At 46.1% G+C, this 111905-nt stretch carries 138 protein-coding genes and 1 tRNA gene (1 of these 139 cut by a window edge); 118 read left to right on the forward strand and 21 right to left on the reverse strand.

Annotated elements, in window-relative coordinates; translation table 11 throughout:
• A protein-coding gene (locus H583_RS0120955; RefSeq protein WP_028562196.1) for an AraC family transcriptional regulator crosses the window boundary here: on the forward strand, window positions 1–623 show its 3' portion. Its footprint begins 241 nt before the window's first position; 623 of the gene's 864 nt are visible here — the last part of the coding sequence; its start codon lies off the left edge, out of view; its stop codon occupies window positions 621–623.
• A gap of 95 nt (window positions 624–718) precedes the next feature.
• The gene (locus H583_RS0120960) at window positions 719–1909 is read left to right on the forward strand and encodes a methyl-accepting chemotaxis protein (RefSeq protein WP_028562197.1); all 1191 of its coding nucleotides are present in this window, start codon (window positions 719–721) and stop codon (window positions 1907–1909) included.
• A 19-nt stretch (window positions 1910–1928) separates the two neighbouring features.
• On the opposite strand, the gene H583_RS35495 is transcribed toward H583_RS0120960, so the two are convergent.
• Window positions 1929–2843, reverse strand: coding sequence for a LysR family transcriptional regulator (locus H583_RS35495; RefSeq protein WP_081667420.1), 915 nt, complete (start codon window positions 2841–2843; stop codon window positions 1929–1931).
• A 184-nt stretch (window positions 2844–3027) separates the two neighbouring features.
• Between H583_RS35495 and H583_RS0120970 the strand changes: the two genes are divergently transcribed.
• From H583_RS0120970 to H583_RS0121025, 11 genes are all read left to right on the forward strand, one after another.
• Window positions 3028–3996 (forward strand): phosphate ABC transporter substrate-binding protein PstS family protein, encoded by a 969-nt coding sequence (locus H583_RS0120970; protein ID WP_028562199.1) that lies wholly within the window; start codon window positions 3028–3030, stop codon window positions 3994–3996.
• Window positions 3997–4192: 196 nt separating this feature from the next.
• Window positions 4193–5089 (forward strand): phosphate ABC transporter permease subunit PstC, encoded by an 897-nt coding sequence (gene pstC / locus H583_RS0120975; protein WP_028562200.1) that lies wholly within the window; start codon window positions 4193–4195, stop codon window positions 5087–5089.
• Window positions 5086–5973 (forward strand): phosphate ABC transporter permease PstA, encoded by an 888-nt coding sequence (pstA, locus tag H583_RS0120980; protein ID WP_028562201.1) that lies wholly within the window; start codon window positions 5086–5088, stop codon window positions 5971–5973. The genes pstC and pstA overlap by 4 nt, the downstream gene beginning before the upstream one ends.
• 71 nt (window positions 5974–6044) lie before the next feature.
• A complete protein-coding gene (gene pstB, locus H583_RS0120985) occupies window positions 6045–6812 on the forward strand; it encodes a phosphate ABC transporter ATP-binding protein PstB (RefSeq protein WP_028562202.1) in 768 nt (255 codons plus the stop codon).
• Between the two features lie 14 nt (window positions 6813–6826).
• Entirely contained in the window at window positions 6827–7582 is a 756-nt protein-coding gene (pstB, locus tag H583_RS0120990; protein ID WP_028562203.1) for a phosphate ABC transporter ATP-binding protein PstB, read from the forward strand.
• A 17-nt stretch (window positions 7583–7599) separates the two neighbouring features.
• Window positions 7600–8259 carry a phosphate signaling complex protein PhoU gene (gene phoU / locus H583_RS0120995; protein WP_028562204.1) on the forward strand — a complete coding sequence of 220 codons (660 nt, stop codon included), beginning with the start codon at window positions 7600–7602 and terminating at the stop codon, window positions 8257–8259.
• Window positions 8260–8603: 344 nt separating this feature from the next.
• Window positions 8604–11270, forward strand: a complete 2667-nt coding sequence (polA, locus tag H583_RS0121005; protein ID WP_028562205.1) for a DNA polymerase I — start codon at window positions 8604–8606, stop codon at window positions 11268–11270.
• Between the two features lie 67 nt (window positions 11271–11337).
• The gene (mutM, locus tag H583_RS0121010) at window positions 11338–12207 is read left to right on the forward strand and encodes a DNA-formamidopyrimidine glycosylase (protein WP_028562206.1); all 870 of its coding nucleotides are present in this window, start codon (window positions 11338–11340) and stop codon (window positions 12205–12207) included.
• A 106-nt stretch (window positions 12208–12313) separates the two neighbouring features.
• Entirely contained in the window at window positions 12314–13048 is a 735-nt protein-coding gene (locus tag H583_RS0121015) for an MntP/YtaF family protein (RefSeq protein ID WP_173477012.1), read from the forward strand.
• 62 nt (window positions 13049–13110) lie between these two features.
• Window positions 13111–13707: a dephospho-CoA kinase gene (gene coaE, locus H583_RS0121020; RefSeq protein ID WP_028562208.1), complete on the forward strand. Its 597-nt coding sequence runs from the start codon at window positions 13111–13113 to the stop codon at window positions 13705–13707.
• A complete protein-coding gene (locus tag H583_RS0121025; RefSeq protein ID WP_342663543.1) occupies window positions 13704–14273 on the forward strand; it encodes a lytic transglycosylase domain-containing protein in 570 nt (189 codons plus the stop codon). Before coaE ends, H583_RS0121025 begins: the two co-directional genes overlap by 4 nt.
• A 158-nt stretch (window positions 14274–14431) precedes the next feature.
• Here the strand turns inward: H583_RS0121025 and H583_RS0121030 are convergent, their stop codons facing one another.
• Window positions 14432–14650, reverse strand: a complete 219-nt coding sequence (locus tag H583_RS0121030; protein WP_028562210.1) for an alpha/beta-type small acid-soluble spore protein — start codon at window positions 14648–14650, stop codon at window positions 14432–14434.
• Between the two features lie 139 nt (window positions 14651–14789).
• On the opposite strand from H583_RS0121030, the gene nrdR reads away from it, so the two are divergent.
• Both nrdR and H583_RS0121040 read left to right on the forward strand, forming a co-directional pair.
• The gene (nrdR, locus tag H583_RS0121035; RefSeq protein WP_028562211.1) at window positions 14790–15269 is read left to right on the forward strand and encodes a transcriptional regulator NrdR; all 480 of its coding nucleotides are present in this window, start codon (window positions 14790–14792) and stop codon (window positions 15267–15269) included.
• A 247-nt stretch (window positions 15270–15516) separates the two neighbouring features.
• A complete protein-coding gene (locus tag H583_RS0121040; RefSeq protein ID WP_051236776.1) occupies window positions 15517–16890 on the forward strand; it encodes an MFS transporter in 1374 nt (457 codons plus the stop codon).
• A 118-nt stretch (window positions 16891–17008) separates the two neighbouring features.
• On the opposite strand, the gene H583_RS0121045 is transcribed toward H583_RS0121040, so the two are convergent.
• Together H583_RS0121045 and H583_RS0121050 are read right to left on the reverse strand one after the other, a co-directional pair.
• Window positions 17009–17332 carry a carboxymuconolactone decarboxylase family protein gene (locus H583_RS0121045; protein ID WP_028562213.1) on the reverse strand — a complete coding sequence of 108 codons (324 nt, stop codon included), beginning with the start codon at window positions 17330–17332 and terminating at the stop codon, window positions 17009–17011.
• 1 nt (window position 17333) lies between these two features.
• Entirely contained in the window at window positions 17334–17750 is a 417-nt protein-coding gene (locus H583_RS0121050) for a tautomerase family protein (protein WP_028562214.1), read from the reverse strand.
• A gap of 111 nt (window positions 17751–17861) precedes the next feature.
• Between H583_RS0121050 and H583_RS0121055 the strand changes: the two genes are divergently transcribed.
• The 23 genes from H583_RS0121055 (at window position 17862) to H583_RS0121165 (ending at window position 47671) form a co-directional block, all read left to right on the forward strand.
• A complete protein-coding gene (locus H583_RS0121055) occupies window positions 17862–18740 on the forward strand; it encodes a LysR family transcriptional regulator (protein WP_028562215.1) in 879 nt (292 codons plus the stop codon).
• Between the two features lie 442 nt (window positions 18741–19182).
• The gene (locus H583_RS0121060; RefSeq protein WP_028562216.1) at window positions 19183–20832 is read left to right on the forward strand and encodes an RNA dependent RNA polymerase; all 1650 of its coding nucleotides are present in this window, start codon (window positions 19183–19185) and stop codon (window positions 20830–20832) included.
• Window positions 20833–21262: 430 nt separating this feature from the next.
• Window positions 21263–22372, forward strand: coding sequence for a hypothetical protein (locus H583_RS0121065; RefSeq protein ID WP_154665944.1), 1110 nt, complete (start codon window positions 21263–21265; stop codon window positions 22370–22372).
• Window positions 22372–23139, forward strand: coding sequence for a hypothetical protein (locus H583_RS0121070; RefSeq protein ID WP_028562218.1), 768 nt, complete (start codon window positions 22372–22374; stop codon window positions 23137–23139). The genes H583_RS0121065 and H583_RS0121070 overlap by 1 nt, the downstream gene beginning before the upstream one ends.
• Before the next feature lie 229 nt (window positions 23140–23368).
• Window positions 23369–24091: a hypothetical protein gene (locus H583_RS0121075; protein WP_028562219.1), complete on the forward strand. Its 723-nt coding sequence runs from the start codon at window positions 23369–23371 to the stop codon at window positions 24089–24091.
• Between the two features lie 16 nt (window positions 24092–24107).
• Entirely contained in the window at window positions 24108–24902 is a 795-nt protein-coding gene (locus tag H583_RS0121080; RefSeq protein WP_028562220.1) for a hypothetical protein, read from the forward strand.
• Between the two features lie 132 nt (window positions 24903–25034).
• Window positions 25035–25472, forward strand: a complete 438-nt coding sequence (locus H583_RS35500) for a hypothetical protein (RefSeq protein ID WP_051236779.1) — start codon at window positions 25035–25037, stop codon at window positions 25470–25472.
• Window positions 25469–25897, forward strand: a complete 429-nt coding sequence (locus H583_RS0121090; RefSeq protein WP_028562221.1) for a hypothetical protein — start codon at window positions 25469–25471, stop codon at window positions 25895–25897. The genes H583_RS35500 and H583_RS0121090 overlap by 4 nt, the downstream gene beginning before the upstream one ends.
• Window positions 25898–25995: 98 nt before the next feature.
• Complete coding sequence (locus H583_RS0121095) at window positions 25996–30714, forward strand: hypothetical protein (protein WP_028562222.1); 4719 nt, start codon at window positions 25996–25998, stop codon at window positions 30712–30714.
• Between the two features lie 41 nt (window positions 30715–30755).
• Window positions 30756–31349: a distal tail protein Dit gene (locus tag H583_RS0121100; protein WP_036710436.1), complete on the forward strand. Its 594-nt coding sequence runs from the start codon at window positions 30756–30758 to the stop codon at window positions 31347–31349.
• 17 nt (window positions 31350–31366) lie between these two features.
• Window positions 31367–32002 carry a hypothetical protein gene (locus H583_RS0121105; protein WP_028562224.1) on the forward strand — a complete coding sequence of 212 codons (636 nt, stop codon included), beginning with the start codon at window positions 31367–31369 and terminating at the stop codon, window positions 32000–32002.
• Window positions 32003–32006: 4 nt separating this feature from the next.
• Window positions 32007–32648 (forward strand): phage tail domain-containing protein, encoded by a 642-nt coding sequence (locus H583_RS0121110; protein WP_028562225.1) that lies wholly within the window; start codon window positions 32007–32009, stop codon window positions 32646–32648.
• Window positions 32649–32662: 14 nt separating this feature from the next.
• A complete protein-coding gene (locus H583_RS35505; protein WP_051236781.1) occupies window positions 32663–36730 on the forward strand; it encodes a phage tail spike protein in 4068 nt (1355 codons plus the stop codon).
• Between the two features lie 29 nt (window positions 36731–36759).
• Window positions 36760–37209 carry a hypothetical protein gene (locus H583_RS0121120; protein ID WP_028562226.1) on the forward strand — a complete coding sequence of 150 codons (450 nt, stop codon included), beginning with the start codon at window positions 36760–36762 and terminating at the stop codon, window positions 37207–37209.
• A gap of 33 nt (window positions 37210–37242) precedes the next feature.
• Window positions 37243–38394, forward strand: coding sequence for a hypothetical protein (locus H583_RS0121125; protein WP_028562227.1), 1152 nt, complete (start codon window positions 37243–37245; stop codon window positions 38392–38394).
• Window positions 38395–38486: 92 nt separating this feature from the next.
• Complete coding sequence (locus tag H583_RS0121130; protein WP_028562228.1) at window positions 38487–39029, forward strand: hypothetical protein; 543 nt, start codon at window positions 38487–38489, stop codon at window positions 39027–39029.
• 398 nt (window positions 39030–39427) lie between these two features.
• Window positions 39428–40045 carry a hypothetical protein gene (locus H583_RS0121135; protein WP_028562229.1) on the forward strand — a complete coding sequence of 206 codons (618 nt, stop codon included), beginning with the start codon at window positions 39428–39430 and terminating at the stop codon, window positions 40043–40045.
• A 15-nt stretch (window positions 40046–40060) separates the two neighbouring features.
• Window positions 40061–40411 carry a hypothetical protein gene (locus H583_RS0121140; RefSeq protein WP_028562230.1) on the forward strand — a complete coding sequence of 117 codons (351 nt, stop codon included), beginning with the start codon at window positions 40061–40063 and terminating at the stop codon, window positions 40409–40411.
• Window positions 40412–40422: 11 nt separating this feature from the next.
• Window positions 40423–41262 (forward strand): hypothetical protein, encoded by an 840-nt coding sequence (locus H583_RS33720; protein ID WP_051236783.1) that lies wholly within the window; start codon window positions 40423–40425, stop codon window positions 41260–41262.
• 12 nt (window positions 41263–41274) lie between these two features.
• Window positions 41275–42519: an SPRY domain-containing protein gene (locus H583_RS35510; protein WP_028562231.1), complete on the forward strand. Its 1245-nt coding sequence runs from the start codon at window positions 41275–41277 to the stop codon at window positions 42517–42519.
• A gap of 47 nt (window positions 42520–42566) precedes the next feature.
• Window positions 42567–43748, forward strand: coding sequence for a discoidin domain-containing protein (locus tag H583_RS35515; protein WP_154665945.1), 1182 nt, complete (start codon window positions 42567–42569; stop codon window positions 43746–43748).
• A 34-nt stretch (window positions 43749–43782) separates the two neighbouring features.
• Entirely contained in the window at window positions 43783–45813 is a 2031-nt protein-coding gene (locus tag H583_RS0121160) for a hypothetical protein (RefSeq protein ID WP_028562232.1), read from the forward strand.
• A 34-nt stretch (window positions 45814–45847) separates the two neighbouring features.
• Window positions 45848–47671: a DNRLRE domain-containing protein gene (locus tag H583_RS0121165; protein ID WP_028562233.1), complete on the forward strand. Its 1824-nt coding sequence runs from the start codon at window positions 45848–45850 to the stop codon at window positions 47669–47671.
• A gap of 96 nt (window positions 47672–47767) precedes the next feature.
• Here the strand turns inward: H583_RS0121165 and H583_RS0121170 are convergent, their stop codons facing one another.
• Window positions 47768–48238, reverse strand: coding sequence for a GNAT family N-acetyltransferase (locus H583_RS0121170; protein WP_028562234.1), 471 nt, complete (start codon window positions 48236–48238; stop codon window positions 47768–47770).
• 287 nt (window positions 48239–48525) lie between these two features.
• On the opposite strand from H583_RS0121170, the gene H583_RS0121180 reads away from it, so the two are divergent.
• From H583_RS0121180 to H583_RS36730, 6 genes are all read left to right on the forward strand, one after another.
• A complete protein-coding gene (locus H583_RS0121180) occupies window positions 48526–49461 on the forward strand; it encodes a VOC family protein (protein ID WP_028562235.1) in 936 nt (311 codons plus the stop codon).
• Between the two features lie 197 nt (window positions 49462–49658).
• Window positions 49659–50087, forward strand: a complete 429-nt coding sequence (locus tag H583_RS0121185; protein ID WP_028562236.1) for a MerR family transcriptional regulator — start codon at window positions 49659–49661, stop codon at window positions 50085–50087.
• A gap of 51 nt (window positions 50088–50138) precedes the next feature.
• Window positions 50139–50795, forward strand: coding sequence for an MBL fold metallo-hydrolase (locus H583_RS0121190; protein WP_028562237.1), 657 nt, complete (start codon window positions 50139–50141; stop codon window positions 50793–50795).
• 332 nt (window positions 50796–51127) lie between these two features.
• Window positions 51128–52675 (forward strand): SGNH/GDSL hydrolase family protein, encoded by a 1548-nt coding sequence (locus H583_RS35520; RefSeq protein ID WP_051236787.1) that lies wholly within the window; start codon window positions 51128–51130, stop codon window positions 52673–52675.
• Between the two features lie 333 nt (window positions 52676–53008).
• Window positions 53009–53248 carry a hypothetical protein gene (locus H583_RS0121200; protein ID WP_028562238.1) on the forward strand — a complete coding sequence of 80 codons (240 nt, stop codon included), beginning with the start codon at window positions 53009–53011 and terminating at the stop codon, window positions 53246–53248.
• Between the two features lie 2 nt (window positions 53249–53250).
• Window positions 53251–53424 carry a hypothetical protein gene (locus tag H583_RS36730; RefSeq protein ID WP_154665946.1) on the forward strand — a complete coding sequence of 58 codons (174 nt, stop codon included), beginning with the start codon at window positions 53251–53253 and terminating at the stop codon, window positions 53422–53424.
• A 507-nt stretch (window positions 53425–53931) separates the two neighbouring features.
• Here H583_RS36730 and H583_RS35525 read toward each other — a convergent pair.
• On the reverse strand, window positions 53932–55650 hold the full coding sequence (locus H583_RS35525; RefSeq protein WP_051236789.1) for a recombinase family protein: 1719 nt from the start codon (window positions 55648–55650) through the stop codon (window positions 53932–53934).
• A 110-nt stretch (window positions 55651–55760) separates the two neighbouring features.
• On the opposite strand from H583_RS35525, the gene H583_RS0121215 reads away from it, so the two are divergent.
• From H583_RS0121215 to H583_RS33790, 31 genes are all read left to right on the forward strand, one after another.
• Window positions 55761–55834, forward strand: a tRNA-Ala gene (locus H583_RS0121215).
• A 509-nt stretch (window positions 55835–56343) separates the two neighbouring features.
• A complete protein-coding gene (locus H583_RS0121220; protein WP_028562239.1) occupies window positions 56344–57111 on the forward strand; it encodes a hypothetical protein in 768 nt (255 codons plus the stop codon).
• Between the two features lie 111 nt (window positions 57112–57222).
• The gene (locus tag H583_RS0121225; protein WP_028562240.1) at window positions 57223–58395 is read left to right on the forward strand and encodes a glycoside hydrolase family protein; all 1173 of its coding nucleotides are present in this window, start codon (window positions 57223–57225) and stop codon (window positions 58393–58395) included.
• Window positions 58395–59078 (forward strand): hypothetical protein, encoded by a 684-nt coding sequence (locus H583_RS0121230; RefSeq protein WP_028562241.1) that lies wholly within the window; start codon window positions 58395–58397, stop codon window positions 59076–59078. The genes H583_RS0121225 and H583_RS0121230 overlap by 1 nt, the downstream gene beginning before the upstream one ends.
• Before the next feature lie 223 nt (window positions 59079–59301).
• Window positions 59302–59646, forward strand: a complete 345-nt coding sequence (locus H583_RS0121235; protein ID WP_342663555.1) for an HNH endonuclease — start codon at window positions 59302–59304, stop codon at window positions 59644–59646.
• Window positions 59643–60146: a hypothetical protein gene (locus H583_RS0121240; protein WP_028562243.1), complete on the forward strand. Its 504-nt coding sequence runs from the start codon at window positions 59643–59645 to the stop codon at window positions 60144–60146. The genes H583_RS0121235 and H583_RS0121240 overlap by 4 nt, the downstream gene beginning before the upstream one ends.
• A 166-nt stretch (window positions 60147–60312) precedes the next feature.
• Window positions 60313–60909: a P27 family phage terminase small subunit gene (locus H583_RS0121245; protein WP_036710440.1), complete on the forward strand. Its 597-nt coding sequence runs from the start codon at window positions 60313–60315 to the stop codon at window positions 60907–60909.
• Entirely contained in the window at window positions 60902–62692 is a 1791-nt protein-coding gene (locus H583_RS0121250) for a terminase large subunit (protein ID WP_051236790.1), read from the forward strand. The genes H583_RS0121245 and H583_RS0121250 overlap by 8 nt, the downstream gene beginning before the upstream one ends.
• The gene (locus H583_RS33745) at window positions 62689–62877 is read left to right on the forward strand and encodes a hypothetical protein (protein WP_036710442.1); all 189 of its coding nucleotides are present in this window, start codon (window positions 62689–62691) and stop codon (window positions 62875–62877) included. Before H583_RS0121250 ends, H583_RS33745 begins: the two co-directional genes overlap by 4 nt.
• Before the next feature lie 5 nt (window positions 62878–62882).
• Window positions 62883–64124 carry a phage portal protein gene (locus H583_RS0121260; protein WP_028562246.1) on the forward strand — a complete coding sequence of 414 codons (1242 nt, stop codon included), beginning with the start codon at window positions 62883–62885 and terminating at the stop codon, window positions 64122–64124.
• Window positions 64124–64924, forward strand: a complete 801-nt coding sequence (locus tag H583_RS33750; protein WP_081667423.1) for a head maturation protease, ClpP-related — start codon at window positions 64124–64126, stop codon at window positions 64922–64924. Before H583_RS0121260 ends, H583_RS33750 begins: the two co-directional genes overlap by 1 nt.
• The gene (locus H583_RS0121270; RefSeq protein WP_028562247.1) at window positions 64921–66351 is read left to right on the forward strand and encodes a phage major capsid protein; all 1431 of its coding nucleotides are present in this window, start codon (window positions 64921–64923) and stop codon (window positions 66349–66351) included. The genes H583_RS33750 and H583_RS0121270 overlap by 4 nt, the downstream gene beginning before the upstream one ends.
• A 2-nt stretch (window positions 66352–66353) precedes the next feature.
• Entirely contained in the window at window positions 66354–66617 is a 264-nt protein-coding gene (locus H583_RS36735; RefSeq protein ID WP_028562248.1) for a hypothetical protein, read from the forward strand.
• Window positions 66538–67098 carry a head-tail connector protein gene (locus H583_RS0121280; RefSeq protein WP_081667424.1) on the forward strand — a complete coding sequence of 187 codons (561 nt, stop codon included), beginning with the start codon at window positions 66538–66540 and terminating at the stop codon, window positions 67096–67098. The genes H583_RS36735 and H583_RS0121280 overlap by 80 nt, the downstream gene beginning before the upstream one ends.
• Before the next feature lie 50 nt (window positions 67099–67148).
• Window positions 67149–67451, forward strand: coding sequence for a phage head closure protein (locus tag H583_RS0121285; protein WP_028562250.1), 303 nt, complete (start codon window positions 67149–67151; stop codon window positions 67449–67451).
• 1 nt (window position 67452) lies between these two features.
• A complete protein-coding gene (locus H583_RS0121290; protein WP_245585960.1) occupies window positions 67453–67899 on the forward strand; it encodes an HK97-gp10 family putative phage morphogenesis protein in 447 nt (148 codons plus the stop codon).
• Between the two features lie 4 nt (window positions 67900–67903).
• On the forward strand, window positions 67904–68302 hold the full coding sequence (locus tag H583_RS0121295; RefSeq protein WP_028562252.1) for a hypothetical protein: 399 nt from the start codon (window positions 67904–67906) through the stop codon (window positions 68300–68302).
• Window positions 68303–68307: 5 nt separating this feature from the next.
• A complete protein-coding gene (locus H583_RS0121300) occupies window positions 68308–68730 on the forward strand; it encodes a phage tail tube protein (RefSeq protein ID WP_245585961.1) in 423 nt (140 codons plus the stop codon).
• Window positions 68731–68762: 32 nt separating this feature from the next.
• Window positions 68763–69149, forward strand: a complete 387-nt coding sequence (locus H583_RS33755) for a hypothetical protein (protein ID WP_036710444.1) — start codon at window positions 68763–68765, stop codon at window positions 69147–69149.
• 44 nt (window positions 69150–69193) lie between these two features.
• Window positions 69194–69439 (forward strand): hypothetical protein, encoded by a 246-nt coding sequence (locus H583_RS33760; protein WP_051236794.1) that lies wholly within the window; start codon window positions 69194–69196, stop codon window positions 69437–69439.
• Window position 69440: 1 nt separating this feature from the next.
• Window positions 69441–72053, forward strand: a complete 2613-nt coding sequence (locus H583_RS0121315; RefSeq protein WP_028562254.1) for a phage tail protein — start codon at window positions 69441–69443, stop codon at window positions 72051–72053.
• A 12-nt stretch (window positions 72054–72065) separates the two neighbouring features.
• The gene (locus H583_RS0121320; RefSeq protein WP_028562255.1) at window positions 72066–72428 is read left to right on the forward strand and encodes a DUF6711 family protein; all 363 of its coding nucleotides are present in this window, start codon (window positions 72066–72068) and stop codon (window positions 72426–72428) included.
• Between the two features lie 4 nt (window positions 72429–72432).
• The gene (locus H583_RS33765; RefSeq protein ID WP_051236796.1) at window positions 72433–74316 is read left to right on the forward strand and encodes a hypothetical protein; all 1884 of its coding nucleotides are present in this window, start codon (window positions 72433–72435) and stop codon (window positions 74314–74316) included.
• Window positions 74317–74364: 48 nt separating this feature from the next.
• On the forward strand, window positions 74365–74877 hold the full coding sequence (locus H583_RS0121330) for a hypothetical protein (protein ID WP_028562256.1): 513 nt from the start codon (window positions 74365–74367) through the stop codon (window positions 74875–74877).
• Between the two features lie 54 nt (window positions 74878–74931).
• Window positions 74932–75459 carry a hypothetical protein gene (locus H583_RS0121335; RefSeq protein WP_028562257.1) on the forward strand — a complete coding sequence of 176 codons (528 nt, stop codon included), beginning with the start codon at window positions 74932–74934 and terminating at the stop codon, window positions 75457–75459.
• A 2-nt stretch (window positions 75460–75461) separates the two neighbouring features.
• Window positions 75462–75686 carry a hypothetical protein gene (locus H583_RS33770; protein WP_051236798.1) on the forward strand — a complete coding sequence of 75 codons (225 nt, stop codon included), beginning with the start codon at window positions 75462–75464 and terminating at the stop codon, window positions 75684–75686.
• The gene (locus H583_RS35530) at window positions 75640–79587 is read left to right on the forward strand and encodes a hypothetical protein (protein ID WP_154665947.1); all 3948 of its coding nucleotides are present in this window, start codon (window positions 75640–75642) and stop codon (window positions 79585–79587) included. The genes H583_RS33770 and H583_RS35530 overlap by 47 nt, the downstream gene beginning before the upstream one ends.
• A 9-nt stretch (window positions 79588–79596) precedes the next feature.
• Window positions 79597–79857 (forward strand): hypothetical protein, encoded by a 261-nt coding sequence (locus H583_RS33780; protein ID WP_051236802.1) that lies wholly within the window; start codon window positions 79597–79599, stop codon window positions 79855–79857.
• 85 nt (window positions 79858–79942) lie between these two features.
• Entirely contained in the window at window positions 79943–80194 is a 252-nt protein-coding gene (locus H583_RS0121355; protein WP_028562258.1) for a hemolysin XhlA family protein, read from the forward strand.
• A gap of 12 nt (window positions 80195–80206) precedes the next feature.
• Complete coding sequence (locus H583_RS33785) at window positions 80207–80983, forward strand: N-acetylmuramoyl-L-alanine amidase (RefSeq protein WP_161631210.1); 777 nt, start codon at window positions 80207–80209, stop codon at window positions 80981–80983.
• 2 nt (window positions 80984–80985) lie between these two features.
• Window positions 80986–81339 (forward strand): phage holin, encoded by a 354-nt coding sequence (locus tag H583_RS33790; RefSeq protein ID WP_051236805.1) that lies wholly within the window; start codon window positions 80986–80988, stop codon window positions 81337–81339.
• A 289-nt stretch (window positions 81340–81628) separates the two neighbouring features.
• On the opposite strand, the gene H583_RS33795 is transcribed toward H583_RS33790, so the two are convergent.
• The 3 genes from H583_RS33795 to H583_RS0121380 all read right to left on the reverse strand — a co-directional run bounded on the left by H583_RS33795 (window position 81629) and on the right by H583_RS0121380 (window position 83170).
• Complete coding sequence (locus H583_RS33795; RefSeq protein WP_081667425.1) at window positions 81629–82618, reverse strand: SDH family Clp fold serine proteinase; 990 nt, start codon at window positions 82616–82618, stop codon at window positions 81629–81631.
• Window positions 82611–82793, reverse strand: coding sequence for a hypothetical protein (locus H583_RS0121375; protein WP_028562259.1), 183 nt, complete (start codon window positions 82791–82793; stop codon window positions 82611–82613). The genes H583_RS33795 and H583_RS0121375 overlap by 8 nt, the downstream gene beginning before the upstream one ends.
• A 137-nt stretch (window positions 82794–82930) precedes the next feature.
• Window positions 82931–83170: a hypothetical protein gene (locus tag H583_RS0121380; RefSeq protein ID WP_028562260.1), complete on the reverse strand. Its 240-nt coding sequence runs from the start codon at window positions 83168–83170 to the stop codon at window positions 82931–82933.
• Between the two features lie 90 nt (window positions 83171–83260).
• On the opposite strand from H583_RS0121380, the gene H583_RS36740 reads away from it, so the two are divergent.
• On the forward strand, window positions 83261–83428 hold the full coding sequence (locus H583_RS36740) for a hypothetical protein (protein ID WP_154665948.1): 168 nt from the start codon (window positions 83261–83263) through the stop codon (window positions 83426–83428).
• Between the two features lie 312 nt (window positions 83429–83740).
• Window positions 83741–84256, forward strand: a complete 516-nt coding sequence (locus H583_RS0121395) for a hypothetical protein (RefSeq protein WP_028562262.1) — start codon at window positions 83741–83743, stop codon at window positions 84254–84256.
• A 553-nt stretch (window positions 84257–84809) separates the two neighbouring features.
• Here the strand turns inward: H583_RS0121395 and H583_RS0121405 are convergent.
• The 3 genes from H583_RS0121405 to H583_RS0121415 form a co-directional block, all read right to left on the reverse strand.
• A complete protein-coding gene (locus H583_RS0121405) occupies window positions 84810–85187 on the reverse strand; it encodes a hypothetical protein (RefSeq protein ID WP_028562264.1) in 378 nt (125 codons plus the stop codon).
• 70 nt (window positions 85188–85257) lie between these two features.
• Window positions 85258–85404 (reverse strand): hypothetical protein, encoded by a 147-nt coding sequence (locus tag H583_RS36745; protein ID WP_154665949.1) that lies wholly within the window; start codon window positions 85402–85404, stop codon window positions 85258–85260.
• 61 nt (window positions 85405–85465) lie between these two features.
• Window positions 85466–85678: a hypothetical protein gene (locus H583_RS0121415; protein WP_028562265.1), complete on the reverse strand. Its 213-nt coding sequence runs from the start codon at window positions 85676–85678 to the stop codon at window positions 85466–85468.
• A gap of 116 nt (window positions 85679–85794) precedes the next feature.
• Between H583_RS0121415 and H583_RS0121420 the strand changes: the two genes are divergently transcribed.
• Entirely contained in the window at window positions 85795–86004 is a 210-nt protein-coding gene (locus H583_RS0121420; protein WP_028562266.1) for a helix-turn-helix domain-containing protein, read from the forward strand.
• Window positions 86005–86073: 69 nt separating this feature from the next.
• Here the strand turns inward: H583_RS0121420 and H583_RS0121425 are convergent, their stop codons facing one another.
• The gene (locus H583_RS0121425; RefSeq protein ID WP_028562267.1) at window positions 86074–86454 is read right to left on the reverse strand and encodes a YhjD family protein; all 381 of its coding nucleotides are present in this window, start codon (window positions 86452–86454) and stop codon (window positions 86074–86076) included.
• 219 nt (window positions 86455–86673) lie between these two features.
• On the opposite strand from H583_RS0121425, the gene H583_RS0121430 reads away from it, so the two are divergent.
• The 4 genes from H583_RS0121430 to H583_RS0121445 all read left to right on the forward strand — a co-directional run bounded on the left by H583_RS0121430 (window position 86674) and on the right by H583_RS0121445 (window position 88334).
• A complete protein-coding gene (locus tag H583_RS0121430; RefSeq protein ID WP_028562268.1) occupies window positions 86674–87501 on the forward strand; it encodes a DNA-binding protein in 828 nt (275 codons plus the stop codon).
• Window positions 87502–87617: 116 nt separating this feature from the next.
• Window positions 87618–87824 (forward strand): helix-turn-helix transcriptional regulator, encoded by a 207-nt coding sequence (locus tag H583_RS0121435; protein ID WP_036710448.1) that lies wholly within the window; start codon window positions 87618–87620, stop codon window positions 87822–87824.
• Window positions 87825–87906: 82 nt separating this feature from the next.
• Window positions 87907–88077 (forward strand): hypothetical protein, encoded by a 171-nt coding sequence (locus tag H583_RS36750; protein WP_154665950.1) that lies wholly within the window; start codon window positions 87907–87909, stop codon window positions 88075–88077.
• Window positions 88077–88334 carry a DUF7667 family protein gene (locus H583_RS0121445; RefSeq protein WP_051236901.1) on the forward strand — a complete coding sequence of 86 codons (258 nt, stop codon included), beginning with the start codon at window positions 88077–88079 and terminating at the stop codon, window positions 88332–88334. Before H583_RS36750 ends, H583_RS0121445 begins: the two co-directional genes overlap by 1 nt.
• 59 nt (window positions 88335–88393) lie before the next feature.
• On the opposite strand, the gene H583_RS0121450 is transcribed toward H583_RS0121445, so the two are convergent.
• The 5 genes from H583_RS0121450 to H583_RS0121475 all read right to left on the reverse strand — a co-directional run bounded on the left by H583_RS0121450 (window position 88394) and on the right by H583_RS0121475 (window position 90845).
• Window positions 88394–88714 (reverse strand): LytTR family transcriptional regulator DNA-binding domain-containing protein, encoded by a 321-nt coding sequence (locus H583_RS0121450; RefSeq protein ID WP_161631211.1) that lies wholly within the window; start codon window positions 88712–88714, stop codon window positions 88394–88396.
• A 52-nt stretch (window positions 88715–88766) separates the two neighbouring features.
• On the reverse strand, window positions 88767–88913 hold the full coding sequence (locus H583_RS36755; protein ID WP_154665952.1) for a cyclic lactone autoinducer peptide: 147 nt from the start codon (window positions 88911–88913) through the stop codon (window positions 88767–88769).
• Window positions 88914–88930: 17 nt separating this feature from the next.
• Window positions 88931–89551, reverse strand: coding sequence for a hypothetical protein (locus tag H583_RS33800; RefSeq protein ID WP_051236807.1), 621 nt, complete (start codon window positions 89549–89551; stop codon window positions 88931–88933).
• A 497-nt stretch (window positions 89552–90048) separates the two neighbouring features.
• Window positions 90049–90264, reverse strand: coding sequence for a helix-turn-helix domain-containing protein (locus H583_RS37895; protein WP_281170135.1), 216 nt, complete (start codon window positions 90262–90264; stop codon window positions 90049–90051).
• 194 nt (window positions 90265–90458) lie between these two features.
• Window positions 90459–90845, reverse strand: coding sequence for a helix-turn-helix domain-containing protein (locus H583_RS0121475; protein WP_028562273.1), 387 nt, complete (start codon window positions 90843–90845; stop codon window positions 90459–90461).
• Window positions 90846–91059: 214 nt separating this feature from the next.
• On the opposite strand from H583_RS0121475, the gene H583_RS0121480 reads away from it, so the two are divergent.
• Window positions 91060–91284, forward strand: a complete 225-nt coding sequence (locus H583_RS0121480; protein WP_028562274.1) for a helix-turn-helix domain-containing protein — start codon at window positions 91060–91062, stop codon at window positions 91282–91284.
• Window positions 91285–91343: 59 nt separating this feature from the next.
• The gene (locus H583_RS33805; RefSeq protein WP_081667427.1) at window positions 91344–92213 is read left to right on the forward strand and encodes a phage antirepressor KilAC domain-containing protein; all 870 of its coding nucleotides are present in this window, start codon (window positions 91344–91346) and stop codon (window positions 92211–92213) included.
• Here H583_RS33805 and H583_RS0121490 read toward each other — a convergent pair.
• A complete protein-coding gene (locus H583_RS0121490) occupies window positions 92191–92469 on the reverse strand; it encodes a hypothetical protein (RefSeq protein ID WP_028562275.1) in 279 nt (92 codons plus the stop codon). The genes H583_RS33805 and H583_RS0121490 overlap by 23 nt on opposite strands.
• A gap of 96 nt (window positions 92470–92565) precedes the next feature.
• On the opposite strand from H583_RS0121490, the gene H583_RS0121495 reads away from it, so the two are divergent.
• The 17 genes from H583_RS0121495 to H583_RS35545 all read left to right on the forward strand — a co-directional run bounded on the left by H583_RS0121495 (window position 92566) and on the right by H583_RS35545 (window position 104260).
• Entirely contained in the window at window positions 92566–92943 is a 378-nt protein-coding gene (locus tag H583_RS0121495; RefSeq protein WP_028562276.1) for a type II toxin-antitoxin system PemK/MazF family toxin, read from the forward strand.
• On the forward strand, window positions 92940–93134 hold the full coding sequence (locus H583_RS0121500) for a hypothetical protein (RefSeq protein WP_028562277.1): 195 nt from the start codon (window positions 92940–92942) through the stop codon (window positions 93132–93134). Before H583_RS0121495 ends, H583_RS0121500 begins: the two co-directional genes overlap by 4 nt.
• 207 nt (window positions 93135–93341) lie before the next feature.
• The gene (locus H583_RS35535; RefSeq protein WP_028562278.1) at window positions 93342–93989 is read left to right on the forward strand and encodes a sigma-70 family RNA polymerase sigma factor; all 648 of its coding nucleotides are present in this window, start codon (window positions 93342–93344) and stop codon (window positions 93987–93989) included.
• Between the two features lie 204 nt (window positions 93990–94193).
• Window positions 94194–94478, forward strand: a complete 285-nt coding sequence (locus H583_RS0121515; protein WP_028562279.1) for a hypothetical protein — start codon at window positions 94194–94196, stop codon at window positions 94476–94478.
• A gap of 194 nt (window positions 94479–94672) precedes the next feature.
• Window positions 94673–95455: a RecT family recombinase gene (locus H583_RS0121520; RefSeq protein ID WP_028562280.1), complete on the forward strand. Its 783-nt coding sequence runs from the start codon at window positions 94673–94675 to the stop codon at window positions 95453–95455.
• The gene (locus H583_RS0121525; protein ID WP_245585962.1) at window positions 95439–96287 is read left to right on the forward strand and encodes a PD-(D/E)XK nuclease-like domain-containing protein; all 849 of its coding nucleotides are present in this window, start codon (window positions 95439–95441) and stop codon (window positions 96285–96287) included. The genes H583_RS0121520 and H583_RS0121525 overlap by 17 nt, the downstream gene beginning before the upstream one ends.
• A gap of 9 nt (window positions 96288–96296) precedes the next feature.
• The gene (ssb, locus tag H583_RS0121530; RefSeq protein ID WP_028562282.1) at window positions 96297–96698 is read left to right on the forward strand and encodes a single-stranded DNA-binding protein; all 402 of its coding nucleotides are present in this window, start codon (window positions 96297–96299) and stop codon (window positions 96696–96698) included.
• Window positions 96699–97029: 331 nt separating this feature from the next.
• The gene (locus H583_RS0121540; protein ID WP_028562283.1) at window positions 97030–97740 is read left to right on the forward strand and encodes a hypothetical protein; all 711 of its coding nucleotides are present in this window, start codon (window positions 97030–97032) and stop codon (window positions 97738–97740) included.
• Between the two features lie 16 nt (window positions 97741–97756).
• Window positions 97757–98719: a replication protein gene (locus H583_RS35540; protein ID WP_051236809.1), complete on the forward strand. Its 963-nt coding sequence runs from the start codon at window positions 97757–97759 to the stop codon at window positions 98717–98719.
• 215 nt (window positions 98720–98934) lie between these two features.
• The gene (dnaB, locus tag H583_RS0121555) at window positions 98935–100251 is read left to right on the forward strand and encodes a replicative DNA helicase (protein ID WP_028562285.1); all 1317 of its coding nucleotides are present in this window, start codon (window positions 98935–98937) and stop codon (window positions 100249–100251) included.
• A 256-nt stretch (window positions 100252–100507) separates the two neighbouring features.
• Window positions 100508–101359: a hypothetical protein gene (locus H583_RS0121565; RefSeq protein WP_154665954.1), complete on the forward strand. Its 852-nt coding sequence runs from the start codon at window positions 100508–100510 to the stop codon at window positions 101357–101359.
• 14 nt (window positions 101360–101373) lie between these two features.
• Window positions 101374–101661 (forward strand): hypothetical protein, encoded by a 288-nt coding sequence (locus tag H583_RS0121570; protein ID WP_028562288.1) that lies wholly within the window; start codon window positions 101374–101376, stop codon window positions 101659–101661.
• Between the two features lie 11 nt (window positions 101662–101672).
• Window positions 101673–102221, forward strand: coding sequence for a hypothetical protein (locus H583_RS33825; RefSeq protein ID WP_051236812.1), 549 nt, complete (start codon window positions 101673–101675; stop codon window positions 102219–102221).
• Between the two features lie 29 nt (window positions 102222–102250).
• The gene (locus tag H583_RS36765; protein ID WP_154665955.1) at window positions 102251–102412 is read left to right on the forward strand and encodes a hypothetical protein; all 162 of its coding nucleotides are present in this window, start codon (window positions 102251–102253) and stop codon (window positions 102410–102412) included.
• A complete protein-coding gene (locus tag H583_RS33830) occupies window positions 102409–102678 on the forward strand; it encodes a DUF3310 domain-containing protein (RefSeq protein WP_154665956.1) in 270 nt (89 codons plus the stop codon). The genes H583_RS36765 and H583_RS33830 overlap by 4 nt, the downstream gene beginning before the upstream one ends.
• Window positions 102629–103174, forward strand: coding sequence for a hypothetical protein (locus H583_RS0121590; RefSeq protein ID WP_028562289.1), 546 nt, complete (start codon window positions 102629–102631; stop codon window positions 103172–103174). The genes H583_RS33830 and H583_RS0121590 overlap by 50 nt, the downstream gene beginning before the upstream one ends.
• Before the next feature lie 75 nt (window positions 103175–103249).
• The gene (locus H583_RS35545) at window positions 103250–104260 is read left to right on the forward strand and encodes a DNA cytosine methyltransferase (protein WP_245585983.1); all 1011 of its coding nucleotides are present in this window, start codon (window positions 103250–103252) and stop codon (window positions 104258–104260) included.
• A gap of 226 nt (window positions 104261–104486) precedes the next feature.
• Here the strand turns inward: H583_RS35545 and H583_RS0121605 are convergent, their stop codons facing one another.
• On the reverse strand, window positions 104487–104681 hold the full coding sequence (locus H583_RS0121605) for a hypothetical protein (RefSeq protein ID WP_036710455.1): 195 nt from the start codon (window positions 104679–104681) through the stop codon (window positions 104487–104489).
• A gap of 60 nt (window positions 104682–104741) precedes the next feature.
• Between H583_RS0121605 and H583_RS37645 the strand changes: the two genes are divergently transcribed.
• The 4 genes from H583_RS37645 to H583_RS0121620 are packed head-to-tail and all read left to right on the forward strand — an operon-like array spanning window position 104742 to window position 106735.
• Window positions 104742–105491: a DNA-methyltransferase gene (locus H583_RS37645; RefSeq protein WP_342663544.1), complete on the forward strand. Its 750-nt coding sequence runs from the start codon at window positions 104742–104744 to the stop codon at window positions 105489–105491.
• A 7-nt stretch (window positions 105492–105498) separates the two neighbouring features.
• A complete protein-coding gene (locus H583_RS37990; RefSeq protein WP_342663545.1) occupies window positions 105499–105828 on the forward strand; it encodes a DNA methyltransferase in 330 nt (109 codons plus the stop codon).
• A gap of 16 nt (window positions 105829–105844) precedes the next feature.
• On the forward strand, window positions 105845–106471 hold the full coding sequence (locus H583_RS0121615; protein WP_028562292.1) for a nucleoside triphosphate pyrophosphohydrolase family protein: 627 nt from the start codon (window positions 105845–105847) through the stop codon (window positions 106469–106471).
• Window positions 106472–106483: 12 nt separating this feature from the next.
• Entirely contained in the window at window positions 106484–106735 is a 252-nt protein-coding gene (locus tag H583_RS0121620; protein WP_028562293.1) for a hypothetical protein, read from the forward strand.
• A gap of 43 nt (window positions 106736–106778) precedes the next feature.
• On the opposite strand, the gene H583_RS36770 is transcribed toward H583_RS0121620, so the two are convergent.
• Window positions 106779–106943 (reverse strand): hypothetical protein, encoded by a 165-nt coding sequence (locus H583_RS36770; protein ID WP_154665957.1) that lies wholly within the window; start codon window positions 106941–106943, stop codon window positions 106779–106781.
• A gap of 120 nt (window positions 106944–107063) precedes the next feature.
• Here H583_RS36770 and H583_RS0121630 point away from each other — a divergent pair, with 120 nt between their 5' ends.
• The 13 genes from H583_RS0121630 (at window position 107064) to H583_RS0121695 (ending at window position 111803) form a co-directional block, all read left to right on the forward strand.
• On the forward strand, window positions 107064–107429 hold the full coding sequence (locus H583_RS0121630) for a hypothetical protein (RefSeq protein ID WP_028562294.1): 366 nt from the start codon (window positions 107064–107066) through the stop codon (window positions 107427–107429).
• Window positions 107430–107451: 22 nt separating this feature from the next.
• Window positions 107452–107766, forward strand: coding sequence for a hypothetical protein (locus H583_RS0121635; protein WP_028562295.1), 315 nt, complete (start codon window positions 107452–107454; stop codon window positions 107764–107766).
• Window positions 107753–107995 carry a hypothetical protein gene (locus H583_RS0121640; protein ID WP_028562296.1) on the forward strand — a complete coding sequence of 81 codons (243 nt, stop codon included), beginning with the start codon at window positions 107753–107755 and terminating at the stop codon, window positions 107993–107995. Before H583_RS0121635 ends, H583_RS0121640 begins: the two co-directional genes overlap by 14 nt.
• 144 nt (window positions 107996–108139) lie before the next feature.
• Window positions 108140–108691, forward strand: coding sequence for a hypothetical protein (locus H583_RS33850; protein WP_051236816.1), 552 nt, complete (start codon window positions 108140–108142; stop codon window positions 108689–108691).
• Complete coding sequence (locus tag H583_RS37650; RefSeq protein ID WP_245585963.1) at window positions 108688–109341, forward strand: hypothetical protein; 654 nt, start codon at window positions 108688–108690, stop codon at window positions 109339–109341. The genes H583_RS33850 and H583_RS37650 overlap by 4 nt, the downstream gene beginning before the upstream one ends.
• On the forward strand, window positions 109338–109580 hold the full coding sequence (locus H583_RS0121660) for a hypothetical protein (protein ID WP_036710458.1): 243 nt from the start codon (window positions 109338–109340) through the stop codon (window positions 109578–109580). The genes H583_RS37650 and H583_RS0121660 overlap by 4 nt, the downstream gene beginning before the upstream one ends.
• Before the next feature lie 17 nt (window positions 109581–109597).
• Window positions 109598–109951 carry a hypothetical protein gene (locus tag H583_RS0121665; RefSeq protein WP_028562299.1) on the forward strand — a complete coding sequence of 118 codons (354 nt, stop codon included), beginning with the start codon at window positions 109598–109600 and terminating at the stop codon, window positions 109949–109951.
• The gene (locus tag H583_RS0121670) at window positions 109938–110219 is read left to right on the forward strand and encodes a hypothetical protein (RefSeq protein ID WP_054704528.1); all 282 of its coding nucleotides are present in this window, start codon (window positions 109938–109940) and stop codon (window positions 110217–110219) included. The genes H583_RS0121665 and H583_RS0121670 overlap by 14 nt, the downstream gene beginning before the upstream one ends.
• A complete protein-coding gene (locus H583_RS0121675) occupies window positions 110216–110581 on the forward strand; it encodes a hypothetical protein (RefSeq protein WP_028562301.1) in 366 nt (121 codons plus the stop codon). The genes H583_RS0121670 and H583_RS0121675 overlap by 4 nt, the downstream gene beginning before the upstream one ends.
• A complete protein-coding gene (locus tag H583_RS0121680) occupies window positions 110578–111000 on the forward strand; it encodes a YopX family protein (protein ID WP_028562302.1) in 423 nt (140 codons plus the stop codon). The genes H583_RS0121675 and H583_RS0121680 overlap by 4 nt, the downstream gene beginning before the upstream one ends.
• Window positions 110997–111308, forward strand: coding sequence for a hypothetical protein (locus H583_RS0121685; protein ID WP_028562303.1), 312 nt, complete (start codon window positions 110997–110999; stop codon window positions 111306–111308). Before H583_RS0121680 ends, H583_RS0121685 begins: the two co-directional genes overlap by 4 nt.
• Complete coding sequence (locus tag H583_RS0121690) at window positions 111305–111487, forward strand: hypothetical protein (RefSeq protein ID WP_028562304.1); 183 nt, start codon at window positions 111305–111307, stop codon at window positions 111485–111487. Before H583_RS0121685 ends, H583_RS0121690 begins: the two co-directional genes overlap by 4 nt.
• Window positions 111480–111803: a BC1872 family protein gene (locus tag H583_RS0121695; RefSeq protein WP_028562305.1), complete on the forward strand. Its 324-nt coding sequence runs from the start codon at window positions 111480–111482 to the stop codon at window positions 111801–111803. Before H583_RS0121690 ends, H583_RS0121695 begins: the two co-directional genes overlap by 8 nt.
• The last annotated feature ends 102 nt before the right edge of the window (window positions 111804–111905 follow it).

Consider the following 111905-nt stretch of genomic DNA (forward strand, 5'->3'; position numbering starts at 1 on the left):
GCATCTGCCATTTTGATCCGGTCTATGTCCAGGAGATGATGATGATTCCCGGACGGATTGATGTGACTGAACCTTTCCGCAGACTGCAAAATGCCCGTCTCCAGCTGGAAGGAACCGGGCGTGAGGCCGCAGAGGAGCTGCTGCTCAAGATGAATGCCTCCAACCGTCCTCATGATCCTGCTTCTTATTTCCGGTTCCATCTGCAATTTTACGAGCTGTTGGTGCTGATTTACACCGAATGCAAGCAATTGAGCAGGCCTGCTCCGGCTCATACCTCGGAAAAGCTGGAGCATGTGCAGCGCATTATATCATTTATTGAAGCGCATTATATGGAGGATATTCACTTGTCGGATATGGAGGAAGCGCTGCATCTGAACCGCCAGTACCTGTCGAAGCTGTTCAAGGAAGTGACTGGAACGACGATTTTTACTTACCTGTTCGAACGGCGGATTAACCAGTCACGCATTCTGATTACGATGAACCCGGAGATGAAGCTGACTGATATTTCGTATCAGATCGGATTCAAGCATCCAGCCCATTTTAGCCGCGTATTTAAGCAGTATATAGGGGTAAGCCCGGATCAATACAGGAGAACCAGCGATTTTAACATTGCCTTAACATAATTGCATAGTGAGGATGACATTCCTTCGTTATCGTTTTCTTACAACACCGCTACCGCATATAACCCGTATAGATAAAGCGCCAAGGGGGATGCAAGATGGAGGCAGCAACAAAGCCTGATGTAAGAACAAGGATGGTTCTTCAACAAACGGAGGGGAGGGAGGTTCAGCAGACCGGTTCGGGTTCACTTTCTGAAGCTGATAAGGAACTGCTGCTCGTCCCGTATATCAGGCGGTGCATCACCGTTCAGACAGGTCAACCCTGTGGAAGGGTCAGCAAGCTGCTGCAGGAGAATGCCGATCAGGAATGCATTGTGGTTTGCGATGAGAATGGTGTCCCCGAGGGTCTGGTTATGCGGCAGTCGTTCTTCCGCATGATGGGCAAGCGCTACGGGACAGATTTATATGGCGAACGTCCGGTTTCGATGATCATGCAAACTTCGCCATTCGCAGTGGAGTATGATATTGTGCCGGGCGATCTGATCGAGCAGGCACTGGGCCGGACAAGCCAGCATTTGTACGATTGTGTCATTGTAACAAAGCGCGGCCGGATCGAAGGCATCGTGACAATGGGGGATCTGCTCGCTTTATCAAGCGAGCTGCAGAAGCGGACGGTACAGTCGCAGGTGCAAATTCTTCAGCGTGTAGGCGACAAGCTTAAAGGCATCCGCCAGGCAGCGGAACAGGTTCATGCCTCCGCTACAGAAGGAATTGCCCTGTCGGCGGACATGGTCGATATTACATTAAAGGGCAAGCATGAGCTGGACCTGGTCATGTCGGCCTGTAACAAGCTCTCAGAGATTACGACCGGGCAGCAGGTGCAGATAACCGTTCTGAAGGAGCGGGGCGACTCGATAACGAAGGTATCCGCACTTATCCGCGACTTGGCTGATCAATGCGGGCTGCTCGCCATGAATGCAGCGATCGAGGCTGCACGGGCCGGAGTTCACGGCGCAGGCTTCTCCGTAGTTGCCGATGAAATCCGCAAACTGGCCGCACGGACCAAGCAGTCTGTGGACGAGATTCATACGCTTACTGACGGCATTCGGCTGTCCGTCGACTCTACCGCTGCACTTGTCCAGAACGGCCGCCAGGAGACGATGCGCAGCGAGCAGGATGTCAGAAGGGCCGTCGATTTGTTCCATCAGCTCTTTTTGGCAGCCGGCAACAACCGGACCAGCTCGGAGACGATGGGAGCGGTATCCTCGAACAGCTTCCAGCATGCCAGCCTCGTCATGGACGAGATGGACCGTCTAATTGGAGATATGAAGCGCCGCGCCGGGGCATAACCAGACACAGCAGCATTGGCTAAGGCTTCAGCAGATCAATGGCTTTGCGCACTAGCGGCGGATTCCAATGATGATGCGCCCAGGAAGCGACAATGTTCCAAGGCGGTGCTTCTCCCGGCAGCGGGAGTGTCACAAGCCCGGATTCTTGGGCTGCAATCCGCTCAGGGACAATGGCAAGCCCCATTCCTTCCATAATAGCCTTGATCACAAGGCTCGTCTGATCCAGCTCCATCACAGGACGCAACGATAGCTGGACGTCTGCCTCCCAGGCCGCAATGGCGGCTTGTATGGAAGGCTCGCCAAACGCGATCAACGGATAGTGGGCGATATCGGACGGCTTGACAGACTCCACCCCCATCAGGGGGTGGGCAGCAGGCAGGAGCAGAGACAACGGTAATTGCACAAGCTGCTCTGAATGAACGGCCAGTAGTTTCCCTCTGTATTCCATTTCCTCTGTGTATGCCTGGTCCTCCATATGCCCTGCTTTACCCGACAGGACCAGATCAATTTCTCCAGCAAGCATCCGCTCCATTAAATATTCGGTCTCACCGGTCTGAACGGCGATTGCAAATTGTTGGGTCAAGTCAGCCGTCGCCCCGCCGAACCAATGACGGTCGAATAAAGTCTGGCTTATAACGTCGGGACATCCGATAACGAGCCTGTTGCGGGAGGTGCTGTTCAATTCCTGCATGCGTCTTTCCGCTTCATCTGCACTGCTGACGATTTGCCGGGCATAATGATGAAGCAGTCTGCCCGCTTCTGTAAACATCACTTTACCGGTCTTTAACTCAAACAGCTTGGCTCCCCATTCTTCCTCAAGTTTCTTCATATGAAAGCTGACGGTCGGCTGCTTCATATTCAAAGATTCAGCGACCGCAGTCACCTTCTTTAGCTTCCCGATCAGCACAATTATCCGCATTCTTAATATGCTCATTACATTCCGCACTTTCTATTTTCAATTTATAGAATAATTCTATGATACCATATAAAATTATTCAATATCCTATAAATCTTTTGTTGCTCCGTTAACAAAACGAAAATATTGAATTAATTTGTTTCCATTACAATAAGACCTGTAAATAATAAAAAGCAGGAACACGGAAGGGGAAACGTTTGAAATGAGAAAGAGCTTGTTATTGTTAATGGCAATTGTATTGACTTTTACACTTGCAGCTTGTGGCGGAGGTAAGAACACACCAAGCAATACAACAGGGGATAAAGGAAACAATGCAAGCCAAGGAGCAAGCGGCGGACAAAATACACCAACAGATACGAAGCAGCTTGAAGGCTCCATTTTGGCAGTAGGCTCCTCAGCTCTTCAACCGCTCGTTGAACAAGCTTCCAAAAAGTTCATGGAAAAAGCTGAATACAGCAAAATTACAGTTCTGGTGCAAGGCGGAGGAAGCGGTACAGGCTTGACGCAAGTTGCAGAAGGACAATCAGATATCGGTAACTCGGATATTTTCGCAGAAGAGAAATTCAAAGATGCTGATGCAAGCAAAGCTGAAGGTCTTGTTGACCATCAAGTAGGTGTAGTTGCAATGGCAGCTGTTGCGAACCCGGGAGCAGGTGTAGACAACTTGACCAAACAACAACTGGTTGACATTTTTACAGGCAAAGTGAAGAACTGGAAAGAGATTGGCGGAGCAGATCAAAAGATCGTTCTGGTCAACCGTCCTGCAAGCTCCGGTACCCGTAAAACGTTTGAAACATATGCGCTTGGACAAAGCACTGAGGATCTGCCGGAAGCAATTCAGGAAGAGTCCTCCGGTAACGTTAAGAAGCTGGTTGCAGAAACACCTGGCGCAATCGGATACCTGGCTCTGTCCTACCTGGATCAAACCGTTACAGTAATTAAATATGACGGTGTAGATGCAACAGAAGAAAACGTAGTAGACGGTAAATATCCGGTATGGGCTTACCAGCACATGTATACAAAAGGCGAGCCTAACGAGGTTGTAAAAGCGTTCCTGGATTTCATGATCTCCCCTGAAGTTCAAGATAATGATGTTGTTGAGCTGGGTTACATTCCTGCATCCAAAATGAAAATCTCACGTGATGTAAAAGGAACGGTAACACAAAAGTAAGCTGATGAACCTGTAAGCTGATTTGGTAATTATATAGAAGCAAATAGGGCAGATCATCCCCGCGGACTTCAACAAGTCGAAAGAGAGACCCGGTTTGAGGTGGAGATGGTCTGCTTCTTTTTGAAGAAAAGGCCCTTAGCGGGAAGCTAACGTGAACACATCATGACTGAATTATGAATGAAAGGGTTTGCTGCCTATGCAGGATAAACAACGAGTGGTCAAACCTCATCTTGCTGAGGAATGGGTAGGGAAAATTTACACGCTGCTTTGTATCTTTTTTCTGATTGTTACCATTTTTTCGATGGTTTACTTCGTAGCATCTAAAGGGATCGGCACGTTTTTGTTGCCTAATGTAAATGTACTGGATTTTCTTACCGGATTAAAGTGGGCTCCGGAAGGAAGCCCGCCTGCTTTTGGCGCTTTGCCGTTTATCGTCGGTTCATTCACAACCTCGATTCTGGCAGCACTCATCGCAGCACCTCTCGGCATTTGTGCAGCGATCTTCATGACGGAGATTATGCCTGGTGCGGGACGCCGCTACTTGCAGCCTGTTATTGAGCTGCTGGCCGGTATTCCATCTGTTGTATACGGCTTTATCGGACTGAGTGTGCTTGTACCTTTCCTGCGGGATGTATTCCCGGGACAAGGGATCGGGATTGCAGCCGGCTCGATCGTATTATCGATTATGATTTTGCCTACGATTACGACCATTGCCGCTGATGCGCTGGCCGGTTTGCCGAACAGCCTCAAGGAAGGCTCCTACGCGCTTGGTGCGACACGCTGGCAGACGATTTACCGCATTATATTGCCAACGACACTGCCTGCTCTATTAACAGGGGTGGTGCTGGGGATCTCCAGGGCATTTGGTGAAGCGCTGGCTGTCCAGATGGTAATCGGTAATGCGCCGCATATCCCCAAGTCGCTGTTCGAATCGACCTCGACACTGACGAGTGTCATTACGCTCAGCATGGGGAATACCGTCTCGGGATCGCCGCATAATAGCGCGCTCTGGTCACTTGCCTTTATTTTGATGGCGATGACCTTCGTATTCGTATTTATCGTCAGATGGCTGGAAAGGAGATCGAAAGTATGAGTGCCAAAACAGCGGACCGCATTGCCACTGGTGTCATCATCTCTGTTGCAGTCTTTATCGTTGCGCTGCTTGCAAGCTTGCTCGGTTTCATACTGGTGCGTGGTATCGGACATATCAGCTTCGATTTCCTTACTTCAGCTCCGCAGACGATCAAGGCCGGGGGCGGAATTGGCCCGCAGTTGTTCAACTCGCTCTTTTTGCTTGTCCTGACACTGATGATTACGGTTCCGCTTGGAATCGGAGCCGGCATTTATATGAGTGAATATGCAAAGCCGGGCCGCTTGACGGACTTTATCCGGCTCATTGTCGAAGTATTGTCCTCCTTCCCGTCTATTGTGGTCGGCTTGTTCGGCTTGCTCGTTATCGTAAACTTGTTCGGACTCGGGTTCTCCCTGTTCTCCGGCGCGCTGGCGCTGACAGTGTTCAACCTGCCGCTGATGGTGCGGATTACGGAGCAGGCAATTCGCGGCGTGCCGCGTGAACAGAAGGAAGCGAGTCTTGCGCTTGGCCTGTCGCGCTGGAAGACGATTACGAGCGTGATGATGCCGATTGCGCTTCCGACAATTGTTACCGGAACTGTTCTTGCTTCCGGACGTGTATTCGGAGAAGCGGCTGCACTGCTGTTCACAGCAGGGATGACGTCGCCGCGGCTTGATTTTACGAACTGGAATCCGTTCAGTCCGACTTCACCGCTTAACCCGTTCCGTCCGGCAGAGACGCTGGCGGTTCATATCTGGAAGATCAACAGTGAAGGTCTGGCGCCGGATGCCGCGCAGATTGCAGCAGGGGCATCGGCTGTACTCGTCATTGTCGTACTGCTGTTCAATTTTACAGCCAGATGGTTTGGACGCTTCCTGTACAAAAAACTGACTGCCAGCAAGTAAGAGGCAGTAAACGTGTAGTTAAGGAAAATGTGAAGAAGTGGAAGTAAAGAGTATCGTCAGGAGGGTCTTGTATGCAAGCAACTCAGGAGCTTGGACTGTCGGCAAAAGATCTGAGCGTTTATTATGGCAGTAAACAGGCAGTTCGCAATATATCGCTTGATTTTGAGAAGAAACAGGTTACGGCCCTGATCGGCCCGTCAGGCTGCGGGAAATCGACCTTCCTGCGCAGCCTGAACCGGATGAATGATCTTATCAGCGGCGCCAGGGTGACGGGTGAAATATGGATTGAGGAGGATAACATCCTTGATCCCCGTGTCGATGTCGTGCTGCTCAGACAGAAAATCGGGATGGTCTGGCAGCGTCCGAATCCGTTCCACAAATCGATCTACGAAAATATTGCCTTTGGTCCGCGTTACCATGGCATCAAAAATAAAAAGCAGCTGGATGAGATTGTAGAAAGCTCGTTGCGCAAAGCGGCACTGTGGGAAGAGACCAAGGACCGTCTCCACCAGTCAGCGCTTGCCCTCTCCGGCGGCCAGCAGCAGCGTCTGTGCATTGCACGCTCCATTGCGGTCAAGCCGCAGATTATCTTGATGGATGAGCCGGCCTCGGCTCTTGATCCGGTATCCACAGCGAAAATCGAGGAACTGATTACCGAACTGAAACAGGACTACTGTATTATTATCGTCACGCATAATATGCATCAGGCGGCCCGGGTATCGGATAAAACAGCGTTTTTCTATATGGGTGATCTCATCGAGCATGATGACACGCAAAAGCTGTTCACTAATCCGTCCCAGCAGCAGACAGATGACTATATCTCGGGACGATTCGGTTAAAGGGGGCGACAATCATGACAACCAAATTCGAGGTTAAGGAGCTGCAGCTTCACTACGGCGAATTTCACGCACTGAAAAAAATATCGCTCACGGTTCCCGAGCGTTCAGTCAATGCGCTGATCGGCCCGTCAGGCTGTGGGAAATCGACCTTCCTGCGTACGCTCAACCGGATGAACGATATGATCAGCTCCGTCCGGGTAGAGGGAGAAATCAAGCTGTCCGGCACGAATATTTATGACCCCGGGATGGACGTCGAGGAATTGCGCAAGCGGGTCGGGATGGTATTTCAGCAGCCGAATCCATTCCCGAAATCGATCTATGAGAATGTCGCTTACGGTCCGCGCCTTCACCGGAAGCCGGGCAAGAAGGAAATGGATGAGATCGTGGAAAAAAGCTTGCGCGGCGCCTCGCTGTGGGACGAAGTAAAGGATGACCTGCACAAATCTGCACTGGGATTGTCCGGCGGCCAACAGCAGCGTCTGTGCATTGCCAGGGCGCTTGCGGTGAATCCGGAGGTGCTGCTGATGGATGAGTCCACTTCCGCGCTTGACCCGATTTCAACCTTGAAGATCGAAGAGTTGATTCAGGAGCTCAAGAAAGACTATACGATTGTAATGGTTACGCACAACATGCATCAGGCGGCCCGTGTGTCGGATTATACGACTTTCTTCCTGAACGGAGAAGTAGTTGAGAGCTCCCCGACGGAAAAGCTGTTTTCCACTCCGGTCGATCACCGCACCGAGCAATATATTACGGGAAGATTCGGGTAAAGGAGAGGGATTTTAAGATGATCGTTCGTAAAGATTTGGATGATGGGCTGGAGCAGTTAAAATCGATGCTGCTTGAGATGGGCAGCCGTGTTGAGACGGTGCTTCATGATGCAATGAAAGCGCTGGAGCAGCTCGATCAGGAGAGCGCCAGAGCGATTATCAAGAAGGACCCGGAGCTGAACCGTCTTGAGGATCAAATTTCCGAGGTCGGCGCGAAGCTGATTGCCACCCAGCAGCCGGTCGCCAAGGACCTCCGGCGTGTGCTGGTAGCTTTCCGGATGGCAAGTGATTTGGAGCGTATGGGCGACCTGTCGGTTGATATCGCCAAGGTTGTTCTGCGGATGGAAGGCGAGACGCTGATCAAGCCGCTGATTGATCTTCCAAGGATGGCTGCCATCTCGCAGACGATGATCTATGAATCGATTCAGGCCTATATTCACGAGGATATTGATCTGGCTTACAAAATGGCGAATGACGATGATAACGTCGACGCCCTGTACAGCCAAATTTTGCGTGAGCTGTTCACGTTGATGACGCAAAATCCGAATATGATATCCCAAGCGATGCTGCTCAGCTTCGTTGGCCGTTACGTGGAGCGTATCGCTGACCATGCGACAAATATTGGCGAGAGCGTTGTCTATCTGGTGACAGGCAAACGTCCGGACTTGAACGATTAGGCTATCTGCTTTTCTTATTGAAGCTGAATCTTATTTTACGTTACGATCGGCCTTTTGCCTGGCATCAAGCCATTCTCCTATATGGATTGGAGAGTGGCTTTTTGTGTTTAGATTTTGCAGCAGAGCTTTTAGAGACGGAGACATTAGTCAGGACGGTTTGTTTATAATGGGAGTAATCAGCTTCACGGATGAAAAGCAGGAGGTTCGAAAAAACACTAGACAATTCAACCCCAAAGAGCATTAAAACCTTCTCATTAAATTCAGTTGTGACGGGGCAAATTACGGTTTTGGGCGGTGTCTATGGTATTATAGTTGTAGACAAGTTGACGGGTGAGGTGTCCCTTATGGATAAATGGATTTTGATTGACGGCAACAGTATTGCGAACCGCGCATTTTATGCGATGCCGCCGCTGACCAATTCAGCGGGTCTGCATACGAACGCGGTATACGGGTTTACAACGATGCTTCTCCGCCTTCTGGAAGAAGAGAAGCCGACACATATGATGGTGGCTTTTGATGCGGGCAAAATTACGTTTCGCCATGAAGGCTATGAGGATTATAAGGGCGGACGCGCGAAAACGCCGTCGGAACTGTCCGAGCAATTCCCGCTGATCAAAGAGCTGTTGAAGGCCTTTGGCATTGCACAATACGAGCTGAGCGGTTATGAGGCTGATGATATTATCGGTACGCTGACCAGGATGGCAGACGAGAACGGTGCAGAGACGCTGGTCGTCAGCGGAGACAAGGATATGCTGCAGCTCGCCTCAGATCATGTCACCATTGCGATTACCCGCAAAGGGGTCAGTGAAGTGGACCGGTTTACGCCGGAAGCAGTCGGGGAGAAATACAATCTGACGCCACAGCAAATTATTGATCTTAAAGGCTTGATGGGGGATGCCTCTGATAACATTCCGGGCATTCCGGGTGTCGGCGAGAAGACGGCGCTCAAGCTGCTCCACGAATACGGGACCGTTGAAGACGTGCTTGCCAATGCCGGAAGTCTGAAGGGCAAAATGAAGGAGAAGGTCGAGCAGCACCGGGAAGAAGCGCTGATGAGCAAAAAGCTGGCGACGATTTTCCGTGAGGTTCCGCTTGAACAGGGTATCGACGAGATGGCCTATAACGGCTATTTGCCGCAGCAATTGTCTGAGGCGTTCCGCAAGCTGGAATTCAAGTCATTGCTGGAACGGCTCGATCTGCCGTCCGGCAGCGCAGGTCATGCGGACGGAGATGGAGGAGAGGGACAGGAAGCGGCAATCGAGACGGTATCCATTGATGCCGACGGGATCTCGAGGCTGGCTGATGAGCTGAATCAGGTGAGGGCTGTACTCATTGAAGCGACCGGTGAAAATCCGCATCACGCCGAGCTGCTCGCAATAGCTCTGGCAACAGAGACGAAGGCGTATGTTGTGCCTGCTGAACTGTTGTTATCCGCGCAAGGTACGATTGTCAGAGAGTGGCTGGAGGATGAGCATCAAGAGAAGCAAGGCTATGATATGCATAAGGCAGAGCTGGCGCTTGCATGGAACGGCATCAAGCTGAAAGGCACAACATTCGATGTGCATCTTGCGGCTTATCTGCTGGACCCGTCTGATTCCGGGCAGACCTTGAACGGTCTGGCTGCCCGCTATTCGCTGCCTCATGTGCCGGCGGATGAAGAGGTATACGGCAAGGGAGCCAAATTTAAGGTGCCAGGACAGGAGATTCTCCATGCCCATTTGGCCCGCAAGGCGGATGCGGTGCGCCGTCTTGCTCCGTTGCAGGCACAGGAGCTGGAAGAGAGCGGCATGCACCGCCTCTACTATGAGCTGGAGCTGCCTTTGTCCTCGATATTGGCTGGCATGGAGAAGCAGGGGATCGTGGTCAAAAACGATACGATCGGCCAGCTCGGGCAGGAGATCGAAGGCAAAATAACCTCATCCATGAATGAGGTATACCGATACGCAGGCATGGAGTTTAATATCGGCTCTACCAGGCAGCTTGGGGAAGTGCTGTTTGACAAGCTGGGTCTGCCGGTTATAAAGAAGACAAAGACAGGCTATTCGACGGATGCGGATGTACTGGAGAAGCTGGAGCCGTATCACGGCATCATTCCTTCTATTCTGCACTATCGCCAGTTGACAAAGCTGCAATCGACTTATGTGGAGGGCTTGCTGAAGGAGATCCGCAAGGAGACGGGCAGGGTGCATACGTACTTCCGCCAGACAATTGCGGCAACAGGCCGTCTCAGCAGCCAGTTCCCGAACCTTCAGAACATTCCGATCCGGCTGGAGGAAGGCCGCAAAATCCGCAAAGCCTTCGTGCCGTCAGAGCAGGGGTGGTACATTCTCGCTGCAGACTACTCGCAGATTGAATTGCGGGTACTGGCGCATATTTCCGGTGATGAAGGCTTGAAGGAAGCGTTCATTAACGATATGGACATTCACACGAAAACAGCGATGGATGTGTTCGGCGTATCGGCAGATCAGGTTGACTCGAATATGAGAAGGCAGGCAAAGGCGGTTAACTTCGGCATTGTTTACGGAATAAGCGATTTCGGGCTGTCCCAGAACTTGAATATTACCCGGAAGGAAGCGGCACAGTTTATCGAGCAGTATTTTGCGGCCTTCAAGGGAGTTAGAAAGTACATGGATGATATTGTCGCTCAAGCACGCCAGGACGGCTATGTGACAACACTGCTGGAGCGGCGCAGATATTTGCCGGAAATCAAGGCATCGAACTTTAATCTGCGTTCATTCGCGGAGCGTACAGCGATGAATACCCCTATTCAGGGAACCGCGGCAGATATTATCAAGCTGGCAATGGTACGGATGGACGAGAAGCTTGCCGAACAAAAGCTGCGCAGCCGCATGTTGCTGCAAGTGCACGATGAGCTGGTGTTCGAGGTGCCGGAGGATGAGCTTGCCATCATGGAGAAGCTTGTGCCAGAGGTAATGGCCGGGGCGATCGCACTCGATGTTCCGCTGCGCGCAGATGTAAGCTACGGGACCAATTGGTATGAGACGAAATAGCCGTAATCAGGTATAATGGACTATAGAAAAAACTGCAACATTGTGAATGAACAAGAGGTGAACAACAATGCCGGAATTGCCGGAGGTGGAGACCGTCCGCCGCACGTTAATCGAGCTTGTCGCAGGCAAGACGATTGAGCGGGTATCGGTCAATCTGCCAAGAATAATTCAGCGTCCCAGCGACGGCGATGCTTTTGCGATGATGCTGGCAGGCCGTAAGATCGCAGGCGTCGGGCGGCGCGGGAAGTTTTTACTCATTCAGTTAAATGGACTGGTTCTCGTATCGCATTTGCGAATGGAAGGAAGGTATGGCGTCTACAGGCAGGATGAGCCTGTGGAAAAGCATACGCATGTCATATTCCATTTCGATGACGGGACTGAACTTCGATATAAGGATGTCAGACAGTTCGGCACGATGCATTTATTTGAGCCGGGGGAGGAGTTCTCGCTCCCTCCTCTGAACAAGCTTGGCATTGAGCCGCTCTCTGAAGAATTTACGCTGCAGGCGCTGCGCGCCAAGCTTGAACGCAGGACGACGAAGATCAAGCCGCTGCTGCTCAATCAGGAATATATCGTGGGGCTTGGCAATATTTATGTAGATGAAGCTTTGTTTTTGGCGGGCATCCATCCCGAGCGGACGGCTAATACGCTCAAGCCGAAGGAATGGGAGCGTCTGCACATGGCGATTGGACAAACTTTGGGCAGTGCAGTAGAAGCAGGCGGTTCCTCTATCAAGTCGTATGTGAACGGCCAGGGCGAGATGGGGATGTTCCAGCATCAGCTTGCGGTATACGGACGCCAGAATGAAAATTGCAGGCAATGCGGCCATGCAATTGAGAAATCTGTCGTTGGCGGAAGAGGCACCCATGTTTGTATGAAATGCCAGCCGTTGCCGCGGCCAAAAGCCGGAAAACAAGAAAAGCAGGAAGCAAACTGATTTTGACGGACAGTTCAATTCTCCCCATGCACGGCATTGCCCTCCCGGCATATGATGTTACCAGACATGGGCGCTATGTGGGCGCTGTGCATGAGGAGGGAATTCGATGCTGTTGCATGTTGTCACGCTGCTGCTGCTGGCCTTTGCGGTCAGTCTGGATGGCTTTGGCGTCGGGGTAACCTACGGTTTGCGGCAAATCCGTATTCCGGGTTTGTCGATTCTGATTATTGCGGGCTGTTCGGGTATTATTATTTTGTTATCAATGCTGTTTGGCCAATGGATGGCGGATTATATCTCGCCGCATATAGCAGGGCTGATCGGCGCCATGATTTTGATTGGGATCGGCGTGGCTTCTTTGGTTAACTTTTTCCGCAACAAACGGGCGGAGCAGTCAGATGAAATGCCAGACTTTGTTGAAGGCGGAACTGTTAGAGAGCAAGCGGAGACGGTGAGGGAGAGCATCAGTGCAGCTGCGGGTCCTGTAGCCATTAAGCAAAGTGCGACGGTGCTCAGTCTGGAGCTGCGCAGTCTGGGTCTGGTCATTCAAATTTTACGCTCGCCCCAGGCAGCGGATGTTGACCGTTCCGGCATTATTTCTCCATCCGAGGCAATTTTGCTCGGCTGTGCGCTCTCCTTCGACGCCTTCGGGGCTGGCCTGGGTGCGGCTTTGCTTGGTTTTCCCCCGTTGCTGACTGCACTCCTGATCGCGGTTTCGAGCGGGATGTTTCTTTATTTGGGAATTCGGATCGGATTCAAATTTTCTTACTCCCATCGTATGAAGGCATTATCTTTTTTGCCGGGAGTTGTGCTTATTGTAATGGGCTGTTTCAAACTGTTATAGGACACAATAGAAAAAGATTTAAGGGCGGGTCAAATCAAGATATTGCAGGAATGAGGTGAAGCATGAAAATCGGATTAACTGGCGGAATCGCCTGTGGCAAAAGCACCGTTGGAACGATGCTGGTCCAGCGCGGGGCGGCGCTTGTTGATGCTGACCAAGTCGCCAGGGAAGTCGTATTCCCTGGTGAACCTGCGCTCGGTGAGATTGCTGCTTTGTTCGGACAAGAAGTGCTTCAGGCTGACGGAACATTAAATCGGGGCGCTCTTGGGGCGATTGTATTTAATGATGAGGACAAGCGGCGGCAGCTTGAGCAAATCCTGCACCCTGCCATTCGATCAAGGATGAGGGAGCGGATTGCACGGCATGAGGAGAAGTATCCATCAGTGCCGATATTTGCTGATGTGCCGCTGTTGTATGAGACTGGACAGGACAAGCTCTATGATAGCGTAGTGGTAGTCTATGTCCCAAGAGAACAGCAGCTTCTTCGCCTGCTGAACCGCAATCCGGAGATGGCAGAAGAACAAGCAGTCAAGCGGATTGAGGCACAGATGGACATTGAGCAAAAGAAACAGCAGGCACATTGGGTCATTGACAACAGCGGCACGCTGGAGGAAACGAAAAACCAGGTTGATGCGCTGTGGGAGCGCCTTATACGATGATGAGGCTTTTCCGGAAAAAGCGTGTCCTGCTGCTTTTGTTTGTCGGACTGCTGATTTTGCTTTTTGCCCGGTCAGAATGGATGGGCAGATGGATGTATCCCATTCAATACATAGATGATATTAAAGCCAGCTCGCTGAATTACGAGGTTGATCCTTATCTGGTGGCGGCGATCATCCGTGCAGAAAGCAATTTTGAGACTGGGCGCGAATCCCGCAAGGGGGCGCTTGGCATTATGCAGATCATGCCGGATACGGCCGACTGGATCGTGTCCAGGGCTAATTTTACAAATGTGACGCTGGATGATGTTCATCATCGTGCAGATGTCAGTATTCAGATGGGGACCTGGTATATCAAGTCACTGGAAAAGCAATTTCAGGACAAGAGGCCTCTTGTCATCGCTGCTTACAATGCCGGTCCCGGCAAAGTCAACCGCTGGTTGAAGGAGGAAGTATGGGACGGCGAGCTGGATACCGTCAACCATATTCCGTATGGCGAGACAAGACGTTATGTACAGAAGGTTATTTATTATTATAATAAATACAAGGAGTTATACCCTGTGCTTTAACTTGATATGGCGACCGGTTGACGGATCAGTTTAGAGCTGAAGCTAAATTAATTGTTGATGATATGAAATTGCGCCTGATCATATCGATTCCAAGTTGAAGAAAGCCTTGGCCGCCGCATATCAGTTGCGGACAGCCAAAGCTTTCGAAAAAGACGATATTATTTGTATTGACCGGCAAGAGATTGCTCGGCGATTTGTACCAGCTTACGAGTGATGTAACCCCCCAGGGATCCAGCATCACGAGTAGCCATGTTACCGTAGTAACCGTCTTGTGGAATCGTAATACCCAGTTCTTGTGCAACCTCGTATTTCATTTGGTCGAGGGCTGCAGTAGCTTGAGGTACTACCAATTGGTTGCTGCTGCGTTGTGAGCTCATTTAGTTCACCTCCTTGCAGTTGGTAACAGTATTATGTGCCGCATTTTCAGACTTCATACAACATTGATTCATAAAAAAGCATGGTAAAACCTAACAAACTTTTACAACTAAACGAATAGGAAAAGGAGGGAAATGACCTGTGAAATGTCCCTATTGTGATAACGGCGGTACGAAGGTACTTGATTCCCGGCCCGCCAATGAAAACAAATCGATCCGTCGCAGACGTGAATGCGAGCGCTGCAGCAGAAGATTTACGACCTTTGAGATGATTGAGGAAACGCCCCTGATCGTAATTAAAAAGGATGGCAGCCGCGAGGAATTTAGCCGTGACAAGATGTTGCGCGGATTGATCCGGGCTTGCGAGAAGCGGCCGGTTTCCGTCGAGAAGCTGGAGGTTATTGTGTCCGAGGTCGAAAAGGAGCTGCGCACAACAGCCCAGGCCGAGGTGGAAAGCTTTGCGATTGGTGAAATTGTCATGGAGCAGCTTTATCCAATTGATGAAGTCGCCTATGTCCGCTTTGCATCGGTGTATAGACAGTTCAAGGATATTAATATGTTTATGAAGGAATTGAACAATCTGTTGTCCAAGCACCCGCTTGCGGGCAATGATAACGGGTGAAGCCCGCCGGAGTGACCCGCAAGTTGAAGAAGCCGCCAGGCTGCCGCTGATATGTGGAGCTTGGAGGCTTTTTTGCTTGAACAGTATGAATGGCGAATTTTATCTGATACTATATAGGCATATCTTGATCTGGAGGCGTTCATATGAAGTACACAATTCAAGAGCGGGCACAAAAAAATGGGGAAGCCGTATCACTGGCCCTGTAAACTGCGAGTATTCCCCTGATTGATGAAGGGGCTAGTTTGAATTGAGAACTATTTTTGCAGGCGGGATTCCAAAACCGGTTATTTGGCTTGGATGCCTTGCATTTTTTAGTGTATTGAATGAAACGGTATTTAACGTATCTCTCCCGGATATTGCTGCTGCGTTCGGTATCCAGCCGTCAGTGGCAAATTGGGTCAATACGAGCTTTATTCTGACGTTTGCCATTGGAACGGCTGTATATGGCAAGCTGTCGGATGTGTACGGAGTCAAAAAGCTGCTGCTTATCGGGCTGCTATTGTACGGAGCCGGATCAGCGGCCGGAGCATTGCTGCACTTCTGGTATCCGGCAGTGATTATCGCGCGCCTGATTCAGGGAGCCGGGATAGCAGCGGTGCCCGCACTTATTATGGTTATCATTGCCAAGAGTATTGAGCCGGAGCATCAGGGCAAAGCCTTCGGCATTCTCGGATCAATGATTGCTTTCGGCGAAGGAATTGGTCCGGTTATTGGCGGAATCGTCACCGGCTATCTTCATTGGTTTTACCTGTTTCTCCTGCCGATGGTGACTCTGCTGACAATACCGTTTGTCATCCGTGTTCTGCCGGATGAGCAGGTGAAAAAGGGGAAGATGGATACGGCCGGAGCGTTATGGCTGACGCTTGGGGTTGCCGCGTTTACGATGTTCACAACAACACACCAGTGGGCTTTGCTCGTTGCCAGCATCCTGCTGCTTGCTGTGTTTATGGTGCATATCCGTCGTGTGGAGCAGCCGTTTATTGATCCTGGCCTGTTTCGAAGAATCCCGTTCATGGCGAATCTTCTTTCTGCAAGCCTGTTGCTTGGGACAACAGCCGGATATATCTCCATGGTTCCTTATATGATGAGGGATGTCTATGACATGGATGCAGGCATGATTGGGCTTGGGATTTTATTCCCCGGCACTGCGAGTGTCATCCTGTTCGGCATGGCCGGCGGGGTCTTGACGGATAAGCGTGGCACTGTATTCACGATGCTTGCAGGACTTGGCATGCTGGGGGCCGGCTTTGTCATTGCGGCACTGTTTGCTGATCGTCATCCATGGTTGATTTCCGTGGCGACGGTACTGATATTTGGCGGGTTGTCGTTTGTAAAGACGGTTATTTCGGCGAGTGCCGCGGCTTCACTCGGGGAGGAAGAAGCGGGGGAAGGAATGGGCATGCTGGGCTTTACCTGTTTCCTGGCGGAAGGAATAGGGGTAGCTGTTGTTGGCGGCCTGCTGGTCCAGCCGTGGCTTCGCGCTCAGCTGATTCCCGTTTTGACGCAGACATCTGCATTCCTGTACAGCAATCTGCTGCTGATTTTGCTGGCAGCCGTTGCTATGGGTGGTTTGGTCTATTTAATGGCTTTTAGATGGAAAGTGGCTGCCAAGGCAGAGTAAATGGATGCAATTAATTTAAGAAAAGCAGGAGCTACTGGCCATTGAAGGCCATTAGCTGCTGCTTCTTTTTGTTTATTTTACTCATGGGGTTATTTACCAGGGAATCTCGGCGTTCGTCTTAGTCCTGCTCCTTAAAAGCATCCTTAAATACGGATAGTGCCGCTGCCGCTTTCGGCCAGCCGGAGTAGAAGGCCAGGTGGGTAATGGCTTCTGCCAATTCATCTGTCGTTAAGCCATTCTCTCTTGCCAGCCGCAGATGGTAAGGAAGCTGCTCTGTGCTCCCTCCGGCGATTAACGCAGCCACAGTTACAAGACTGCGATCCCTGAGTGACAGCTCTTCACGTCTCCACAAGTCTCCGAATAATACCTTTTCCGAATAATGAACGAATTGTTCTGCGACATCTCCAAACAGTTCACGGGCAGAGGAAATATTTTTTTCCATATCAGACTTCTTCCTTCCTGACAGGCTGCCGCTGCTGCAGCATTTGTGCCACGCCATTTCCGAATGACCAGTCTTCAAATTCCGTACCCACCAGCACGATAAATACATCCTCTTGCCGAATGCCCAAATTAAGGTTCAACTGATCAGCCAATGTGGCGTAAAAGCTGGTCTTCTGTTCTGTGCTTCTTCCGGATTTTAGCGTAATTTGAATATACAATAATCCGTTACTGCGTTCGATATTCAAATAATTCGGGCTGTAAAAAAATTCGCTTGCCTTATGTGCATGGAAAACTTGAAAATAATCATCTTCCGGGACATTAAAATGCTGGACAAGTGCCTTCATGATGGTTTCGCTAATGATTGAAAGTTGCTTTGTATCGTAGTGGTTTTCCCTATAGCTGACACGTATGAAAGGCATGGACGTTCACTCCTTTAGTTTTGGATGACTTCATTTTACTTCGTTTATCTTAATTTATATAATTGATTTAATTCATAAACTTGTTCAATTTTATCGATGGAGGTTAGCCAGATGGACTTAAAAGAACTGATCGCCTTTCAAACCATTTTGCAGGAAGGGACCTTTTCTAAAGCAGCGGAGAAACTGAATTATGCTCAATCCACAGTTACGAATCAGATTAAACGGCTGGAAAAGGAGATGGGCGTTCAGCTTTTTCAACGGAACTGGGAGGCGGAACTAACGGAATCCGGGCGAATTATGGCTCAGGAGATTGACAAGCTGATTCAGCACTGGAATTATGTATCCCAGCAGGCGAAGCAATTACAGCGGGAGGAGATCGGCAGCATCCGGGTTGGCGGGCTGGAATCCATGATGGAAGCTGTATTCCCTGCGGTGCTAGGCAAGTTCCGGGAACTCAAGCCGGGAGTATCCGGCCATTTTGTTAGCGGCAACACCGATTTGCTCTCACAGTCCATTTTGGACCGGCAGTTGGATTTTGCGGTCTGTGGGGAACCTGAAGCAGCGTCTTCCTTTTATTTTGAAAGGCTGTATGATGAGCAGATCACCTTTGTTGTGACGGACCATCATCCGCTTGCTGGCAGAGAGGGTCTTGCTTTTGCAGATCTTCTGGAGTATCCGATTGTAAGAGGCGGGAGCACCTGTCTCTATTATTTGCGGCTGTCCAAGCAGCTTATGCGTTATTCACATGCGCCGCTTATGCATATCGTCAACCAAATCTCAGCTATTCCGGGATTCGTAAGGAACACAGACTTTGTAGGAGCGGTTCTTAATTCCACGAAGCTGAGCAGCGGCCTTGTGAGGATTAATGTTGATCTGGAGGAGGGCTTAATTCCGGTCGGCTTGCTGATGCTTCGGAAGCATGAGTATGTTTCCGGAACTAACAAGCTTTTCATGGATTTGGTTAGGGAGGAGATCCGGCCTTTATTTTAATGCATGGAAAATGTGGTCCATATCTTGGTGATGCGGACCACAAAGAACCCGGCTTTGCTTTAAGCCGAAAATTGAATTGGATTCATCATTAAAACCCCTGAAAGTACCTCAACTGAGTAAAATACCCCAGTAATTTAAACGAATTCGCACACTATGATTTGAGTATAAGCCGCTAGAAATTGCATATCCAGTATTCCTTTAATTTGCTAAAATGCTAAAGCTATGCTTGAACTATTAATTTAAAAACAGGAAATAAAGCATAGACAAAACGAACATTTGTTCCTATAATAGAAATATGTTCCTATTAGGAACTTATTTTATATAAAGTTTGATAAACGGAACTATTTATTGTTGTCATATACTATTCTTATTCAATTGCCGAAGCAGAGGCCTCTAACAAACACGTATGGCTTCATTAGACAAAAAGAAAAAGGGGATGAATATGAAGCAAAGGAAACAGAATCGTCAACATTATATTTTTAAAATTCACACGACCAGATTGAAAAATAATGATTGGAGCCTGAATCTGACGCCGGAGGAGGCGAGAAGTAACAATGAGGTTGTAGCTGTCTCGGATAGTCAGGCGATCAGCTTTGTCCGGGAATTGGCAGGTCATGTACTCACAGAAGACAAGCTGGAGGCAGTGGAGTTAAGAATCCGGACCATCAAACAGTTCAAGTCAGGCAAAGCGAGCAGGCAAGAGCTGGTCCGCCTCTTTCAGCGTCTTGATGAACTGTTATTCATTCAAGATTATTTATTTCTGGTTGTAGATTCCCATAAAGATTTCGATCGTGCAAATCAAGGCTTCTTGATCAATGGAAGGCAGTTCCATCGTTTATATGGTACGGCTAACGGAGTAAAGAAGGGAACAATCGTCTACGTCAGCGACCGGGTCTATGCGGGATTGAGCAAAAAAATCAATAATGGCCGAAACCTGTCAGTTCCGCTTGTGCCAGCCAAGCTGGAGGCTTACAAAGCGCTTGCCAGTAGCGCTAGTCAACCGGTAACAGAACCGGGCGGCATGATTGTGGCACAAGATTACGTACATACCATTTTGGCTGACATCGTACGTATTCGGGATGGTGACTTGAAGATACCTGTTTTGTCTGAGGAGATAGACTATGAAGTTTCCTTCAACATTAATGACGGATATGGCTTGATCTCTCCTGAGCTGAGTCGCAGGTGGGCGGATGATCTGGGCCTGACGTATTTGCCAGCAGGCTTTTGTATAAGAAACAGCTTTATGAAGGGAATGCTGTTCACTTTTGATTTTCACAAGTTTGCCCGGGAAATTGCCGGGTCGGATGAAATTACAGATGTGTGGGGAGACCGTCAATTCGTATTTGACGCACAATTGATTGTGACAGCTTCGATGCTCAAACTATGGGGCAGCTACACAAATATGGAGCACTATCTGGAATGCTGCCGCAAGAGCGGTTATACATTTCGGGTAACAAAGGCGACACCGGAGAAGCTGGAGAATTGCCGCAATTTGAATTATCAGTTCATTCAGTCGCTCCCTTTAACGGAGGAGGCACTGGACAGGCTTATTGAACCTACCGTGAATGACATCAAAGCTGTGCTCGGAGATGATTGGCGGAAAAGTCTGTTGTTCCTTAAAGGAACGCATCTGACAGATAAGCATGTAACAACATTGGAATATGATTTTGCCCAGGCTCTAATGGCTGCACCTGAGATGATCCGGGACCCGTTCGTGAGAGCCAAGATCCGGGAACGAATTGATAAGCGGATTCAGGATGCAAAGTTAGGCCAAGTAAAGGTGCAGGGGAATTACAGTATTATTGCAGGTGACCCGTATGCTTTATGCCAGAGTCTATTCGGGATAACCGTAACAGGATTGCTGAGGGCAGGGGAGTTTTACTCCGCATACTGGAACGAAAAGAAAGTAAAGAAGGCTGCCTGTTTCAGAGCGCCTATGACTTGCCACAACAACAACCGTATTCTGCGTTTCAAGAAAACTTCCGAAATGTTGAAATGGTATCGCTATATGGATACAGTCACAATCTTTAATAGCTGGGACACAACCACCCATGCTCTAAATGGGGCGGATATGGATGAATGCACAGCATGAGCAGCCAAGGCGGATAGCACTTCGCAGCTGCAAGCAGAAGCAAGTCCCCTGCAGCCGCAAGGCTGCAGTGACAACCCGGTGAACCTGCACAGGCAGGGTGTGTCTGCTGCTGGCCCTGAATGAACGTCATTCACAGTTGCCAATGCAGAACCAAGATGCTAACGGTGAACAGCTACAGCCAGTTGAAATGAGCTATCTAAATTCAGACGGCCATGCCAATACCGTGCCAAGCCGGAGCAGAAATGCGCCGGAAGGTGTAACGACTAGGATAGACCCCCTACGTTCAGCAAGCATGCTGAATAAGGAGATGAAATCCGTACATGGCAGGTGAAATTCCTGTTGTGGAAGTGCCGGGCAGCCCATGCGGCTGAAGAGATAGTCTAGTCCCTTTGGAAATACTGCGAAAGCAGGGGTAGATACGAGTGATCAGGTGCTGACTACTGATAATCAGTGGGTAATGGATGCCATCAAGGAGCTGCCGGCGATTATTTGCGATCAGAAAATTGTAGATAAAAAGCTGGTGGAAGAAGCAGATTTGATACAGTCCAACAAAGATAGCATGGGGGATGAAATTGGAGCGATTACGAACCGGGCAACATCCATGTACGATGTTCAAGCCGGATTTGTTACAGACAGCATGGAGTATATGGAGTTGGACAAGCGCATCAAGCTTTGCCAGCATTATCAGCAAAATGCGATTGATAAAGCCAAAGGCATTAAAAGTCTTCCGATGCCCAGGCACTGGTATCAGTACCGGGCAAGCAATGAGATGGATAAGGCAGCGCAACAGGAAGAGGATGTGTCCGGGTTGAATCTCAGGCTGCTTGCCAACAAGAAGCCGTATTTTATGATTTACCGGTATGCCGGATTAATGAAAGAATACAAAGCATTCATCAAGCAGGCTGAACAAAATGCCTTGAACCGGTTTGGAATGGAGATTAAAAAATTGATTTTAAAGGCGGAAAAGAGCGAGGAAGAAAAAAAGTTTTTGGCACAATATCAATGGCTGCTGCCCGTTACTGAAGGCCCCTCAATCATGAACCGCCTGTGCCGGAAAATTGAAGCTGCTCTGTCCTTTAAGCCGCGCCAAAAACGGGACTCAGGCTTTAATTACTCTATTCTGATGTCAGAGAACGGGTACGGGAAGAAGGCCTATAACCAGGTCGCAGATTTATATGAAGAGTACGTTCATGAGACCCAGACATATCGTCAATTGATTAAGCAAGGGCGGGCTGATGGAGACGCAGACAGCCAAGGCAGACAACGGCAATTGTTCAAGGAAAGGTTCCGTCAGATGGCTTATGCCTGTTGCAGTAATGAGGAGGAGCTATGCAATATTCTGGTGGAGCTATGCTACAAGAGCAGTCGCTCCAAACAATTTGCCTGGGATATTTCAGGTGAGCAGATGATACGCCATTTACTTCGCCATAGTGGGGGAATACTCCATTACCCGGAGCTGGATGAGTACGGAGAAATTGAATTTGGCGGAGAACGATTTACATTACGAACGACAAGAATGGAAAGTCAGGGGGAAATCTGATGAAAACCGTCTTAAATGAGCGTCATTTACTCAAAAGAGCTATAGAAGAGGGCTATGTTAGCACAAAGCCGACCGATACAATCCGGGTATTAATCAAACACCACATGCGAAATCAACTGGACAAGACACAGGTGAGGCAGGAAGTGGATCGATTTATGGCCTCTCATTTTAAATTCTACCATCCGTTAAAATGGGATGGTGTAATTCATAGAATGATAAACAGTTACGGCAAATCAGGTGATTTGAAGCTTCATGCAGTGGAACAGGCCGGAGTAACTGAGGGTGAATTGGATGCAATCCGAAGCCTGGACCATGTGGAAAGGGAAAAGTTTGCATTTTCCCTGTTGGTGCATTGCAAAATAGCCAATCAGCTTCGTGATGCCAACGCTAATTGGATTGAAGCGGATAAGGATGTTTATGATGATAGTCTGCTAGTGCTTCCTGCTAAGGAAAAACGGTTGCTTATTCATCATCTTGCAGGCTGCGGAATGCTGCGTCTGCCCTCCGGAATTTCCAGCCGGAAGGTTCAACTGAATTACGTGGATCATCAGGGAGAGCCCATAATTGTCCTCCGGGAATTTACGGACTTTGTCTATCATTATTTAAAATGGCGAGGGGACAACCGCATTATAGAATGTGTACGCTGCACCCGTCTGCTGCAACGAACGAGTAACCGGAGCAAATACTGCCGACCATGCGCCCACGAGGTTCAGAGGGAGCAAAAAACGCATTGGAAGAGATCAAAATGGTATGACGGAGAAAATTAGAAAAACCGCTGAAAGCCTTGATTTATAAGGGTAAAATCAGCATAGCATAAAAAACGCTATTGTGAAGGGGAGCAGATGTCAAATGTAATGCAGACAAATCCATCTCAAGCAGAAGGGAGGGCAGAGACGGACATGATTGACGTGTAACTTCAAGAGAATTACAGGCAATGCCAGGATGCAGAGGAAGGAAGTATGAAGGTATTTCTCAGGTGAAACGGCGGTGTGAAACATGGATAAAGATGATATAACTTTTAAGCTCAAATTGAATCTTCCAATCGAAATCGACGGTGTCAGAAAGTTCGCCGTTCCGGTACTGAGGACGGTTGTGGAGTGGGGAGAAGCCCGTTACAACGAAGCGATATCCGCTCTCCTGTTTGATAAGAGCCAGCATGAGGCTTTTATTCCATTCCATGAGGACAATTATGCGGTAATGTGTCTGTTGTTTGAATCGGATCAGCGCTACAGGCGTGCATTAGATGATGCGTTCCTGCTCTTGTTCAAAAGCAGTCTCCAGCTTCAGCGAAGGGAAGAGGGAGCGAGCTTTTATATCGAAGTTGAACAGGAAAAGCGGCTGATTAGCAGGGAGCAGATGGAGAGCATCAGGCAGGTTGTCCGCATTGCCCATTTTATCGAGGAGAAAAAACTGGAATACAAGCCTGCCAATAATGCAGCACAGAAGATGATTGAGCTGATTAACCGGAATAAGAGGGACAGGCCCTCCCGGAAGACGGCGACGAATCTGCAAAGCATTGTCTCCGGCATTGCGTGGAAGTCCGGCAGTATCAATTTATTAAACATAACCGATCTTACCATCTATCAGATTTATGACGGATATTACCGGCTGCATACGATCGACGATTGCAATCACACCTTTACCGGAATTTATTCCGGAGCTATTGACAGTAAAAAAATCAAGCTGTCTGAAATCAATTGGGCAGCCATACCTAATTAACAGGAGGAATTTTATTATGACAACTACTAACCAATGGGCAATTCGTGAGGTAGCCATTGCCCACTTTTTCGATATTGCAACAGGAGGACTGAAAGTCAAGCTGGATAGCCTCAAGCAGAGCGGACTGGAAAATACTTCGGATATTGTCTACTCCCAAGGCGGACGCGGCAATACAAAAATTGTAGGCTTCTCAGGCAACAAGGCTGCCCGCTTTACTTTGCAGGATGCTGTATTTACAAATGATATGGTGGCCATGCTGACCGGAAATGAACTTGTAACAGCTGCTGCCCCGGTAATTAAGGAGGAGGTGCTGACGGTTCAGGGCGGAACAGTTACTCTGAGCTGCACGCCGCGCAATCCGGGCAAGCTCCTGAGTGTCAATGCGCTTGGCAATAACAAGGCCAAAGGCAAGGTTATCCAACATGCTGCTGCAACCCCGGCTCTTGACCAGTACACAGTCTCCGGCAAAAAGGTGACCTTCGGCGAGAATACGTTTGCTGATGGCGACAAGGTGCAAATTTATATGGAGACGCTGACAGCTCCGGATGCGAAGAAAATTACCTCCTCGACGGACAAATTTGCCGGAACGTACAAGCTGGTACTGGATTGCCTCGTCCGAGATGTGTATACAGAAAAGGATTTTGCTGCCCAAATCGTCGTTCATAAGGCGAAGATTGAGGACAACTGGAATTTGACCATGTCTCCTGACGGCGATCCATCCGTACTGGACATTCCGATGGAAGCTCTGCGTTCCTCCGATTCTACCGAACTGTACACCATGACGATTTACGATGAGACGACTATCGTTTAATTCGTTGTAAGCCGGCAATCGCTTCACCGGATTGAGTTGACATGGGGAGGAAGCGCCAATTCAAATTACGCTGTGCGCTTCTTCCTCTCTGATATAACTTCACGCACTTTTCATAAAAGGAGAGAAGACAAGATGAAGCTGTACAATTACGAGCTGGCTGACTTTATAGAATTTCTGTTTCATTTAAAGCTGATTGACAAGGACAGCCGGATGCGTTCCCGTCTGATCAAGCTGCTTACCGAATATGTAAGACGGCTCCAATCTGAATACAATGAACTGCTGGAGCATTATGCGGAGAAGGATGAGCAAGGAAAGCTTGTCTACGAGGAGCGGGAGGAAGGAGCCCGGGTCAGTATCAGACAGCCGGAGGCTTTTCAAAAGGCCAATCAGCAATTGCTGGAAGAGGAAGTCGTTATTGACCAGACAGATGAGCGGAAGGAAATGCTTCTTATCGTGAAGGAGGCTGTATTGAACTGTGGCATCGTCTTTGAGGGCGTAGAAGCAGCCAGGTACAGCAGATGGTGTGAAATCATCGAGGAGATTCATTATAAGGAGGAGATGAGTGTATGAGTGAAAAACGGCTGACGCTAACTGCCCTTAACAAAGAACATCAGGCTCAATTCAAGGATCAGGAAAAGGTTATCCTAAGCAATGGCAGCTATATCGTGATTCAAAAGCGGTTTGAGAAGACTAAAATTGCCGAGCTGCTGGTCCAATACGTCGAAATTATTGATCAGGCCAAAAAATCAGGAATGGAACTGAAGCATATGCTTACGATGGGCGAGGTTGTATTTCATATGCTGATCTTAAAAAATTTTACCAATCTGGCTTCTATTCCGGATGATCCGCAGAAGATGACGATTATTTTCAAGCAGCTGGCCGATCTGGATATACTGGAAGAGATTTTTAATCATTTCAGCAAGGATGAGCTGCGAAAAATAGAAAAACAAATTCACAGGTCAGCAGCATTGGTTCGTAAAGAGTCTTCCGGCTAAAGGGATGGCTCTTTATTTTTTAAAAACCTGTAAGGCTGCTTTGCCGGTTTTTAAAAAATAAGCAGGCATACGAGGCCTGTAAGAAGGAGGAATAGCCTTTGGCTGCTAATCTTAATCTCTTAATCGGGGCTGAGCTGGATAAAAATAAAAGCTTAAAGCAAATCAATACGATGCTGGAGGAACTGTCCAAGAACAGTGCGCTGAACAACCTGAGACTTGAGTTGAATATTGGGCAGGCGCAAATTTTCTCTATCATCGAGGGACAGACCAAATCTCTTGTTTCTGCACTGGCAAACCTGGGCGGTCAATTTTCATTTATTGCTTCAGCCATTTACACATTGGATCAATCAATGTCCGGGGTTGCAAACCGAATTACCACAATTACAGGCACCTTACATGGCATGACACAGGAAATTGCAAGGGCTGCTGCAGAGTGGGAAAGGCTGGTAACCCAGCCTGATGCTTCAGGGATGGGAGGAGCGGATAAGTCTGCTGTAGATAAAGCCGGGGATTCATCTTCTGACTCGGCTGAGAAATGGAATGAAAGAATGAATGATATATTTAATGATGTTGAGAATAATTCTGCTGTTATAGACGGATTGATAAACTCTTTGTCATCCCTAGGTTTAAGTTTTTCAGCACTGAACTGGTTAAGTACTATATATACGGGAACTACACTATCTGCAAAAGTAGCAGTAGTTGCTCTGCAAAGCGTTATGACGCTAGGGTTAACTGCTGCTATTTCTGGTATTATTGCCGGAATGACCTACTTGATTGGCAGCTATGGAGAAGCAAAGAGACAACAGAAGGAATATTTTGAAACACTAGCGAAGGAAATTGAGCAGGATAATGAAAAAATAAAAAAGCTGGAGGAACTCAAGCAGAAATATAATGAGCTTGGAATCTCCCAGGAAAGCCAGCGATCTGTTTTGGAATCCATGGCGAAGCTCGTGCCTGAGGTTATCAGCCATTACGACAAACATGGCAATGCAGTTTATAAATCAAAGTTAGAAATTGATAAACTTATTGAAAGCCAGAAAGAGCTTAATAGTTTAAAGCAGGAAACGCAGATTAACGGTCAAGCAATTCAACTGAAGGATTCAGCCTCTGAGATGGACCGGGCACGAAAGACTATAAGAAAGCAGAGTGCTTCATATAACTATTCTCAGGCAGAGGTTGAAGCACTGGAATTCGCAAACCAGTTTATTAATGAAAACAAACTGGCTCAACTTGACCAGTTTTCAGCTGAATATAAGAGCAAAATTGAAACATTAAATAAAGAAATTAAAGAAATATTTACACGTCACGATTCTTACGCTGCTGACCATTTTTTAGGCGGAAAACTTTTGGAGTTTAACGGGAATTTAGATGTTGCAGCAGAAACCGCCAGAACAAAACTTGGTTTATTGGAAATGGTCTTTCAGACAGAAAAAGGAAAGCTTGACCAAGGTATCAAAGATTTTGCTAACAGCTTTCAGTTAATCAACGGGAATTTCTTGCAGGAAGCAGGGAGTGAGGATGCGAATTTGGCCATGCTTCTGGACAGATTTGCCCAAGCCTTTGCAAAATCTAAGGACATCACCAAGAAAAATTACCTGGAGACTTTAGGGGAGTTTCGTTCTTATTCAAAGTCTATTGTGCAAACCTTTCAGGAAAATAAAATTGATCTTGGAGAATTAGTTGAAACGGGGAATTTGGATCAATTATTTGAAGTTCTGAAAAAAAGCAAATTACCCGCAGAGGCGGCTTCATTAGTTATGAGGAGCTATAAAGACAGCCTTGCTGGAGCAAGTAAAGAGACAGAGAGAATGAAGGAGGCTCAAGAAGAATTAAAAGCGTCCGGAAATTCAATGATTGCTAAAGTTGCTTCGGATTTGAAGCAATTGGACAGCGTTATTCAGCAAGTAGCGCAGGGCCAAACTTTAAGTTCCGCTACCGTATTGGAATTAACCCAACTGTATCCAGATGAGCTAAACGATAAAATCATTCAAACAGCAAATGGTATGTCCTTACAAGAGAGCGCTCTAATTAAACTAAGAAAAGCTATTATTGATCATGCAAGAGAGCAGTTAAAGAATCAAACCCTATCGACTACGGCAACTTACAATAATGTTCTGGCCAGATTAAAAATGTATGGAATTGAAATCCAAGCTCTGGATAAAGTAGAGGATCGTAATAAGGCAATAGCTGAATTGGAAAAAAAGAAGCTTCCACTACCTACTAGCCCATTCTCGTCCGGAGATCAAAAAACAGGCCCATTTGGTCTATTCATGCCTTTTGTTATTGATAAAGTTAAAGAATATAATGCTCAAATCCAAGATACACAGGATCAAGTAAAAGACACAGGGAAAATTGTAGATGATTTCTTTTCCATGATAAATAACTTTGAAAAAAGTTATAGCCAGTATGGCGGGGGCTCTAAAAGCTCTTCTTCCTCCTCCTCTAAAGTCAGCGAGCCCGAATACAAGCCAAGCTTAAACCTGTCCAGGGCAGAAGAGGAAATCAAAGCGTACAACCGTCTCCTGGAGGACAATCAGCGGCGGATCGATGATGCAATTGCCAAGGGCAAGCCTTACAGCAGCCTGCTGAAAAACCGGATTCAAATCTATCGTGATCTGTCAACAGCAATGACCAAGCTGCAGAGTACACAGCTAAAGGAGCAGAATGATTTGAAGGTCAAGCTGAACAAGCTTGGACTCGTCGATGATAGCGGGCAAATCCGGGATAATCTGTCTGACCGGTTGTTGAAATTAAGCAAAGGCAAAGCGGGTGACCGTCTGAATCTGTCCATGGATCAGATCGAAAAGATGGTAACGGATTTTGTAGGGCTGAAGGACAAGGTAAACCAGACCAAGCAAGAGCTTAGTCAGCTTACAGAGGATATTGTACAGGCTATCGGAACTAATCTTCGCCAAATTCAGGCTGCGGGGTCAGGCAAGCGTGATGCAATCGGGCGGAGAATTTCTCTGATGGGTGAAATCAATACGCAGGAGGAACTTCAGGCACTTAACGGGTATACAGAGCGAATTATCAGCTCGCTTAAGGAAGACCAAAAAAAAGTATGGAATGAAATTGTGAAGCTGAAAGGGATTATGAAAGACCCGAAGGCCACTCCTGAAATGAAAAGTGCGGCAGAAAAAGGATTGTCCGATTATCTAAATGAGGCGAACAAGCTGAATCTGGAGATGGTCCAGAAAAACGAGGAGCTTGGCAAAAGCCAGGCAGAGAGTATTGTATTCGGCTTTAACAAACGTATCGAAGATTTGGAATTCGAGCGTTCTTTGCTGGGAGATACAGAAGAGGACAAGAAAAAGGCAGAGGAGTTAAATGAACAGATCAAGCAAACGACTCTGGATGCCCGTACCCGGTTAAATGCGCAAATTGTGGAATTACAGCGAAAACTGAATACGGATCTGGATGCGGCTGAGCGGCTTCGTGCGCAAACGAAGCTGGAGGTATTGCAGAAGTCGGACAGGCAATACCAGCTTAGTCTTAGCAATATGGCCAAGGAAGAGGAGCGGCGCAGACAGGATCAAATCAAGGCAAGAGAGTCTCAGGCGGATGCCATAATCGCGAATTACAAGAAGATGCTGGAGAAGGAGCAAAAGCTCCGTCAGGACGCTATAGCCAAAGAAAAAGAAGAGGAAAACGAGCGCCATAGCAAGAGAATGGAGCATCTCGATGAAGAGATGCGGAAATTCGAGGAGAACATGCAGGCCCAGATGAAGGCTCTTGACCGCCAAAGCAGTGAAGAGGATTACAAGGATGCGCTGGGCAAGCTGGATAAAGAGCGTCAAGCAATTGAAGATAAACTGAATGTGCTGGCATTGGACGATTCCTTTGAGAGCAAAGCGAAGCAAAAGGAGCTCCAGGAGCAGCTTGAGCAAAAACGGGAAGAAATTAATAAGTATGAGCGTGATCATGAGCGCAGTGAACGCAAGCAGGAAATGCAGGACCGGCTTGAGGAACGGAAGAGAACGATTGATCAAGAGAAAAGGCTGGAAACAGATACCCATAAGGAAACGTTGAACAATATCGATCTCCGGCAACAAGAATATGCGCGTCACTATGAAGAGTTGCTGACGAATGAGAAATTGTTCTATACGATGAAGCAAAATCTGTTGAGCGAAGATAGCGCGACGGTTCTCTCGCAAATCGGTGAAATTCAGAGTGCTTACACTAATTTCTTTAAAACAATTGCCGAGAATTCAAAGGATTACGGGAAACAGATCGCGGCCAATTTGAAATATGCTTTTGGGCAGGATGAGAATGCGCTGAAGGATTATAAGGCTCCCTTTGAAGAGCGGAACAATGTGGTGCTCAATGACTGGAAGAAATATTTGGCTAACAAAAAGGAATACGAGGCACAGGGCACAACAGTTGCCAGACGATTGGAGCTTAAAAGGGAAAATACGGATCTCCGGGACAGAAACAAGTTCAAGGACGGCAGCTTTGAAGAGCTTAGCAAATCCTCGGGTCCTTTGTTTACAGCAGATACGGGCGGGGTAACCCCAAGCTTTGCAGGAAGCAAGTTCCTCCTTGCCCATGAGAAAGAGATGGTACTCAACAAGCTGGATACGAGCAATCTGCTTCAGACCATCCAGATTAGCCGGGATTTGGCAAGCCCGCTTCGCAAAGCAGCCGTGAACCTGCTGCCTGCTGCACAGTCTGCGGCCAACTCTGCCAAATCTGCACTGGGAACCGTCATTGAGAAGCTCTACATTGAAGTATCCGGCAAATTCTCGCAGCCAACCGGCGAGGATGTCGGGACAAGCATTATCAATTCTTTGCGGAGAAAGGGAATTACATTTGCTTAACCTGCCAACAGCAGAGTTTCAATCTTAGAAGGAGGTGACTTATGACAATTAGAGAAGCCGACTACTTCAAGTTTGCCGGAGTCGAAAGCACTCGCTTCGGCATTCGCAATGTCAACGTTACAAGCGGTATGCAGGAAGAACCTTTTGGCTCAAGCAGAAGCATTTCTGAAATTTCGGTGCGCGGACGCAGCAAGCCTTTTTTCCAGCATGTCAAGCGCGAGCCGTTAAGATTCCAAGTCTCTTTCGCCTTTGAGGATGCCTGGGACAAGCAAAAAATACGCGAAGTATGCAGGTGGCTAACCGAACAGGAATACTATCAGCCGTTAATTTTTACAAGTGATAATGAGCGAATTTTCTATGCCATGGTCGTCGATGATCCGGTGCTGGTGCATAATTGCCTTAGCCAGGGCTATGTGAATTTGAACTTTCGCTGTAATGATGCCTATGCTTATTCGCCCGCGGCGGTTAAAACCTATAAGTGGCGGGAAAAGTCGCGGCAAATCAACCGTACAAGCTTTCAACAGGGTGAAAGGCAGCACACGATTTTGAACAGCAGCGGTCAGATTACGCTCTCGCCACTGGCGGTAAAGTGGAACGATTATCCTTCGGATATGAAGTGGGAGCAGTTGAAATAGGGAAGGAGAATGGAGAAATGGCAAAAATAACGGAGAAGCTGAAGCTGATTCAGCCGGAGTTAACGGACAGCATTCAAAGTACCATCGATTCAATCGCGCAAAATATGAGGAAGCTGGATGATCAAGCAGATGAAGTATTTCCTGGCATTCCGACTAATGGAATCTGGAAGCAGCGCACCCGAATTTGGAATAGCGCACCTGCAATTGGTGCTCCGGTAGGGTGGGTGAATGTCCGTGAAGGGCAAATGGCACCTTCCTGGAATAAGCTCACCCTCTATAATACCGGACAAAAGATATTAACCAAAGAAAACAACGGCCGTGTGTACACGTGTATTCAGTCCGGTTATAGCGGGCTTCAGGAGCCGGTATTCCCGCTGACAGCCGGATCAGAGGTCGAGGATACACGGGGGAAAACAGCCTGGTCCCCGATTGCGGCACGAACGGTGAATGAAATTGTGCTGCCGGGCGTAGCCAACGGTTTTTTCTATGTGTCGGTCATCAGCGGGCGGACAGGAAGCACTGAGCCAGTCTGGACGGTCGTTAACGGAAGCTCTGTCAATGACGGAGAAGTTGTCTGGCTGGCCTACAAAATTGCCAAGTGGAAGGAAGCAGGGGAGTCGGCTAACTTCCGGCCCTTCGGCATAATCGGGTGATGCGATGATTACCTGGGCAGATATGGCGAAGATGAAGGGATGGTATCTATCGGATGCCATCCCTATTGTAATGCAAGGGGATGGAGCGCTGAACTCTCTTTCCTGGGAAGCGGATGTGCCGGAGGGGACTTCGATAGAAGTCCAGACCAGCGTATCCTTTGACGGGGGCTATGATTGGACCCCATGGACAGCATGTGTAAGCGGCGGGAGTATTCCGGCCCTAACTCCGGAGACCTATCTGGGCAATGCGCATCTGAGATTCCGGGTATTCCTGAATACCGCCCAAATTGGCATTGTGCCTGTGTTCAAGCGTTTATGGATGGAATTCATCCCTGTTCTGGTCTTCAATAATGAAGGAGATACCTTTTGCAAGCCGGAGCTCTGGATTACGAAGACAGGCCAAGGAGCATTCACAATTACGAATACATCATACGGCAATCGGGTGTTTGCATTTGACAAGCTGGCAGATAAAGAAACGGTATATATCAGCAATGAGCGTCAGTATATCGAGTCTGATCTGGCGATATCGCTCCGCTATGAAAACTTTAATGACAATTATTTGGAGCTTCCGGCAGGCGTAAATATTTTAAGGCTTGAAGGAGACGCGGATTTGAAAATTCGTTACGAATTCAAATTGCTCCAGTAAAGGAGGTGAATGATGTGCTTGGAGAAATTCAGTATGACAAACGGCCTGTTGTGCCACAGCTCTTTTTGGCCAGGCCGGACAAAAGCATTATAAGCAAGCTAAGTGAAGCTTATGCGCTCCAATTATCGGTCAAGCTTCTGGCGGTCAATGAAATGAGCTTTCGCTTGCCCTATGAGCTGGAGATCAACCACCAGCTTGTCCGCAATCATAATATCGGACTACTGAGAGAGCATTACTATATTCAGGTGAAATGGGGGGCGATGACCCAGTGGTACCGGATTGCTTCTCTTCGCCGTGTAATGGAAGAAGGAGAAGATCACATGGAGGTCAGCGCATATTCGCTGGAGTATGAGCTGACAGACAAACTGGTCCGAGGGTATAATGTGGAATCCTACCATGCCAGACAAGTATTGAATGATCTGTTATCCAATACAATCTGGCAAATTGAATATATCGATGCGGATTTTGAGCTGACCTACCGGGCTTTCGAGTTTAGCCAGAATACGGTGCTCGATGCAATCTATAAGGTGGCTGAAACCTATAATGCAATTGTTGAGTTTGATACGAATAACCGCACATTAAGAATGATGAAGCCGGAGCTGCATGGAACGTATAAGGGGCTTAATTTCACCTATGAGCAGTACTTGAAGACACTCGACCGCTCCTCTAATTCGGATGAGCTGATTACACGGCTCATTCCCGAAGGCAAGGACGGGCTTGGCATTCATCGGGTAAATCCAAGCGGCCAAGCTTATATCGAAAATTACAGCTTCTTTATGTATCCGTTCGAACGTGACGAACAGCGCCGTGTTGTCCAGTCCAGCCATTATATGTCGGATAGCCTGTGTCATGCATTATTGGCTTATGAAGCCAAGCTGGAAGCCAATCAGGATCAATTCCGCGTGCTCACAGAGGAGCGAAGCAGCCGCAACTCCCGTATTGCGGCACTTCAGTCGCAGCTCTCCGAACTGAAGAAGCAGGAGAAAGTCATAACGGACACGATGATTTCCCAGCAGTTTAACGAGGAAATGTTTTTTGAGAAATACATGTATCAGGGCAGTTCAGTTACGAATGTGTTTCCGCTTAAGACAGTACTTCCCTATGTCATTCTCTGCAAAGTCAGCAAGCCTGCCGGAATAACAATTTCCATTAATGGCTCACCGAAGGCCGTTGCCGAAAATCGTTGGGTTATGCTGGGTAAAACGGCCCGTGCAGAATCGGCCTATGTTCAGGTGAACGGTCCGGCATCAGGGGCAGAAATCTTTATTCAGGTTGCCAGTCTGTCAAAGGAAGAGTTCGATACGATTGCCAATGACGAAGCGCTTATTGAACGCTACAATCTGGACAGGAAGCAAAAGCAAATTGCTGACAAGCAGCATGAAATTGATGAAGAAAAGGTGCAGCTGGACACGCTGCTCCAACAGATTGCAGAATTGCAAAAGGAACTAAAAGCGGAAAACAATTTCACCCCGCAGCAGCTGCAAGAGCTGAATCCCTATGTGAAGACAAAGGAGTTTAAAGATGACCGGTATATTGACGAGCAGGATTTGCTTGAGGCCGCGCAAGAGAAATTCAAGGAGCTTCAGAAGCCGCAAACTTCAATCCGAATGGATGTTGTTGATTTTCTTGACATCGTAGAGGAGCAAGGCAATTGGAACAAGCTTGTGCTTGGGGATCAGGTGTTGGTGAAGTACGCCAAATTGGGTATCCGGGTTACGGCAAAAATGATTGAGTTCAGCTACGATTATGAGGCGGCATCGATCAGTATCGTGATTGCGAATGTAAAAGAAATTAATGACGATGCCCGCAAGCTGGAGAGCTATATCGGCAGCAGCAAAAATACTTCTATTACCGTGGATTTGAATAAGCACCGTTGGGGCAAGGCCGTATACGATGCTAGTGAAATGAGCCGCTTGTTCGATTCATTCTGGGATAAGGTAACGGATCAAATTAATATGGCGGTGAACGAGACCGTAACACTTGACCAGAAGGGAATCACTATTACGGACTCGAATAATCCCGCAAGGTTCCTGCGCCTGACACATGGCGCAATCGGGTTGACACGTTCAGGCGGGTTGCGCTATGAAACAGCGTTGACTGCTGACGGCCTTATTGCCGAGGTTGTACTCGGCAAGCTGATTCTCGGTTCGAGGGTGACGATCGGGGATGATGACGGCATCTGGATGACAGAGGGCCCGCGTACAACTATAACGGACCGCTGCGGAAGAGAAGCTATGAAGCTTGGGCTGTATACGGCAGAACCGGACCGCTACGGAATGGTGGTCAACCGCTATGAGCCGGAGCCTGCATGCAGTGATAGGCTGATGAACAAAATCATTGTTGATTCTGAAGCCGGATTTGTGATTCAACAGCGCTCGGGGCAGCGCTTTGAAGATGTGGCATGGCTGGATACGGCAGGATTGCTCAACGTCCGGAAGCTTCAAATTCAGGCGATGGACGGAATTCTATCTAATGGAATTGAGATTGATAGTGTGAGTGGCATCGTCATTACCCGCTCAGATGGCAGGGTGCGCGGAAAGTTTAACGCGATGGATGGACTTGTCTTCGAGCGCCATGAGGGCAATAAGTGGGTGAAGAAGTTTTTCTTTGAGCCTGGCGGACGCTTTTATGCAGAGGACTTGTTTGCCAAACGGCTGACGATTTCCAATGATGCGGACGATGTATTGATCGATGCGCGGGATGACTATTTGAATATCGGGCGCTTTGAGACCATTATAACGGATGGCAAGCTGACCGCAATTGAGAAGCTGGTACTGCTTCAGGAATGGGAGACCATTCAGACGGAATATTTGAAGCTGCTGCCGCAGGCGAACCAATACCGGACCTCGCAACGGGATAACGGGCAGACTGTGCTTATCGATATTCCTCCATTCACAACAGCATATAACGAACTGGAGGCTTATGTCCGCCCGCTGCTTGCAGATATGACGGTTACGACTGAGATTGACCGTGCCGAGTTCAAGAGTAAATTTCAAACCTATTACGATCAGGTCCGGCGGATTTTGAACGAGATTACGAACGCGCTCAAGTGGAGCAGTGTACAGCTCGGGCAAAATTATAATAAAGTCGTCATCGATGCGAAGGATGGGATTACCGTTACCCGTACAGATCAAATTGTAAAGCTGACAATGAATGCTTCATCCGGAATACGGATTGACCGCCGGGGGGAACCTGTACTTTTCGCAGATGAGTATGGTACTTTGCATGCATTGGATTTGGTTGCGAAGCGTCTGAAGATTACAGCTGCTCCTTTTGACGGCGGGACGAAGGATGATCTGCTGATTGATGCGGAAAACCGGATGATTGACTTCTCCAAGTTCACCCTGATTGCCGGGAAGCTGAATGCAGACAATATCGCATCTTCAATTGTAACGGCAGAGGATGGTTTTATTAGCAATCTGATCAGCAATAAGGTCAAAACTGTCGGCAGGCAGGCGGAGACCGCATGGTCCAATTACATTCATATTCAAGACAATAAGGCGATGTGGATTACCGGACAAGCCAAAGCCGGGACAGGCACGCAGCGCAAGAATGCGCTGGATGAACCTTTTTACTGGCGTGATGCGCAGCGCAGCGGCCTGACAACAGAAGTTACACCATACCCTGTCATGCAGTATGAGATGAATGAGAAAGTAAAAATGCTGCTGCAATTTGAAGGAGAAGGGTCTGCTGCTTATCCGCAGATTGTGCTTGGCGAAGGTGACGGAAATGAGGATTCAGATGGCGTATTCCGGAAGGGAAAGGCATTCCTTGAAAAGCCGCCGGGAAGCTTCGACATGGTGTACTATAACCAGGGATATGGTCGTAAACGCAGCATCCGGCTTCAAGATGAAGGGATGCATTTCTTGTCTGAAAATAACTTGATCAGCATGGAGGCCAAAGACTACATCTGCACCGTAGACGAGGCTGGCAGTCTGGTCATGAAGCATGAGAAGGGCTCATCCATTACGATGACCAAAGATGGGGATATCCAGATTACGGCTGCCCGGGATATCGTCATTAAGGCTGCACGCAATGTCAAGCTGAACGGGGCAAGATTGGATCTAAACACGGCAGGATAAGTGGGCCAGATTGATAGGAGGAGATGCCGATGCCGGGTGCTGCATTTGACGGCAGTAAAACAAAAGATTCTACCGCGACTGATATTACGTATCAGATCTGGAATCCGTGGAAATATCCATATCCCTGCGGAACGCCTGAATTCCCTGCTACTTGCTACAATGGCGGTTATGACAACTATAACGGAACTTCCATTGTACGAGGAACTATACAAGCTTCTGCAACCAGCGTATACATTAATGGCAAGGCAGCTGCACTGATGAATGACAGAGTGCGGGAAGAAGAGACGCCGCAGGGATTGCCCGGAGGTGCTGTCAATATACGCAATGCTGACGGGGGCTTTGGACAAGTTACATCAGGAAACAATGTGCAGGTGTATTGTGAAGGCAAGCTGCTTGCAGTCATAGGCAGTACAGCCAGAACCCATGCCAACGGGAGTACAAATATTGCCGACGGCAGTACAAATGTTATTATTGGCTAGACTGCAAACGAACAGTGAAAGGAGGTGAAAGAAATGGCAAGTTTACAGACACATCTGGAATACAATGATCCCCTCATTATGCTGCACAGGAGTGGAAAGCCGGGGGATGAGCTGAAGCCAAGAAGTGACTCACTCCCGATTATTAATCATATGATTACGCTGCTGGAGACGCCATCCGAGTTCCATAAGGTCCAGATTAGCAATATGACGGAAATTACAATGGAGCTGTTTCATCAAAAACGCTCGCTGGAGCCAAATGAATTTGTCGTGAATTATACGAATGGAATCATCACTTTTCATCCTTCACTGGAGGGTCATAGCAAAATATGCTCCTATATGGGGCGAGGGCTAATCATGTACCCTGCCAGTAAAATTTACGCTATGGCAAGCCGCAATCCGGATGTGGTGGTCACTTTACAAGATTACATTGTTGAAATTCAAAATAAGCTCAACGATGCTCATCTGGCGATGGAACGTGTGGAAGCCGTCATTAGTGAGGCGAGGATGGCGCTGGATAAAACGTATACCGCGACAGATAACGCCAACCGTTCTGCAGATGCTGCAGATCAGGCAAGTGCCGCTGCATGGGATGCCTACAAAACAACACGTCTTGTCTTCATGCCTCCTGCTGCAGATGAAACACAGATGAAAACCATGTATCCTTTACCCGAAGTGGGCTGGACCGTACAGACATACACGGACGGCAAACGTTACCGCTATGACGGGCGTAAATGGGAACTGATCGATATCTTCGGATCGGGCATGCTCCCGGTTAACGAGCACAAGGATGGCCTGATGAGTGTGGCAGAGCATCTCAAGCTTAAATCCATACCGCTCGAAGTAAAGGAGAAAGTAATGGTGTTTTGTATGCCTTATGTGTATCAGGGGCCACAGGAGACGATGATCATGTTCCCGTTTCATGGGGAGATTGTCTCTATTGATGCGATCTGCGGCATGGCTGGAGAGACAGACACCGAGATTTATATTGAGAAAACCAGAAATCTCAAAACGTGGACCAGTATTATGAAGGAACGGGTGCGCTTCAGGCCGCAGGAGCAGTTTGACGACAGAACCTCTGAACTGCTTCACAGCAGTGTGGAAAAAGGGGATATTTTCAGAGTCCATATCGCCCGTCAGGGGATGGGCATTCAAAATATAACCTTGGAGATGAAAATCAGGATTTGATTTTTAAGTTTTATAACCGACGAATCATTCTTAGTTAAGCAGCTTTTAACTGCAATTTTAAAACCAAAACGAAAATGAAAAGAGGAATAATTATGAATGTACCCGTTATTACATGGATGGACAGCAACAATGCAAATGAGATAACAACCCCATTCAACTTTGGCGTTATCGATGCAGGAGATCCAAGCCCTATTTATACGTTTAATATCTGGAACAATAAGGGCGGCAAAACAGAACTTCCAAAAATGGAGGATTGTACGATTACCACAGTGGATATGGATGGCGGTTCCGGTGAGGCTCCCGGCAAAGAAGTGCAACTGGTGTCAGGTAACTGGTTCCGCGCACAGGTCGATTCGCTTGGGGAAACGGATCTCGGGCAGGAAACGAGTAAAATCGGGAAGGACTTCTCCAAGCCAATTGGAACGAAAGGGAAGACAACAAAAGACGACACAGGTGCGAGCTATCCAACTCCGCTCTCTCCGGCTGCGAAAGAAATTTTGGGTGTTCGAAATAACGGTTTGAAGGATGATGCTGCAGGTAATTATGTAACCGTAAGTCTGCGCGCATTCGTACCATTGGATGCAAGAAGCGGCCAGCAGGCATTTAAGCTGCGGGTTTCTTATCGTTATGTGTAAGGGAGCAAAGTGGTGAAGAGCATCCGCTACGCGGAAAACTTCATCTTCCGATTCCTCTTGTCCCCAAATTTAATTGAACATCATTCATAAGGTGAAAATTCGGGGACAAATGGAAACGCTGACGCTTCTACAGATGAAGATTTCCACTCCGCTCTTTGTTTCACCACTTTTTGAAATGGGCAGGGTGGCAGTCAGTTACTGAACGCACTGACTGCAAATTATCAGGATTTTAGTGCGAAGCAGCTAGCACAGGCCTTATCTGACCAAAGATGGAGTCCAGTGTGTCTGGCACATTAATAGAAATATTAGAAACGGCGGCTGTCATTCTCTTGAGGGAATTGAACAGCCGTTTTCTTTTTTTGAACCGTATGGAAAGAAACAGTATAGGAGGAACCTATATGATACTTGGGAATTACCAGTATACACGCACACCTGTCGCTCAGCATTTTATGTGGGTGGCGGATTATTATGATCATACCAGTCTCACTGAATTTGATTTGAATACCCAGCACCCGAACAACTTTTATACCATCGATCGCAACAAGCTTGTCCGCTTTGGACTTATCGGCAGCGGATCGCAAATATTTTTCGATATCGCGGATGGCATTTTTGAATTAAACCGCCATCGTATTTCGGTGACATATTCGCCAAATAGCAAGGAAGAATATCCGCTGACAGGCAGAAATTTGGTCTATCAGGACATTATTGCATACAAAGACGCTGTCGCAGATGCCAATTTGCTTAAACAGGAAGCGGGGGGCATGTTTAACCAGCAGATTACGGCTTTTAACGTGGGATATAAGAAGCAATTAGAGTTCGAGGGTATCTGTATTCATTATCAAAATATATTGACAGTCCCTGCGAATGCTCCGGCATTTATGCAAATTAAGCTGACCTCGGAGCAGGCATTGGAGGGCAAACTGAATATTCGTGTGAATGGAAGACTCGCTGCCTGTATGGATGCGCCTTTACAGGCTAACGTTACGGGATCGGTGAATTGGCAAATTACAAGCTAAGGAGGAGAGTGCGAGATGGAAGGATTATATAGGGACCCTTATAACAGAGTATGGGGAGGGAAATCAATCAATGGAACATTGGAAATTACAATTGGCAACAATGAGCTGGTTATTGAGACGGGGAGCAAACAATATAAAATAACAGTGCCGGTGAGAAACTACCATACTGAATTTACAACGAATCAGTCCGGATTAATTAATGAAATGAAACAGCAAAGCCTAGTGAAGTCATTGCCTGTTGAGGTCATGCTTGGCGGCATTCACCAGAATGCGAAGTTTAACGTGGTTGTACTGCGCATGACCAATAGTGAGGGGATTACGGGACTGTCCGGCAGTTTTTATGAACAATGGATGCGTCCGGAATAGGGGGTTAGGATATGGCGCTTGATCGCATTCAAGAGATCGAGATACCGCTTGATCTGAGTCAGGGAACCTTTTACAACACAGAATATAGGGATGGTTTCCTTCAGTTAAAGCGGGTCCGGATAAGTGACAATGAGAATGAAGTCTTTTACCCGTTTGGGTATTGGGAGTCCGACGATTCATTCATGAAGGACAAGGTTTCCGCGTTTAAGCGGCTTGCTTCCGATCGTGTGATCGTGAAGAACGGGACCTATCGCATTCTGACAGCGTCTTCGCCTGACCGGAGCAATTGGACTCCCTGGAACGAGATTAATGGGGAATCCGGGGAGATTATAAGCCCTGTGAACCAGTTTGCAAAGGTTCGGATTGAGATTACTTCTTCTCATCATTTGGAAGTCATTACTACTGACGACTTTAGTGTGCAGGGGAAATACAATCATCCTTTTGTGAATTCAGACGAAGGTGTGTTGGAGTTAAAGAAGAAGCATCATCTCGAGATGATCAAAAATGAGCAATGGAATGAACCAGGGGTAGTATTTAAGAGGAAAATTCAGAAAAATGTATACAAGAAAATTAATAAGCTGGCTTTGCTACCCGATGTTGCAGCTTATCATTTTATTAAGTATGGAGATCAGTATATTTCTTATAGAGATGGGATTAAGAATGTGTTGTCTGAGCCGGGAAAGCGTGAGTTTGAGAGTAGTGGGATGCTGGATTTAAACATACTTAAAAGAGAGAAAAAGAAAATAAGAAGAACTATGACTCTTGACGAACAGGGTAGTGATGGGAGAATTTATCGTAAACATCTGAGTTTAAGAAAGGAGTTTCAAATAATAGAGATAAAAATAACTTAAAGGAGATAAACGATGGAGATCATTAATGTTACGCTAAATCCAAATGATAAAGGAGCGGACGTTGCACTTAGTGACAATAATTTAGTGGCAACTAATAATTCACAAAGGTTATCTTCAGTAAGAGCAACACACGGTAAAACAATTGGGAAATGGTATTGGGAAATTACAATTCTCGAGAGTAATTCGAGTACTGCGATTGGTATATCAACTAAATCTTTTTCAATTTCTTCGGATACAGTGACATCTAATAATCAACGCTCTTACTTTGTAAATGGTTCTATATTTCCTGGAAACATAAAGTATGGTAGTAAGTTAGCTAAAGGTGATGTTATTGGTGTTGCTTTGGATCTTGAAGATAAAACACTTGAATTTTATCAGAATGGTGTGAGCTTGGGAGTATCACATAGTAATTTAGAGGTTTTTAATGAGGTATTCCCAACAGCAATTTTTAATAGTTATTCAACTACAGGAACACCAAGTAATAGAGCATTAAAATTTAATTTTGGTGCTGCCCCGTTCATGTTTTCTATTCCAAAAGGATATTATTCTTTTGATGGTAGGAAAAATAGTTTTATTAATAATATTGTATTTTCATCCGAGGGTAAAATTTACTCATGTGAGAGTAATGATAAAGATTGTATCCCAATAATGTCTTCTAATAATGCGCCATCAGGAAGAGCATTTGGGAATGCCTCTACAGCATGGCATGCATTTAATAAAGCTGAAACTCCCAGATATACAACTCCTAGTGGAAGTGGGGGGGAAGGATATGTAGGTTATGAATTTGAAGAACCAATTTGCATTTCAAAATATAGTGTCAATGTAGCGATAAATAATAGCTTAAATGCACAATTTCCTAAAGCATGGACATTTGAAGGAAGTAATGATGATAAAAATTGGAATATATTAGATGATCAAATTGATCAATTTTGGGTTGGTAATTTAACAAGAGAATATGTATTTTTAAATAATTCTAAATACTTAATGTATAGGATTAATTTTAGAGAGAATCATGGGAGTTCAATTAATACGGTTATTTCAAACCTAGCAATGTATGAGCCTGATGTATTAATAACTATCGACTCTTATTCAGAATATTCCCTTATTAAGTATGGATATAATGACCCATTTACTTTGAATCATTTTAATCAAAATAAAAATATTATATTTGAGAATGTGAGCCTGGGTTTAGGGAAAAAATTTGAACATTCTGTCAATCTTTCAAAACGAAGACTTAAACATATTAAATTAATTTAGTTTGGAGCTTCTTTGAAGGATATAATTGTAATCGGTCTGGAGGCGGAATGATGTATTTTTTAACACAGAATGCAATACCTAAAATGACTTCATACAATAATCCATCTGGCATTGCCAGTGCAAGTTCAGAAAACTCTACATCATATTCAGCATGGAGAGCATTTGGAGGAGGGAATTGGGCAACTGCCAATAATGTAAGATCTGGATGGCTGAAGTATCAGTTCCCTTCACCAATTATTATAAGTAAATATATGATTAATTCAGGCAGTGTAACAGTTTCTTTTAATGCGAAGGATTGGACGTTTGAAGCATCAAATAATGATGTTGACTGGACTGTTTTAGATACAAGAATAGGTGAAACAAATTGGCAGAATTATGAGGAACGAACGTATGAGATAGAAAATAAAATTCCTTTTCTAATTTACAGGATAAATGTATTGAACAACAATGGAGGAAATTATTTATATTTAAGTCAACTTAAAATGTTTGAATTGAAATTTGATTATAAGTTTTTACTTTCTTTAAATAATAAGAGATATTCTATTGTTCCTGACTATAGTGAAGCAGAAACTTTAATACCTAAAATGACCAGTAATATTACGCCTTCTGGGCGGGCTTTTGCAAGTAGTATTTACAACTCTAGTTATGATGCTTGGCGAGCTTTTGATCAGATAGATAATAATGAAGGATTTGCTTCTGCTTTTGGAAGTGGAGGTATAGGTTACTTAGGTTATGAATTTGTAAAACCTGTTATAGTTGGAAAGTATGGAGTGAGAAGCATGAACGGCTTATCCCATCTTTCTAAAATGCCAAGGGACTGGACTTTTGAAGGCTCTAATGATGGAGTCGAATGGTTAGTATTGGATAAGCAGATTAATCAAACTTGGACAGCTATTAATACTGATAAGGAATATGTGATAAATAATAAAATTCCTTTTAAAATGTACAGGTTAAATTGGACTGCGAATAATGGGTTCATAAGCTACACAGACATCAATGAGCTTACAATGTTTGAGTATATTCCTGGGACTCTCATTTATCTGGAATCAGGATCGGAATCAAACTTTCTTAATTATGGACTAGATAAGAATCAGACAATAAATCTAACATCTGAAAATACTAGAATAAATTATGTGGCACAAAAAAATGTGTTGCTTGGTTCAGGCAAGGTAATTAAACAAAGCATTGATTCGTTTAAAACATCAATTAAAAAGGTTGCAATCGAGTAACTAATTGATTAGTGGAGAGGAGTGATTTATTTAAATGCCTTATATTAGTAACAATATTGTCCCTGATATGACCAGTGATACTAGTCCCTCAGGTAAGTCAAGCGCAAGCGATATTCAAAGTAGTTCATATCCAGCATGGAAAGCTTTTAGCTATAATGAAAAAGAAAGCTGGTCTATAAAAAGAGATAGTGAACAAAGTCCTGCATGGATTGCTTATGAATTTCAGAAGCCCAAAAGAATTGTTTGCTACTCTTTACTGGTGGATACTACCTGGAATCCTATTCAAACGTGGAATTTTGAGGCTTCAAATGATGGGAAACAGTGGACTGTGCTGCAAAGTTATGTTTTAACTAACAGCTGGTCGCAATTTCCTATGCAAGTTTTTGATGTAAATAATTCAAATTACTATACGCAATACAGAATTAATATTACTAATAGAAGATCAGTAGCTCTATATGTGTACAGAATTGAAATGATGGAATTAAATTACTATAGTAATATACTTATTCATCACTCTGGTAACTTTAAAAAATTTCATTTGGATGGATGGGTATCGATTAATAGTTTAAATCCGAATGAAGAAGATTTTATAGAACACGGTATGCAAGATATTAATTCCATTCCCGAATCTGCCTGGGCCGAGCTGCAAGGCGAGATCGAGCTTTGCTATTACACAGACGATCCAAATAAAAATGAAGTCATATTCAAGGTCGAAACCGAACCCTTCACACTCGAGGATGAATTCAAGGACCAAACGATCTCAATTCTGGAGTACACAGATGATCCTTATCAGACAGAGTCGGTGATTACGCTCGAAACCGAGCCGTTTACTCTTTACGATGAGCTAGGGGATAATGTCGATGTTCTCTACTACACGGATGACCCTGACAAGACAGAAGCAACGCTGGAGATTACAGCAAACTACAGTCCCTTGGACGAACTGGATGGCGATGTGGAGGTCGTAACCTGGACTGCCGAGGAGCCCGAAGAGAAAATGATTTTGGAAGTAGAAGCGACTCCGGTACAACAATTAGTCATTCAGCCAGAGGAGTTTAAGCTTTATGGAGACTTGCACCAAATTCTGTTGAACAAGGTTGGAGAATTGGGTACTCTTCGATTCTTATTATCTTTTGACAACGGCCGCACATGGCAAGCGTGCAAGTACAAAGAATGGTATACAGTAGATATTCAAAATATCAACAGCGTGAAGTCGCGGGGCATGAGTGCATACGACCTATCCAAGCTAAATCAGAGCTTATTTAAAAGCAAGGGTGAAAGCATCCGAATTGCTTATCTTCTGGATGACTCGATTCATACGAATGAATCCATAGGGATCAATAATGTCGCCTTATCGGTTAACTCGCCAACCGGGAACGTCAAATTTGGTAATCTAAACTTTCATGTCCTGAATACAGTTGCAACAGCCCAACTAACGTTTACAGGCAACAAGATTCGCGGTGATGTAGAAGACGAAGAGCAGGGCAACGTACAATACAGAGTCTTTTTGAATGATAACCCTTATTATCCTCAGGATGGGAGTTTTACTTCTTTAGCGCCTTCCCCTGTAGAAATCAATCTGAATATTTCCGAACGTCAGCTGCATTTTGACCGGGATAACAAGCTTAGAGTGGAGTTCAGGGACGGCTGGGGTAAGAGTGATGTATGGGAGACTGTATTTACGGGCACCTATTCCGGCATTATGTTCAAGGATGAGTCAGGACAATATTTGACTAATTCATTCGGAGAGCTGCTGAAGCATCTTGATTTTGGAACCATTATAGCAGGGCAAACTACACTGGAGAAAAAAGTTGTCGTAAAGAACCAGATGGGAGAAAGGGTACAAAATCTCCAACTGGAGGTTGTAAAAGAAAAGCTGCCGGATGGTGTGGCGGTTCAATTGTCACGTACAGCTTCTCCGTTCAGGGATGAGGCTTCTTTGCTGTTTAACAAATTTTTCGAACCGGAGGAGGAGTTGGAGTTCTACGTCAGACTTTCAACACGTATAACAGCGGCGCCTGCACCGCATGGCAGATTTGAGATTAGGGCAAAGGCGGATGCCGTATAACATCTCAATACAATGAGATAGGATGTGAGAAAGGTTGGATGATTATATTGAGCTTGATAGTGAATTAGCTGTCAAAACGTATGCTGAGAATCGGATGATTGGTTCATTCAAACTGTATTCTCCAGCAGTCGATGAGCGGCAAGCACTACTTGTCGTTAAACAAAAAGATAACGATGATAAAAACGCATTTCTGTCTGTCCGGACGGAACATGAAGCTGACAAGGCAGCATGGCTTCATATAAAATATCGCGGCAATGATGATCTATGCGGTATTCTTACAGCCATCCCGTCATCTGAAGTAAAAGCTGTGCTGGAGATCCGTCCTCATAACCGGATGTTCGGCAGCTTCGAATTATTGGAGGCCCCTCGCAAGCTTGTTGGGTTAACTGCAATAGCAGATGCGACAACACGAAGCCGTGAGGATTTGCAAACGATTAACTACGGAGACACGAAAAGCATGCTAATCGGGCGCAATCGTGACGAGAGCTTTGAGTCATTTGTGCGTTTTGCGAATCTGGATGAAGTTATACCCGATATATTATTCATTGAACGTGCTGTTCTCCGTCTTTACTATATTGAGCTTCCTCCAGACAGTATGTTGGAGATACATCACCCTAACCAATTGTGGCGGGAGATGGGAATTACGCATGCCAACAAGCCTTTATCTGACGAATTGCTAAGCGATCAATTCATAATTAATACTCGCGAGAGATACATTGAATTTGATGTGGCTGAAGCTGCACGCAGGTGGAGATCAGGAGAATTATTCAACAGCGGCTTCCTGGTGCGTACACCGGATAACCGAACAATCAGCTTCTATACTCGAGAATCCGACTTGCCGCCTCAGCTACGGGTATCCTATGTAACTTCTCAAGTGTATAGCATAGGCAGGGAAACGATCGACGCCACCATGTTCATTCATGGAAAAGGGAAAAAAGATATTAACGCGCTTCTGACTGTGCATAGTGATGTCGGGTTCGCCTTCCGTGAAGCCAGCCTCTATGTCCATCGGAAAGAAGATCCAATGGATTCGGACCATCCTGCATATATGAGCGTATCTTGCCCGGATTTGCACGGAGTCATTATGATTCAAAGACGGACTTGTGCCGAATTGGAATCAGAGATTTCGGTCAGATATAAAGGTGACGACCGGTATAATCCTGAAGCTGTAATAGGAGCAAGCCGTCCTCATCTGAACGCAATATTGACGGTTGATCCCAGGATGTCGATGCCAAGTGTAATCACAATAAAGCAATCTGATGATTCGTACAGAAAAGCCGAAATGACCGTCTCAAAACCAGACTTGAGCAGTTTTCTCACTGTATCCAATTACAAGAGAGACAATGCTTCGTTAGAGGCCTTGTTTGCTGCAAGAACACATCATGAGGATCCGAAAGAGGCCGTATTAACGGTCAACAAGCCAGAACTTATCGGACACTTTGCTGCTAAAGCTCTGGGTGAGGCTTGTATGGCCGGTACGCTTTATGTACCGTATTATGAAGATAAAGAAGCCGTGCTTACTATCAGCCGACCAGAAATGAATGCTGTTATGACCGTAAAGTATATAAACGAGCGTGAAGGTATACTTTGGGTGAAGGAACGCTCACTGCTCCCGGCTCTTCTTGATGTCAAAATCAAGAACGACCTGACAGCAACGCTTCTTGTGAAGCAAATATTTGAGCTGCAGAGTGATATCGTCATTAGCCGCCCTGATGTGGCAGCAATCATTCAGCCGAGGGTAACCGGGATTGAGGATTTGTCTGTTGTAGCGCAAATTCGCAAGCGGGATGCAGCGGATTTGCACAGTCTAATGTCGGTTAATGGAGTAGGCAACAAAGGTTATGCGTTTATTATGTAGTGAACATATATTTTAACTTCATTAGAACCAGCAGCAATATAGGAACTTATTTTCTCCTCAGGCTGCTGGTTTTTCCCCATTCAGCGCGAAGCAAAATTAAAGCACCAGCTCCGCATGCACTTCTCCACACTCCAGCACTTTACCCGTCTCCACAAATCCGAGAGAAGAATAGATTTTCTTTGCAGGCAGATTCTCCGGTTTATAGGTCAGTTCAATAACTTTGGCTTTCCCGCGGGGGAAGGTTCGTACGTATTCGATAACTTTGGCCATGACCTTTTTCCCATACCCTTTGCCTTGGTGATGCTTATCGATCATCATTTTAAATACACCGTAGCTGCTGTAATCAAAATTGCCATCCCCGTCATCATAGTACATCATAAGAAAACCGACCAGCGTATTCTCGTTATATACGGCAAACGTCATAATATCTTGGCCCTCGTCTGCTGCAATATAAGCTTCCGCGAGCGCATGCTGGTTGGAAGAGATGAATTGCTTCTGTTCTTCTGTGACGGACAATTCAATGCATGGAATAAAATTTTCCCAGGTGATTTTTCTAAACTCCAACATGTTTCCCCCATTCTATTGTGAGACACGAATTAACAAACTGTTCAAAGATTCCGGGCAGAGTGAAGCAGTCTATAGAAGTTAGGCCACTGAGTTCATTCACCGCTGCTTTGCAAGCAGTTATTCAATTTGTATTATTTCAGTACCATAATTTTGGGTATATTACAATTGAAAGAAGAAAATAAATTCCACACATGGCAATCGGCAAGAAATTTGAAATTAATTTTCGTGTTAGAATGGAATCAAAAGCTTGTGATTATTGATGTGATGAAAAGGGAGGAAGATCTTTCATGAGCGATGTGAAAAGAATTCAACCGATCATTCCGCACTTGTGGTTCGACAAAGAGGCGAAAGAAGCAGCGGAGTTCTATTGCTCTATATTTCCGGAATCCAAAATCAAGAACACAGCGACCTTGAATGAGACGCCTTCGGGCGATGCCGACCTTATTTCATTCAGCATCTGGGGACAGCCGTTTATGGCCATTTCAGCAGGGCCGTACTTTAAGATCAATCCTTCCATCTCATTCATTGTCAATTTCGATCCTTCCCGGTTAGATAACGCCAGAGAGAAGCTGGATGAGGTATGGGATAAGCTGTCTGATGGGGGTACGGCGCTGATGCCGATTGACAAGTACCCGTTCAGTGAAAGGTTCGGATGGATTCAGGACAAGTATGGAGTTACGTGGCAGCTCATGCTGACGAATCCGGAGGGGGAGCCGCGGCCGGAGATTGTTCCTTCCCTTTTATTCGTTAACGATAACTGTGGCAAGGCGGAGGAGGCACGTGAGTTCTACCTCTCTGTGTTCCAAAACTCCAAGGCCGGATCACTGATTCGCTATGGACCCGGTCAGGGGCCGAACAAGGAAGGCACTGTCATGTTCAGCGACTTTATGCTGGGGGATACCTGGTTTACGGCAATGGATGGCGCGCTGGATCATGCATTTAACTTCAACGAGGCGGTTTCGCTGCTGGTGAGTTGTGACACGCAAGAGGAAATCGACTACTATTGGGACAAGCTGTCGGCTGTACCTGAGGCGGAGCAGTGCGGCTGGCTGAAGGATAAATTCGGACTTTCCTGGCAAATTACCTCAAGCAAGCTGGAAGAGATGATGAGCAAGGGAACGGCGGAACAGCGCAATCGTGTTACGCAGGCATTTTTGAAGATGAAAAAGTTTAACGTTGCGGAACTGGAAAAGGCGTTTCACGGTGAAAAATCAGACTTGTAGTAGCAGGGCAGGAACCAAATACAAACAACCGGTCTTGTTTTAGGATCGGTTGTTTGCGTTTGCTCAGTCACCTGGCAACACGTATTTTGACGCTTGACCTTGGAGTATGCTCCAATGATACGCTAGACGCATGAAGTCATGCATAATTAACAAGAAATAGCGGAAGCTTTAAGCTGTATCAAAAGGAGGAATCTTGGATGCAAATCAAAGAATTTACTGAGAAGTATGGGATTTCTGGAGATACAGCCAGATATTATGAGGATGAAGGCTTGCTGCATCCGCTTCGTTTGCACAATGGATATCGTGATTATGATGAGGGCTGTGAACAAGCGTTAAAGTTTATTATAGTTCTTAAGAAATTAGGATTTTCCTTACAAGAAATAAAATTGATGCTGCAATTGGAGCAAAGCCCGATGTCCACACAGTGCAATTTAAACTCGGAGAACATGTTCACCGTCAAAATGGGCCACATTAGACAGCAAGTCTTATTTTATCAATCAGCGCTTAAGGCGTTAGAACTGGTTACGGATTTAATGGAGAATGGGGAATTTAAGAAGAATCGGCAAATGCTCAATCATTTATTCAATGAAATGTACAGTAGTATGAATAGCGGATCCCATTCTTAGCATTGATTCTTGCATCTTATTAATTCAAATAATGTTGAGGAGGCAGCAAGTATGAAGGTGCGAAAGATTTCCAGTCATATTACGAAGCTGGAGGTATGGATAGGCATTACATTTAGCGCATGGCTTGTAGAAGATGAAGACGGTGTGACGATTATTGATACGGGTATGCCGTTTATGGGTAAGGCCATTCTGCGAGAAGCGAGGAAGCTTGGAAAGATAAAGGCTGTCTTGCTGACACACGGGCATGGCGATCATGTCGGGGGATTGTCTTACATTGCTAAGGAGGCACGTATTCCTGTATATGCACACAAGCTAGAGCTGAAATACATTGAGGGAGAGGAACCGTTTCCGGGCAGAAAAAAAGCCGATCATCTGGTGGAGGCTGGTCTCGTACAGCCGCTGCCAACAGGCGAGGACCATCAACTGCTGCCGATACAAGGACTTATTCCGTATCATACACCAGGACATTCTCCTGGACATGTGGTCTATTATCACCCGGAAGATTCCGTATTAATTGGCGGGGATTTGTTCACCTCCAAGCGAGGCAAACTGCAGAAGCCTGCAAAGGTATTTACACCCAATATGAGTGAAGCAATTGCCAGCGGCGCAATTGTTAGAGAACTGAGACCCAGTCTTGTCAGTATTACACATAGCAAGGATGTTCAACATGCCTACGAGCACATTGATCAGTATTTACAGCAGAGCTAGTATATAAAGGTTATTTCGCCAGGCAATAAGCTGGGCATGAGTTCGGTACTGTGCCGGACTCATGCCTTTTAGTTTTGTTTAATTCGGCTATGATTGTAATCATCCGTGCTACGATTTCAGCCGCAGCTTTCTTACTTTTCCGGTATCATTTACCCCATAATAGTTTATAAAAGACATATAGAAACGAAAAAAATTCCGGTTTATACTATTTTTGAAAGCGCTTTTATATTTGTGTCTATAGGCGGGAAGGCGATTAATAATAGTTGCAATGAATGCAATGCAGCATGAAAGTAATTCTGAACCTACCCCAACCTCTTGAGGAGGAGAATACGATGGTAACCAGGCATTACGGCTATAAGTGTTCCTCTGTTCAATTCTGGATGACCAGCCTTCTAATACTCTCCATGGTTGCGTCCTATACGCTGCTTCATCCGGTCAAAGCCACAGCTGATGATGCAGGTGTCGATGTTACGCTGGGCGCAACCCCCGTCGAGAATGGCATTCATCCCAGGGCGGGAGACAATCCGGCCGGACTCATAACGGGTACAATTGACGGAAAGACCTACTGGCAGACGAACAAAAATTCCGCCAGCCCGCACACGTATTATCTGTATATGAACGTCAACGATACTTATCTCAAAAATAATTCGGATTATGATGTGCAAGTCAGTGTAACCTACTTCGATTCAGGGAACGGGAGATTGGTGCTGCAGTACGATTCCCTGGCGGCTGCCTTTAAGAATGCTCCTTTGCATAACTTCACAAACACAGGTAACTGGAAAACCAAGACGTATCTGCTCACAGATGCCTACTTTGGAAACCGGGCAAACGGGGCCGACTTTCGATTTTCGATCCAGGGAGACGGTACGCCCGCTACATCGAACTTGGAGTTGAAAATTGCTTCAGTGAAAGTTGTCAAGACAATCAAGCCGCCCCCTGGCACGGAAATCTCTGTTACCAATCCTGATTTGAAGTTCGTAGGAAGATGGGATAAGAGCTCAGGGACAGTGTACAAGAGCTACTGGGGCGGTTCGTATATGAAAACGAATTTTACAGGCACCCGCGTCTCAGTTAAGCTTGGCAGGTCGGCCAACATCTATGTTTCGATTGACGGTGGAGAGGATGTCCTGTTCAGCGGTGCAATAGACACGGTGAATTTGACACCGACCGCCTTGGCCAGCGGTACGCATTCCCTGAGAATTACCTCCGCTTCCGAAAATGATTTTCTGCAGATTCAAGGCCTAGTGCTGGATCCGGGAGCAAACACCCAGCCGACTGCACTGGGCAACAATCTGATTGAATTCGTTGGGGATTCGATTACATCCGGCTACCTCAATTCGAAAATAGCCTTGTCAGACTACGCCTGGATCGTCGGCGAGCAGCTTGGTGCCGAACACACCCAGATCGCTTTTCCGGGCATTTGTCTGGTCGATAATATCAAATGCTTTTCGCCTAATAGTATTGGCATGAGCAATCAGTTTTTCAAGATGCAATCCGTATATGATACGAATTCCCCGCTGTGGGACTTTAATACGTATCAGGCGCGTGCAGTCGTGATCAACCTGGGAACGAATGATAATTCCAATGGGGTGACGGACGCCGCCTTCCGGCAAACGTATATCACCTTCCTGCAAAATGTAAGGGCCAAGTATCCGTCGGCGGATATTTTTGTGATGAGACCATTCAACGGTTCCAAGGCTGCTCCGACGCTTACAGCCGTTCAAACCGTCCAGGCAGGGGGAGACAACAAACTGCATTATATCGATACAACTGGCTGGATCACGAATGCCGATACGATAGACGGCACTCATCCAAGCGATGCCGGTCATGTCAAAATAGCAGGTATGCTGGCCCCGCTGCTTAGCCCATATATGAACTGAGTTTTCGTGGGGCAGCGTGAGAGCTGGTAAAGCACATCAAATGATAGCTGAAGAGGCCGTGTGAAGACGGCCTCTTTGGTAATGTTTGAAGATCTCGCTAAAATTGAATTCATATTTTTGCTTTATGGATTTGTAGATATAATGAATAAATGGTATGTTTATCATATTAGGAGAATTATCTCAGTTTATTCACAAAAGTGAGCGTGGTTAGAATTTACACCTTATCACACTAACAATACACCTAAAGAATTGCAACAAGATAATGGGAAAGTTCCAGACGGTGAATACATTATACGTGAATCAAATACTAGACCTTCATCTTAGGAGTGAGACATGAATAAAAGAGCAGCAGGGGTTGTATTTATTAGTTTGGCAGTCATTCTATTTATTTTTCGAAATTCAGTATATTACATGAGTGGAGCTATCATTGCAGCTAGAAACGGGGAAGTTAACACTGGAATGCTTGCATCAGCATTAGATTTAATTGAACAGCCCTATTCAATTTTGCCTGAAATAGTTTGTTTGATTGTTGGTGCAGGATATGTCATATGGGCCGAAATGAAGAAGGAATAGTGATGAACATCAAGCCGCTCATTTTGAGCGGCTTTTTTCTGTGGTTAGACGGTTCACTTGCTTCTCAAAATACACAAGGCGGTGATCAATGTAATGGGAAGAGAAAGAGAAACCAAAGTGCTTTGACAGATTTTATTTTGCAGCTCTCTCGGGTGAAAAGAAAACTTCCAAAGTGACCCGCAAAATGAGTATTGTGAACCAATGCCTGACCAAGGCAGTTAGCCAAGGGGGATGTCCGAATCCTGATTATAGGCTGACGAAGTGAAATCACAGAGGACTTTTAGCGGAAGATTCAGACGCCTTGCTCCTACGCTTGAAGTTAATCAAGAAGCAACTCCATGCGCTCCATCCGCGCGGACTGCCCCCCGGGTTCGCCCCCTGGGCAATCCATACAAAAAAACGCCAACACAGTGTTTGATGACGTTTCTTTTTGTATGGAGCCAAGGGGGATGTCCGAATCCTGATTAAAGGCTGACGAAGCCGAGTCGCGGAGGACTATTAGCGGAAGATTCAGACGCCGTGCTCCTGCGCTTGAAGTTAATCAAGAAGCAAATCCATGCGCTCCGTCCGCGGGGGCTGAACCCTGGGTTCGCCCCCTAGGCAATCCATACAAAAAAACGCCATCACAGTGTGTGATGACGTTTCTTTTTTGTATGGAGCCAAGGGGGATCGAACCCCTGACCTCATCGCTGCCAGCGATGCGCTCTCCCTCCTAAGACAAATTCACTACCATTTGCAAGCTTGCAGAAATGAGTGACATGCAGCTTTAAATTAATGTCAATACCGTCTCTTTTAACAATCACGCTTTTCAAAAGTGCACTCAACATTATCTTTTTCTTATCTAAAGAAGATTTACCGAAAACTTCTTTCCAGTTCGGTATTTTTTTGCTTAAGAGTTCTATATCGCTTTTCTCTACTTTTTTCTCTAAAACCTTAACTTCTTCTTTAGCAATGGCCGTTACTAATTCATTAAGTTCTTCCCTCTTTTTTGCAATCAATGAGTTAAGCAATTTTGGTTCAAAAGAGCTTTGACCGAGTAAAGATTTCGTCACTTCCTCAGTAAGCACATTCAGTTCTTTTTCTTGCTGCAGTTTATCTTTTTCGAGTTGTTTGATTTTACTTAGGTCATTATCTAAATTATTTGTAATGTACTTATTCACTTCTGCTGTTAGATCCATTTCTTTCAGTTGATCCAAATACATATCGAGTTCTTCAAGAACCATAGATTCCACAATGTTAGGAGAGTGGATTGTTTTCCCGTCACAAGGTTTACCACTAGCTTTCCCGCTGCATCTATACTTCGGGGATGTCCATACTCTTTGTTCACCAGTTTTTAAAGTATAAGTTTTTCGGTTATATGTCGTGGTTAATGGAGCGCCGCAATGACCACACCATATCATACCAATCAGGAGCAAGGGACTTTTACTGAGTTTACTTGGTGTTATTCCTTCTTGTCCTTCGTCGCCTCCATCTTTTTTTGGAGCTCGACTTTTTCTTAATAATTGAATCCTATCCCACCTATCGGCCTCTATGATTACCAGTTCGGGTATTTGTTTTTTCGGAAGAATCCATTCTTCTGGATCTTGCATGTTAAAGACGCCCATTTCACTCTTCCTTTTTCCAATCGCGGGGAATCCTTTGTAAAGAGGGTTCCTTAAAATGAAATTGATAACACCTGCAGTCCAGTTTCCTCCGGTAGCAGACGGGACAAACGGGACCCTTTCTTCATTCATGAATTTCGCTATCCTCTTACCACCATAACCTTCCTCTGCCATTGTAAAAAAATCATCGATGATTTTTGCATCCTCTTCAACTATTTCTCGTTTAAATAAATCTTTTCCCTTTTTGTTCTTCAATCCAGAAAAAACAAGACGGTATCCAAATCCTGCTGATCCACCAGTAAAAAGACCATCTTCCGCCATTTGCTCTTGATTTTCAGTGACGCGTATGGAAGTTTTTTTACTCTCACCAGATGACTGCCAAAAACGCAAATAATTGACCAAGTGGTCAGTGTGATCTTCAAGTTTTTGTTGCCCTTCATTGACTGACCACATTTCAATGCCTTTTTCAACAAACCACCTTAACACAAAAGGAGTTTCGTCATCTCGCCTCCCTAACCTATCGAACATGAAGACGAGCAATACGTCAAATTCACCGTTCTCTGCATCAGTCTTAGCCTGTTGAATGGCATCACGATTTTTTGCAGATACTTTATACCCAGATACACCGCCTTCTGTGTAATCTTTAACAAAAACCCAGTCAGGCTTAGAAGCAATGAAATCTAAGCAAGCCCTTCTTTGAAGGGGTATATCATCACCATAAAGTTGTTTTTTGTCCGAGACTCGCCAAAGGCAAGCGACCCTTTTCTTTGTTAGAGGGGGAGTTTGTTTTTTCGCTGCCATCTAAAAACCTCCGCATGAGTTATTTATACTACCATAAATTTTACCTTAAATCTTTTTTAAAAAAAGACTTGTCTTTTACAAATCGTTTATGTATAATAAGGAAGTCCTTCGGGGAATTAGCTCAGTCTGGGAGAGCGCTTCGCTGGCAGCGAAGAGGTCAGGGGTTCGAGCCCCCTATTCTCCATAATGCAAAAAGACCTTCATAGAGAAGGTCTTTTTTTGTTTCCTCAAACTACTCCGCTATGTTCCGTCTTCCATTTCCCTGTTTTTCTGCCCTGCAACTGCCACCTATAGATGAGAACACTAAATAACATCATCAGACGCCTGAGATCAAACTGTGAACGATTATTTTCATGACAAGGACAAGTTGGTCGGAAAGAAATCAAAACTCTTTAGAAACGATTCTGCGGCGTTTGGTGATGTGTCTCTGAAAATGCTGAATACGCTTTTTAGAATCAAGGAATAGTAATAATCCCAGGAAGCCTATCGGCTCTCTTTTTCGTTACGCCAATCCTGCACATTATGCTTATCTGGGTCTTCCTCCTTTCCCCAGAGAGGCTAACGCGCTGACTGCAAGCGTTAAAAGGGTTGGATCGCAGGCGCTACGCCGGGCGTTAATAATCGGCACTATCGACTTACTTTTTATAATTTATTATGGTATCTTATGAAGATAATTACATAAAGGGTGATTGTATGTGGGAGGAGATTAAAAGCTACGTTTTTAGCGTAGGGGCGGTAGCGAGTTTCATTGGTCTTTTATGGATGGGTGTAAAATTTTTTAGTAAGAAGTACGTTTCGAATTACCTAGACTTAAATTTTAGTAAGAAGCTAGAAGACCACAAGCATGAATTAAGCCAAGTTACTGATTACATGAAGTTTGATCATAGCAGGAAACTTCAAGATTTCAATAAGTATACTACAAGAAAACATGAAGTTTACTCAGAGTTGTACCGACTGGTCAATATTTCTGAAGGGAATGTTGGTTACCTTGGGAAACTGGAAAATGAAGATATGTTCAAGGGAATGAGTGAAGAAGTAGTAAAAATCAAGCTGAAAGATGAATATGAATTGCCAGAAGAACTGTACATAAAGGAAATCACTCCATGGCGTACGGATGGTGAGTTTCAACAACGTCTATATATTTTCATTAGAGATGCCAGTTATGCAAGGGCAGTTAATTCCATCAGTAAAGCTAAAAATGAATTCTTGATCTGTTCTCTGTTTCTCTCGGAAGGCATTGAAAAAAAAGTAGAAGAACTTTTGTCAGTCTTGGAAAATCATCGTAGGCTGTATTTAAGGATGTGGGCGCTAAAAGATGCTAATCAAAATACAGAGAACTTAATTAAAGAAATTGCAAATGTCGCCAAGAGTAATAAAGAGGTAAGGAATGAATTAAAGGTAATGATGAGAAATGAACTTAAAATCGGGTACTATAACGAAGCTGATAGAGCTGCTCAATAGAGCGGCTTTTTTTATGTACATAAGTGCAAATATCTCTCGGCATTTGCCGGGTTTATATATATAGAAATGTAAATAAGTACAAATTTATCGATATCACAGGAGGTGTTTCGATTGAGTTTTGTTAGAGATTCCATCGTTAGACGTAGCGATGGGACACATGTTAATTTGGGAGATTTGATTAATGAGGATGGCACGATAAAGGTTAAGTTCGAAGGCGGGGGCGCTCCGGGTGAAGCGGTAGACGAAGAAGCCCGGGAAATGGCGCAATCTGCTAAGTTTAAGGATTACGCGCGAAAAGAAACGGTACCAAGAGGATTCGTTGATGAAGTCCCGGTTTTTGAAAAGCATCCAGGCAATCCTATTTTTAAACGCGATGATGCTGCTTGGTTACTTAGTAACAAGTATGCTATGTACTGGCCGAGTGTTATTCACGCCAAAGCCATTTACCCGAACGCTTTAGATGAGTTTTATATGTATTATTCAACTGACCATGCCGCGGACAAAGGGGGCATCGGACTAACAACGGCTCCGCATCCTCTTGGACCTTGGACGGATCGGGGACGAGTTTTTTATGACGACGCAGAAGGCAGTGGACACACTGAGACTCCTTCGGTAGTTTTTAATGAGGTGACAGGCAAGTTTCATATGTACTACCACATTGACTACTATGCGGGTGGCGGTACGGTTTACCGTTCACAGGCTACGTGTCTCGCAACGTCCGATGACGGGCTTACATGGACGCGATATAGTGGCAATCCAATAATCACAACGAGCGAACCAGAGTTCACGGGAGATGGTCATTGCGGGTACGCTCGCGTGTATCGTCAAGGCAGAATGTGGGTGGCTCATCACTTGCTTGGTGGTGGAGGCACGTACAAACTTGGGGTTTCTTATTCTGAGGACGGCATCAAATGGCAAATCGACCCACGTCCGATAGTCGGGTTCACAGACATCTTGGAGGATAAGGAAAAGACGAGGATTGAGTTCCATCACACCTTCCCGTTTTCGTTCAAATCAAAGCAGTGGATTGTGTGTACAATAAGCCCTTTTGAGACGGGCTTTAACTCTGCGAAAAAGAAAATGGTTGTTGCTAGATTTGAGCACGCCCGAAACATCCACTCCATCTATCCAGGGATCGACGAAGGAGATGCTGGCGAGTGGGATGCTGGCGCATTGAAGCAGCCCCAGGTGCTTGCATATCAAGGTAAACTGTATCTCTTTTACGCCGCCAATGGCCTTAATAATAAGGGTGCAATAGGCGTTGCAGTTGCGGAGGTGGTCTAATGATTAGAGATGCATGGGGAGTAGAGGTACCTTTTGCAAAAACCTCTAAACGTGTTGAGGAGAATTTCCTGATAACTACAGCGCTGCCTAGCTGGTTGACTGTTACTGGAGTAGGGACACCAACGCACACCATATCGCCCATCGAATCCAGTTACGGATACCTTGAAGTTAAAACGAGTACCGCGGTAGATGATACGGCGATCTTGAATATCTTTCCGAACGGCATTAACTTCTCGTCCTCGGTTAGGGAACTCCGATTAGAGCTTGAATCGTTCTTTTTTTCGAACGGTTCTCCTAACATCAATGTGTTTCTGGAGATGACGAACAGCTCAAAGAATAAAGGATTTTCGCTGTCCTCCACTCCGACCGAAGGTGAAGACACTAGAATTAAGACGTACAAATCATCAGGCCTGTCGGTTGATAGTGTGCTAAAACAACACCCGATTATTAACCTAGGGGAATGGAAGCGGCGCAAGAATTTAGAGTTGCGCTTGCGTTCGGATGGCACAGTGATTCTACTGGAATGTGGGAATGTTTTCTACGAGAGGAAGTTCAGTTCCTCTGAAATGGATTTATCATCTTCGTTCATACTCAGGCCTCGTATCTCAATCCGTAACATAGCAGGGACCACTGCCCGACATTTCCGGTTGTCTAAAGTCGCGGTGACAGTGATCCATAATTAAATGCATCATTTAGGAGGCATCTATGCAAGACTTCCGATGTAGCACATGTAATAAGCTTCACGATGGTAAAGACGGGAATCAATGTCCCGCGTGTGATTGTTCAAATACCGATGTATGTTGTTCTCAACCGAACATCCAAAAGTTTGGGCCGAATGAGATAGTGGTAGAAGAAATGAGCGTGTGCGTTGGATGCGGGAGAATACATTAGATGGCTCTTAAACGAATGTGTTCCAAGCAAGGATGTAAAGAGTTGATTGACTACGGAGCAAAACGCTGTGAAGCACATGCCATAAAGGATCATCTCCGATATGACCAATACAGAGAGAGTGCAGCAAAGAGAGGGTATGACCATGTATGGAGAGCAGCTAGATCAAGATACCTCAAGAAGAATCCAGTATGTGTGAAGTGCATAGAGAAAGGCTTTGCAGTACAGTCGACAGTAGTAGACCATATAAAGCCCCATAAGGGGAATAAGAAGCTGTTCTGGGATAAGAGTAACTGGCAAGCATTGTGCGCGTCATGCCATAGTACGAAGACTGTCAGAGAGGATGGAGGGTTTGGTCGATGATCTCAGATATTCTGCGTAAAATTGAGTGGTCATCTGAATGGTGCGGTAACTACTACTGCCCAATATGTAAGAGAAACAAAGAAGATGGTCATACAGATGAGTGCGAACTAAAGAGATTTATTGTAGATGCAGACACTTCAGACAGCCCGGAAGGAACGGTCATTATGTGTCCTATTTGTACACGCGGAATAAACATAACTTCACAGGGGACAGCACACGACGATGTAAGGATAACTGGTCACTGCACAAAGTGTAACGCCATAACTGACGTTGTCGTTTCTCCAGAGCGACTGAGGAAAGAACAGAAGATAGTCCGTCCGCCCCTCGGAGTCAAGCCTAAATGGTTGCATGACGAGGAAAGGGCGAGAGAATTGAGAGATGCCATTAACATTAGGCTTCACTGTGATAGTGACATCCCTATTGAGTGGGTAGAAGAGTTGAACAGTATCTTTGTGCTGCTAAAGGATAGGAAGAAGAGAAGGTTGATAGGAAAGAATTGATTTTGTTAATAAATCTCAACGAAAATCCTTGACAAAACATCACTTTATTCAACTAAAGGGGTAGGGGGGTAAAATTGCTATTTTTTGAACCCCCTTAGACCGCGCTCCCCGTTTTTTCACGCAAAATTTCGTTTTTTGAAACTTTAGACAGATTGGAGGAGTAGCTGTGGGTGGGAGAAATGCGAAACCAGTCGCTCTGCACATAGCAGAAGGCAATCCAAACAACCTGACAAAAGAACAAATAGCAACTCGAAAAGCTTCAGAAATTAAACTCGGAGTGACTGATTATAGCAAAATTCGTGCGCCAGCACTCGTCCAAAAAGATAAAGTTGCGCTAGCTCAATGGCGGAATTTGATTAAGGAATACAAGATGGCGGCTGAGCAGGGGGTTGAGTTGCTGACAACCTCTGATATTGGTTTGCTGGCGCTGTATTGCAAAACATACAGCGAATATGAGCGGCTGCAGGCGGCATGTCAACGGATCGAATCTATTGCGGCAGATAGTGGTTCACTTGAAGACTACATGAGCGATAGCGAAGAGTTTGATTACAAGGCCAAGCAGCAGATGACCCAGCTTCTGAGCATCGACGGGGTTTTGAGAATCGAAACGGCGATCAATAAGAAGATGGATATGCTGATTAAGATGCAGGACCGGCTATTCCTCAATCCTTTGGCGAAAGTAAAGAACGTTCCTAAACCAAGTAAGAAGGATGACAAGCCGAAAGGCAAGTTCGCCAAATTTGCAGGTGGACGCGGTGGTTGATTATCCGCTTAATGCGCTTGCGCACGATGATCGAACAACACGTTATGCCCTGGATGTGGTTGAGGGGCGTTTGGATAGAAAGGTCGGGAAAACGGAACGTCTTTGCTGTGAGCGCCATCTGAGGGATTTGGAGCGACAAGGTACACCTGAGTTCCCATACGTATGGAATCCTGAACTCGCTCACGTCATGATTGACTTCGCGGAGACATTGACGCTCGCAGAAGGGAGTTCGCCACAGCCATTGGAGTTGTGGGGCTTCCAAGATTTCATTTTAGGCTCATGGCATGGTTGGCGAGACTTAGAGGGGTACAGACGTTTCAAGACGTCATACATCCAAATAGGACGGCAGAATGGTAAGTCCTTGATAAATTCCGTGCCTTCCATGTATTACGGTAATTTTGACGGGTACATGTATCCCCAGATTTATGCTGCTGCGACAAAGTCAGAGCAGGCTTGGATTGTGGCAAAAGAATGCATGAAGTTCATTAATGCGGACCCCGAACTCGGTGGGACTGAGTTTGAACCTGGAATGTTCGAGGTGCGGGAGTACAATAAACGAATCCTTTGTAACATCACGCGTGGCGAAATCGTCGCGTTAGGGAGAGACACTAAAACAATCGATGGATTCCGTCCATACTACGCCAGTGTGGATGAATACCACTTACACCCGACAGATCAGATGTACAGACTTTTGCTAGATGGATGCAGGAACTTGCATGAGTATTTAATCAGTGTAATTACCACAGCTGGTTTCGACCTCAACGCACCATGCTATGAGGAGTATGAGTACAGCAAGGCAATTATTGAATGCGTTGAGGATATGGAGTCGCGGTTTGTGTACATTGCTGAACCTGATGCAGATATTATGAAGGCAAAGGATGGGGCTTTCTCATCTGAAGCGCAGCAAATGGCTAATCCTCTTTGGACGCCTCAAAAGGCCAAGAACCTGGCTGATGCAGCTGTTGAGGCCAAGAAAAAAGGCGGGCATACACTTCGTAACTACTTCACCAAGGGGCTGAACTGGTGGGTTCAATTCGCAGACAACCAGTATATGAACATGGACCACTGGAAGCAGTGTGCGTCAGATACAAAGATTGAGGATATGACCGGGAGAGACTGCTACCTTATGCTTGACCTTTCAAGTGGTGGCGACCTCACATCCGGGAATCTGGAATTCCCATTGGATGACATAGGCGAGAATCGCAAGTATTATCTGCACTCCCATAGTTTTATACCGGCTGCGCGTGTAGCTGAACATATAAAGAGTGATCTTGCCCCATATGACATGTGGATTGGGGACGGATTACTGACGGTCACAGAGACGCTTGGAGGCGTTAAAACAGACTACAAGTACATTCTGAGCTACTATCGCAAACTTCTAAAAGAAAACGATCTAAAACTCAAAGGCATCGGTTATGACCCGCATAACGCAGATGCTTTTTTGCATGATCTTTCAGAACTGGCAGATGAGTATGGTTGTGAAGTAATTGAGGTCGTGCAGTCAGCACGAAGTCTGAACGACGCTACAGTCGATTTCCAGCTCGAGGCCGAGGCAGGAAACCTTATCTATGACCGGAGCAACAAGCTCCTTACATGGTCGATGAGGAACGCTAAAACGGTCAGCAACAGCTTCAGAGAGATAAAGATTGATAAGGACCCAAAAGCAAAGACGAAGCGTATAGACCCCGTTGACGCAGCTATAGGGGCGCACAAGATTACTTTGGCTCTGGCTGGTCAGGCGAAGAAGTCAGTCTACGAAGAAAGGGGGATGCGACGGCTATGAGCAAAGACAAAAAGCGGGTTGATGCTGTGACTACGGTTAAAGAGTGGTGTTTGGTTCTCGGCTTCGTAATGTGGGGATGCGGGACATGGCTGATTTGGCCGCCTATTGCACTTCTTACTTGCGGTGGTTTACTTATGGCGATTGGACTGCCCAAGCCTTCGAAGCCTACGAAAGGGGGTGATTGAAGCGAATGGGCATCATTAGCAAACTGGTCGGAGGATTCAACAACTCGGCCGAATATTCCACGGACGACTTCGACGAGCAGGTCAAACGAAGGATTGAGCAGCAGGTTCATTCTGGAGTGGATGTGAACGAAGAATCAGCAATGCGTTTCATCACAATCTATAGCTGTGTTCGGGTCCTAGCCGAGACGATTGGAGCACTCCCGTTAGTGGTTTACAAGGAACGGAGAAGCGGGAAAGGGGCTGACAAGGCCTATGATCATCCTCTTTATGATCTCCTTTATAACCAGCCTAATGACGAGATGACAACCGTCACTTGGAGAGAACAGCAAATCGGGAACCAGGCCGTTGCTGGTAATGGGTATTCTGTTGTCACCAAGAATGGGCGGGGAGCACCAGTTGACCTTTACCCATTGCCGTGGCATCAAGTTCAACCTTTCCGGGATACGGATGGTGAAATCAAATATCGGATTATGGATCGCGGGAAGCAAGAGGTGTTTCCCAAAAGTCATGTGTTTCACACGATGGGAATTTCGCCTGACGGGCTTATTGGATACTCGCCCATCAGAATGGCTGCTGAAAGTATTGGTGTCGGCATGGCCGCTACTGAATTCGGGGCCAGATTTTACGGGCAGGGAATGAACGTTGGAAGTGTGTTTGAGTATCCGAACGCAATGTCAGACAAAGCGTACAGTCGAGTTAAAGAAGATTTGGATTTACGTGGAGTCGGATTGGCGAACAGTTGGAAGCCGCTTATCTTGGAAGAAGGAGCGAAGTTCAGTCGGATTCCAATGCCTTTGAACGATGCGCAGTTTATAGAGACAAGAAAGTTTTCCCGGGACGAAATCTGCGGGTTATTTCGCGTTCCGCCTCACATGATTGCGAACATGGAACGTAGTACATTTTCGAACATCGAGCATCAAGGTATTGAATTCGTGAAGTACACACTTCTTCCTTACTTGGTAGGCTGGGAAAAAACGATCAGTTGGAAGCTTCTCACCCCTGCTGAACGGCGCGCCGGGTACTATGCAAAGTTTAACGTCGAAGGATTGTTGAGGGGCGATTATAAGAGCCGTCAAGAAGGACTTGCAATCCAACGTCAAAACGGCATCATAAACGCTAATAAATGGCGTGAGATAGAGGAAATGAACCCTATCGAAGGCGAGGAAGGAACGGCGTACATGGTCAACGGCAACATGATTCCGACTTCAAGAGCAATTAATTCAGGCGGGGGAGGTGAGAACGAATAATGAGGTTTTGGAACTTTTCCAATTCGACTAATGAAGAGGTTGAATTGCGTATCAATGGTGAAATTATGAGCGATGATGATGGCTGGTTTTACGAATGGTTCGGCATCCCGGTTGCAAAGCCAAGTAAATTCCGCAAGGAGCTGTCGCAGCACAAAGATAAGGCTATTACTGTATGGATTGACAGTTGGGGCGGAGACGTTTTTGCGGGTGTTGGTATTTATAATGCTCTTAAGTCTCATAAAGGTAAGGTCACCGTCAGGATTGACGGGAAAGCCGTCTCTGCCGGCTCCCTGATAGCGATGGCGGGCGATGAAATCATTATGTCCCCGGGTAGTATCATGATGATTCACAACCCATGGTCAAGCGCTGTGGGAGAGTCGAAAGATATGCGTAAAGCCGCAGATGTTCTTGATGAGGTGAAAGAGGCAATATTGAACATTTACCAAACAAAAGTATCCGGTAAAAGCAGGGAAGAAATTTCGAATTTGATGGATAACGAGGAATGGATGTCCGCTCGTAAAGCCGTGAACGAAGGTTTTGCTGATAGTATGATGGATTTGGTAGATGATGAATCTCAAATCAATAATTCCTATTCTGTCAGCAGGATTGCAATCATGAACAGCGCAAACAGCGTAATGCAGCGGTTTTTGGAACAATTCCGGAAGTCACTTCAGAACGAGGAGCCTGCTGCTGAACCACCTGAAAACAATAAGAATTCAGAACAAGAGCGAGCCAAACAGGAATCGCTTTTTTTGTTGTCCAAAAAATTAAACCTTCGAGGGAGAGTGTTGTTTAAATGAAATCTAAGTACCTGTTAAAACTCAATTTGCAAACATTTGCTGCTGGAACGAAAACTTTGGAAGAACTGCAGCAGGAACGTGCGGCAATTCACGATAAACAAGAGGCTTTGGTTGTCAAAGCTCAAACAGAAAATCGCGGGTTCAACTCGGAAGAAGAAACTGAGTACAACAACCTTGAGGAGCAATTCCTTAATTTGAACGCTGAAATTGAAAAGATGGAGCAACAAGCGACCATTATCAATAAAACGGCTGATCGTTCTGCGGCTCTTAACTCTACTGCAAAACCATTCCGGCCATCTGCTGTTGCAGGTGCTCCTGTCCAGCCCAAGCAATTAGACAACGGTGGGTTCAAAAATCTTGGGGAAATGGTTCATGCGGTACGTTTTGGAGATGCAAAAGGACGTCTTAACAACTTGCCAGTGGGTCAAGGTGAAGGCGGCGGGTTTGGTGTGCCGGAAGCGTTCCACGGTCAGCTATTCCCGAATCGTATCGCTAATGAATGGGAGATGGGTACCGGAGAGAACGGCGGCTATGCACTGCCTCCAACTCAATTCCGTCCAGACATTCTGAAACTTAACCCCGAGTCAGCAATTGTTCGATCACGTGCGACTGTAATTCCGGCTGGATCGCCGCCAGATGGCAAAGTTACTATGCCTGCACTGGTTCAGGGTTCAAAAGGTGTTTATGGTGGTGTAGAGGTAGCGTGGATCGGGGAAGGTGAACTGAAACCTGAGACAGACGCAAACCTTCGTGAAGTCTCATTGGAACCACATGAGGTCGCAGCAACAATGACTATCACAGACAAGTTGTTGCGTAACTGGCAGGCTGCTAACACCTTTATCAGTTCGCTGTTGCAAGGTGCAATGAATGCAGCAGAAGACATTGCATTTTTGACTGGTAATGGCGTAGGTAAACCTTCAGGCGTCAGCAGTGCTGCAGGGGCGATTGTGGTTAATCGGGAAGCAGCCAATCAGATCACTTTCCTGGACACACTGCAAATGCGCTCCAAACTTCTGCCGGAAAGCCTAGGGGGTGCTGTTTGGGTTGCCAATCTTTCGGTACTGCCTCAAATTGCAACGCTGCAGGACCCGGCTGGTAACTATATCTTCATTCAAGGGGATGCGACAAAGGGAATTCCCACAACTCTGTGTGGCATTCCGATCACCTTCACAGGCAAAACACCTATTCTCGGCAAAAAAGGGGATCTGATGCTACTTGATTTGTCTCATTACCTGATCAAAGATGGTTCTGGTCCATACATTGCAGCATCCGAGCACGTCCTGTTCCGGCAGAACAAGACAGTCATCAAAGTGTTCTGGAACGTTGACGGGAAACCATGGGTTATCGAGCCTCTTACATTAGAGGATGGTGATACAAAGGTAACCCCATATGTGATTCTGGGCATTCCTGCTGTTGGTGGTGGCTAATCATGCCGAAATATAGTGTCACAAACCCTTTCTATCTCTCTGGCGTCTTAAAAGAGGCCGGAGAGGAATTGGAGTTGACAAAGGCTTTTGCAGAAACGCTTTCTAAAAAGAACATCATTCTTGAAATAGAAGCAGAGAAGACTGAAAATCCAGGTAAAAAGAAAGGCGGAAAGGCTGGTGAGGTGAATGCTGAAACTCAAACAAGTGATTCCGCCAGCGGTGGAGCCGGTGACATCCAGCCAGGTGCTGAAGCAACTCAAGTTTGATGATACGGACCCTGAGCTGATTGAGCAAATCGAAGGATTGATAAAAGCAGCTCGGGAATGGTGCGAAACCTATCAGAACCGAGCTTACATCACCCAGACGTTTGAGCTTGCCTTGGACTGTTGGCCCCGGGGGAACAGGGTCAAACTTCCCCGGCCCCAACTCCAAGAAATTGAATATTTGACTTACAGAAACGGAGGCGTCCTGAACACTTGGGACGCCTCTAATTATGTTTCTGATGATTTTTCCGAACCTGGATATCTGATCAAGGTTTCAGGGGTAAATTGGCCAGCATCTGTTAAAAATCCAAACGGCATTATTATCAGGTATGTTGCAGGCTATGGCCCATCCCCTGAGGACGTCCCTGAGACGATTAAACTGGCTATCCAGATGCTAACTGTCTATTGGTTTGAAAACGGACTCTGTGAGCCTCCCTGTGCGGTCTATAACCTATTGGATAGTGATAGGGTGGTGCCGATATGAGGAACTGTAAGAATTGCAAGCGGTGCGATCAAAAGGGCACAGCTTCTAAGTTGAATAAACGAATTGAGATACTTAATCCCGGTGAATCTCGCAATAAATACAACGAGCCTATAAAGACTCTTGAGTTAGTGGCCAGACCTTGGGCGGCCGTTGAACCACTACAAGGCAGGGAGTATTACGCAGCTGCCCGCGAACATGCAGATGTGACCACGAAAATAACCATTAGGTACCGTAAGGACGTTGATCGCACCATGTTTGTTCAATGTGACGGAGTGATGTTTGAAATTCTCCATATCATTGACCCGGAGTTTAAGCATGAGGAACTGCATTTGATGTGCAAGGAGCGTCAGTAATATGGGAACTTCAAGCATAAAAGGGATGAAAGAGTTAGAGAAGATGTTCCGGCAACTCGGGAAGGTACCGCAAACTGTAGCCACGAGAGCAGCACGATCCGGTGCAGCAGTAGCCCTGCGTTCAGCTAAGAAAAATGCACCAGTAGATTTAGGTTACCTCCGTCAAGGGCTCGTTCTGAAAAAAGAGCGTACAAGGGTTCAAGGGAAAGCTGTTTATCAAGTCACCTTTGATGCGGGCATGAATGATGTGTTTGTTAAAACATCAAAGGACGGAAAACGGTCATACTACCCTGCATCGCAGGAATATGGATTTCTAAGCAAAGGCGGTCGCTATATACCGGGCTACCGCTTTTTGCGTCGCGCAATTGATGATAACGATCAGCAAATTGAGCAGGTGACGATTGAGAGTGCCGGAAAGGCTATCGATAAGATAATGACGAAAGGGTGAGAAGATGGATTTTGAAGAAGCGCTAATACATGAATTGAAAACGGTCAGCGCATTTGATAACCGGATCTACCCCTTAAGTTCACCGGAAGCGAATGCTGGAAATGGTGTGCCCTACTTGATTTTTGTTTCAAGCGAAGGGGAGCAAGCGAAATCATTAGGTGAAGGGCACTTAAGCAGCAAAGAAGTTCCGGGAGAAATTAATATCATTGCATCGACCTATGAGGAAATGAAGTTACTCACAAAGCAGGTCATTCCGTTACTAACCGGTATGGAGCAGCGCGTGATTGGAGTGGATGGCCCTTATATTCAGGAATTCACATATAAAAAACCAGTCGAATTATACGAAAATCAACCTGGATTGTACAGGTGTCATATCGAATTCAATACATTTTTTGGGGAGTGATCATATTGGCAGAGCGTGCATTAGGTACAAAGCTCGAAATCGGCGAGGGAACAGCGGCTAAATCTATTGGTCAGCTTAAATCTATTTCCTCGCCATCAATGAGCCAGGAGACAATCGACGTTACAACACTGGAATCTGATGGCGGATACCGGGAGGTTATAGGTAGTTTTAAGGATGGGGGCGAGGTGTCGGCGTCAGGTTTTTTCAAGCCATCCGACCCTGGACAGGCTGCAGCATATAAAGCATATGATGAAAGCACTGTTGAATCATTTGCAATCAAATTCCCTGTAACACTTGGTGCAAGATGGGTGTTTAAAGGAGTTGTTACGGCGTTCTCAACATCGGCCGAACTTGAGGAAGCAGTGAGTTTTGAAATTACCATTAAGGTATCCGGCAAGCCTGAATTAGTATTGAGCAGCGGTTCATAGGATTTTTTTAAATTTGAAAGGAGCAAATAAATATGTCAGATAACAACGATGTAGTCATTATCCAACTTGATCGTCCACGAGAATTGCGGTTTGGACATAAAGCACTCAAGCGTCTGTCGGCGATGTCAGGACTTAACATCGGAGAAATTGGGGATAGCGAATTAAACATGGGACAGGTCGAGGAAATCATGTATTATGGCCTGTTAAAAGATGCTCGGGAGAATGGGGAAGAATTAAAAATGGAAGACATGGAAGACTTGTTAGATTACGCTCCGACAGTCGCTTACACCATGGAGAAGATTACTGAGGCTTTAAACAAGTCGTTTTCAGGAATGTCTGAGATGGAAGGTGATGTGGGAAACGTCCCGAAGCCGAATCGTCAACAGCGTCGAAGGAATGGGACTGGCAACAAAGCTTAAAAGCAGCAATACGTATTGGCATATCAATCGAGCAATACAACGAAATGACGCCACATGAGCTTAATCTTCATTTGGAGATTTATTACGAAAATAAGCGACTGGCAGACGATCAATCCATTACCTTGGCTTATTTAACGGCATACTGGCATCGAGTTAAAAAGATGCCAGAGCTGAAAACGCTTCTGTCCACCGGTCAGCGAAAAGAAATGACCGATGAGGAAATGCTGCAGATCGTAAAAGATTTGACGCTTGCTGCTGGCGGAAAAATCACGTACGAAGGGAGGGATTAACATGGCTGTTGTACGTAACCTCATGGTGCGTGCCGGTGCTGACTTTAGCAAGATGCGGCAAGAGATGCAAAAAGCGCAGCAGGACCTGCAGAAATTTAAGTCTTCCGTCAACAAAACCTTGGGGCTCATTGGGACCGGTCTTGCAGCTTTGGGAATCGGCAAGGGGTTGAAAGATAGTGTTGCCGCAATAAACCATACAATTGAACAGGAGACAAAACTTGCGACAGTTATGCGCAAAACCATGGGAGCGACTGATGATGTGATTCAGTCGCTTTTTTCATTGGCAGATGCGCAGGAAGCTGTGGGCGTTGTATCAGCTGACGCGCAAAAGGCTGGAGCTGCCGAGCTATCTACTTATCTGACTAAAGCCAATAGCCTTAAGCAACTCATACCGGCACTCAATGACCTTACTGCTGCGCAATACGGTTTTACAGCAAGTGCCGAGCAATCTGTCGGGCTTGCAACGATGCTGGGCAAGGTTATGGACGGGCAAGTCGGCGCCCTGAGCCGGTACGGATTCACCTTCGACAAAGCGCAAGAAAAAATCCTGAAATACGGCAGCGAAGCGCAGCGGGCAGCATTGCTCGTCGAAATCATTTCCGATTCTGTTGGCGGCATGAATGAGGCGTTAGGACAAACACCAGAAGGCCGTATGTTGGTTCTTAAAAATACCCTTGGCTCAATCAGATCCGAAATCGGTCGGGGCGTGCTACCAATCATTATGAAGCTGCTTCCGTACTTACAGGCGGTGGCAAACTGGTTTTTGCGAGCTGCACAGGCTGTCAGCGCGTTTACGGCCGCTTTGTTTGGCAAGGTAGACACCGGGATAGGTGCCGGTGCAATCGATGCGCAGGCAGAGAGCGTGGACGAATTAGGTGGCGCGTACGAAGATGCCGAGAAGAAAGCCAAGAAAGCACAAAAAACTGTTGCTGGCTTCGACCAGGTCAACTTGGTCGGTGAGAAGTCATCCAAAGACAAGTCTAAAGATGGGCTTCCAAAAGGCGGTATTGGCGGCATAGATTTCGATGCGTCACCTATAGGAAACGCCATGTCTGAGGTAGGGGAAAAAGCCCGGGCGATGGCGGATAAGGTTAAGAATGCATTCCAAACGATGAAGTTCTTCATCGTGAGCAATAAAGACATTATCATATCTGCTCTAGCCGGTCTTGCGGCTGCCTTTGCGACCTTTTGGGTTGCGTCCAAGTGGGGATCAATAGTAGCTGCTGTACAAGGCGCAGGGCGTGTCATCCTTGGCGTGCTCGCTAGTCTCCTATCCCCTGTTGCGATTGCTGGAGCAGCCATAGCAGGATTAGTTGCCGGATTTGTTTACTTTTATCGAACGAACGAAAAATTTCGGGATACGGTACAAACGATCTTGCAAAAGATTGGCGAGGCGGCCCAGACCTTGTGGAATGCAGTCATGATTCCTTTCGGGTCATGGCTTGCCGATGTTATGCCAAAGGCATGGGATGCAGTGTCTACGGCTGCAAAATGGTTGTGGACTAATGTCCTTGTGCCCCTCGGAAATTTCGTTAAGTGGCTGTGGGACAATGTGTTTGCCCCGTTTGGCAGATGGTTAGCGGACGTCATGCCCAAGGCTTGGGATGCTGTAACCAAAGCGTCTAAATGGCTCTGGCAGAACGTTTTGGTCCCTTTTGGGAAATTTCTGAAAGAGTTGTGGGACAACGTTCTCGTGCCGCTGGGTAAGGTGCTAATTGATGTGCTTGCTATCGCATTCCAAACCGTGGCAGATATAGCAAAAGACTTTTGGCAAAAGGTGTTGGTCCCTCTCGGAAAAGCACTCAGTGAAATGTTTGGTCCAGCCGTAGAGGCTGCTAGCGCTGTTCTAAAATACCTTTGGAATAACGTTCTTATACCAATGGCAAAGTTCCTTGCAGATACCTATATAACTGCATGGAAATCCCTAACCGAAACCATAACATTCCTCTGGAAATACGTTTTTAAACCATTAGCCGAGTATGTTGGCGGAGCATTTAAAATGGCCTTCAGCAATGCATTTGATACCATATCTGGTTTGATTGGTGGCCTGAAAACAACATATATAGGCCTCATGAATTTCATCACCGGTGTATTTACGGGTGACTGGCGCAAGGCATGGAACGGGGTTAAGGACATTTTTAAGGGTGTTTTTGACTCACTGTATACTATTGTAAAACATCCTCTCAATCTGATTATTGAATCAATAAACAAGGTAATAGAGGGGATCAATAGTATCAGCTTTGATGTTCCAGACTGGCTGCCGGACTGGGCAGGCGGCGGGAAAAGCTTCGGAATTACAATCCCGAAAATCCCGAAGCTTGCAAAAGGCGGCTTAGCATTTGGCCCTACACTGTCAGTAGTCGGTGACAACCCAGGCGCAAGCGCGAACCCGGAAGTTATTGCCCCACTCAACAAACTCAAGGACTACATGGACAACAGCAATGACAAAGAGGTCAACTTGCTTGGGCAGATCCTACAAGTGCTTAAGCAAGGTAACACGCAGCAGGGCGGCGGTGGAATTGGCAATATGACGATTACTGACCTTGCCCGTATGATCACGCGGGAACAAAACGCTCATAGCCGTATGGCTGGACGTAATTTAAATATCACTTAGGGAGGGCTGCAAGTGCTGATAAAAATAAACGGCGTAGAGATTGCAGCCTATCCTGCGCCGGGGCAATTTAAGGTCACTATCCTCGACCTGGACGATGCGGATGCTACGAATCGTACGGTAGATGGCACAATGCATCGGAGTAGAGTGGCGGTCAAGCGACAAATCGAAATGGGCTTCCCAGCGCTTCCGCAGACAAAAATATCTGCGATACTCAAAGTGATGAGAAGCCCATTTTTTAATGTATACTACCCCGACCCGATGGACGGATATGTCACGCGTAATTTTTATGTTGGCAATCGGCCGGCAGCTGTACCATTTGAGCGTAATGGTGTGATGTTCTGGGAGGGGCTGCAATTTACGCTAACGGAGAAGTGATGCCATGTATCCTATATCACCAAGTTTTGCTCAATATCTACAAAACCCTAATAGCATTGTTATCGCCAAGGTGGACATCAATGACAAGACCTATACAGATGTCCATATCGTGGATTTTTCGATAGAGAATTCACTAACTCAGGGCGACGATTTGGAACTCGGAACAGTAACACTTTCCCGGCTTGTGCTAAATCTCCGTACCAAAGACGATTTGCCGCCCAATGCTAAGGTTGTGCCGTACATCGGGCTGGACTACTCCCTATTGCCTTGGCAAGAAGCGGATTTTCCCTGGCAAGATGCTGATTTCTCATGGACGGGCGTGGCGGGCGATTGGCTCCCGATGGGTGAGTTTTATATTGATAACCGGACGAAGGTCAAAGATGTGCTGCAGGTTGAGTGCTTCGACAAGTTGGTTTGGGCAAACGCGCCTTATTTATCCGGCCTAACCTACCCAGCAACGATGCGGGCAGTCTGGGACGAGATATGCCAGCAACTGGACTATGTCTATGACAACAGTGTTGTCATCAATTCCGGATTTATGGTCCCGGTTGCTCCTGTTGGCTACAGTATACGGCAGGTCATGGGATTTATAGCTTCTGCCAATGCAGCTTGCGTTTATGCCGGGAAGGATGGGCGTATTAAGTTTAAACGATTCGCGGCAACGGAACAGCCGGTCATCAATATTACCGGATCTGATTACACATCGGTCAAACAGACCAACCCCCTGAGGACATTTACAAGAGTTGTCGTCACCTATGATGACGAGGACGATTTGAGCTTTGAGGCTGGCGAAGGCAGCGATGCGACAACGCTTTTTATAACCAACCCATTAGCTACCCAGCAAATGACGGATCATATTTATGCTGCAATCAATGGCGTATCTTATCTGCCGATTACAATGGACGCCATTGGCTTTCCACAGATTGAACCGGGCGACCTTATCGGCTATGGCGTGTATGATGGTACAGCCTGGATTGATGCTGATATCCCGTGGACAGATTACCATGTTCCTTGGGACGGTATAAGCCATTACCAGAGTTACCTATTGAGGGTTAGTTTTGGATACAAAGGCGGCATAAAGATGTCTGCCGAATCCCCTGCTCGCAGCGACCAGCAATCAGAGTTTATGGTCGAAGGTGAGCTTGAGGGGCAGATCAAGCGGCTGACGCAATCGGCTGTACGGCAGGGTAAATTGTATTATGGGCTGACAATCTCGAAAGAAGCTGGCTTGCAGATCGACCGCAGCGATGGTAAGGCGAGGGCCGTGTTTAATGCGGATGAGTTGACGTTTTATAAGGGGACGGACAAAGCCCTTTGGTTCGATGTAGACAATGAACGGTACAAATTCTCCGGGACAATTGAGGCGGGAGAAGTCATTGGTACAAAAATCACCGGGGGAACCATTAACGGTACAAATATCTCTGGTAGTACGATAACCGGTAACACAATCAATGGCGGATCTATCAACGGTACCACAATTTCAGGGGCAGCTATTTATGGCGGTGTTATTTCCGGCCCGCTTATTCAAACCGGCTCATCATTCCCACGCATTGAGATGAATTCCAGCGGGAATTTACTGACTGCAAGTCTTAATAATAGTGAATCAATAGCAATCAGCCCTAACCTTTCAGGTTCGCCCACTATACTTTGGAATAGCGGGGGTTCAATAGCGGGTCTTTTGACGTACACCCAAGGTTACGGGACTTGGATTCGATCTATGAAGGAAAATATACTGGTAAGTGCCGCCAAAAGAATCGATCTGTCTCCTGGGGGTGGTTTTAACATCAACATACCTAGTTGGAGCAGATTCTACAACGAAACTAACGGAAGAACACTGCAGCAAGAAATAAACGATATATATGCTGCAATCGCTGCAATGGGTAGTTAATCCATGGTATAATCACGGTAATTATCGCCATGGAAGGATGAGGAAACAATGAAAGGTAAAAGAATGTTCTTCGCGGGTGCTGTAGTTGGTGCGGCATTAATGGTATCTGTAAGCGCAGCAGCAGATAGTTTGAGCCTTATTGGAAAAAAAGTAACTTCAGAAACCGAAGTATATCTAGATGGAAAGCTGTTTGATACAGCTCCTGTGATAAATGGAACCAGTTTGGCCCCACTTAGGAAGGCATACGAGGCTGCTGGATATACAGTATCCTACAAGGAAAAAAAAGTGTATTTAGAGTCTAAAAAGGGTGAAGGTGGTAATTTGTCGACTGATAATACAGTCTCAGAACCAACCAGTTCAAGCACCAGTAAGGATGACTTGAAAAAAGAGATTGAAGAGAAGCTCTCTAAAATAAAAGTCAATATACACATTAATAAAGTTACAGCTGACCCAGCTAACGGGCTTAGCGCAGATGAACAAGAGGCAGCCAAAGAGAAAATAAAGGAATTGGAAGCTGAACTCGCAAAACTTGAGAAGCAGCTTACAGAACTGAAATCATAACCAACCAAAGGTCGCCTATATGGCGGCTTTTTATTTTGAGAAAGGGTGATATATATGAATAACTTGAAAATAAAAGAAAATAAAATTTACCTTAATGGGGTGCAACTCACTGATGTCATCAGTTACGAAATAGAGTCTGGATTCCCGTCAGTGTTTACGCTGCGGATGTACATTAATGATTCGACTATTGTTAAAGGCGGCAAGCTTGATGTAGTAGGGCCCGAGGTTATAGCGCCGATGGCGAAACTGGATCGTTCGCCAACAGTATCCCCTTCGTCCAATATCACGAATGTTCCAAGCGTCTCCACTAAAGGTGATTATGGGGTAAAGAAGTACCCTGTTAAAGAAGAAGAAGGGATATTTGAGAGTGAGATGCATGAGGCGTTGTGTCGACTTGGATTTTCTGAGCCTACAAAGCCTGAGAAAGCTGTTCCCGATACTTATCAGGTTGTTGATAATACGATCCTATTACTGTGCAGATACATTCAAGAAGAATTGCGGAGTGGTGGGGTAGGTCGCATAGCTAACCTGCCTCCCTTGATTGATTCATTAGCTAGGTTGAAAAACAATATGGAGGGTTAACAATGGCCCAAATACAGCATGTGATTAAAGCTGAGATAGACCTTATCAACCCCGTACAGGAGATATGCGAGATTATACAAGCTGTGGCGGCAGCTAAGCCACAGCATGAAGAAGCAATCTTGGCCAAGATCCACGAGGCTGTCGAACGGCGCTTGCAGCAACTGAAAGGAGATGAGAGCATTGGCAAACCGATACGGAAACCTAACACCGTCAAATCCAATCAGTGAAGACTTCCAAGAGATTAACATAGGCTTTGACCGTGTACAGGCTGAGATGGATGCTGTTAAGTCTGACACTGGCGGCAACAAGCAAGCCTTGGATGCCCATGTGGCAGCGACAACAGTTCACCAGTCCACATCTGCCGCTACAGCCAACCGGATCATGCAGCGGGACGGCAGCGGGCGGGCGAAGGTAGCGGCGCCAGCTGCAGCGGACGACATCGCCCGGAAGCAAGAGGTCGATACAGTCCAGACAAACCTTAATAACCATGCAGGCAGCGGAGGCGCGGCTCATGCCCTAGCTACAACGACGACAGCAGGATTTCAGAGCGGGCCAGACAAGGCCAAGTCTGACGGAGCTACAGCAGCGGCAACGCCTAATACGCTGGTTCAGCGGGACAGTGGCAGCCGGTTTAAAGCTGGGGCTCCTGTGGCTGCTGACGATGTAGCACGCAAGCAAGAGGTTGACGCGGTGCAGTCTGGCCTGACCGGACATATCGGGTCTGGCGGGGCTGCTCATGCTGCTGCAACTGCATCCCAAGCGGGGTTTATGACAGGCCCGGATAAGACCAAGCTTGACGGGATGACAGCTGGCGCAGAGCCGAACCAAAACGCCTTTGCCAAGGTCAACGACATCAATGCCACAGCCAAGAGTGACACAGTGACCATCATAGGCGGGGTCGGGATTGCAGTCACCACCAACCCAGCCACAAAAGAGCTTACCCTGACCGCCACCGGGACCAGTACCCCGGGCAAGCACGGCAGCAGCCACACCGAAAACGGATCTGATCCTATCCCGGGAGCTACAGCAACTGAGGGCGGGTTGATGACCAAAGCCCATGTCGGCCGGCTGGATGCATTGGAGGCAGGCGCTAAAGAATCCGCCACACTCCAAGTGCAGCTCAACCGGGGTGTCAACAAGATAGAGACGGACCAACCCAGCTTACTTGATGGGGTGGTATACGGACGGACGTTGGTAAACTGGGAGCCGGACGGGAACTTTGAAAAAGACAGCAATAACGATGGTGTTGCGGATGGCTGGATATCCACGTTTGGGAGTGGAGGACCAGGAATACCGTCCAGGACAACAGGGAAATTTGGTGATTGGGCACAAAAGCTGATTTTTTCCACATCGTCTAACCCGCGAATATATAAATATCTTAATCTTGAAACAAACAAAAGGTATTTAGTTACAGCATGGATCAAAGCCAAAGGAAACTCAACTCGTTTCAGGGTAGGTAATGGTGCAGGAACAACCGACACCGCATTTGCTAACATTACAGTCTCCGCAGCAGAGGATTTTGTGTTTTATAGTGCTTTACTGCCTGCGAACACACCCAAGATTAACATTACCTTTATGATGCAGGATGCAGGATCAGCAGCGACTGACGAGTTCACCGTTGATGGCGTTTCTGTTATTGATATCAACTCGTCAGAAGTGTCTGAAATTCCGCTGCTTAGTAAGAACGAGTTGGAAATGAGGTACGGAAACTATATCGACGGCATGCAATCCATCCAGGGCGCTTTGATCGAGCATCCGGGGCGTAACCTTATTGATGTTATGGCGAATATGTCCCCGCCTACTACTGGTGATATTTTAACCTATACAGATCGCCATAGTTTTGACTTTACTCCATCTGTGAACAACCGCACCTTGTATATTACAGTCTCGGTTGCACCAAACGAAGTATACGCACTTTCTTGTGATATGAGCGCTAACGGAGAGTTTGCGCTTTATTCAGACGACCCATCGCCAATCGCATTACTCAATTACAGACGCACTCCAGGCGCAGCAACAGTGGGCAACCGTTCCCGTATTAGGGTTTACTTCAGAGGCAACATTGCGGGTACAAAGGTGTCATTTGCTAATCCGATGCTTGTCATGGGCGGAATGGATAAGCTGCCGCCATCATTTGTGCCGCGCGAGGATCAGCGGATTGTGATCGACGAGGTTCTGCGGAGCTTGCCGAACGGTATACGGGATCAAGCTGATATTCTACGCCGATTGGTCACGCGGTTTGTCGGGGAATTTCTACTGGACGGATCGTTCGCATGGCAGCACAACTCCAGCAAAACGACATACAACGAAGTCTATTTTGCCGCTCCGGCAGCAGTAAAAGAGCAGATTTGCGCCCGGCATGACGGACTGGTGATTCCTAATGTCTACCCAACAACCGGACCTGATCAATGCTTCATTGGGGCTTCTAATCTTGTCACCTTGACTATATCTAAGACAGATGCCGGTTGGACAGGGCCGAATCCTAACCCTAACGCAATTAAGGCATGCATGAACGGCTGGAAAGCGACAGGAAACAACGGATCGGTTTATAACGGGTGGGTATCGAGGGTAGACGGCACAACCCTCCCGGGTACCAATACGGAAGCCTTCGTTTCAGCAAATAAGGCTCCGGGCTGGACGTCATATGCAACGATGCAATACCAGCTCGCCAAACCTATTACGGAGTCAGCCCGGATCGAAGGAGCGATCAGCCTGTTCCCCGGCGTAAATGCCTTGGAAATGTCGGAGGGGGCAATTGTCCGCGAGGAGGTAACGCCGCTCCCTGCGACCTTGACAGGTGCAAATTATTACGTCATCAACTATACCGGCGGGGTCGTTAATGCTCGTAATCCGTTGTCTCAACGGCTGGATCGGTTTTTAGCTATCTACAAAGGTGCCGAACTGATTGGGGGATGGGAGTACCCAACTGATGTTGGATGGGGCAAGGCGTATGCCCGTATCCCTGCTGCTGGCTTTGACCCTAACGCCAAATACTTCGTCACCTATATAGCCCTTGACCGCTATGCCTATTCCGCGGCGGTGCAGGCTGCTACGGCTTTTTACGCCGGGAATCTAGGGTCGGCTGTCTCGGCTAATACGCAGCAGATAGCGCGGGCAACAACCCGTATTGACGTACAGGATTCCCGGCAGACCGAGGATGGCGCCCATATCGATAACCTGCGCAAAGACTTGGGCCAGCCTCAAGCGTTGCAGACAAACGATAAGACTTCTGTTGTTGCCGCCATCAATGAGGTGCGCAGCAGCGGCGTCACCACGGCGCAGGGGCTGGCTACAGTTGCCGCGCTCAGTGATGTTCGCAATGGATACGGCACGACAGCCGGGACCGGCACGGCTTACACCGTCACGTTGAGTCCGGCGCCTGCGCTGGTCGAGGGACTGCGGGTTACCATAAAGCTGCATGCTGCCAATACCGGAGCTGCCACGCTCAACGTCAATGGTACCGGCGCAAAATCAATTCTGAAAAGTAACGGAAGCACTCTATCTGCTGGTAACCTCAAGCTTAATTCGGTGTACACGCTCGTTTATTCCGGAACGGCTTTTACGTTACAGGGTGAAGGGGGTGAGTATGGAGACGCGGTTGCAGCGGATGTGCTTGCAGGTAAGACCATTGGCACGGAGGCGGGACTTGTAACCGGATCAATGCCAAATCGCGGCGCAGGCGGGACGGTAACGCCCGGGACAACAGCGCAGACCAAAGCAGCGGGTTATTACAGCAGCACGATAACGATAGCAGGTGACGCGAATTTGATTCCCGGTAACATCCTGACCGGCAAGTCCATTTTCGGCGTGTCTGGATCGGTCAAACGTGCTGCTGAGGGGACCACTACATTAAGCGGTACATTTGACACCCGAAACATTACGGTAACCGGCTTGGACTTTACGCCGCGAGTGATAAATATAGTCTGGCAAGATATTTTCGGGACGTACTACACATCCCGCAATGTGAGCCGATCGTCGCTTAGCTATCTAATTAGGGTGCGTAGTGATGCTGGTCCATCTGTTTACGAGTCGCGAATAACGTGGACAATTGCTGAAGGATCATTTACTTTTGCGATATCGACAAATGTATCAGAAATAGGTTTATCAGTGTATTGGTACGCATCCGAATAGGAGGTATGTATGGAGATTGGACGCAAGATTTATTATGACAAGGCATCCGGTGAGGTCATTGTAGACACAGGCCAGCGGGCTGGCAGCGTTGTGCCTACGACGGTTGAGCAGGACTATGCTGCATACAGGTCATTGGTGGTCCGCTTGCCGGATACGGTGGGCCTGCTGCAGCTGCAATATGGAGATTTCGAACAGGACTTTGCTAATTGTGTTGGGTACCGAGTGGACCCGGATACAGAGCAGGTCCTGTTTTTGATGAGAGATAAATAAAAGAGTTAACGATATCTTTGCAAATGATGGGCAGCAACGAAGTGTTGAGGTATTAAGAGATTTCGTTTGGGGAGAGGTGAGGATCATGCAAGACACACAGACAGAGGTGCTACAGCGAATTACCCGGGTTGAGACACTTGTAGCAAGTATGGATACGAAGATAGACCGGGCTATCAATGCCAATGAGACGGCTGTAGCTGCTCTGGAATCTTCCAAGTCGGCGCATAAGAGACTGGACAAGATCGAGGACAATCAGAAGTGGTTATGGCGAACAATCGGCGGGGCTGTATTACTGGCTATTGTCGGGTTTATTCTTTCTGGTGGATTAAAACCATAGGGGGAGATAGAAATGAAATTTGTAATTGATGCCGGTCACGGACCGGACACTCCAGGTAAGCGCACGCCGGACGGCAGCATGCGGGAATATCAATTCAATAGCGCCGTTGCGAGGTATGCTGCGGAGCTGCTGACAGCCTACGAGGGAGTCCAGACACTGTTCACGCATGCGGCGGACGGCAGCCGGGACGTACCGTTAAAGGAGCGGACGGACCGGGCCAACGTCTGGGGAGCCACCGCTCTGGTTTCCATTCATGCTAACGCCAGCGGGGACGGGTGGAGCGCCGCAGAGGGACTTGAGACGTTTGTATACACTAATCCTTCCGCTGCATCCCCCCGGCTTGCCGAGGCCGTACAAAAGGCGCTGGTCGCCGCTACTGGCCTGCGGGACCGCGGGGTGAAGAGGGCTAACTTCCATATGGTCCGGGAATGCAAAATGCCTTCCGTGCTGGTTGAATGCGGCTTTATGTCAAATCGCAGGGAAGCTGAGTTGTTGAAGACGGAAGGGTATCGGCGCCGCTGCGCTGAAGCAATCGTTTCCGGGCTGGTCGCGGTGTATGGATTGAAGAAAAAACAAACACAAGGGGAGAAACCAACAGTGGAAAAGAAAACAGATTTTAAAGATGTGCCAGCAGGTCATTGGGGAGAGAATTCGATTGCTGCCGCGGTCAAAGCGGGAGTAATTACCGGGATATCCCCGGATACGTTTGGACTGGGCGAGCCGGTTACACGGGAGCAGTTGTGTGTGATCCTGGATCGTGCAGGCTTGCTGCTGAAGGAGGGCAAATAATCATGAACGAACTTATACAGCCATACGTGCAGAGCGTCCTTCTTGGCGTTCTATCGCTGTTGACCGCTATTGTTACCGGGGCGCTGTTCGAAGCCCGGAAAAGGGTGCTGCTGTGGCTTGACACACGTACCAGCAACGAACAAAGGGAGCTTCTCCACAAACTTGCGGGAGAAGCTTTTTCTTTTGCCGAGACCGTCTACAAGGAAGCGGGCGGACCGGCGAAGCTGGAACAAGCCTACCAATACCTCAGCAAACGTCTGCAGGAGCGTGGGATCGAGCTGGAGCATGAAGACATCCGGTCGGCGATTGAAAAGGCAGTGCTTGAGTATAAAACACTCAAAGCCCCTATTATGTGATAGAAAAGAATGTCCCTTTTGTGTCCCATGAATGTCCCATTGATGTCCCTATTTACCGAAAAATATGTGCTAAGATTGATATCGAGGAGAAAAAAAGGTCTACCCTAATAGGGTAGACCTTTTTTTGTTTATCAATTTTATTTGTAATTCGTGGTTAGTCGAAAAAAAGATTTTATGGTTTTTTTTTCGGTTAAAAAATACATATCAGTTAACAATAAATTTCAAGGAGTGAGAAAAATGAAAAAAGTATTTTATGCGAATTGGAGCATGTACTCGAATAATACAAACGTTAACTTTCCTCAGTGGATGTATGATCCAGCAAGTCTGCGTCTGTATCAAATGGTAAAACTGAACCCTCCATGGGGATCTGACTTGGGACAGGGACTTGATTTAAAAATTGAATGTGAGCAACGCCGTTCTGATTCTCGATAAGTTTTGTTGATGTTGTTACTGTTAATGTGAGAATACAAGCGTGGTGAACAGACAGTACTGCCTCCTGGAGTTCTTGATCACCCTCAAGAAATTCAATTTTCAATCCTAAACCTGCAGCTCTGTCTCCAGATATGTGTCTTGCATGTGCCTTATTAAGAGCATGGTCTCCTAACTCAGAAACGATGTAATCAGCTTTGTTATGGGCATTTTCGTCGCCATCAAACATCCCGCTAACAAGCCATTGATGCACAATCTCAGTAGACCATGCAATTGCTTTTTCACACTCCCCTATTAACGTAGGGTGATACTTAGCAATAATAGGTTGCCACAGCGGAATCGTTGCAGGATTTAAAGTTATTTCCCGTGTTGCTCTTTGAAACTCTTCTATGATTCCGTGAGTGGGCAAACCATTGTACTGAGGGTCTATTGGTCCTAGATTGGAGTGCTTCCCCATGACAATTGATTTGCAAGAGCAAGCAATCATCGTTCCGGCAGACATCGCTATTTGTGGAACGATTGCTCGTATATCAGTTCCGAAAATGGATCGTAGATATTCCACTAACGATTCTGTAGCTGCTATATCGCCACCTGGAGTATGAATGAGTAAATCAAGACCTTTGCTTCTATCCAGTCCATGAATCGTCGTCATAAACCCGTTTTTATCACTATCATTGAGAGAAAACCCTTGATACCCATTCAGTTCACTCTTTTGAAGCCATCCCGAGTAGTAGGCTATCGTGTTTCTACCAGTCAATTTACTGAGATTAGCTAGATACTTTCTTCGAACAACATCATACATACTTCCAGCTTGATGAACCTCGTTTAATAATGTGTTCCAACTAGGCATTTTTATCCTCTGCATTCAAATTTTTTAGTAGTGTATTAGAGCCAATTTTCATTTTTAATTCCCAAGACTTATTGTTAATGTTGTAATTAGAGTCAAACCGATACTTTTCCCTTTCCTTCTCACTACCCAAACCTAACAGTGTAAAAATCTCTTCAATTCTTTGAGATTTGTCCATTAGAATTCCTCCTCCAGTTTTACCAGTACAACTACATTTTACTAATTAATTTTAATTTTACAATATTTTCTGGAGATTGTTCATAAGTTGTTCTCATGATGTTCGTGAGAAACCGAATGAAAAATGATCCAAATTTACTATAGCAATTTGGATGAAGAAAAAATCTCTTGAATTCCAAACTTCCAAAACAAATAGAAGCACAGCAACACGACTCCGCTCATAATTACTTTGAATAGTCCACCGCGCACCCTGAATACTCCCCTAATAACAATCGCTGCCCCTAATAAAGGCAGGAGCAAATAATACAGCAGAGAATCAAATAACAACCATCCTGCGGCTTGCAGTGAATCCGTAACCCCCGATAAATCTAAATCCAATGAACATCCCTCCCAAGTAACATATTTCGGCAAATAAGAAGGACTATCCTCCTATAATGTAGAATAATGTCATAAAAGGGAGGGGCTTTGATGTTAGAGAAAATCGGAAATTTGCTTGGGGGACTAGGCATATTTTTGTTCTTAATGGCTGGGTTGATTGCTGTCACCCTATTAGGGATTTATTATGTACCACAAATCCTTGAGTGGATGAATGAGCAGTCGTGGGGATATCCGATAAACTATAGGATTGTGCAGTAATGTTCAAAACCGGATTTATTCTTTCCACGGATGAACACATAGCCGCCGCCATACACAACCAAACTCCAGTGACGGTCTGGATGGAAGGAAAGATCGTAGACTATGGGGGAGTGATAGAGCGGCAGACTGAGCGCTCTGTCCGGATTAATGGGGAGTGGCATCCTAAACCTTTTGTTGATGGTGACCAGGTTATGCCTGGTTGTGAATTCAGAGTGAAATGACAATGTCTTTGTAAAATCTGAACGCTGAATATTTTCAAACCGAATGGGGACATTACATTAGGTGAAAAAATATAACGCAGGAGGGTTACTGATGGAAAATTATCAATTAGCAAAAGATGTTGCGATGCTCCTTCAACGTGTGGATACTTTGGAGAAGAGGTTACAGGATGTCGAAGACTTTGGATTACAAAAGTTTTTCATACATGATGAATCACTTTCCTTTGTTAACCTTGGAACTGAGGTAGGGAATGGAATTACTGTAGAAAAATTAGAGTATTATAAAGGCAACAATTGGTGGATTGATGGTATGGAGCACGTCTCTAGTAATATAAAACTTTATTCAAATGGTTCATATGATACTGTAACTGTACTTAAGGATCATTCGGAACATCGAAAGTACGGTAATGCTATAACATTTGCTTTAAAATTCAAAGACACTGGAAATATATTAGGTAATATTTCCAATTTTCAAGGTAATTTTAGCCCTGGTGAGCAAAAACCTTATAGTACATCTGGTCACAGCGACCTGATAAAGAATAATTTTGATTTATTGAAACGCGGGGATTTACTTTTAAATATTCACTGGGAATGTTGGAAGAGAAACTAATAAACTAAATTTTATCAACAAAATCAAAAAAGCATCCAGTACTGGATGCTTTTTTGATACCCTGCTTAATCCCCCCATGAAATAAGCCTCCAGCCCTTCCATTGAATCGCATTCCTTTTGCGTTTACCCTGCATGGAATATTTGATCTTGCTCAATCCATCCCAGGCTTGATTAACTGTACCGTCCAGCAGATCCGAATGTTCCCGCAGCCAGTTTTTCAAGTTGCGGCATTTGTATATCTTGCCATCAGGGGCTTGTATAACCCATTCCTTCGCGTTTACGTGGGTTTCGAATCTGCCGGTAAGCGGGTTATCAGGTAGCGCCTTGTGCGCCTTTTCTAAGCCTTTATCGGATTTCCCTTCGGCAGCAAGACGTCTACGGTTTTCGGTTGAACATGACCGGCTACAGGTGATTCTATCGCTGCTTGGCGGGGAAGGGAAGGGACTGTCGCAAATCACACATTCTTTTGTGTTGCTCTTAAGCTTGCTGTAGCACTCCATTGAGCAGGCGTATTTGTTGCGGCCTAATGGATTATCGCATATAGGACACTGTTTCATACAATTGCTTCTACCCAGGCGCCGCGAATGCGAATCTCGCCGTCATCCATTTGGTAATCCGTATTAATGCTTCGCCCAGCAACGATTACTATTGCGCAGCCGCTATCCCCGTAAGCACTTGCCTGTTTAACAGCGGCCTCGATATTCGAAGCCAATTCTTCTGGTGTGTCAGCATCCATATTTACACTGATGCAGCATACCCCGCCCGCTGTCTCTCCTGTAGTGTGAAAGGTAGAGCAGTCTTCTTCCAGATCCCACTCGTAGGATTCGCGGAGAGAATCACCAATTTCATAAGATTCGTCGCTTCTTAGCCCGCGCACTCCGAGAACATAACGCTCAGTCAGTGCTTCCTTTGCAATCTCCAGATACTTCATCTCATCCGCTCCTTTATGCGTTGTCTACTAAACTAATATAAAAATACTAAATATGAACAATTTTGTATACTTAGCGCTTCCGTTTCTTGGAGACAATGGTACACTTGCCAGCATCGCTGTCATCGTATAATTGAAACATCGTCTCCGTGTCAAACATGATCATAGGGACGATTACTTTGCCGTATACAGCGTAATCGAGGTTGCGCAAACCCTTCATGGCTTTCACCTCAATCATATGTTATTATGAAGGAGGGAGCGGCTAACTCCCTCCAGAATTACTATTTGTGTTTACGTTGCTGTTGAATTGCTGTGTAGCGATCGTAAGCGCGCTGTTCGTCGTCTGAGAGCTGGTATCTCTCGATGACCTTTAAGCTTTCTTCCCGGAACACTTCTCGCGATATGCGGCCCAGTCCCCACTGTTCCCGCAGCACTCGCAAGAGGTGTTCTCTTTTTTGCATTTTCTCAAATGCTTTCAATGCTTGCTTTTCCATTTTGTGTTTCACCTCCTTTCTATACTTTAATTATACAACGAATATCGTTGAATGTCAACGAATTTAGTTGATAAATTAATTGAATTAATGTATAGTTTTATTAGGAGGTTGATCGGATGTTCAGACTTAAACTTGATACGATTATGGAGGAGCGAGGATTAAACGCAAAGCAACTTAGCGACTTGACAGGGATACGCTGGAATACAGTAAAGGACATGGAGAAAAATGAATCCCGACATTGGTCGCCTGATAATCTGAATAAAATTATGATTGCTCTGGAATTGAAGAACGTTGAAGATTTAATTGAATATGTAGATGAAGGGTGACTGACTTCTAAAAGAACCAATAAATATAAAAACCGCTGTCCAGCAAAATAGGGACGGCGGTTTTTTGGGCTATTCCAGTTTTTTAAATACCTTACTAATATACTGGCCCAACTGGACGCTAATTTGCGTCTTGGCTACTTCATGCAGCAAGTGAAAATGTTCATGGTACCCCCGGCACTTATATTCATGCCGCAGAGACGTAGGGCTGCTTTGTTCGGACTCCCAGACTTTTATTTCGCGTTCCTTCAATTTCTTTTTAAGCGCCACATGATCCTTCTGTATCATGTCCATGAGCCTGTCCGCGGCGGCAACATAAAGAGCTTTTAGTGAATTGGTAGAAAACTGTATCTGCCGCTTGTTGCGCTCCACAACGTCCATCATGAGCGGTAATACTATGTAGTCGCGTATCATTTCTAATTCTTGCCGGGTCACTCTCTTATCGGCCGACATGCGATCACCTCAAAACAATTATATGCGAATACTCGTTCGTATATCAATGGGTATTTTTTCAAAGCTAAGCTAAACACAAAAAAATAAGAAACAAGGTGTAATAGATGTAATTTACAGTGTAATTATGTAATTTACACTTTAGTACTGTAAATTACACTTTACAGGATGTAATTTACAGTTTATGATTGAATCAAATGGAACAATGTGGGAGGTAATGGAATGATTCCTGTAACGAAAGAAGAGATCTTCGAAGCTGCTGATGCTATGGCTGCCGAAGGAAAGACGCCGAGAATAGAAGGGATTAGAGAGGCATTAGGGACACGGGGGAGCTTCTCCACAATAAAAAAGTACCTAAACGAATGGAAGGAGCAGGTTGGGCAACTTGAAGAGTCGAGAGCCATCATTGTTCCACAGGCGATCACAGATCGATTGCAACAGTTCGGTACGGTCTTGTGGTCTGCGGCTGTCGAGCTTGCAGCGGAAGGCGTGCGAGTGGAGCGGGAGGAGCTTGCTAAGGCAAAGAATGATATGGAGGAAGAGCAGCGGGAGACAGTAGCGTTCGCAGATACCTTAAGCAAAGAGGCTGATCTGCTTCGTCAAAAAATATTGGAACTCGAAGGCGCTCTGGTTGCTGAAAAATCCGCCCATGACTCCACCCGCAGTATGTTGGCCATTGAAAAGGATGAAAGAGCACGTCTTTCGGTGGCATATGATTCTGCGCTTGAGCGCCTGGAGGACTTCAAGTCATCCTCTAGCCGATACGAAAATATGTACTATAAATCAGAAGAAGCGAACAAGAAGCTGCTGAAAGCGGAAGCAGAGCGTGAAGGCCGCATAGCCCGTTTAGAAGGCGAAGTAGAGAACGTTCAGGCAGAAATGAAGAACCAGGTTGCTATGCTGGTGCATGAGTTAGACAACGAGCGGGATAAGCTACATAAGGCAGAACAATCAAGTGTTGCTGATCGAGCGGCAGCTCAGGAAGCGAAAATTGAATCTGCTAAGCTGCAAGGGAAATTGGAAGCATTGCAAAAGGGAAAAGAAAAATAGTTTCCGTAAAAACGCCCCTGGCGACTCAGGGGCGTTTTTGTTGCGACAAAACCTCCTATCCCTCACCAAAGGAATCGACAAGCACCCGCGGCGAAGTAGTTGCTGAGGTGATTCAAATGATAATAAATAATTTAAAGGACATCCGGCATGAGCATAAGATGAATCAAACTGAATTTGCGGAGCATCTTGGGTTGCCACAACAACAATACAACCGATATGAAAAACAGAGGAGTCAGCCGGATCTGGAACGGGCCATATTGATTAGCGAAAAGCTTCAGCGCACAGTGAATGATATTTTTTTTGTGGAGAATACAACGGGGTAGTTAATTTTTATTAAGGGACAGGCAAGTTTCTAAACTCTGGGCATATACATAAACCATCACCAACAAAAGGAGATGGTACAGCATGGAGAAAGAAACGGTCTATTACATCCGGTATACCGCCGACAACCGTATCAAGTCCATACACGCTTCACAGGAGCCGCCTAAAAGCGAGATGGTTAACAAGTATGGGGGATGGCTAATCATGGCAGTAGGGGCCGTCCTGTGCGTCTGGTGGTGGTTTGCATGGGTGTAATGCCGTATCATGCGAGGATGGCGGAGTTGTGGACGTTGAGCAAAGCGCGGCGCTTAAGTGACCAAGAGGCCATTGAGTTGAACCATTGCATGGCTGCCAATGCTAAACTGTGTTGGGAGTATGCGCAGCTTCAGAACCTTTCCTACGCAGCCTATGCGGTCGGGGATATGGATTGGCTCCATAACATCTGTGCGCAGATCGAAGCCCTGGATGCCGGGGAAACAAAGAAAAAGCCGGGGCCAAAGGCCACCGACTAAAAGGGATTGCTTCAGTATATGCCGGTCTTCTCATTTTGATGAGGATCGGCATATATGAATTATATAAAGACGGTATGCGAATTGGTGCCTTTAATGATTTTTTTGAACATATCTATGTTTTTGTTAGCTATAAGAGCTCGCTTTGATTTTAGCCCATCCCCGAAGTAAGCGGCTCTATCACCTACATCAAGATATGTAACTTTAGGCACATTCACACCTATGTGCCTATCTACAAGATGAAATTCAAATCCACTTGCATTTAATCCATCCATTAGAAATTTTAAAGTTCCCATAGTATAAAATTTATCATCAAGTGTATGAACGATAATTCTGTTATCGATTCTATCGAACTCAACAAAAATAATATCCTGAATTTTCAAGGAGGTGAACCCCGTCTGAGCGTCGATGTCATTTGCCACGGAAAGAAACAAATTAATCACCTCGTTTTTTCAGGAGTTCTTCCGGTGTTTCTGGCTGATGAACAAACACCCAACTAGCAGTGCTCACAACCACAGTTGCCATAGATCCTAAGACAGTAGCAATAAAATAGAAGATTCTTTTCTTTAAACTTTTTTTCAAGAGCGCGTCCCCCAATATTATGAGATTTTTTCTTTGCGCATTGAATAGTACAGTAGAACTGCTAGAAAAATAATAAAAGAGATGAGTATAAATATTATCTGTTTAGTGTACATCAAATAAATTAATCCTAACAGCAAGGTGATAATAAAACAAAGGACGGCGATTTTTTCCCACTTAAATCTTAATTTATCAAATTCAAAAGTGAAACCGTACCCTTTTCTGTAAAATTTCCAAGAGACGTATAAGGCAATAGCACTAGTCAGCGTTTGAAGCAGATACCCTCGAACGGGCATTGTTTGAACGTTATCAATAGACAAGAAACCAAAGGATGTTGCAACGATTACGGATTGTAATAAGGCATACGCTAGATACCCTGTTATCCCTAAAATCATGGACCAAATGACGGGAATTCTAACAATGAAAAAAAGAAAGAAGAAGGTAAAAAACAATGCAGTGATTGGCGCCAAGAAAGATAGTTCATCCCCGCGCAGGAAATAACTTTGAACATTGACCAGAATGATTACGGGTAAAGCTCTCGTTATGTATCTACTAAAATCCATCCTGAACAAGTAGAGTATCATAGCATAAATAGCTAACCCTTCGATGGTAGAAAAAATCATAAAAAATGTAGTCTCCATTAATAACCCTCCTACTATGAAGAAAGACCTATTAATGAATATACGATTTAAATTCTATGTTGTCGATAACCAATTCCTAAATATTAACAAATTATTTATTTTAATAGTCAATTATAACAGAAAGATTTTGAAAATAATGTCGCTTAATGTCGAAGTATTGTTGAAATTCGTAACTCTGTATTTTTGTTTACAAAAATCTATCTTTATTAAATAATTAGATATGTCAAGTAAAAATCAATTGTTTGAAATAATTGTCGTTCACTATTGACAACAAAAAATTGTGGAGGGTAACACAAATAAAGGTGCGACCACCATAGGAGGAATTAACAGATGAGACAAAAACTATTGGGCATAAAAAATTTATGTGATCAGTTAAAAGGGTGTGATCTTGAAATGAGTGGAAAAAATTACTGCGGGGTGAATAAAACACATAAATGGTTTAAGAACCTATAGGTTCTTAAATTTCCCGGGGAGATGCGAGATTGAACTCGCTCGCCTCACTTCCAGTTCCAGGTGTAGAGTACGCTACTACTAGGTAATTCTAGGATGACTTCGGCAGTGTACATGGCTTCTGGGCTCATTTTCTTCTGACCCACTGACCAATGTGATACCATTCGTGGGGAGTAACCAGAGCGCCGAGCAAACTCGGCTTGCGACATACCTCTTAAATCTAGCCAATACTGGAGGTGGCAGCTCCCGCGGGAGTATGCCAATTTAAAAAATCCTTTCTATATCATTTTAGGAACGCGTGTTCCTATTTTGTGCTATAATCAATTAAACAAGTTGTCCCAAAATATACATCCAGAGGTGAGGGTCATAGACAAGCCAACACTAGATCTAGAAAAATACATTGATATGTTAAAAGCCCGCGGAATAGATACCGAGGACGTAGAACGAAAACTTCAAGTTATCTTTTCCAACGCTTTAAAGCAGCTTCCAAAAGTTCAATGACATCATTAGCTTCATCTTCACTCAGGGTATGGCCTTTGTAGCTTAACTTGAATTGATTCAATCTTTCGATAGGGATCTCCGCCAACTCCGACTCTTCATGAGAATCGGGGTTGTTTTTGTTTTCTGGAGATAAATCAAAGTTGTTAACATCTGAAACGCCAATTAAATAGTCAACAGTAGTTTGCAGAATGACAGCCAGTTTACCCGCTATTTCCGTTGTAAGTCGCCGCTCTCCTTTCTCGATATCATAATAATATTGAGGTGTGATTCCAAGTTTCTTCGCTAATGCAATCCCGCTTAATTTATGCTCTTTCCTTAAATCCTTCAATCTATAGTTAATCATTGTTTTAGCTCCTTTTTATTCAGCATTATGCTGTATAAATATTATCATTGAATGAAAAAATGTTCAACAAGCAAAATGCTGATAATTTGAGCAAATTTAAGCATAATGTTGTATTTTTGAGCATATACCTCTTTATATAAGCAAAATGCTTAAATTTGCTCGTTTACACATGTAAGCATAATGCTTATTATTGGGTCATGGAGGTGAACAACACATGAATTTCTCGGAAGCAGTCTTGATCGCAATGGAAGCAAGCAAATTGAAAAGGGCTGATTTGGCAAGGGCTACGGGCTATAGCTACCAGTACATTAGCGATTTATTGGCTGGGAAGCGAAGATGGCACGAAGTAGTAATTAACAAGGTCTGTGCTGCGCTAGGAATTGAAATTACGTTTTCTTGTCAGTCAGAAACAGAACAAGAACCAATGTCCCAATCCTAACGGTTCGAGCACTTATAAGTATTAAGGGCCATTGGTCCAAATGAGAAGGAGGTAATCCTATGAAGCTAATGACATTCGAAAATGTCCGTGGATACATCGACGATAACGGCATGGCTCAATTAAATCTTGAAGATGTATCAAGAGGGCTTGGGTTCACACAAAGAGCTGCAAGCGGGAATGAAGTTATTAGGTGGGAACGAGTTAACAAATATTTATCTGAGTTTGGAAGCATCCCCACAAGTGGGGACGGCTTTATCCCAGAAAACATTTTTTACCGCTTAGCTATGAAAGCGAAAAACGCTGTTGCTGAAGCTTTTCAGGCAAAAGTAGCTGATGAAATTCTTCCTTCCATTCGCAAGCACGGCGGCTACCTTACACCTCAAAAGGTCGAGGAAGTCCTTACTGACCCGGATACAATAATCCGGTTGGCGACTCAATTAAAGAATGAGAGGGAGACAAAGCAGCGGCTGCAGCAGCAGATTGCACTTGAACGACCGAAGGTAGTTTTCGCGGAAGCATTGGAAACATCACCTGATTCCATATTGATTGCGGATCTGGCTAAACTGCTCAAGCAAAACGGATTTAGCATCGGTGAGGTTCGGTTGTTCAAATGGATGCGGGAGCAAGGGTATCTCATCAAGAGCGGCAGCGAATACAATATGCCAACCCAACGCAGCATGGAACTTGGGATTATGGAGATTAAGGTAGGGCAGCGGGCGAGCGCTTCAGATGGTATTAAACAAACCAGGACCCCTAAAATCACCGGGAAAGGTTTAAGTTACTTTATCAATAAATTTAAAGAAGCCGCCGAGAAACTGGCGACTCCAGAGGGTCAAGCATATTTGCAAGAGCGAAAGCGTGCTGCTGAGGGGTTCGTCGGCATCTTGCGGGAAAAGTCAAAACCATTTAACCCTTCGGTTCAGCGCTAATCAAAAACCCTTGTTCTAATAGCCTTTTGATTAAGGCGACAGTAAATCGCTCGCTGTGATTTTTTAGCTCGGAACTTACAGCATGTAGTTTGTCTTCTATTGTCGGATCGGGTTTGTTAACTCCTTCTTCTCCTATGCCAGTCATTATTTCGAAGTCGTTGTATTGATAAAGTGCTTTGGTTAATTCAGCGAAATAAACATCTTCCAGTTCATTGGATAAATCAAGTGCAATTTCTTCAATCGTTTTGCTGCTCAAATAACTCCCTCCTCTATAAATTAAATGGATAGTCTAGGCAACTACCATTTTAACAGAAGAACAGGAGTTTCAAATAGTAATGAGAGGTGATTACAAATGAACATCAAACGCGGCGACATTTACTTTACAAACCTCGGCCCATATGACGGAAGCGAACAAGGCGGAGAGCGCCCAGTTCTGATCCTTCAAAACGATGTCGGGAATGAGCACTCGCCCACAGTCATCATTGCCGCTATAACAGATATTTCTAAACGTTACATGCCTACGCATGTTGGATTCACAGCAGCGGAATCGGGATTAGAAAAGGATTCGTGGGTGCTGTTGGAGCAAATCAGAACGCTGGATAAACGGAAGCTTGAGGGCAAGGTTGGGAGACTTACTCCTAAACGAATGGAACTGGTTGATAAAGCGATGATGATCAGCCTCGGACTTGTTCCGGCGCCAGCACCTAAAAGGAAGGGTGAATGTAAATGAACTTATCCAAACTCTTAAACGCAAACGGCCTTACATCCGGTCCGGTATACGCAACAGGGATTATGAAAGGCTGGGAAGTAGCTCGGATGGTCGCCGATTTTAAGGCGCAGGAAACCATCCATTCCATGACGGATCGAATCTTAAAGGAGGGTTCAGATGGGGCTGATACAGCGTCTCAAGCGAGCTTGTAAGGCTTTATTCGGACGGCAGGATACTTTATCAATGAAACCTATCGAAATCGACCTGGACCTTCTCAGGACGTTCAAAAGGCCTGCCGAAGACAATCGCTCTCTATCATACCGTAAGTCCATATCGCAGCGCCGCAGGTGGAGTTATTGGCGCGAAAATCGCTAGTCCTATTATTTTTTTGCCAAAATCACGAAAAGGAGGGGTTTCACATGGGTTTGCCGCTCGAATTCAAAGAGGAAAACATCGAAGAACACTTCAAATTAGTCCACTTCACAATTAGGAAGTACTACAAAAACACGAAGCCCGGATCGGCTAAATACGACGACATGTTCCAGCAAGGGTGTATCGGACTTTTGAAAGCCATACGGAATTATGATTCCGGTATAGCGAAGTTTTCAACCTATGCAAGTCGCCTTATCCGTTGCGAGATTTCTGATTACTTACGCAGAGATAACTTAGTCAAGTTTCCCAGGGACACAATTTTTCTTATCCGGAGAATCAAGAAGCAACAGTTGTCCGGCAGCGTCCAAGAAATCGCCGAAAAGACTCAAACCTCTCCGAATGCAGTAAGTGCTGCCCTGACCTATCTGGACACAAGTTATGTATCTATGGAAACTCCTCTATCCGTTGATGACTCACTGTCTTTTAAAGACATGGTGGGTCAGGAGGATGATTATTCATCCCTTGCAACAAAGGAATTCATCTCGACATTGTCTGACCGTGATCGGCTGGTACTTGAGTGGCGAATGCAAGGGTTGAAGCAACGCCAAATCGCAAACGAAATAGGGGTCACACAGACTCAAATGCACCGGGTGCTTCACCGGATTGGGAATCTTTATTTAAAACATTACGCTTGAAGATTGACATAAAGGAGGGTCGAAAGTGACTGGAATTACCAAAGAGTTGGTCGATGAGTGCGAGAATGACAACTGCCAATCTGAAATTGTGGAAGGTCAGGAAGTTTGGCGTAAAGGATTTGGTCTGTACTGTTCCGGGCGGTGTCTTGCTGAGAGTATGGGCGCTGTAACCATCACAATAAATTAATCGATGAGGTGAATCGAATGGATAGAAAAACTCTGGAGTACATGGAGATGCGATCACAAAGAGCAAGGGAAATCGTTGGTCAAATTGACTCTCTTCTGAAATCAATTGATGCGGCTAAGAAAACTGTTTCCGTCGCTCTTTATAACAAATTGCCTACCGGCATTTTCGTTACTGACCCGGACCATAAAGGCGAGTTGCCTAATGACTTCTATACAGAGCTTACCGCAATCATTATTAATGTCTACATTGACATGGTACTTAAGGAAATTCACCGGTTAGAGAAGGAATTCGCTGAACTTTAAGGGGTGAGGGTTTTGGAACAAGCTTACCTATACAAATGCACGGATTGCGATAGTCAGGTGTTCTCAGTTTTCACAACATGGTTTGAGCCCCTTACAGTGGTTGGCCCGGCGTTCTGCCCTTGCTGCGGCTCAGATAAGCATGTGGAGTTTGTCGGCCCGCTGGTCGGGACAATAGAAAATTTGGAGGTGTAACGATGGCAGACGCTAACAAACTGCTTGTCATCAATGAAAAACTGATCAAATTGATTGAATCTAAACAAGACGCAATGCCCAAAAGTTTCAATAAAACACGATTCATTCAGAACTGCATGGCAGTACTCCAAGACACGGATGAAATCGACAAATGTGATGCAACTAGCGTTGCAAGGACGCTGTTGAAAGGTGCGTTCCTCGGGCTGGACTTCATGAACAAAGAGTGCTACCCAATCATATACGGAGGTAAATGCACGTTCCAAACGGACTATAAAGGCGAGATTAAACTTGCTCAAAAGTATAGTGTTCGGCCAGTTTTGAACATTTACGCCGAACTGGTTCGCGAAGGGGATTTCTTCCTAAAAGAAGTTAAAGACGGGCAACGTACCATTCAACATAAGCCCCCAGAAGGGTTCAATGACGGAAAGGTAATCGGAGCATTCGCAATTGTCCTGTATAAAGACGGCGGAATGGACTGTGAATCCATGAGTGTAGCGGAAATTGAAACCACTAGAAAGAACTACTCCAAACAAGCAAACGGCCCTTCATGGACAAAGAGTCCCGGCGAAATGCAAAAAAAGACAGTGCTTCGTAGACTTTGCAAAACCATTCAACTCGACTTCGACACAATTGAAGCGAAAGAAGCCTTTGAAGATGGTGGGGACTTTGATTTTAAACAGGATCCAAAGCCGCAGCAACAGAGTCCTTTCGACAAGAACGCAACGGTGGTAGACGCCGAATACGAGGAGGTCGAAGAGGAGGATCAAAGTGAGTCGGCAACCTGAGGTGTGTGAAATAATTCTTAATCGTGACAACTACTTCTCGTTGGAAGCAAACAGGCACTATATGTCAGTTTCTCAGTTCAAAAGCTTTGTACCAGCTTATGGCGGGTGCGAGGCCCGAAGTGTAGCGGAATTAGCCGGTGATTACACAAGACCCGACAAAGGGGCATTCAATGAGGGCCACTATATTCACGCGTGGAACTCAAATGAGTTGGCTGAATTCAAAGAGAACAACCCAGACATCTACAGCAGCAGGGGCGACACGAAAGGTCAACTCAAGTCTAACTATAAGCATTTGAATAAGATGATAGAGGTATTGGAGGATGACCCACTTGTCATGCAAGTGTTGGCTGGACATAAAGAAGTCATCTTGACAGCCGAACTTTTCGGTATCCCTTGGAAGGTAATGTTGGATAGCTACCAGCCTGAAATCGGCGACACAGGAGCTTTTGCTGATCTTAAAGCCTTGAAAGATATGAAAAAGTCATATAGCGAACATCACCAAAACTATGTTCCCTTTTATCAGAAATATGGGTACGACCTCCAAATGGCTATCTACGCTGAAGTGGAACGGATAGTAAAGAAGCGTGAACACTGGATCATTCCCCACTTGGTGGTGGTAACCAAGCAAGACCCGCCGGATCACGAAATTATTATGTTTGATTATGACATGATCATGAGCGAACTCCAATTTGTGAAAAATCACATTGAAAGAGTGGTTGCTGTTAAGACGGGGAGGGAAACTCCTCTAAGATGCGGTCACAACGATTGTGATTATTGCCGCTTAACTAAGAAGGCTGTCATCAAGCATTACAAAGAATTTGATGTCTATTAGGAGGTTTCTATGATTAATCGTGTGATACTAATTGGCCGCTTAACACGCAAGCCCGAGTTGCGCTATACCAGTTCCGGATTGGCAACTACGCAATTCACACTGGCTGTAGATCGGCCGACGAGCGGCGACAAAAAAGAAGCGGACTTCATTCCGGTTGTGACTTGGCGGAAGACAGCAGAAGCCTGCGCGAACTATCTGGATAAAGGGCTGCTGGCAGCGGTAGAAGGGCGCATACAGGTTCGGAGCTATGACAACAACGAAGGGAAACGGGTCTATGTGACTGAGGTTGTGGCGGACAACGTGCGCTTTCTGGAGAGGAAGGCAGGTGAAGGAAGGTCGTCCCAGGGTAATGACCCATTTCGTAATGAAGGCAAGCCGACGGACATCGGTGATGAAGACCTTCCGTTCTAATGCCGATCGGGGATTTTAACCCGGCACCGAAGCCGCAGCACAAACGCGGTGCGAAGCTAACGCAAAAGCAAAAGGGCGATATTAGCACCAGCGTAGACGCTGAACTGAAAGCCAGGTCAAATAATAAATGTGAGCTGAGGAAGCGTTGTAAGGGCGATAAGGCGGTACAGAGAGCACATATAACTGGACGCAAGCAATTGGACCACAAGACGACCATAGATGACCTTTTCCACGTCTGCCTTGCATGTCATAAATGGTTGGACGAAACGGCCGAAGGGATAAGGTACAAACGCAAATTACGGGGCTTGCCCCCGAAAATAGGAGGCGTCAAATGAAAATCAGAATTTTGCAAGCACATGGGGCAAAGAACTACCAAATGGTAGAACCGGGGATGGAGTTTGAGGCAAGAAGGCTTGCCGGAATCACTATGACGCCCGAGTACCAGATCACTGAACAAGGAAAATATGTAGGCTTGATTGTTCCTTACCCGAAGTGCGTGGAACTCCATGAAAAGCAAGGCTACACCGATGCCGAGTACAGAGCTGTTGTAGAGAATCGGAACACCATTGCTGCCCAGCTTGATAAGGCGCTTGAGGACTTAGGAGAGGCCGGGCGGGAAATCTTTGCTCTGAGGACGGAAAGAGAATCGTTGAAGGATCAACTGGAAGTTCTGGAAGTTGAGCTTAAGAAAGTTGAGCTTCCCGAAGCAATTGCCGAAGCAATCGATTCATTCAAAACTGATGGCAAGGATGTTGACGAAATAGTCTATTGGCTGACTCGTATATCAAAAGGTACTGCGTTGAGAGATACCACGCTCCTTCTAAGGCGGTATGCAGAAACTCACGGATTAAACTTAATAAAGGCTCTTATCAACGACTACACAGTCGCAGAAGAACCTACCACCGAAGATAAGATCCGGCAGCGCGTAGAGGAAATTATGAAGGATACGGGACCTTGGGATGACCCGGCAGAAGTAGCAGCTGAAGTAACTCAGGCTGTTCGGGAGATTCTGGCGGAAGATCGGCAGCAAGAACAAAATTGAACGTTGGTGAGGTGGAATGGCAGGACCTCAGTTGGGAGACGGATTCACACGGATAGCCAACGAACTCCTGGATGCAGTTTGCAGATACAAATTTAACGGTGCGCAATTCCGCCTCATTATGAAAGTATGGCGGCAAACATACGGCTACAGCAAAAAGGAAAATAAGCTCGCCATTACCTATCTGATTGAAGCGACAGGTTTATCAGAGAGCGCCGTAAAGAAGGAAATGAAAGCACTCATAGATGCTAATGTACTGATCGTAACAAAGCGCCAGACGAAAATTGATTCCAGGCACATCATGTTCAACAAAAATTATAACGAATGGAAAATCCCGAAAAGCGGTGATGAAATGGCAGATCAATTGAACCTGTTTTCAAGCGATCAGGTACACGATTGTACACCTAATGATTCAAATTTCAAGGTGGACGATTGTGACCCTCATCAGGTGGACGATTGTGTACCTAGAAACGATTTCAAGGTACACGATTGTGACCCCAATAAAGAAATAAAAGATTTAAAGAAATCTTTTAAAGAAAAAGAAGCGATGTTCGAAACCTTCTATGGAGTTTATCCAAGAAAGCAATCAAAGAAAAAGGCACAAGAGATTTGGAAGCGGCTTTGTAAAAAGGAAGGCTTCGATCCGGATGTGGCTATACTTGGGGCAAAGAATTACGGAAAAACTTGCAAGCAGTTGGAAACGGAGCTAAAGTACATCGCCCATCCTACTACATTCCTGAATCAAGAACGTTGGAGCGATTACCCAACTGTCGACCCTGAAGGATTAGCAGCTGGGAAGCAAAGTAAGTTCTCATCCAATTTAGACTTTTTTGCACAGCAGTTAGGTGGTGGAAACAATGACCAGGGAAGAGGCAATCTTATTGCTAGCCAAAGCATCAGCAGCTTACCCGAACAAACATCCGGATTTCAAAGAGAGTCCACAGATATTCGAAACTTGGGTACAGGCGCTACAAGAAGGTGATGCACAAACCGCTTTGCAAAACCTTAACCAGCATGTTCGAAAAAGCAACTTCTTCCCGGACATTGCTGACTTCCTTCGGGAGCCTAAGTTTGTGGAAGACTCAAGCAAGGTCCTGATGTTGGAATCAGCTCACGTAAACGCCCTTCTAGACGATTGGGAGCAAAGAGCAATAGATTGCCCGCCGCATATCCTTAAGCAGCTGGGAGGGCGTACAGATGGAGCATAACAGGATACATGATGCTGAAACGGCGGTATTAGGATCTATCTTCATAACTCCGGAATTAATCGATGATTGCTATCTTCAGCCTGAAGAATTTGTCGATGAAAGGCATCAGATGATAATGAGCTACTTCCGGTTCCTTGCGGAAGAACAAATCCCGATTGATCCTGTATCAATGGTACAGCAGTCCGGAAATAACATAACCGAAATTGGTGGGGTTTCGTATCTATGGCAGTTACGTCAATCGGTACCGACGACAAGTAATTTCGATTATTACCAAAAATTCATACGGGCTGACTATATCCGCAGAAAAACCGCTGATGTAACAAGGGAAATGTCCATGACGGCAGCGAACGGAGAAGGGGATGTAAAGGAGCACATTGCTCGCTGCCAAGAGAGGCTAGAGGAATTAGCAGAGCTCGCAACCAAAAACCAGAATCAGGGCTTGAAGCGCATGAGTTCCACTTTAGACGGCCACGTAAACCTTCTAAACGAGCGCAAGTCATCAAAGGGTATGACGGGAGCCAAAACCCTTAGCAAGGACGTAGACCGCCTCACAGGAGGCCATCAAAAGGGTGATCTTGAGGTAATTGCAGCCCGACCCAGCATGGGGAAAACGGCCTACATGATATCCGATGCAATCCGAACAACTCAAGGCGGTGCTGCGGCAGCGATCTTCTCGGCAGAAATGTTGGAATTGCAAATAACGGAAAGGGCTATATGCGCTCTTGCTAATTTAGACAATGCAAAAATGCGATCGGGAATGTTCGATGATAAAGACTGGGAACGGTACAGTTACGCCCGTACGATTCTTGATTCACTCCCTATTTTTATAGATGACACAACAGGAATGACCATCCAACACATTCGCAAAGAAGTTAAGCGCCTGGTGAAAACCCAGCCTAATCTGGTTGTCTATGTGGACTATATTCAAATCATTGGTGGCGGCCGAAAGTTCAACAGCAGACAAGAGGAAGTGTCGTACGTTTCACGGCAGCTTAAACAGATAGCCAGAGAGTTTGGAGTCACCGTTTTGGCTCTATCACAGTTAAGCCGGGATGTTGAGAAGCGAGTAGACAAACACCCTATGATGAGCGATTTAGGGGAGTCAGGAGCAATCGAGCGGGATGCCGATATTATCACCTTCCTTTATCGGGATGAGTATTACAACAAGGAATCGGAACGCAAAGGAATTGTCGAACTCATCATCGCAAAGGGCCGGAACGTCGGTACTGGGCGAGTTGATATGGCTTTCCTGAAGAACACTGGAAAGTTTGCTGATATTGAAACTGAACACAAAAAAGCCGGGTGATAAGAATGAAAGTGAAACTAATTATAAGTGACGATAGTTTCCAACGTGCTTGTGAAAACCTCATAAAGGGAGCCCGGAAGATCAAGGACCCGACGACTCCCAAGCACGAGTTGGCGGAACTTCAAAAGAAATATGAAGATTTAGCCGCAATGATTGATTCATACCGAGTCCGGGATTACCTAAAGCAATGTCCCAGTCAGATACCGCTTTACATCAAGATGGGGATTATCACTAAAGAGGAATTGGAGTGGTGAAATTGAGCAAAGAAGTGATTCATGTTGGACTATATGGCGGGAAAGGATTGTTCGGAGGAAAGGAAACAGCCCTAGAAGCTAGCATTGTGCAATGTGACAAATTCGACAAGTGCTCATTTTTTAAGGCTGATCAATGTGCGTGTGTCCGATCGATGTCATCTATTACTTGCCCCTTCGGGATAGTGCGCAATGAAAAGGGGTACACATCGAAGGCAAGAAAATACTATGAATTTAAAAGCAAATGGAAGGAGCATGAGAAGTACGGAAAATTGAAGAGTCCACCTTGTAAATTAGGATTGATAGACGATGTAGTTATTTTCCCGTATGCGTATGTCAATGTGGAAAAAGAGGATGGTAAGTGGGTTGTAAATGGGCCTAGGTTCTTTGATGGAGGGTCATCAGCAATTCCTTTAACTGAGTTCACGGTAGAACTTATTCGAGATATTGTATGCAAAAGACCTCAAGCGCTAATGGGTGGAGAAATTTCAAGTTATCAAGCGGAAGTGGTTCCTAAGTTTATCTCACACCTGAAGGAAGTCTTGCCTGAGAAATACGAGGAATTTGTTGCTGGGTTCCCGGGCTATGAACAAAAGATCGACTATGTGGGTAGAAAAGCAATTTTAACAACCCTTTCACCTTCTGCTGTGGAGTATAAAGCAAATCGGTATTCTCAATTTAATGAAATTTGGTATTGGGACGGTAAAATACTGACTTTTACATCAGGGCATGTGGGAGACTTTGGTGTGACCAAACATTACGAGGTAGAGAGTGTAGTTATACGGCCATCGGAAAAGTCTGTAGTCACCATCTCTGATAATAATCAAGTTAACAGCAACACGATTTTTGTGGACTGAATGGAGTTGTGAACATGGGGCAGACCTACGAGGAACAGTTCAGACGCTTCTTTCAGCGCTGCAAATCCATGACCCTTAAATCATTTCAAGAGTCCATGAACGTCCTGCATACGAGGGCGTACGCCGCCGCAGAACGCCAATACAAGGAAGCCATGGACATTGTCCTTACTCCAAAGCAAAAGGCCGCTGTAATTGAAAAGGCCAAGGAGATTCGGGAGCTATGGGACGGCATGGGTACAGTCGAAACGAGCAAGACTCTCGAAGAGACATTCGGGGAAACGATAGGCAAAGTTGAAAAGTAGGAGGGGATGGGATGCGATTCTTAGGAATCGATCCAGCAACAAAGACTGGGATTGTTGCGCTGGATATAGAAGGCAATGTGATCTTGGAAAGGGAGTTGAGGGGAGAGGGTCCTAAAGATCCCGGAGGGATTTCAGATCAGCAGCTTGTAGACCTGGAGAATCAACTTTTTCGCCTCATGTTACCCGGGGATCAAATTACACTCGAGTCTCCAGCACCGGGAACCATTAAAGCAATAAGCACTGGCTTCATTCATGGCGGCATACGGACTATGATCCATCGTAAAGGGCTCCGATATGATTTGGTAAACCCAATGTGGACAAAAAAATATGTTGATGTGAAAGTCAAACGCGGTCAAACACAGAAGGAAAAGAAGGAAGAAATGGCCGCTGCTGCACTAAAGTATTTCGGGTATTCTCACAAAAGCGACAACGTTGTCGACGCATACATTATTGCTCGCATATGTTTGAACATTTACTTGATGAGAAACCACAAACCTTTACTTGATAACGAAAGGATACAGAGGGAAGTAGTGCAGGACATAATCGAAAAGACGTTCTAACCCCGCTCAAGCGATCGGGAGCGGGATTCGTGCGCTCAAAATCCGGGAAAACAGAATTGAACTTATCGGTACGTTACGAAGCATTAAAAGAAATGCAAGCAAAAAGGATTGAAAGCAACATCGTAATGACTGAAAGAGCCTTAACGCCTATTGAAATCAAAATGAAATACAAGAGGTGGAAGCGCAAATGAAAGAGGCAGTCAATCACCCAGACCATTACCAAGGATCGATAGAATGCATTGAAGCTATAGCTGTTGCAACAGAAGGCCTGCATGGGATCGAATCATTCAACACAGGCAACGCCATCAAATACCTTTGGCGCTGGAAACAAAAGAACGGAATCGAGGACTTACTCAAGGCCATCTGGTACATCCAAAACACTATCGATAGACAGGAGGTAGAAGAGAATGAGAAGGCCAATACCACGGCTCAAGAAAGAAGATTTACCCCCACCTAACAGCAAAGTGGTCACCTATTATCTGAATAACAGCGAATTAGCTCTTGTGCATGCTGACCTGCGGCATCTTATCCCACATGCTTCACAGCGCGGGATGAAGTTCGAACCGGCAGACCCTAAGGTTTTCAAAACGTCAGAGCCTGAAGTAATAGAGCCAATCGCTGAACCAACCAGAGAATATTTTATGGAGAGTCTGGTTTCGGGGAAAAAGGCGAGCCAGATGGCGAGGGAATGCGGTATTGCCGAACAAACGGTTTACACAAGACTGCGTCGATACGGAATCAAAATCAAGGAAGTCCGGGAAGAAAACAAACCATTGAAAGAGCACAAACCTAAAGTGGATGGACGGAAAAAAGACAGGCCAAGTAGAGAATTCTTTGTTCAGGCACTTGAGGAAGGCCGGGGAAATCTCCAGCTTGCCGAGGAACTTAGTGTAACCACAAACACCATATCAAGATGGCTCAAGAGCTACGGACTCAATAGGCGGTCCAGATAAAGGGGTGATAGAGTGCGCAAGGCAAGTTTATTCAGCGGCATCGGCGGAATCGACCTGGCAGCTCATTGGGCTGGTATGGAGACGGTAGTATTTTGCGAGAGAGAGCCGTTCCCGCAGCGGGTGCTGCGCAAGCACTGGCCAGACGTCCCGATTATCGATGACGTACATGATTTTACGAGAGAGGAGATGGAGCGCCGTGGAATTGGAGCAATTGACCTTATTTCCGCAGGATTCCCTTGTCAGCCCTTCTCCCATGCAGGTAAGCGAGAAGGTGCAGAAGACGAACGCTATCTATGGCCCGAAGTCGTCAGAGTCGTCGATGACATCCGACCCACTTGGTTTGTTGGCGAGAATGTTGCAGGGATCCTCAGTATGGCACAGCCAGATAGGGAAATTAAAGTGGTCAACCGGATATCTAGTCGGACGGAAGAAGAAGACTTTTACGAGGCAGTATTTACACAACAAGAAGTTATGCTTATCCACGACATCTGTAAAGACCTTGAAAACATTGGATATCAAGTCCAAGTTTATATTCTACCGGCTGCGGCTGTCGGTGCGAGCAACCCAAGAGACAGAGTCTTCCTTGTGGCCCACACCGAAATCGACACTTCGGGGGGATTGTCCATCCGAGAGGGAGAGACGGACGCCGGACTTGCGCGCACTTGTTCGGATGTGGAGCACCCCGAATGCATCAGATGCGGTGGGGTCACACGGAGGGGGACAGAGCCGCAGCCTGCGGACAGATATAGCGGAGGTCAAGGTGGGGTTATGGCCGACACCTCAAGCGAGGGATTATCGCAGCGGGGACGATCCAGACGGGCCGAGGGCAATCCGGAAGCGGGAACAGGGTTGGACAGCGAATCTGAACGATGCTGTGAAGTTATGGCCGACTCCCAAAGCATCAGACGCCGTAATGGGGATGACCGCTCGAACGAGTGGGAGGCCCATAGAAAAATCGACTCACCTGCAAACGCAAGTGGGTTTGCAAGAAGCGAAGTTGTGGCCAACGCCGCACGCGAATTGCGGCGGGAGATGTGTAAAGGGCGGCATCAACCATTACAGGACACTCTATCTATCCTTTCCTGAACGTTTTCAAGCGCAGATGGAAATGGAAGGTCGTTTTCGGAGGGAAATCAACGATTACACGCTTCTGAAGAAATATGCCGGAAAACGAAACGGTAAAAATTTTTACAGGCCATATGCGCTAACAGAACTGAAAAAGGACATCGAAACGGGCGGCATTCAAGAGGACTTATTTATTCAAGCAGAGCAGCCATGCGCGTGCATTTTTTAGGGGTAGAGGCATCCCCTCTTACCCCGATAAGATATCGGATACCTTTTTAACCTTAGCAGCGAGAGTGGAGTTCTGGTCCAGCTTGACGTATTGCTGGAATGCTTCCTGCAGGAGAGCGCCCTTCTCCCTTTTAGTTACAAACGCCCATGCATCCAGTAATTTGAGAAAGTCATCATCTAACCTGAAACTGGTCGTGGTTGTTGATTTAGTCATTATGCACCTCTAAACATAGGATTTTAAACAGTATATCGCAGATTGAGGAGGGTTGATAGATTGATCTTACAGGGAGATAACATGCAGATTATGCCGGAGCTCGAGGCCGAGTCGTTTCATACCTGCGTCACTAGCCCACCTTATTGGGGACTACGGGATTACGGCATACCGCCAACGGAGTGGCCGGAGACAACATATACACCGATGCCCGGGCTTCCGCCAGTGACCGTGGCAGCATGGACCGGCTGCCTGGGGCTGGAGCCAACGCCGGAAATGTTCGTCGCTCACAGCGTTGCAGTCTTCCGAGAAGTGTGGCGGATGCTTCGTCCAGATGGGACGCTCTGGCTCAATTATGGGGATAGTTATGCTAAAGCAGGTATTTCGGGCATGGGCGATCCAACAATAGGAGAGCGGAATTTAGGGGGCATGAAGCCAATAGCCAAAACCATTCCCACTGCACTGAAAACCAAAGACCTGATCGGGATACCGTGGCGCATAGCCTTTGCTTTGCAAGCTGATGGCTGGTACCTGCGGATGGATAACATCTGGAGCAAGCCTAACCCCATGCCCGAGAGCGTACAGGATCGGCCGACGAAGGCGCATGAGTATATGTTCCTTTTGAGCAAGTCGGAGCGCTATTACTACGACTACGAAGCCATTAAAGAGCATATGGCAGATTCGAGTCTTTCCCGGCTCCAGCAGAACATTGCGGATCAGAAAGGCTCTGACAGGGCAAATGGGGGGGGGCAAAACGAACGGGCGCATGAAAGCCGTAGGCAAGGCGTACAGCTTCGCACGAAAGGTAAATGAAGGAGATGTGCCAGGCCAACAAAAGCAGCACCAGGAGGATAGGGAGGACATTGAGTATTCCGGATCCCGTAACAAGCGGTCCGTATGGACAGTGGCCACAGCTCAATTTGCCGAAGCGCATTTTGCAACGTTCCCGGAAAAGCTGATTGAGCCTTGTATATTGGCCGGAGCTCCAGCAGGCGGGCGTGTACTGGACCCGTTCGGAGGTAGTGGTACCACGGAAAAGGTCGCACTGGAAAACGGTCGGGAATGCACGATTATCGAAATCGGAGAGCAGTATGTAGATATAGCGAAGCGTCGGGTATCGACGATTCAGCCTAAGATGCAATTCATTTAGGGGAGGAATAGACAATATGAAGAACATCGCGGCATTAGTGAAGGAAGCACACCAGAACGCCGTAAATAAGGGTTGGTGGACGGAAGACCGGACGTATGGGGAATTGATTGCTTTGGTTCACAGCGAGGTTAGCGAGGCACTGGAGGACTACAGAAACGGCAGGAAGCCGAATGCAGTTTGGTATGAGTATCAGGATGCCACGCATGGCAAGGTAAAAAGCTCAGAACCAGAAGAATGGGTGGTAGTAAACAATTATACGCAGGGTAAACGGTTGGAGAAAGGCAAGCCCTGCGGCATCCCATCCGAGCTGGCAGATGTATGCATACGGATATTTGATATAGCTGGGCGGTATGGCTGGGGAGATGAACTGGAAAAGCAAAATTCAGCATTCCAAGGAGTAGGCGATCAGTACAAAGGGTTCTCGTTCGCTGAAAAGCTTACCTGCGTTCATTCGGATTTATCGCAATCATATCTGCAGCATCGCCAAGTTAATATGAAAAATGCTGTTTACTGTCTGGCGGGCGTTCTGTATTCCATCGGATTCATTGCTGAAGAACATGGCATTGATCTTGACCAAGCCATAGCCGAAAAGATTTCCTACAACGCCACAAGGCCGCAGAGACACGGCGGTAAGACACTATAAGGAGATGATTTCGTGATAAACGCAGGTACCGTAATTGAAGATGTTGCTAAAATTACAGATCAAGCTAAGACCATGGATGATCTTTATCAAGTTCTGGGGGTAATGGCCCATGCCATCGGCGGCATGGTCTGTCATTTCGAACAATCCGAAAGGTCTCAGGTGTTGATGGGACTGACCGAAGCGTTAGGGATGGGTTTGATGACAACTTCCAAAAGCCTAGGACAAGAATGTGACGTGGAAATAGTCGTCGGGAAAAAGAGATAGCACATTCAGCACCGATTACCAGCTATAGGGGAGTAACCCTCCCCTAGTCCATGAGATTGCAGATGGTATTCATAAAATTGGCCGTCTCATGACAAGCATCCATTTCGCTAAAACCTTGGGCAAGTAGCTGTTGTTTAAAATCTTCATACGGATCTCCGTCATATACGGACAGACGATGCAAATAGTTCAAGGTATTTAAATCTAGCATGCCGATCACCTCATAGTTTTTCTAACAATCATACATTTAATGGCAAGGATTGGCTAGAGGGGAATTTTGTAAATATTTGTCGAGGGGAGTAACCCTAACAAATTAAAAGGAGAGATTAAAATGAATAAACTTTTATACCGGACAGTTGGTAGATACTACTTGGGTGAGGCGCAAGAACAGGCGCGGTATGTATTCCAATTAAGGGATGACGCGCCAAAAGAACTGAGAAGGTCATTTCTGATCTATTTAGACCGGGATGGTAATTTCTCAGGGAGCGCACTGCAAGTAGCAAGAGACATCAAAGATGTAGTTGATAGTTACTTCCTCAATACAGATAAACCGCGCATAGCAGCTTTGGTTGACTACCTCGAAAAATGGGAAGGCGCTGATCATTATGATGGCTTGATTGCAGAGCGAGAGATGTTGAAAAGGCGTCTTGAATTGGTCAACAAAGAATTGGATCAATACGAAGAGGTCGGGGAGTAACCCCTGATAAGGAGGCAGATCAATGAAAAACGCTACAGTAACGATTGACTATACCAGTTTCCAGAGCATCAAGGAGAAGGCGGATAAGTACGATATTGCGAAATTGACACGGGAAGTGGCAAACGCCAAGGAAAGAGAGTTTGTAGATAAAATTTGTAATTGCATCGAGAAAGCGAACGATTGTAAGGCGGCGGAGCAGAAGCAATATTATATCGCGCTGGGGATTCGGGCGATATGCGAACATTATGATATGGACCTGAAGATTGAATACGGAGAATTGGACGAGGGAAAATCCCCTGTTCAAACGGACAAGGAGGCTGCTCATGGCAAATCGTAATACGCTGCATCGCAGCAAGCTGGATGGGTTTAAGCGTTGGCTTGAACAGGACGGATGGGATTTGCAGCCGGCGAAAGGGGATTATGAAGTCCTAAGAGCCCGCAAGGGACGGCGCCTGTTGTTGGTATACGACAGGCACGAAGGTAATCATTTAAGCGTGGCTGACGCGAACATGGGCGTTGTGCGGTCATACCTGCGGGACAAGGAGGCAGAGCATGAATTGGCTTAAGAGATTAGTTTGCAAGCATGATCACCAGCCGCATAAAAAGTTGAGTATGTTTCAAAATCTTAGTGGTGACAGTATCTATTACGTCTGTACCAAGTGTGATCATATCCGAGATTCGTTGTTCATTAAGCATTAAGGAGGGAAGTCATGGCGAAGACTGAGCTGACATTGCAGCTTGAGCGGCAGATTTTTGGGGAAACATCTAAACTCGGCGTATTCGGATGCTTTGAAGTGACTATCGGCTGGTACGGCAAAGAGCGGGTCGATTACATGACCTATGACACCAAAGGGACATGGCGCTGCTACGAGATTAAGGTTTCCAAGGCTGATTTTAGGAGCAAGGCGCACAACACCTTCATTGGCCACTATAACTACTACGTCATGCCGAGGGAGCTTTACGAGGAGGTGCAGCAGGAGATTCCGTCTCACATCGGCGTGTACTGCGGGGCAACGCTTGTAAAGCGTCCCAAGAGGCAGCAGCTTGGCGAGGATGAGCAAGTGCTAAAAGACTCTATGATTCGGTCACTGTCCAGGGATGTCAGCAAGCTTCTCAAGAGTGCAGATCCCGATTACGTAAATCGTGCTAATCGCACGCTTGAGCGGGAGAGACGTGAAAAGCATAATTACCGCCAAAAATACTATGATGCAATGGGAGAAATTCGCGCCCTAAAGCGTATGGGGGATAAGGAGGCACTATGAAAGCAATAGCTGAAGAACCAATCAAAATGAATGTCTATGAAATCAGTTACGCAGATGATCCCAACTATCGTGTCAATAGAACGGCAGCGACTGCGGGAAAAGCCAAATATAATGAATACCTGAACTATTCGGACTACTGCTGTGACACAACATACATGGATTTTCTCAAATTAATCAGGTGCCGGAAGGTTGGGCAGTCAACACCGAAAAAAGGTGAGCTGCTTCCACCGGGTATGCCCTGGCTTGAAGAACGGATTGAGAAGGCGAACCGGCTCATTCGTGAAATCGGCAGCAGGAGCCATAGGGACCTTTACTCGCCCAAACATGATCGGTACATTGCTTTTCATTGGGCCGGAGGGCGGCTCTGGCTGACAGACCACTATACCGGAATCCCTATGATAATGGAGCCGAAAGCTTGTGGAAAAACGAGAGATCAAAAGCGTGCGTTCAGCAGCGGTGGAACCATGTGGGGCCTGGTCAATGACTTCAAGGATTTTATCTATGGAGACGATGAAGCGAATCACAACAATGGTTACGGCGGCCTGTATTGCAGGCACTGGGGATATCCGGAAGAGGACATGGAAGCAATCCGGCAGCTTGCCCGAGAGCTTGGATACCTACCATCTATCAAGGGAGAGAGGGCAGTATGAAAGCATTAATGAGCATTGAAGAGTTGATTGCAAATTTGAGGGGGCTGCACCAATTAAGCCTATACACAGTCAATGAGGACTGGTGTATCCAGTTGTATGAACTTGATGTGTGTGCGAATGATCATGATGTATTCAAGCAGGCGAAGTATGCGCCGATTTACGAGTCCAGTAACCACAGTCTTCAATTTTTACTAATTGAAGCTACCGAATGGGCCGCAAAACGATATCAAGATTGTTAGGGAGAGGAGCAATAACCATGATTGATTTAACCAATGTACCAACTGCCCGGCTGCATCACGAGTTGAAGCTTCGCAAAGGACCTGACTGGAAATGTGTCAAGTGCGGCTACTACGCTAATGGATCTGGACAGTGGGCATGCCCAGGATGCAATCAATGGCACTATTTAACTGGTGGGTTTGAATGGCCTGTAGATAACGAGCAGGCCCGCGCATGGATAGCGAGGCTTGCGGACATTTATCCGATTATCAAGGCTTCAGGGGAGACACAGGGGGCGCAATACGCGAACAGATTGCCAAAGGTATGGACTGCAAGGGTAATTTGCATCCTATTGAGCCCAAACAGGGAGGTAACAGAGCATGCGAATGAATGAGATAAAAAAGATTCTGTGTGAAAAAAGGTTGCCAGTACCGACATTTTTGCTGGATGAGATTGAATCCCGTGACGCGGAGCTTGAGCGCCTAAAGGAAGAGAACAAGCGGCTATTCAATGTTATTGAGGAACTACTGGGAGGGCTATCAATTTATGCTGATGAAGATTTGTTCTGCCAAGGGAATCATGATACTGATCCAACAATAGAAGCTCGTCATTTGATTGAGTTATACAGCCGAGTAACCGAGCAGGGAGGGAAAGGAGAATGACAGATATGCAGCCGGGAGTAGAAATGGATGAATTAATCGATGAAGTTGTATTTGGGCGAACAGACAAAGGCTTCAACGGCAAATATCGCTATAGATACCGGTACGATGGCAAGAATGGCAAATGGATACCGGAGCCGTACTCCACAACTTGGATCGGCATGCAGTACGTAGTAGAGGAGATGCGTCGCCGAGGCTGGAACTTGGTACTCCTTATGAAGAGTGAAACGTTCGGAGCAGGATTTTCAAAAGGGGACATAAAGACATCGGAAGATTCAGACTCAGCCCCTCACGCAGTATGTATAGCAGCTATAAAGGCTCTAAGAGAGCATGCAAACAGTTCAGGGGAGGATGGTAGAGCATGAGCAAGCCGATGCCATATAGAGGCAAATGCAAAGACAATGGAGAGTTGGTATATGGGTGGTTCTTGGAGAAGGATGGGAAATCATATATCATTTCTGATTTTGAAACGGATTGCTATGACGGTGAGAACACAGATTTATATGCAACTGTTTGGAATGAGGTCGACCCCGAAACAGTAGGGCAGTACATCGGCCGGACGGATGATAACGGGGTTGAACTGTATTCCGGCATGCGAGTGAAATTCACGAACTTGATTCTTGGAAGGTTCTCAGATAAAGAACAGTGGGCAGAAGGGACAGTTTTCTATGATGAAAAAATGTCTGGGTATACCATCAAGCAAGGGGACGCTGGATGGAACTTGCAACATTCGGCTGTCGTAGCTTTGCCTGACAATCCTGAGCTACTGGAGGGCGGACAATGATTAAACTGACATTCAACGGAGTAAATGTACCAATGATGATTGATCCAGCAAAAATAGCGTTGATAGAAACGGATGGGAGTGGTGGTTCATACCTTTATGACTCATTCAATCGATCAGACGGATGGGAAGTTAGGGTTAAGGAATCTCCTGAAGAAGTAACCAAGAAGATACTGGAGTATAAGCTGGCTATGGTCAAATATAGTGTTGGTTTTGCTCAAGCGTTGCGAGACAGCGGAGATCCTGAATGGGTATTCGATAATGCAGAGTTTAAAATGAGCGAATTAGCAGGTCTGGAGGAACCCCAATGAGGAAAATAGCACGCCTTCAAATAAAATTGCGAAAACCCGATAATACCGGATTCTTTCATGATACAAGAGGCGATGTTCGGAAACTCGCTGAGGCTATTAACATTTTGATCGACAAGCAAAATGAGGTTGTCAATGCGGTAAATCAATTGATAGAGGATCGGAGGAACCCCAATGAATAAACAAGAGCTTACCCGGGAGCAAGTACTGGGGATGTCGGGACAAGAGTTGAGTATAGCGGTTGCTGTACATGTGATAGGATTTGAGCCGGGAATGGTGATTATGGACGAGTGGTACCCAGCAGAAGACATAGCTGCAGCCTGGGAAGTGCTTCAACACCCAATTGTAATGGACGGTCCTCAAATTGGGGTATATCCTACCAGCTTCGGCGTATGGGTAGCCAGACCATTCATGCCTGGAAATGATTGTACAGTGCAGGCTAAAACAGCCCCTGAAGCTATCTGTAAAGCTTCTCTATTGGCGGTGTTAGGTCTATGAGATACCTTGTTCCTGTCGTATTCATATCTGGCTTAGTGGCAGTAATCATAACGGAGATGATCATATTCAGATCGTTTTGGACGGCTTTGATTCTGGTATTTG

The organism is Paenibacillus pinihumi DSM 23905 = JCM 16419, assembly GCF_000422505.1.
GTDB lineage: Bacteria > Bacillota > Bacilli > Paenibacillales > Paenibacillaceae > Paenibacillus_D > Paenibacillus_D pinihumi.

What these genes read in the sequence shown, in the direction of transcription:
- H583_RS0121185 (WP_028562236.1), top strand. Translation starts at nt 49,659, where the DNA reads ATGCAAATCAAAGAATTTACTGAGAAGTATGGGATTTCTGGAGATACA.
- H583_RS0121660 (WP_036710458.1), top strand. Translation starts at nt 109,338, where the DNA reads ATGAAAGCATTAATGAGCATTGAAGAGTTGATTGCAAATTTGAGGGGG.
- H583_RS0121240 (WP_028562243.1), top strand. Translation starts at nt 59,643, where the DNA reads ATGATCTCAGATATTCTGCGTAAAATTGAGTGGTCATCTGAATGGTGC.
- H583_RS0121425 (WP_028562267.1), bottom strand. Translation starts at nt 86,454, where the DNA reads ATGTCGGCCGATAAGAGAGTGACCCGGCAAGAATTAGAAATGATACGC.
- H583_RS0121075 (WP_028562219.1), top strand. Translation starts at nt 23,369, where the DNA reads ATGGATAAAGATGATATAACTTTTAAGCTCAAATTGAATCTTCCAATC.
- H583_RS0121500 (WP_028562277.1), top strand. Translation starts at nt 92,940, where the DNA reads ATGAACTTATCCAAACTCTTAAACGCAAACGGCCTTACATCCGGTCCG.
- H583_RS0121695 (WP_028562305.1), top strand. Translation starts at nt 111,480, where the DNA reads ATGAATAAACAAGAGCTTACCCGGGAGCAAGTACTGGGGATGTCGGGA.
- H583_RS0121090 (WP_028562221.1), top strand. Translation starts at nt 25,469, where the DNA reads ATGAGTGAAAAACGGCTGACGCTAACTGCCCTTAACAAAGAACATCAG.
- H583_RS36730 (WP_154665946.1), top strand. Translation starts at nt 53,251, where the DNA reads ATGAACATCAAGCCGCTCATTTTGAGCGGCTTTTTTCTGTGGTTAGAC.
- polA (WP_028562205.1), top strand. Translation starts at nt 8,604, where the DNA reads ATGGATAAATGGATTTTGATTGACGGCAACAGTATTGCGAACCGCGCA.
- H583_RS0121615 (WP_028562292.1), top strand. Translation starts at nt 105,845, where the DNA reads ATGAAGAACATCGCGGCATTAGTGAAGGAAGCACACCAGAACGCCGTA.
- H583_RS0121495 (WP_028562276.1), top strand. Translation starts at nt 92,566, where the DNA reads ATGAACATCAAACGCGGCGACATTTACTTTACAAACCTCGGCCCATAT.
- H583_RS33805 (WP_081667427.1), top strand. Translation starts at nt 91,344, where the DNA reads ATGAAGCTAATGACATTCGAAAATGTCCGTGGATACATCGACGATAAC.
- H583_RS35540 (WP_051236809.1), top strand. Translation starts at nt 97,757, where the DNA reads ATGGCAGGACCTCAGTTGGGAGACGGATTCACACGGATAGCCAACGAA.
- H583_RS37650 (WP_245585963.1), top strand. Translation starts at nt 108,688, where the DNA reads ATGAAAGCAATAGCTGAAGAACCAATCAAAATGAATGTCTATGAAATC.
- H583_RS0121220 (WP_028562239.1), top strand. Translation starts at nt 56,344, where the DNA reads ATGTGGGAGGAGATTAAAAGCTACGTTTTTAGCGTAGGGGCGGTAGCG.
- H583_RS0121590 (WP_028562289.1), top strand. Translation starts at nt 102,629, where the DNA reads ATGAGAAGGCCAATACCACGGCTCAAGAAAGAAGATTTACCCCCACCT.
- H583_RS35495 (WP_081667420.1), bottom strand. Translation starts at nt 2,843, where the DNA reads ATGAGCATATTAAGAATGCGGATAATTGTGCTGATCGGGAAGCTAAAG.
- H583_RS36745 (WP_154665949.1), bottom strand. Translation starts at nt 85,404, where the DNA reads ATGAAGGGTTTGCGCAACCTCGATTACGCTGTATACGGCAAAGTAATC.
- mutM (WP_028562206.1), top strand. Translation starts at nt 11,338, where the DNA reads ATGCCGGAATTGCCGGAGGTGGAGACCGTCCGCCGCACGTTAATCGAG.
- ssb (WP_028562282.1), top strand. Translation starts at nt 96,297, where the DNA reads ATGATTAATCGTGTGATACTAATTGGCCGCTTAACACGCAAGCCCGAG.
- H583_RS35525 (WP_051236789.1), bottom strand. Translation starts at nt 55,650, where the DNA reads ATGGCAGCGAAAAAACAAACTCCCCCTCTAACAAAGAAAAGGGTCGCT.
- H583_RS33800 (WP_051236807.1), bottom strand. Translation starts at nt 89,551, where the DNA reads ATGGAGACTACATTTTTTATGATTTTTTCTACCATCGAAGGGTTAGCT.
- H583_RS0121520 (WP_028562280.1), top strand. Translation starts at nt 94,673, where the DNA reads ATGGCAGACGCTAACAAACTGCTTGTCATCAATGAAAAACTGATCAAA.
- H583_RS0121630 (WP_028562294.1), top strand. Translation starts at nt 107,064, where the DNA reads ATGAATAAACTTTTATACCGGACAGTTGGTAGATACTACTTGGGTGAG.
- pstB (WP_028562202.1), top strand. Translation starts at nt 6,045, where the DNA reads ATGCAAGCAACTCAGGAGCTTGGACTGTCGGCAAAAGATCTGAGCGTT.
- H583_RS35535 (WP_028562278.1), top strand. Translation starts at nt 93,342, where the DNA reads ATGGGTTTGCCGCTCGAATTCAAAGAGGAAAACATCGAAGAACACTTC.
- H583_RS0121055 (WP_028562215.1), top strand. Translation starts at nt 17,862, where the DNA reads ATGGACTTAAAAGAACTGATCGCCTTTCAAACCATTTTGCAGGAAGGG.
- H583_RS0121105 (WP_028562224.1), top strand. Translation starts at nt 31,367, where the DNA reads ATGGCAAAAATAACGGAGAAGCTGAAGCTGATTCAGCCGGAGTTAACG.
- H583_RS0121375 (WP_028562259.1), bottom strand. Translation starts at nt 82,793, where the DNA reads ATGGACAAATCTCAAAGAATTGAAGAGATTTTTACACTGTTAGGTTTG.
- H583_RS0121680 (WP_028562302.1), top strand. Translation starts at nt 110,578, where the DNA reads ATGAGCAAGCCGATGCCATATAGAGGCAAATGCAAAGACAATGGAGAG.
- H583_RS33785 (WP_161631210.1), top strand. Translation starts at nt 80,207, where the DNA reads ATGAAATTTGTAATTGATGCCGGTCACGGACCGGACACTCCAGGTAAG.
- H583_RS0121025 (WP_342663543.1), top strand. Translation starts at nt 13,704, where the DNA reads ATGATGAGGCTTTTCCGGAAAAAGCGTGTCCTGCTGCTTTTGTTTGTC.
- H583_RS0121430 (WP_028562268.1), top strand. Translation starts at nt 86,674, where the DNA reads ATGATTCCTGTAACGAAAGAAGAGATCTTCGAAGCTGCTGATGCTATG.
- H583_RS0121270 (WP_028562247.1), top strand. Translation starts at nt 64,921, where the DNA reads ATGAAATCTAAGTACCTGTTAAAACTCAATTTGCAAACATTTGCTGCT.
- H583_RS0121120 (WP_028562226.1), top strand. Translation starts at nt 36,760, where the DNA reads ATGCCGGGTGCTGCATTTGACGGCAGTAAAACAAAAGATTCTACCGCG.
- H583_RS0121110 (WP_028562225.1), top strand. Translation starts at nt 32,007, where the DNA reads ATGATTACCTGGGCAGATATGGCGAAGATGAAGGGATGGTATCTATCG.
- H583_RS0121635 (WP_028562295.1), top strand. Translation starts at nt 107,452, where the DNA reads ATGAAAAACGCTACAGTAACGATTGACTATACCAGTTTCCAGAGCATC.
- H583_RS33790 (WP_051236805.1), top strand. Translation starts at nt 80,986, where the DNA reads ATGAACGAACTTATACAGCCATACGTGCAGAGCGTCCTTCTTGGCGTT.
- H583_RS0121290 (WP_245585960.1), top strand. Translation starts at nt 67,453, where the DNA reads ATGGGAACTTCAAGCATAAAAGGGATGAAAGAGTTAGAGAAGATGTTC.
- H583_RS0121665 (WP_028562299.1), top strand. Translation starts at nt 109,598, where the DNA reads ATGATTGATTTAACCAATGTACCAACTGCCCGGCTGCATCACGAGTTG.
- H583_RS35500 (WP_051236779.1), top strand. Translation starts at nt 25,035, where the DNA reads ATGAAGCTGTACAATTACGAGCTGGCTGACTTTATAGAATTTCTGTTT.
- H583_RS0121230 (WP_028562241.1), top strand. Translation starts at nt 58,395, where the DNA reads ATGATTAGAGATGCATGGGGAGTAGAGGTACCTTTTGCAAAAACCTCT.
- H583_RS0121060 (WP_028562216.1), top strand. Translation starts at nt 19,183, where the DNA reads ATGAAGCAAAGGAAACAGAATCGTCAACATTATATTTTTAAAATTCAC.
- H583_RS0121480 (WP_028562274.1), top strand. Translation starts at nt 91,060, where the DNA reads ATGAATTTCTCGGAAGCAGTCTTGATCGCAATGGAAGCAAGCAAATTG.
- H583_RS0121180 (WP_028562235.1), top strand. Translation starts at nt 48,526, where the DNA reads ATGAGCGATGTGAAAAGAATTCAACCGATCATTCCGCACTTGTGGTTC.
- H583_RS33745 (WP_036710442.1), top strand. Translation starts at nt 62,689, where the DNA reads ATGAGCAAAGACAAAAAGCGGGTTGATGCTGTGACTACGGTTAAAGAG.
- H583_RS0121100 (WP_036710436.1), top strand. Translation starts at nt 30,756, where the DNA reads ATGACAATTAGAGAAGCCGACTACTTCAAGTTTGCCGGAGTCGAAAGC.
- H583_RS0121140 (WP_028562230.1), top strand. Translation starts at nt 40,061, where the DNA reads ATGGAAGGATTATATAGGGACCCTTATAACAGAGTATGGGGAGGGAAA.
- H583_RS33825 (WP_051236812.1), top strand. Translation starts at nt 101,673, where the DNA reads ATGCGATTCTTAGGAATCGATCCAGCAACAAAGACTGGGATTGTTGCG.
- H583_RS33770 (WP_051236798.1), top strand. Translation starts at nt 75,462, where the DNA reads ATGGCCCAAATACAGCATGTGATTAAAGCTGAGATAGACCTTATCAAC.
- H583_RS0121080 (WP_028562220.1), top strand. Translation starts at nt 24,108, where the DNA reads ATGACAACTACTAACCAATGGGCAATTCGTGAGGTAGCCATTGCCCAC.
- H583_RS0121640 (WP_028562296.1), top strand. Translation starts at nt 107,753, where the DNA reads ATGGCAAATCGTAATACGCTGCATCGCAGCAAGCTGGATGGGTTTAAG.
- H583_RS0121405 (WP_028562264.1), bottom strand. Translation starts at nt 85,187, where the DNA reads ATGAAGTATCTGGAGATTGCAAAGGAAGCACTGACTGAGCGTTATGTT.
- H583_RS0121045 (WP_028562213.1), bottom strand. Translation starts at nt 17,332, where the DNA reads ATGGAAAAAAATATTTCCTCTGCCCGTGAACTGTTTGGAGATGTCGCA.
- H583_RS0121420 (WP_028562266.1), top strand. Translation starts at nt 85,795, where the DNA reads ATGTTCAGACTTAAACTTGATACGATTATGGAGGAGCGAGGATTAAAC.
- dnaB (WP_028562285.1), top strand. Translation starts at nt 98,935, where the DNA reads ATGGAGCATAACAGGATACATGATGCTGAAACGGCGGTATTAGGATCT.
- H583_RS0121415 (WP_028562265.1), bottom strand. Translation starts at nt 85,678, where the DNA reads ATGGAAAAGCAAGCATTGAAAGCATTTGAGAAAATGCAAAAAAGAGAA.
- H583_RS0120970 (WP_028562199.1), top strand. Translation starts at nt 3,028, where the DNA reads ATGAGAAAGAGCTTGTTATTGTTAATGGCAATTGTATTGACTTTTACA.
- H583_RS33850 (WP_051236816.1), top strand. Translation starts at nt 108,140, where the DNA reads ATGGCGAAGACTGAGCTGACATTGCAGCTTGAGCGGCAGATTTTTGGG.
- H583_RS0121070 (WP_028562218.1), top strand. Translation starts at nt 22,372, where the DNA reads ATGAAAACCGTCTTAAATGAGCGTCATTTACTCAAAAGAGCTATAGAA.
- H583_RS0121235 (WP_342663555.1), top strand. Translation starts at nt 59,302, where the DNA reads ATGTGTTCCAAGCAAGGATGTAAAGAGTTGATTGACTACGGAGCAAAA.
- H583_RS0121170 (WP_028562234.1), bottom strand. Translation starts at nt 48,238, where the DNA reads ATGTTGGAGTTTAGAAAAATCACCTGGGAAAATTTTATTCCATGCATT.
- H583_RS0121675 (WP_028562301.1), top strand. Translation starts at nt 110,216, where the DNA reads ATGACAGATATGCAGCCGGGAGTAGAAATGGATGAATTAATCGATGAA.
- H583_RS0121295 (WP_028562252.1), top strand. Translation starts at nt 67,904, where the DNA reads ATGGATTTTGAAGAAGCGCTAATACATGAATTGAAAACGGTCAGCGCA.
- H583_RS0121135 (WP_028562229.1), top strand. Translation starts at nt 39,428, where the DNA reads ATGATACTTGGGAATTACCAGTATACACGCACACCTGTCGCTCAGCAT.
- H583_RS0121335 (WP_028562257.1), top strand. Translation starts at nt 74,932, where the DNA reads ATGAATAACTTGAAAATAAAAGAAAATAAAATTTACCTTAATGGGGTG.
- H583_RS35545 (WP_245585983.1), top strand. Translation starts at nt 103,250, where the DNA reads ATGGAGACGGTAGTATTTTGCGAGAGAGAGCCGTTCCCGCAGCGGGTG.
- H583_RS0121260 (WP_028562246.1), top strand. Translation starts at nt 62,883, where the DNA reads ATGGGCATCATTAGCAAACTGGTCGGAGGATTCAACAACTCGGCCGAA.
- phoU (WP_028562204.1), top strand. Translation starts at nt 7,600, where the DNA reads ATGATCGTTCGTAAAGATTTGGATGATGGGCTGGAGCAGTTAAAATCG.
- pstC (WP_028562200.1), top strand. Translation starts at nt 4,193, where the DNA reads ATGCAGGATAAACAACGAGTGGTCAAACCTCATCTTGCTGAGGAATGG.
- coaE (WP_028562208.1), top strand. Translation starts at nt 13,111, where the DNA reads ATGAAAATCGGATTAACTGGCGGAATCGCCTGTGGCAAAAGCACCGTT.
- H583_RS0121190 (WP_028562237.1), top strand. Translation starts at nt 50,139, where the DNA reads ATGAAGGTGCGAAAGATTTCCAGTCATATTACGAAGCTGGAGGTATGG.
- H583_RS0121435 (WP_036710448.1), top strand. Translation starts at nt 87,618, where the DNA reads ATGATAATAAATAATTTAAAGGACATCCGGCATGAGCATAAGATGAAT.
- H583_RS36735 (WP_028562248.1), top strand. Translation starts at nt 66,354, where the DNA reads ATGCCGAAATATAGTGTCACAAACCCTTTCTATCTCTCTGGCGTCTTA.
- H583_RS0121330 (WP_028562256.1), top strand. Translation starts at nt 74,365, where the DNA reads ATGAAAGGTAAAAGAATGTTCTTCGCGGGTGCTGTAGTTGGTGCGGCA.
- H583_RS36740 (WP_154665948.1), top strand. Translation starts at nt 83,261, where the DNA reads ATGTTAGAGAAAATCGGAAATTTGCTTGGGGGACTAGGCATATTTTTG.
- H583_RS0121315 (WP_028562254.1), top strand. Translation starts at nt 69,441, where the DNA reads ATGGCTGTTGTACGTAACCTCATGGTGCGTGCCGGTGCTGACTTTAGC.
- H583_RS33780 (WP_051236802.1), top strand. Translation starts at nt 79,597, where the DNA reads ATGGAGATTGGACGCAAGATTTATTATGACAAGGCATCCGGTGAGGTC.
- H583_RS0121540 (WP_028562283.1), top strand. Translation starts at nt 97,030, where the DNA reads ATGAAAATCAGAATTTTGCAAGCACATGGGGCAAAGAACTACCAAATG.
- H583_RS33720 (WP_051236783.1), top strand. Translation starts at nt 40,423, where the DNA reads ATGGCGCTTGATCGCATTCAAGAGATCGAGATACCGCTTGATCTGAGT.
- H583_RS0121515 (WP_028562279.1), top strand. Translation starts at nt 94,194, where the DNA reads ATGGATAGAAAAACTCTGGAGTACATGGAGATGCGATCACAAAGAGCA.
- H583_RS0121030 (WP_028562210.1), bottom strand. Translation starts at nt 14,650, where the DNA reads ATGAGCTCACAACGCAGCAGCAACCAATTGGTAGTACCTCAAGCTACT.
- H583_RS0121355 (WP_028562258.1), top strand. Translation starts at nt 79,943, where the DNA reads ATGCAAGACACACAGACAGAGGTGCTACAGCGAATTACCCGGGTTGAG.
- H583_RS35510 (WP_028562231.1), top strand. Translation starts at nt 41,275, where the DNA reads ATGGAGATCATTAATGTTACGCTAAATCCAAATGATAAAGGAGCGGAC.
- H583_RS0121475 (WP_028562273.1), bottom strand. Translation starts at nt 90,845, where the DNA reads ATGATTAACTATAGATTGAAGGATTTAAGGAAAGAGCATAAATTAAGC.
- H583_RS35515 (WP_154665945.1), top strand. Translation starts at nt 42,567, where the DNA reads ATGATGTATTTTTTAACACAGAATGCAATACCTAAAATGACTTCATAC.
- H583_RS0121050 (WP_028562214.1), bottom strand. Translation starts at nt 17,750, where the DNA reads ATGCCTTTCATACGTGTCAGCTATAGGGAAAACCACTACGATACAAAG.
- H583_RS0121670 (WP_054704528.1), top strand. Translation starts at nt 109,938, where the DNA reads ATGCGAATGAATGAGATAAAAAAGATTCTGTGTGAAAAAAGGTTGCCA.
- H583_RS36750 (WP_154665950.1), top strand. Translation starts at nt 87,907, where the DNA reads ATGGAGAAAGAAACGGTCTATTACATCCGGTATACCGCCGACAACCGT.
- H583_RS0121445 (WP_051236901.1), top strand. Translation starts at nt 88,077, where the DNA reads ATGCCGTATCATGCGAGGATGGCGGAGTTGTGGACGTTGAGCAAAGCG.
- H583_RS0121690 (WP_028562304.1), top strand. Translation starts at nt 111,305, where the DNA reads ATGAGGAAAATAGCACGCCTTCAAATAAAATTGCGAAAACCCGATAAT.
- H583_RS0121280 (WP_081667424.1), top strand. Translation starts at nt 66,538, where the DNA reads ATGCTGAAACTCAAACAAGTGATTCCGCCAGCGGTGGAGCCGGTGACA.
- H583_RS0121015 (WP_173477012.1), top strand. Translation starts at nt 12,314, where the DNA reads ATGCTGTTGCATGTTGTCACGCTGCTGCTGCTGGCCTTTGCGGTCAGT.
- H583_RS0121125 (WP_028562227.1), top strand. Translation starts at nt 37,243, where the DNA reads ATGGCAAGTTTACAGACACATCTGGAATACAATGATCCCCTCATTATG.
- H583_RS0121160 (WP_028562232.1), top strand. Translation starts at nt 43,783, where the DNA reads ATGCCTTATATTAGTAACAATATTGTCCCTGATATGACCAGTGATACT.
- H583_RS0120960 (WP_028562197.1), top strand. Translation starts at nt 719, where the DNA reads ATGGAGGCAGCAACAAAGCCTGATGTAAGAACAAGGATGGTTCTTCAA.
- H583_RS0121395 (WP_028562262.1), top strand. Translation starts at nt 83,741, where the DNA reads ATGGAAAATTATCAATTAGCAAAAGATGTTGCGATGCTCCTTCAACGT.
- H583_RS33830 (WP_154665956.1), top strand. Translation starts at nt 102,409, where the DNA reads ATGAAAGAGGCAGTCAATCACCCAGACCATTACCAAGGATCGATAGAA.
- H583_RS0121685 (WP_028562303.1), top strand. Translation starts at nt 110,997, where the DNA reads ATGATTAAACTGACATTCAACGGAGTAAATGTACCAATGATGATTGAT.
- H583_RS33755 (WP_036710444.1), top strand. Translation starts at nt 68,763, where the DNA reads ATGTCAGATAACAACGATGTAGTCATTATCCAACTTGATCGTCCACGA.
- H583_RS33760 (WP_051236794.1), top strand. Translation starts at nt 69,194, where the DNA reads ATGACGCCACATGAGCTTAATCTTCATTTGGAGATTTATTACGAAAAT.
- H583_RS0121130 (WP_028562228.1), top strand. Translation starts at nt 38,487, where the DNA reads ATGAATGTACCCGTTATTACATGGATGGACAGCAACAATGCAAATGAG.
- H583_RS33750 (WP_081667423.1), top strand. Translation starts at nt 64,124, where the DNA reads ATGAGGTTTTGGAACTTTTCCAATTCGACTAATGAAGAGGTTGAATTG.
- H583_RS33765 (WP_051236796.1), top strand. Translation starts at nt 72,433, where the DNA reads ATGTATCCTATATCACCAAGTTTTGCTCAATATCTACAAAACCCTAAT.
- H583_RS36770 (WP_154665957.1), bottom strand. Translation starts at nt 106,943, where the DNA reads ATGCTAGATTTAAATACCTTGAACTATTTGCATCGTCTGTCCGTATAT.
- H583_RS33795 (WP_081667425.1), bottom strand. Translation starts at nt 82,618, where the DNA reads ATGCCTAGTTGGAACACATTATTAAACGAGGTTCATCAAGCTGGAAGT.
- H583_RS0121200 (WP_028562238.1), top strand. Translation starts at nt 53,009, where the DNA reads ATGAATAAAAGAGCAGCAGGGGTTGTATTTATTAGTTTGGCAGTCATT.
- H583_RS0121570 (WP_028562288.1), top strand. Translation starts at nt 101,374, where the DNA reads ATGGGGCAGACCTACGAGGAACAGTTCAGACGCTTCTTTCAGCGCTGC.
- H583_RS35520 (WP_051236787.1), top strand. Translation starts at nt 51,128, where the DNA reads ATGGTAACCAGGCATTACGGCTATAAGTGTTCCTCTGTTCAATTCTGG.
- H583_RS0121605 (WP_036710455.1), bottom strand. Translation starts at nt 104,681, where the DNA reads ATGACTAAATCAACAACCACGACCAGTTTCAGGTTAGATGATGACTTT.
- pstA (WP_028562201.1), top strand. Translation starts at nt 5,086, where the DNA reads ATGAGTGCCAAAACAGCGGACCGCATTGCCACTGGTGTCATCATCTCT.
- pstB (WP_028562203.1), top strand. Translation starts at nt 6,827, where the DNA reads ATGACAACCAAATTCGAGGTTAAGGAGCTGCAGCTTCACTACGGCGAA.